The sequence below is a fragment of the Aeromonas rivipollensis genome (genome assembly GCF_037811135.1).
GTDB classification, from domain to species: Bacteria; Pseudomonadota; Gammaproteobacteria; order Enterobacterales; family Aeromonadaceae; genus Aeromonas; species Aeromonas rivipollensis.
Genome location: NZ_CP149130.1, coordinates 973628 through 1088970 on the forward strand (window position 1 = coordinate 973628; position 115343 = coordinate 1088970).

Sequence of the window (115343 nt, forward strand, 5' to 3'; positions counted from 1 at the left end):
TGGAGACCCGCAACATCAGCCGGGCGGCGGAGCTGCTGCACCTGAGCCAGCCCTCCATCAGCAAGCAGCTCGGCCAGCTTCGCAGCGAGTTTGGTGATGAGTTGCTGGTGCGGGAGGGGCAGCGCTGGCTGCTGACGCCGCGGGCCGAGAGCCTGGCGGCGGCGCTTGCCGATTCCCTCGGTGCCCTGGAGCGGCTCTATGCGGCGCCCGAGTTTGCCCCCGAGCGCTGCGAGCGGGTGTTCCGGCTCGCCTCCTCCGACTACGTGGCCCAGCACATACTGCCCGACATCTGTGCGGCCCTGGCCAGAGCCGCCCCCCTGGCGGCGCTGGAATACAGCCTGTGGGACAAGCGCCAGCTGCCGCAGCTGTGGCAGTCCGAGCTGGATCTGGTCTCCACCATCACGGAGCTGGTGCCGGATCAGATCCGGGGGCTGCACCAGGGGGAGGACAGGCTGGTGATGCTGATGGGGCGCCACCACCCGCTCTCGGGCACGGCGCCCAGCCTGGATGACTATCTCGCCTGGCCCCATCTGCAGGTGAGCGGTGGCGGCGACAAGGACAGCCCGGTGGAGCAGGTGCTGGCGCCCCTGGGGCTCTCCCGCCGCTGGTTTGCCCGGGTGCCCTTCTTCCAGGCGGCGGTTGAGGTGTTGCTGCGCACCGACTGCCTGATGACCACCCCGGCCCACATCGCCTGGCAGCTCTCCTGGGAGCACGCCCTGAGTTTTTGCGATCTGCCCTTCGCCACCCGGGTGCAGCAGTATCATCTGCTGTGGCACCAGCGCCACCACCTGGATCCGGCCCACCGCTGGTTTCGCGAGCTGGCCTACCCCTTCCTGCGGGATCACCTGCAGCGCACCCTGGGGGAGAGCCGCAAACAGCTGGATCTGAAGGCAGACCACCTCAGCCAGGGGTAGTCAGTTATGCCAGCCTATAGCCGTTGGCTATGGGTTCTATTCATAACTTTCACTTCTGGCATAGCTGGCCGCCTCCTACCCTGATCACAGCTAGACACATTCAACTTGAGAGAAGGAAAGGGTATGGAAATGACGAGTTGGCTGGCGCTCGCCGCCATTTGCGTGATGGGGGCCATCAGTCCGGGGCCCAGCCTGGCGCTGATCATCCGCAATACGGTGCAGGGGGGACAGGGCCACGGGGTGGCCACGGCGCTCGGCCACGGCCTGGGAGTGGGGATCTACGCCCTCATCACGGCGCTGGGTCTCTCTGTGCTGATCACCCAGACCCCGCTGCTGTTTGATCTGATCCGCTACGGCGGCGCCGCCTTTCTCGCCTGGCTCGGGATCAAGGCGCTCTTGGCCAAGCCCGCCGGTGGCGACGCTGCCGACGAGACGGTGCACGGTGCCCGTGGCCGTCAGGGGGCGTTTGAAGGCTTTATGGTGGCCTTCTTGAACCCCCAGCTCGCCATCTTCTTCATCGCCCTGTTCAGCCAGTTCGTGCACGCCGATACCGGCTGGCGCGAGGGGAGCATCATGATGCTGACCGCCGGCGGCATAGACGCGCTCTGGTATGTGCTGGTGGCCCTGGTGCTTTCCCGCGGGCCTGTGCTGGCCTGGCTCAAGGCCAAGTCCTTCGTGATCGACAAGATAAGCGGCCTGGTGTTGCTGGGATTGGCGCTCAAAGTGGTGATCTGAGCTCTCCCGCGGTCTGTCCATGGCTCTCCTGGCTCAAGGCCAAGTCCTTCGTGATCGACAAGATAAGCGACCTGGTACTGCTGGGGCTCGCGCTCAAGGTGGTGATCTGAGCTCTCCCGCGGTCTGTCCATGGCTGGCCTGGCTCAAGGCCAAGTCCTTCGTGATCGACAAGGTCAGCGGTCTGGTGCTGCTGGGATTGGCGCTCAAGGTGGTGATCTAGACCAGCGTCTGGTGCCAGCGTAGTCGGCACCATCTCTCTGCACCCTTTTCCCCTTGCGGGAGAAGGGTTGGGGATGAGGGGCGACCACATAGGCTTGTCTCGGCCCGGCGAGAGCCGCTTCTCCTGCTTAGGAATGTCGGCCTGATCCAATCCTGCATTCTGCGGTGATCTTAAGCGGGATCAAGGCGGGGGGCGCCTGGTCTAGCTAGAGTGACGGGCATTTCTCGTCCGCCTTCAGACCAGACCCATGCAGGATCACACCCAGACTAACCGCCTCGAGCTGCTGGCTCCGGCCAAGAACCTCGCCTACGGCATCGAAGCCATCAACCATGGCGCCGATGCCGTCTACATGGGCGGCCCCGCCTTCGGTGCCCGCAGCGCGGCGGGCAACTCCCTCGACGATATCGAAGCGCTGGCGCGCCACGCCCACCGCTTCGGCGCCCAGGTGTTCGTCGCCTTCAACACCTTGCTGCACGACCAGGAGCTGGAGCAGGCCCGGCGCCTGACCCACCAGATCTACGAAGCCGGGGCCGATGCGCTCATAGTGCAGGACATGGGCCTGCTGGCGCTCGACCTTCCTCCCATAGCGCTCCACGCCAGCACCCAGACCGACAACCGCACGCCGGAAAAGGTGAAGTTCCTGCAGGACGTGGGCTTCTCCCAGGTGGTGCTGGCCCGCGAACTCTCGCTCGAGCAGATCCGCGAGATAAGCGCGGCGACCCAGGTGCAGCTGGAGTTCTTTATCCACGGCGCCCTCTGCGTCTCCTACAGCGGCCAGTGCAATATCAGCCACGCCCGCACCGGCCGCAGCGCGAACCGCGGCGAGTGCGCCCAGCTCTGCCGGCTGCCCTGCTCCCTGCAAACCCCAGGGGGGGAGGTGCTGGTGGAGAACAGCCACCTGCTCTCCTTGAAAGACATGGATCAGAGCGCGAACCTGGAGGCGTTGATCGCCGCGGGCATCCGCTCCTTCAAGATTGAGGGGCGCCTCAAGGGGCTGGACTACGTCAAGAACGTCACCGCCTGGTATCGCCAGAAGCTGGACGCCATTCTCGAGCGCCGCCCCGACCTGGTGGCCTCCTCGGCCGGTCGCTGCTCCTACGGCTTTACACCGGATCCCAAAAAGAGCTTCAAACGGGGCAGTACCGACTACTTCCTCCATGGCCGCCAGCCGGGGATCGACTCCACCAGGAGCCCGAAATACGTGGGTGAACCCCTGGGCCGCGTCAGCAGGGTGACCCGCGACGGCATAGAGATAGACGGCAAAGCCGTGAGCCTCAACAACGGCGATGGCCTCGGCTTCTTCAAGCCGGGGGGCGAACTGGTGGGGATGCGCCTCAATAAGGTGGAAGGTAAGCAGTTACTGCTGTCGGAGCGCATGCCGGGTCTGAAGGTGGGCACCGAGATCTTCCGCAATCACGATCAGGCATTCAGCAAGTTGCTGGAGAAGCCGAGCGCGGATCGCCGGATCCGGGTCGATATGCGGCTCTTTGAGTGTGAGGAGGGGATACGGCTTGCACTTGTGGACGAGCAGGGCATCGGCGCCTCCGTCACGCTCCCCTGCGACAGGCAGCCGGCCGACAACCCGGCGCGGGCGCTGCAACAGGCGCGGGACCAGCTTGGCAAACTGGGTAACACCCTGTTTGTGGCACGCCAGATTGAGTTGGCATTCACTTCGCCCCTGTTCATTGCCGCATCGATGCTCAACGGCCTGCGCCGGGACGGCATAGCCGCCCTGGAGGCGGCCCGTCTGGCCGCCTACCGGCGACCCGAGCGGCGCATCCCTCTGCGCGACGCCACCTATCCCCAGCACCGGCTCTCCTACCTCGGCAACGTGCTGAACAGTGCGGCCGAGCAGTTCTTCCGCGAGCACGGGGTGGGGCGCATAGCCCCCGCTTTTGAGGCGAACAAGGAGCAGGGGGAGGTGGTGCTGATGATCACCAAGCACTGCATCCGCTACAGCCAGCACCTCTGCCCCAAGGAGGTGCCCGGACTCAAGGCCGAGCCGCTGGAATTGAAGATGGGTAAAGACAGTTTCCGCCTGCGCTTTGACTGCCACCGCTGCGAGATGCAGGTGATGGGCAGCCTCAAGGGGTGATGGCTGCCCGTGTGGGCATAGGGTGGGAGCGGATTTGATGGCAGTATGGGAGCGCTGCCTTGTCACGGATATCCCCTGATGAGCAGCCTTCCCAAGCCTTCCTCTGCTGACATAGGAGCTGTCATGAACATCAATGCATTGCCATTTTGCACGACCCGCTGGGCCGACATAGCGCCGACCGAGCACAAGGGGGAACGCGGCGTCGCCCGCTGGCACAGCCAGCAGTTTGGGGAGCTGCGGGTGCGGATGGTGGAGTACTCTCCCGGCTACCTGGCGGATCACTGGTGCAGCAAGGGCCACGTGCTGCTCTGCCTCGAGGGGGAGCTGCACACAGAGTTGCAGGATGGCCGTGTCTTCACCCTGACGGCGGGCATGAGCTATCAGGTGGCGGACAACGCCGAGCCCCATAGATCCTACACCGAACAGGGCGCCCGCCTCTTTATCGTCGACTGAGCCGCGCCCTTTCCCATTTTCCCTTACGCTCCAGGATCTTGCCCATGCTTGAACTCAGACCCAACTGTGAATGTTGTGACCAGGATCTGCCCGCCGACACGGCGATCGCCTATATCTGCTCCTTCGAGTGCACCTTCTGCGCCCAGTGCAACGATCAGTATCTGCACCTGACCTGCCCCAACTGCGGTGGCGAGCTGGTCAGGCGTCCGCGCCGCCTGGCGGCCAAGCTGGCGGCCAATCCCGCCTCCATCAAGCGGGTCTTCAACCCCGCCCTGAAAGCGGCCCTGCGAAACAAGGCAAGATAAGTCGCGCCTCGATCCCGGACCCCTTGCCCCGGCCCCTGGGCTGAACGGCACTCCGTCCAGATTGTGCTTTACCTTCTCCCGGCGGTAGCCCCTATCAAGGGACTCCAACCAGAGGAGAGAGCGAGATGACGGAGCGATTTGCAGGAGAGGGGGCGCAGGTCTATGACGAGCGCATTCCCTTGCTGGTGCCCGGTTATGAGTTGCTGCATCAATTGAGTGCCGCTCAGCTGATGACGCGGCTCGGCCCCGGCGCCCGGGTGCTGCTGGTGGGGGTGGGCACCGGCAGCGAGCTGGTGCTGCTCGGCAGGCTCTGCCCCGGCTGGCAGTTTGTCGCCCAGGACATCTCGGCCGACATGCTGGCGCTGGCGCGCCACAGGGCCGAGGAGGCGGGGATGGGAGCGCGGATCAGCTGGTTGCAGGGAGACCTGCCCACTGCCTCGTTGCAATGCGACGGCGCACTCTGTCTGCTGGTACTGCATTTCTTGGAGAAAGCCACCAAGGCGGCCTTGCTTGCCGATATCTCCCGCCAGCTCAAGGCGGGGGCCCCGCTGCTGCTGGCGGATCTGATGGTGCCACCGGATCCGGTCGAGTGGACCGTGATGGGGCAGCAGGCCCGACTGGCGGGTCTGCCTCAGTCCGCCAGTGCGCGCATGGTACAGCGGCTCGAACAGGACTTTATTCCGCTCGATGAGAGGCAACTTCAGCAACTGTTACAGGGCGCGGGCTTCGAGGCGGGGCAGCGCTACTTTCAGGCGCTCGGCTTTCACGGCTGGTTGGCGCTGCGGCGTTGAGCCAGCCTTGACGCCACATCGTTGCGGGGGGAGGAAGGAGGGGCGCCTCAGTCCGGGAACCCTGCCCGGCGGGGCCCGCAGGCGCCCGCCGCAGATCACACCACTTATTTCTCCATCACCACATTCCAGGGGCCATCCGCCTGAATAAAGAACACCGCCGGCTCCGCGCTCTCCACCTTGGCCACATGGGGCACCTTGTCGGTCAGGGCGAAGTAATCGCCAGGGCCGAGGGGGTACTCCTTGCCTGCGACCGTCAGGGTGACGGCACCCGACACCAGGGTCACATAGTGATCCGCGTCGTGATGATGATTCGGCGTCACCAGCCCCGCCGGGTATTTCAGGAAGAACCGGCTCTCCCCTTTGGCCATGTCACCGGAGACCGGTGCGGCGGCGATGCCGTTGCCCATGTCCTTCCACTTGAGATCGGCCTTGGTCATCACCAGGGTCGACTCGGCCCGGGCGGGGACGGCGACCAGCAGCAGAGCCGACAGCGAGAGGACGACGGCATACATGAATTTCATCTGCTCTCTCCTTTGCGAGTTGAACGACCCGTTCAAGGGGGCGAGGCCGTCAGGGTCTCGCCTCTCCAAGCATAGGGTCTGGGCAGCCTGCCCGCGGTGCCTGGCCGATGTGGCGCTTTAGGTGGTGATGCCCTCTAGGTGCAGCAATGCCTGCTTGATGGGCAGGCCCCCCGCATAGCCGGTCAGGCTGCCGCTTTGGCCTATCACCCTATGGCAGGGCACTATGATCGACAGCGGGTTGCGACCGTTAGCAGCTCCGACGGCGCGGCTCGCACTCGGCTTGCCGATGGCGCGCGCTATGTCGCCGTAGCTGCGGGTCTCGCCGTAGGGGATGTCGCACAGCGCCTGCCACACCGCTTGCTGAAACGCCGTGCCCCGCGCCGCGAGCGGCAGGGTGAAGCGCTGCAACCGCCCCGCGAAGTAGTCTCGAAACTCGGCGAGGAAGGGGGCGAGCGCCTCGCCGTCCTGCCGCCAGTCGCTCATGTCGGGCAGTGGCCGCAGCCCTGCCACGAAGTCCACGTGCACCAGACCGCGCTCATCGATGGCGACCAGCAGATCGCCGCAGCGGGTGGGCAACATATCGTAACGGATCATGGGGTTGTCTCCTTGGGTTCGTTGTCTGGGTGCTCCCGTGCCGGGTCTGTCAGCAGCGCGGGCTGCTCGCTCATGGCGTGCCATAGCCAGCTCGCGGCGTAGGCGCGCCACGGCTGCCAGGAAGCGCTTCGCGCCTCCACCTCCTTCACCGGCAGCTTGGTGCCGCCCCCGAGCGCCTTTTGCAGCACGAGATCCGAGGCGGGGAAGGCGTCCGTGTCCAGCCCGCAGCGCAGCCGCCAGTAAGCGACAGTCCAGGGGCCTATGCCCGGCAGCGCGAGCAGTTGCTCGTCACTCGCGCTGCCCAGGGTGAGGGCGCCGCTCGCGAGCGCCGAGGCCAGCCCCTGCAGCGTGCGGATGCGGCTGCCCGGCATGCCGATGCCGTCGAGATCCAGATTGCACAGCTGGGCCGGGGTCGGCAGCTGTGCTATGCCAAACTGCGCCAGGGTGCGCGCCACCAGGCGCCCCATGATGGTGATGGCACCCTTGACCGATACCTGCTGGCCGACGATGGCGCGCAGCATCACTTCATACTCGTCCCAGCCCCCTGGCAGCCGCACCCCTGGCCAGCGCCCCTGTATCCGCGCCAGCAGCGGATCCTGCCCCAGCTGCTCGCCAATGCGCCCCATGTCAGCGTCCAGATCCCACATGCGGCGCACGCGATACAGTATGTCCGGCAGTGCACTCGGCGGCAGATCCTGCACCGTCAGCCTGAGCCTGTCCCCCTCGAGGGGCTCGATGCGAACTAGCCCCTCCTGCTCGCCGACCCTGTGGCGCCGCTCGTAACCGCGCTCATCCACCCGCTCCAGCCCCGGAATGGCGCGCAGCCGGTAGAACGCGAGCATGGCCCGGGCATCGAATGGCGGGCGATATTGCAGGTGCAGTTGCAGGCTCGTTTGCGGCGTCTCGGCTGGCGCAGCGCCCTCCCGTTTGCGCAAGGCGCCGGGCGTCAGCCCGTAGGCCTGTTGCCAGGCATCGTTGAAGCGACGAATGCTCGCAAAGCCAGACGCGAACGCGACGTCCGTGATGGGCAGATGCGTCTCCGTCAGCAGCCGCTTCGCGAGCAGCAGGCGGCGCGTCTGCTCCACCTGCTTTGGCGAGGCGCCGAGGTGTTGCTCGAACTGGCGCCGCAGCGTGCGCTCCGTGATCCCGGCCTGCGCCGCGAGCGCGCCCAGGCTGCTTTCCCCGAGTTCACCGCGCTCTATGCGCGCCAGCACCTGGGCGACCAGGGGCGGCAGATCGCCGCTCTGGGACGGCGCCAGCTCGGGGCGACAGCGCAGGCAGGGACGCAGCCCGTGCTGCTCCGCCGCCGCCGCGAAGCGAAAATATTGCACGTTGTGCTCGTGCGGCGCCCTCGCAGGGCAGATGGGGCGGCAATAGATGCCGGTGGACAGCACGCCGGTGAAGAAGCGGCCGTCGAAACGTGCGTCTCGCGCGAGCCGGGCGGCGTGGCACTGCTCGCGGGTGAGGCCGGGGATGATCTCGTCCTGGGGCGATGAGACGGGGGACGCTGTGTTCATGGCATGACTCGGCTGAGGTTGTGCATGTCCCAGAGACTAAGCGGGTGCAAGGGGAGTGACTAGCCAAAAACGGACAGGAATAGCAAAAAAAGTCGGGCGCTCGGGGAGGGGATGAGAGGGCGCAGCGCTGGGCCGCGCCCCGGGGAAGGCGCCTATTTCAGGTAGCGTTGTTCCAGGTGCTTGCGCAGCCACTGCGGATTGAGCGCCTCGCCGGTCGCGCGGCGAATGAGCTCGTCCGTGCCGTGCAGGCTGCCCTGGGACCAGATGTGGCGGCCGAGCCAGCCAAAGATCTCCGGCAGGCGGCCGGACTCGATGAGCTGGCCCATGTCGCCGAGTTCACGCTCGAGCGCGAAGCGCAGCTGCGCCGCGTACATGGCGCCGAGCGTGTAACTCGGGAAGTAGCCGAATGAGCCGTCCGTCCAGTGAATGTCCTGCATGCAGCCATTCTGGTAGTCGCCCTGGGTGGAGAGTCCGAGCCACTGCTGCATCTTCCCGTCCCACAGCGCGGGGATGTCCGCGACCTCGATGCGCCCCTCGATGAGATCGCGCTCCAGCTCGTAGCGCAGTATGACGTGCGCCGGGTAGGTCACCTCGTCCGCATCGACGCGGATGAAACCGGGCTCGACCCTGTTGTACAGCTTCTCGAGGTTCGCCGGTGCGAGTGCGGCCTGCTCGCCGAAGTGCGCGCTGATGCGCGGCGCGAGCAGCGAAAGGAAAGCGGGGTGATGGCCGAGCTGCATCTCGCAGAACAGGCTCTGGCTCTCGTGAATGCCCATGGATCGCGCCTCGGCGACCGGCTGACCGAGCAGATGGCGCGGCAAGCCCTGCTCGTAGCGTGCGTGGCCCGTCTCGTGCACTATGCCCATCAGGCTGGAGACGAATTCGTCCTCGTTGTAGCGCGTGGTGATGCGCACGTCCGTCGGCACGCCGCCGCAGAACGGGTGGCTGCTCACGTCGAGCCGGCCGTGGGCGAAATCAAAGCCGAGCAGCCCCATCACCTCCTGACCGAGCGCCTGCTGTGTTGGGATCGGGAAGGGGCCTTGCGGGATCAGCATGGTGTCGCGCTTTTGCCGCTCGCTCACCTGCTGGATGAGGCCAGGCAGCCAGCTCGTCAGATCGCCGAAGATCTGATCCAGTCTCGCGCTCGTCATGCCGGGCTCGTACAGCGCCAGCATGGCGTCATAGGGGCGCACCCCGAGCGCCTCGGCGCGCAAGGTTGCCACCTCCCGCGACAGGCGCACCACCTCCTCGAGGTTAGGGGCAAAGCCCGCCCAGTCGTTCTCCTTGCGCTGGCGGCGCCAGGCGTGCTCGCACTTGCTGCCGGCCAAGGAGAGCGCCTCCACCAGCTCGCCTGGCAGCAGGCTCGCATCCTGCCAGTGGCGCTTGATCTCCGCGAGGTTGGCGCGCTGGGTCGCGTCCAGCGGTTCGCTCTCGGCCCTGGCAATCCAGTCGCCCAGCTCCGGGGCGGTACGTTTGCCGTGGATCAGCACGCCGAGCTCCGCCATCGCCTCGGCGCGGGCCTCGTTGCCCCCCTCCGGCATCATGGCGGCCTGATCCCAGCCGCAGATGGCGGAGAGGTGGGAGAGGCGGTGCAGTTGTTGCTGATGTTGTTCGAGTTTCTGATATGACATGGGATTGTCCTTGTTATCGTCCCTGATGGTATGCACCCCGTACCTGGCATGATCGGGGCAGCCCGATGCTAGCACTGTGCCGCGGGCGGGGGCCACCCTCAGGCGGTCAGCCGAGGCGCTTCTGGTGCCGTTCGCGGTTCTCGGCCTTCTTGCGCTCGCTCTTTCGCAGCAGCACATAGAGCGCGCCGCTGCCGCCGTGGCGCCGCTCGGCGCTGTGGATGGCCATCACCGCAGGCAGTTGCGGCAACCAGGCGCTGACATGGCTCTTGAGCAGGGCGCGCGGGGTGCTGCGCTCCCCCTTGCCGTGCAGGATCAGCAGGCAGCGGATGTCCCGCACTTCGCACTCCGCAATGAACTGCACCAGGGCGGTTCGCGCCTCGTTGATGGTCTTGTGGTGCAGGTCGAGGGAGCCTTGCAGCTCGTACTTGCCGAGCCGCAGCTTCTTGTAGACCCCCTCTTGCACACCGTCGCGCTTGAAGCCGACGATGTCGTGGGGGTCCAGCATGGGGACAGCCTCCATGCTGAGGTGATCCAGAGTGAGCCGTTCGGCGGTGGCGGCCTCCCGGCGCGCGAGTTGCGCCTCGGTCGGCAGGCTGTTGCCCGCGCTGAGGGCTATGTGGTCGCTGCGCAGCGGCCGCACATCGGCCACTTCCTGCAGGAACAGTGAGAGTTCGTCGTTATGAGACACGGCAGGCTCCCCGCATGAGAATGAGGGGGCATTATAGCGGGCCTGGTCTGTGCTTAGAATGGCGGGGGCGCGGCGGGCTCAGGGGCCCGCACCTGGTGTCGCGCCGGTTTATTGCTCCTCGCGCGGCGGCTCGGCGTGCATCACCTTGTAGATGAAATAGACCGCATAGGCGCTGATCAGCAGGAAGGTGCCGATAATCACCAGCATGGACATCAGCCCCACGCTGTTGCCGAACATCAGGTTCATCCAGAATTCCATCTCGTTCACTCCTGTCATTGCGCGATGACAGGCATGATAGATACCTCTTTGGGTGGAATGAGATGATCTCGATCAAGTCCCTTCGCGGTTATTTAATCGGCAACCCATTCTGTGAGCGGCCTCGCACCCGGCGCCCCGCTTGGCGGCAGGGCACCGCTCTGCGGACTTAGTCTGCCGCTGCGGGTTCGGTGAGCGACGTGATGCGCCAGCCCTGCTGCTCCAGCAGCGCGAGCAGGCCCTGTTCGCCGTAAAGGTGCAGGGCCCCTACCACGATAAAGCTCTCGTTTGGCAGGCCGGGCCACTTCTTGACCCAGTTGCGGTTGCGCTCCGCCAGCAGGGTCTGCTCCAGCCAGGCTTGCAGCTTGGGCGGCGCCATTTCCTCTTTGAGCAGGTTGATCAGGGTGGCCTGATCCCCGTTCTGCCAGGCCGCCATTACCTCGGTGAATCCCTTCTCGAGCTCAGGCAGCTCATCCAGGGTGCTCTCCAGCATCAGGGTCTGGTTGTCACCGACGCTCGCCAGATAGCCGAGCTGCTCCAGCAGGGTCTCCAGCCCGACTATGGGTTTGCCGCCGTCGTTTGCCCGCCTGGCGAAGTGCTGATCCACTCCGAACTCGCCGCGAAAGCCGGTGCGCTCCAGGGCCGCCTGGGTCAGGGTGATGGCCGCAAACCAGGGGCGCAGCGGGGCCAGCATGCTCTCGTTCAGGCCGTTCTGGCCGGCGGCGATCAGGGTACGCCGGTAGAGATCCATGGGCAGGTGATCCTTGAGGGTCTTGCCGTCAACGAGCCGGGTGATGGCCCCCATCTCCTGCCACTGCGCCTGGCTGATATGGGTCATGTCGACCTCCATCACCAGGGCGCGGCTCTGCTGCCAGGCGCGCTCGACGGGATCCGGCAGGGGATAGAGGGAGGGCTTGCCCGCGTGGATGGACCCCAGCAACCAGTGCTGCTCACTGCCCTTGCTGATGCGATAGAAGGCCGGATCGGCATAGGCGTTCAGCGGCAGCAGCAGCCAAAGCAGTAAGGAAAGCAGCGTGCGATGGAATCTCATGAGGCACCTTATGTGAGCGGGATGAGTGCACTATGATAAGTCCTCATTTGTCACAGCCAAGAGGTTTCCCATGCCCCACCTTCGTTTTCGGGCAGTTTCTGTCGACACCCTGCAGCAGATAAGCACGCCCTTGCTGGCGGATCTCTGTGCCCTGACTGGCGGCCAGCCGGAGTTCGTCACCCTGGAGTGTGTCGACAGCATCCAGGTGAGAAATGGCGAGCGAGAGGCCGGTTTCCCCTTCGTGGAGCTGGTCTGGTTCGAGCGCCCGCAGGAGGTGCAGGATGCCGCCGCCGCCCTCATCACCCGCCACCTCAAGGCGGTGCAGGGGGAGCAGACCTATGTAGTGGTGCAGGTGTTGCCCATCGTCAAGAGCGCCTACTACAGCAACGGCCAGCACTACTGATCAGATGCTGGCGCTCGGGCGGGGATCAGTCCCCGCCGGGGATCAGACCGACTTGCCGAGGATCCGGTCAAGCCAGCGGCTCGGCAACAGGCGGCGCAGTATGCTGAACAGCCTGGTGGGCAGGGTGACCGGGTAGCGGTGCCTGGGGCGCTTGCTCTGCAGCGCATGCAGCAGCGGCGGTATGCAGGCCTCGCTCGGCAGGGTGAAGCCGCTGGTGGACCCCTCTTTCTCCAGCCGGGTCAGGGTCTGGCGATAGGCGCCCTGATGGCGGCTCTGGGCCGGATCTATGTGGCGCACGAAGGCGTCGCGGGCATTGGCGCGAAACCGGGTGTCGATGGGGCCTGGCTCTATCAGGCTGATGTGCACGCCGCTGCCCTCGAGCTCGAGGCGCAGGGTGTCGGTGTAGCCCTCCAGCGCGAACTTGCTGGCGTTGTAGGCGCCGCGATACTTCATGGCCACCAGGCCAAGCACTGAGCTGTTCTGCACTATCCGTCCCTCGCCCACGGCCAGCATGGCCGGCAGCACCTGACGAATGAGATGGTGCCAGCCAAACAGGTTGGTGTTGAATTGCGCCTTGAGCGCTTCCGTCGGCAAGTCTTCCAGCGCACCAGGTTGGCCGTAGGCGCCGTTGTTGAAGAGCCCGTACAGACGTCCCCCGGCCAGGGCCAGCGCCTCTGCCGCCCCCCGCTCTATGCTGGCGGTGTCCGCCAGATCCAGCTGCACCGCCAAGAGACCCTGCTGTTGCAACTGGGCGACATCCTCGACCTTGCGGGCGGAGGCGATCACGGTGAAGCCGTGGGTGCCGAGCGCTTTGGCGGCGGCAAGGCCGATGCCGCTGGAGCAGCCGGTGATAAGCACGAAGGGGTGGGGCATGAAGATCATCCTGATTGGCGGCCAGCACAGGGCCGAAGTGGGCATGGTAGCCCGAGCGCGACCAAAAACAAAACCGGGCCACTTGGCCCGGTTTTCGGTCAGAACAGATGCCTGATTACATGATGGTGAACGGCATGATGATGTGGAACTTGACGTCATGCTCGGAGCTGAACATGTTCGGGTAGTACCAGCTGCCCTTGTCGTCCTGCTCGTTGTTGTAATCGGTGTAGTGCAGCTTGAACAGAGTGCCCTTCAGCTTGCCATCCTGCACCGTGTACATGACGTCGAAGTTGACGGCCCACTCTTTGCCCGGCTCCAGGGTGCCGTCGCCATTGTTGGCATCCCAACCGTAGGCACCGGAGACACCAGCGGCCCAACCCGGAGCACCGACCAGATCATCCAGGGTACGAGTGGTACCGAAGAAGACGGCCTTCTCTTCGTTGTGGTTCCAGTCTGAGCGGGAATCCCACCAGATCTCGTTCGCACCCTGGGAGTTGCCGTAGCCGCGGGTCAGACGGGGCAGGTAGTTGCCCAGATCCCCTTCGGCCTTGGTGTACAACCCTTCCAGGCGGAAGGAGTAGGGACCGGCTGCCCAGCTTGCGGTCAGGGCTTGTTGCCATGCCAGACCGTCATAGTCTTCGTTCTCGGTGTCGGAACCGTAGAACTGGTAGCTGGTGTTCAGGCCACCCAGCACGTCAAACTTGTGAGCCAGCTTGAAGTGGTAGCTGTCCATGTAGCCTTCGGACTGACCGAAGCCACCAGTGATGGCGGTGCCGTTCTCGAAGGTGTAACGGGCTGCCAGACCGTGGATGTAGTCGATCTTGTTCGCATCGGTGAAGGGATCGCTGGCATAGGGGCTGCTCTTGGAGAAGCCGGCGGTGTTCTTGAACCAGGGCGCCTTGTACTCATCGGCGATGGCGTAGGTCAGGTAGAGGCCACCGAAGTTGCCCTCGATCTGGCCACCACGGTAGGTACCGGGTTGATAGGACCAGTTGACGCCCATGATGCCGGGTACATAGAGCTGGGTGTAACCACCCTTGGCGGTGACAGCGTCACCGAACTTGAGCTTCAAGGCGGCGGTGGAGAGGCTGAAGCCATTCTCGGGAACACCGTCACCACCTGAACCCCACTGGTCGCCCCAGAAGGAGAATTCGTTCTCTTCGTTGACCCCGTTGCTCTCGTCAACGGCCAGGTCATAGGCGCCAAAGCCGCCGACATCCAGCCCGACCATGCCCCAGGCATAACCGGAGTTGTAGTTCAGGGCTGCCTGGGTGGTGGCATGGCTCAGGTTGGAGTGGTACTTGCCATCCTGACCCGGACCGGCCTGGACGCGATCACGCTCACGCTGGAAGTAGAACAGGCCGCCTGTCAGCTTGCCTTCGTCGATGAAGGCTTCATAGGACTTGCCGTATTCCGGGCTCATCATGTCTTGAGCCGCGGATGCCATGCCGGGGGCGAGCAGCGCCGCAACCACGGCGGCACTCAAAGAGGCGCGCTTGAAGATCACTTTTTCCATTTGTTATTGCTCCTGATTTTATGGACTTAGCTTTTTTTTCCGGCAGTCAGGCAGAGGCCCGCCGCTCGGCATTGGCATTGCAATCAACACCCCGCAGGGCAAAAAGAAACTGTTCTGTGTTGTGCCCGTCTGCCCGGACGCCTTGGCGCATCACTGAAGGGCAATCTGCATCTTTACAGTCATTATTTTTTAGGTCTCGATCCTTGGCGATCTGACACCACCAAGAGTACGTTCGCGGTGCGAAATATCAACGTAAAGTTCCCGCCAAGTTTCAAAAATATGACCGAGTGCAAATAATCATGATTCTTGGTGTGGGCACTCCCAGCCCGCTCATGTCGGTAATGGGAGCGTTTTCAGGTGGTTTTTTCCGTTTACCTGAGGGGATCTTGGCGCTGAAGCAGAACTTTCTTTGTTAACCTGGCGGCAACATATAATTTTGTGTCACAAAAAAAGATATCAGCCCTGCCGGGGGCAGACTTGTAATGAGGGCACATGAAGGGGTTGGCCCGGCGCAAACAGGGACGCCGGGCCTGATGAGGGCGGGTGACTCAGGCCTGGCTCAGGATCCGGGGGATCTGCTGGGCCTGGTGGTGGATGTGCTCCGACACCTGCACCGAGAGGCGGCTGCCCTGGCGGGCGTGCTGGCTGATGCGGCCGATGAGGGCGGCGAAGCTGGCCAGCCTGTGCTCCTGGCTCCTGGCGTTGTCGGCCCCCTGCAGGGCGATGACGGCTGTGCTGCGCGCCATCTCCCGCACCGTCTGGGTGGTCTGGCGCAACTGCTCGGCCTGCTGGCGCTGCCCGGCGGCTTCTGCGGTGATGCGGGTCAGCACTGTGGCGAGCTGATCCCCCGCCTGGGTGAGGCTGGCCAGGATCTCGGTGATCTGGCCGAGGGAGCGCTGGGTGTCGGCGGAGAGGTGGCGCACCTCGTCGGCCACGACCGCGAAGCCGCGTCCCTGCTCACCGGCGCGAGCCGCCTCGATGGCGGCGTTGAGCGCCAGCAGGTTGGTCTGCTGGGAGATGTGGCCGATGACGTCGACGATGGCGGTCACATCCTCCACCGAGCGGGTCAGCTGGGCCAGGGCGCCGCTGCTCTCGTCGATGGCGAGGCCGGTCTGGGCGGTGGCCGCCAGCATGCCCCCCACCAGCAGCTCGCTCTGGCTCATGGAGTGTTCGTTGTGCTGGGCGTGCTCCGCTATCTCGGCGGCGACCTGGTGCACCTCGCTGGCGAGCTGATTGAGCTCCTGCATCATGGTGTCGCTCTCATCCACCGCCTGTTCGGTGGTGCGGGTGCTGTGATGGATCTCCTGCACCTGCTCCACCATCTGCTGCAGGCTGGAGGAGACGCTGGAGAGCTGCCCCGCCTTCTGCTGCTGATCCTGCTGCAGGCGCTGGATCAGGCGGTTGTAGCTCGCGACTATGTCGGCCAGCTCGTTGCGCTCGCGCCCCGTTGCCAGCAGCTGTGCCTGACCAGTGGCATCGAGCTGCAGGAAGGCCGCCCGCAGTCGTAGCAGGGGCCTGACCAGCCAGCGACGCTGCACCAGGGCAAACAGCAGGGCGACCACCACCAGGCAGAGCGCCAGGGAGCCGAGTATGGTGGCGAGCTCCCGGTTCATGGTCTGACGGGCGGTGGCGAGCCGCTCCCCCAGCTGCTCACCGGCCTGCAGCAGTTGCGTGATGTCCTGCTGCACCATCTGGCGCGCCAGCTGCTGCTGTTGCAGCGCCTTGCGGCTGCTCTCCAGCTCCTGGGGATAGCGCTTGAGCAGGGAGACCAGCTCGGCTTTGGGCTGCTCCCCCAGCTCCTTGCGCACCGGCTCTCCCAGGATGAACTCATCGGCGGCGGCCTCCTCGAAGAGATTCAGGCTCGGCAGGGCCGCCAGCGCGTCCGCCTGTTTTTGCAGGGCGGCGAGCTCGAACTGCAATCCTTCGAGGCGCTTGGCGCTGGCCTGCTCCATGTAGTTCTGACGCTGGTGGGCGAGGGCGGGCAGGGTCGCCAGTATGTCGGCGGCCCCCTGGCGATAGGCCTCGGCGCTGGCCGGATCCTGATCTGCCCCCTGCAGGCCGTAACGCAGCAGGGCCCGGGCCTGGGTGGTCAGCTCGTTCTCGGCGTTTTGCAGCAGCCACTGGCTGTTGCCGGAGAGCTTGCCCGCCGCCAGGTAGTCCCCCTCGATGCGCGCCCCCATCTGCTCGAGCCGGGCGTGCAGCGGGCCGGCTTGCTGCCCGTCCAGCTGCGCCAGCAGCGCGATCGCCTGTTGACGTATCCCCTGGGCCTCGGCCAGGCGCAGGGGATCGCCGCTGCCAAGGTAGTCGCGAAGGGCCCCCTGCAGGGGGCCGCTCAGTTGTTGTTGCAGGCGCTCCTGCTGGCGCTGGGCCTGTTCGGCTCGATTGAACTGCTGCCAGCCGTGAAACAGGGCGGCGGCCTGAACGCCGGCCACCAGCAGCAGTACCAGGGAGGAGAGGGAGGCATAATGGGCAATTTTCACATCTGAGTCCTGCTTGAACCACGCAATGGGCGTGAGCTTAAGCAGGGGAGATGGCGTTTTTATGACAGCGGTTGCGCCGCTTTGCGGCTCCCGGGCGTCTTCACCAGCAGACCGAGCAGGGCCCCGCCCATGATGAGGGCCCCCGCCAGCAGATGGCGCGGGGTGAGCTGCTCACCGTTGAGCCAGACCAGCAGCAGGGTGCTCAGCAAGGGGGTGAGGTAGGCGAGCGCCCCGATGCGGCGGGGATCCCCGTCCCTCAGCGCCAGATACCAGGTGACGAAGGCGGCCCCCATGGGACCGAGCGCCAGCCCGGCGATGAGCAGCCAGTCTGCCTGCGGGATCCGGGCGAGGGGCAGCGGCCCCTCCAGCCCCCAGGCGAGCAGCAGGGCCAGGAGTCCCGCGGGCAGGCAGGCGGCCGCGGTGACCACGGCGGGGGCGGGGGGCAGGCGGCGGGAGAGCACTGAGTAGGCGCCCCAGACGATGGCGGCGCCGAGCGCCAGCAGATAGCCCGGCAGATGGGCCTGCTGCAGTTGCAGCTTGCCATCGACCATCACCAGCACAGAGCCGGCGAGGCCCAGGACCCCGGCCAGCAGATGATGCAGGCGCAAGGGGTGGCCCGGCAGCAGCAATGGGGTGAACAAGATGATGCACAGAGGCCAGAGGTAGTTGATGAGGTTTGCCTCCAGCACGGGGGCGTGGCGAAAGCTCATGAACAGCAGCAGGTGATAGAGCAAGAGGGCTGTGATGGTCACCAGCCAGGTGACGGGGCTGGCGCGCCACTGGCGCCAGAACGGCAGTGTGCCCGCGCCGCAGAAGAAGAGCACCAGCCCTACCAGCACCAGGGGCGAGACGCTGGTGATCCGGGAGGTGAGGGCCGCGAGCGAGGCCCACAGCAAGATGGTGAGCAGCGCAAAACCTGTGGACTTGTCCCACCAGGAAGAAGCAGACATCCAACACTCCTTTGCAAGATGAATAAAAAAAGAGGGCCAGTCTAGCAGACTGGCCCTGGTCACACAGCGTTGCCGTGCCGCCGTTATGACTCCCGGCTCGGCACTATGCCGGCCGCCGGGGTCAGGGATTGGCCCCTGACGTACCAGACGATGAGCGCCAGCACCAGCAGCGGCAGCACGGGGTCGAACCAGGTGCCGCCGGAGCCGAACACCAGGTTCAGCAGGGCGACGCCGGTGCCGCCGATGGCCCAGGCGATGGTGGTGGGGATGGACCAGACGATCATCTGCTGCTTGACGTCCGAGATCCCCATCATGCGGTTGACCACCCAGAACAGGCTGTCGTTGAAATAGCCGAAGAAGAGCGACCCCATGGTGGCAGCCTGGGCGGCCAGCAACATGTTGACCCCGGGGATCTGTGCCAGTATGGGGGCCGAGATGGAGGCCGCCGTCACCATGGCCACTGTGCCGGATCCCTGGATGAGGCGCACCAGGGTCGCCACTATGAAGGGGATCAGTATGGGGGAGATGGGCAATTGGGCGATCTGCTCGGCCAGTTGCTGGCCCGCGCCGCTGTCGCGCAGCACGGCACCCAGGGCGCCGCCAGCCCCTGTCACCAGCAGTATGATGCCGGCCGATTGCAGCCCCTCTTCGAGGCGAGCGGCTGTGGCGTGTCTGTCCATGTGCGGCACCAGGGTATAGACCGCCAGCAGCACGCTGATGGCGAGCGCTATGATGGGGGTGCCGATGAAGTTGACGCCCTGCACCAGGGGGTTCTCCATCAGGCCGCCCATCCCCTCCAGGGTAGCGAGGGTGGTGAAGATGGCCTTGACGAAGATGAGCACTATGGGCACCAGTATCGGCAGCAGCGACAGGGTCAGGCTCGGCAGACTCTTGCCCTCCTTCTCCTTGATGTACTGCTCGTAGGTGGACTGCAGCTCATCCGGGGTCTGGGCTGCCTTGGCGCCGAACTCGGGGTACTTCTTGTCGAGCCACTGGGCGTAGAAGACGATGCCGAGCACGCAGGGGATGGCCAGCGCCATGCCCATCAGCAGCATGGCGCCGATGTCCACGCCAAACAGACCGGCGACGCCGAGGGGCCCCGGGGTCGGCGGCACCGTATGGTGGGTCACCACCAGGCCCCCCGCCAGGGCGACCCCCAGGGTCAGGATGGAGCGCTTGCCGCTTTTTGCCAGCGCCTTGGCCACCGGATAGAGGATGACGAAGGCGGAATCCACGAAGATGGGGATGCTGACGATGTAGCCGGTAATGGCCAGGGCCCACTCTTCACGGCGCTTGCCGAGCCACTTGATGAAGCTGTAGGCGATCTGCTCTGCGGCCCCCGACACCTCCAGCAGGCGGCCCATCATGACCCCGAGGCCGATGACGATGCCGATGCTGCCGAGGGTGGAGCCAAAGCCCTGGGTGATGACGGTGAGGGTCTTGTCTATGGTCATGCCGCCGGTGATGCCGGCGATGCAGGCCGCCGCCAGCATGGCGATCAGGGCGTGCACCCGGGTGCGGACCACCAGGAATACCAGTACGAAGACGGCGATGACCAGGCCGATGATGGGGGTAGGGATGTCGCTCATGATGCCTCCTGCATGTCATGGGTGATGAAACTGTCGATGATGTCGGCAAAGGTCCTGTCTGCCACGAAGCCGAGGGCGCTGGCGCGCTGGTTGTCGATGCGCCCCGGCCAGCTCGCGACTATGCGCTCGACGGCCGGGTCGGCGGCAAACTGCACCCTATCCAGAGCCCCCTGACCACCGGCCCTGGCGAGGGTCTCCAGCATCTCGCCGACGGTGACGCTGATGCCGGGCAGGTTGACGCTGCGCCAGTCGCCGGTGGCGGGGAGCCTGGCCGCCAGCAGGAAGTTCGCGACCACTGTGGCGGGGCTCGAGAGCCAGAGGCGCAGTTCCGGGCTCACCGGGCAGATGGCGCTCTCACCCTGCAGCGGCTCGCGGATGATGCTGCTGACGAACGACGAGGCCGCCCGGTTCGGTTTGCCCGGCCGCACGCAGATGGTGGGCAGGCGCAGCACCAGGCCATCCACATAGCCCTTGCGGCTGTAGTCGTTGACCAAGAGCTCCCCCATGGCCTTCTGGGCGCCGTAGGAGGAGGTCGGGGTCAGCGCAGTGCCGTCGTCCACCAGGGCGGGCAGGGAGCCGCCGTAGACCGCCAGCGAGCTGGTGAAGATGAAACGGATGCCGGCTCTGGTGTGGCGGCAGGCCTCCAGCAGGGTGCGGGTGGTGTCCAGGTTGACCTTCCAGCCGAGATCGAAGTCCTGCTCCGCATGGCTGCTGACGATGGCCGCCAGGTGGTAGACCACGGCGGTCCGCTCGCTGATGAGGGACTCGGCGACACCGGCTTCGGTGAGGTCGGCCTGCAGGCAGCGCACTCTGGTATCGGCGATGGGGGCCTGGGGCAGCTGAATATCCACCAGCAGCAGCTCGGTGAAGGGTTGTGTGCTCTGCAGCAGGGCCCGGGCCAGTTTCTGGCCCAGGAAGCCACCGCCGCCGGTGATGATGATCTGCATCTCGTTATCCTCAGACTCGTTCATGTGTAGGGTGTCGTCGTTGTTATTGTTGTGTGAGCCAGCCCAACCCTTCCCGGGTGCCGGCTCTGGGGTTGTATTCGCAGCCTATCCAGTCGTGGTAGCCCGCCTGCGCCAGCACCTTGAACAGGTGTGGGTAGGCTATTTCCCCCTCGTCCGGCTCGTGGCGATCCGGTACCGAGGCGATCTGGACGTGGCCTATGGCCTGGCCCAGCTTGCCGATGAGGCGGGTGAGATCCCCGTCCATGATCTGGGCGTGGTAGAGGTCGAGCTGCACCCCCACGTTGGGTCTGTCTATCTCCTGCACCAGGGCCAGGGCGTCGAGCTGGTGGGCCAGGAAGTAGCCGGGCACATCTCTATCGTTGAGCGGCTCGAGCAGCACCCTGATACCGTCCGCAGCCAGGAAGTCGGCGGCGAAGCGGATGTTGTCGATCAGGGTCTGGCGGTGGGCCGAGAGGCTGTAAGCGGGGTCCACTATGCCGCTCATGGCGTGCACCTTGGTGCAGCCGAGCGCCAGGGCGTAGTCACGCACGGTTGGCAGGTGGGCGCGAAACTCCGCCTCCCGCCCCGGGATGGCGGCCATGCCGCGCTCCCCCGCGCCCCAGTTGCCCGGTGGCATGTTGAACAGGGCCTGGGAGAGCCCCTGCTCGCGCAAGCGGCGGCCCAGCTCGGCGGCCGGCCACTCGTAGGGGAAGAGGAACTCCACCGCCTCGAAGCCTGCCTCGCGGGCGGCGGCAAAGCGCTCCAGGAACGGCACCTCGGTAAACAGCATGGTGAGATTGGCGGCAAACTTGCTCATAGCGTGATGCTCCTCAATGCGTTGTGCTTGTATCGGGTTAGAAGGGCGGACCAGAGTTGGCTCATGGTTTCATCCTCCTCAATTCATCGATCTCGGGTTCACTCAGGTAGCGGATGGACTGGCCATGGAGCATCAGTGCCAGGCGCGCCGTCTCCTCCAGCTCCTCCATGTTGTTGACCGCATCCACCAGATCCTTGCCCGTCACCACGGGACCGTGGTTGGCCAGCAGGAAGGCGTTGCCCTCGGGGGCGCGGCGCCCCAGCTCCTCGGCGATGCGGGCATCCCCCGGCTTGTAGTAGGGGATGAGCGGCAACTGGCCGACCCGCATCACGTAGTAGGGGGTGAAGGGGCGGATGACGTTGGCCGGATCCAGCCCCTCCAGGCAGGAGAGGGCGGTCAGGTGGGTGCAGTGCAGGTGCACCACGGCCCGGCAGTTTGGATTGTTGTGGTAGATGGCGAGGTGGAAGGCCACCTCCTTGGAGGGGCGATCCCCCCCCAGGTGCTCCCCCTGCAGGTTGACATGAGAGAGCCTGTCGGCGCTCAGACGTCCCAGGCAGGAGCCGGTGGGGGTGGCGATCAGGGTGCCGTCAGGCAGCAGGGCGGAGAGGTTGCCGGCGCCTCCTGTGGCATAACCGCGCTGGAAGAGGGAGGCCCCCAGCATCACCATGGTGTCGCGCAGTGACTGTTCAGTCATGGAAGTACTCCTGAGCCTGGTCGAAGAAGTCGTCGCTCCCGAAATTGCCGGACTTGAGGGCCAGCGACAGGGGGGCGTCGAGGGCCCGCACCCAGGGCACACCGGGGGCGATTTGCGGGCCAATGTGGAACGCCTTGACGCCGAGGGCCTGGGTGACCCGGCTCGAGGTCTCGCCACCGGCGATGATGAAACGGTCGACACCGGCGCCTTGCAGCAGTTGGGCGAGGCGGGCAAAGCAGTGTTCCACCGCGTCGCTGGCCGCCTGCTGGCCGTGGGTTTCCTGAATGCGGGCCAGCTCAACCGGGCTGGTGGTGGCGTAGACCAGCGGCGCCGGGGTCCGGGGCTGGTCCAGTACCCAGCGCGCCAGCTCGGCCGGGTAGTCGGCCTCTTCGAGGCAGCGCACCACATCCAGCGCCAGGGCAGGGGCGTGCTGGCGATAGCGGGCCACCTGACGGTTGGTCATCTCGGAGCAGGAGCCCGACAGCACCGCGGCGTGGGTGCCTCTGGGCCAGCCCGCCTCGCGGGCACCCTGCAGATCGCCACTGCCAAGCTGACGGGCCAGGCCGATAGCGAGGCCGGATCCGCCGGTCACCAGGGGCATGTCGAGGGCTGCGATGGCGATGTCCAGCAGGTGCTGCTCGGTCAGTGTGTCGACCACGGCGTAGCGCACGCCGTCCTTTGCAAGTTGCTCGAAGGCCCCTGCAATGGCGGCTGCCCCCTTGTCTATGGTGGAGAAGGGCACCAGTCCGGCGCAGCCCTGGGCCTGTCCCTCCATCAGCCGCAGCAGGTTGCTGTCGGTCATCGGAGTGATGGGGTGGTGGCGCATGCCGGACTCGGCCAGCGGCTGGGCGCCGACGAAGAGGTTGCCCTGATAGACGGTGCGACCGTTCACCGGCAGGGCCGGGCAGATCAGGGTGAAGTTCTGGCCAAGCGCCGCCAGCAGGGCGTCGGTGACGGGGCCGATATTGCCCGCCGCCGTGCTGTCGAAGGTGGAGCAGTACTTCTGGTAGATGCGTGGGCAGCCGCGGGCCTTGAGCCAGTCGAGGGCCGCCAGGGAGTCGCGCACCGCTTCGCCCGCGGGGCAGGAGCGGCTCTTGAGACTGATCACCACGGCGTCGACCCCGGTCAGATCCGCCTCAGCCGGGATGCCGGCAAACTGGATGGTGGAGAGGCCGTTCTCCACCAGGAAACCGGCGATGTCGGTGGCGCCGGTGAAGTCGTCTGCGATGACACCGAGTTTCATAGCAGTTCCTCCTGACCCGGCAGCTGGATGCCGGAGAAGATCTTGATGACGGCGCTGTCATCTTCCTGGCCGTGCCCTGCGTTGCTGGCGCCGAGGAACATGTTGAGGGCAGTGCTCGCCAGCGGCAGCGGGAAGCGCAGCGCCTTGGCGGTGTCAGCCACCAGGGTGAGATCCTTGACGAAGATGTCCACCGCGGAGCGGGCCTGGTAGTCACCGGCGAGCACCCGGGGCATGCGGTTTTCAAACATCCAGGAGTTGCCGGCGGCATGGGTGACCACGTCATACATGAGATCCAGGGACACGCCGGCCCGGCTGGCCAGGGCCATGGCCTCGGCGGCCACCGCTATGTGCACCCCGGCCAGCAGCTGGTGGATGATCTTGACCGTGCTGCCCTGGCCCGGCTCGCTGCCGACCCGGTAGAGCTTGCCGGCCACCGCATCCAGCACAGGGGCCAGCTTGTCGAAGGCGGCGTCTGAGCCTGCGGCCATCACAGTCATCTCCCCCGCGTCGGCCTTGATGGCGCCACCGGAGACAGGGGCATCCAGCATCGGCAGCCCGAGCTGTACCAGCTCGGCGGCCAGGGAACTCGCCTCTTCGGCCGCTATGGTGGAAGAGACCATGATGGCGGTGCCCGGTTTGAGGTGGCGGGCCAACCCCTCTTCGCCGAGCAGGATGCGGCGCACCTGAACGGCGTTGACCACCAGCAGCAGCACGGCATCCAGGGTCTCTGCCAGAGGTCTGGCATCGGCCATGACGGCGGCGGCACCGGCCTGTTGCAGCTGGTTGCGGGCCTGCTCGCTGAGATCTATGCCGTAGGTGGTGAGCCCGGCCCGCAGGCAGGAGCGGGCGGCGCCCATGCCCATGGCGCCCAGGCCGATGACCGCAACATGATAGGAAGTGCTCATCTCGTGATTCCTCGATAACGACTGATGAGCCGATAGTAGAGGCTTGTGGCGGTGAAATATCAGGCAGGTGTCACAAAAAATAACTTAAGTTGTGTTAATTTTTGTTATTTATGAGAATTGAGATTCTTTTGAATCAAATATTGATGCTTTTTATGTGAATAAATGTGATTTGTGAGCCCCTTCGAGGTTATTTATCATTTTTTCCCAGGTCGCTGGGGTAGAATGGCGCCTTCCCTTCCCCGAGGTGAGAGGCAAGATGATTCCCGTAGAGCGACAGCAACGTATCCTGCAACTGCTGGCAGAGCGCGGCGTGGTCAGCATAGTGGAGCTGACCGACTGGTTGCAGGTCTCCCACATGACCATCAGGCGCGATATCCAGAAGCTGGAGGAGCAGGGGCGGGTGCTCTCCGTCTCGGGCGGCGTCAGCCTCTCCCAGCGGATCAAGAGCGAGCCCTCCCACGCCGCCAAGCGCAGCCTGATGCAGGGGGCCAAGCTGGCCATCGCCCGGCTCGCCGCCGCCCAGGTGGCCGAGGGCAGCACCGTCTATCTGGACGCCGGCACCACCTCCCTGGAGCTGGCCCGGGAGCTGGCGCTGCGGGAAGATCTGATGATAGTGACCAACGACTTCATGGTGTGCGCCTACCTCATCGAGCACGGCCGCTGCCGCCTCTATCACACCGGGGGTCAGGTCATTCGCGAGAACCAGTCCTGCGCCGGGGAAGCCACCGCCCACTTCCTGCGCAACCTCCATCTGGACGTTGCCTTCCTCTCCTCCTCCTCCTGGGATGGGCAGGGGATCTCCACCCCGAGCGAGCAGAAGGTGCCGGTGAAGCGGGCCGTGGTGGAGTCGGCGGCGAGCCGCATCCTCATCTGCGACTCGTCCAAATATGGCAAGGTGGGCACCTTCAACGTGGTGGGCTGGGATGCGATCGATCAGGTGATCACCGACGAGCAGCTGCCCCAGAGTGCGCGCGACGTACTGGCCCAGCACGGGGTCAGGGTGACCATGGCACCCCTTGCCAGCCTGGCGTCTGGCGGCGAGTGAGGGGAATGGCTCGGTCAGCCTGAGGGCCCGAGCCTTACTGACCCGACCTCGTCAGCGCGGGGGCTGCGGCTCGCTTGTCAGGTTGGCGGAGCCCTGGATCACCTCCCCGGCCTTCTCGATGTCCCGCCCCATCCCGTGAATGGTGTTACAGCCCAGCAACCAGAGGCTGGCAAAGAGCACCAGCAGCATGCGATTCGCGTTCATCCTTCCTCCTTGCATCCTATGGGGTCAGCTTGAGCAGGCGTCCCTGACCTGAGTCCGTCAGCAGATAGAGGGCGCCGTCGGGGCCCTCCTTGACGGTACGGATCCGCTCCCCCAGATCGGTCAGCAACCGCTCCTGTGACACTATGGTGTCCCCGTCGAGGCGAAGGCGCAACAGGGCCTGACCGCGCAGGGCGCCGACCAGCAGATCTCCCTGCCACCCCTTGAACAGGGCGCCCTGATAAAACGCCATGCCCGAGGGGGCGATGGAGGGCACCCAGATCCAGCGCGGCGGCGTCAGGCCGGGCGCGCTCTGGCCCACGCCAATCTTGCCGCCCCCGTACTCCTCGCCGAAGGTCACTCTGGGCCAGCCGAAGTTGTGCCCTGGCAGTATGAGGTTCACCTCGTCCCCGCCCTGGGGGCCGTGCTCGTGGGCCCAGAATTGCTGGTTAACCGGGCGCAGCGCGGCCCCCTGCATGTTGCGATGGCCCAGGCTCCAGATCTCCGGCAGAGCCCCCGGCGTCGTGACGAAGGGATTGTCGGCGGGGACCCGGCCATCCTTGTGCAGGCGCACTGTCTTGCCGAGGTGGTTGTCCAGCGTCTGGGCCCGCGCCCGCTCGCTGTAGCGATCGCCGAGGGTGATGAAGAGATAGCCATCCTCCGTCAGCACCAGGCGGGAGCCGAAGTGGGCACCACCGGCCACCTTGGGCTGTTGGCGAAACAGCAGTTGCCAGTCGACGAGGGCGTCTTTTTGCAGCCGGGCCCGGGCCACGGCGGTGCCGGCCCCGCCTTCCCCCGGCTCGCTGTAGCTCAGGTAGAGCCAACCCTCGTCATCCAGGGCGAGATCGAGCAGGCCCCCCTGACCCGCGGCGGCGAGGGGGGGCAGACCCGAGATGATATGGCGCTCGCCCCCGGCGTCGATGCGCAGCAGGCGGCCCGGGCGCTCGCTGACGAGGTAGCCGCCATCGGGGAGAAACGCTAGCCCCCAGGGATGGCGCAGCTCCCCTGCCACCGGAGTCAGGGTCAGCGCCCGTACCGGGAGCACCAGGCAGACAAGCAGCAGGGCAAGCAGTCGCAACATGGGGGATATCCTCTCTCGGGCCAGACCTGAACGTCGCTGAAGTATAGGGGAAGGGAGCGGTAAAACGTGAGGCACAACAAGCTATTGCGTCACTTCGCCGCCTACACTTCACTCTGTCATCACGGCGAATAGCGCGCCAGCCCGGGCCTGGGATAATGGAGGATTCAGATGTCATCACTTGCGTCGGCGCCAAGGCGCTCTCTGTCCGATCTGCTGGCCGGTGTCACAGCGGCGGCCGTGGTGCTGCCCAAGGCCATGGCCTATGCCAGCGTGGCCGGTCTGCCGGTGGCCGTCGGTCTCTACACCGCCTTCGTGCCCATGCTGCTCTACGCCCTGTTGGGCTCCTCCCGGGTGCTCAGCGTCAGCTCCACCAGCACACTGGCGATCCTGACCGCGACCCAGCTCGGGCTGGTGGTGCCGGATGGGGATCCCGGTCGGCTGCTCACCGTGACAGCCACCCTGACCCTGCTGGTGGGGGCCATGCTGATGCTGGCGGCGGTGCTGCGGCTCGGCTTCGTGGCCAACTTCATCTCCCTGCCGGTGCTGGTGGGGTTCAAGAGCGGCATAGGGCTGGTGATCATCCTCGATCAGCTGCCCAAGCTGTTCGGGGTGCACCTCCAGAAGGAGAACTTCTTCCTGGATCTCTACCATCTGGGGGAGGCCCTGCCCCAGAGCTCCTGGCTGACCCTGGGGGTCGCCCTCGTCACCCTGGTGGTGCTGGTGTTCATGGAGTGGCGCTTCCCCCATTCCCCCGCCCCCTTGCTGGGGGTGGGCATCGGCATCGCCCTGGTGTGGGGCTTTGGCCTGAACGAGGCGGGCGTCGCCATCGTCGGCAGTATCCCCACCGGCTTGCCCGCCCTGACGATGCCGGATCTGACCCTGGTGTTGCAGCTGCTGCCGGGGGCGGCGGGCATAGCGCTGATGAGCTTCACCGAGACCATAGCCGCAGGCCGGGCCTTCGTGGGCAAGGAAGAGCCCGAGATCAACCCGAACCGCGAGCTGGTGGCCACCGGTCTGGCCAACCTGGGGGGCGCCTTCTGCGGCAGCATGCCGGCGGGGGGCGGCACCTCCCAGACCGCCGTGGTGCGCTCGGTCGGGGGGCTGAGCCAGTGGGCCTCCGCCGTCACCGCCGCTATGGCGCTGGCCACCATGATTTTCCTCGCCCCGCTGCTCTCCTGGTTGCCGAGCGCCACCCTGGCGGTGGTGGTCATCGTCTATTCGGTGGGGCTCATCCAGCCTGGGGAGTTTCGCAAGATAGGGCAAATTCGCATGATGGAGTTTCGCTGGGCCGCCATCGCCTGCCTGGGGGTGCTGCTGTTTGGCACCCTGGAGGGGATAGTGGTTGCCATCCTGGCCTCCCTGCTGGGGCTCGCCAGCCAGACGGCGCAGCCGCCCGTCTATGTGATTGGCCGAAAACCCGGGGAGGATGTGCTGAGGCCGCTGGCCGCGCGCCATCCCGATGACGAGACGATCCCGGGCCTGCTTATCCTGCGGCCGGAGGGGCGCCTCTTCTTCATCAATGTGCAGCATGTGGCTGCCCGGATCCGCGAGCTTACCGAGACTCACCAGCCCGAGGTGGTGGTGCTGGACATGAGTCGGGTGCAGGACGTGGAGTACTCGGCCCTGATGATGCTGATGGAGGGGGAGCAGCAGGCGCGCGCCAGGGGCGTCACTCTCTGGCTGGCCGGGCTCAATCCCGGGGTGCTCGAGAACGTGCGCCGCAGCGGGCTGGCCGACCAGCTGGGGGAGAGCCGCATGCTGTTCAATGCCAGGGCGGCGATCCGCCAGTATCAGCAGAGCAAGGCGTGAGGGAGCAGAGCAAGGGGAGAGCCAGAGGTTCCCCAGTGCCCTGTTCAATGCCAGGGCGGCGATCCGCCAATATCAGCAGAGCAGGGCGTGAGAGAACAAGGGGCGAGCCAGAGGTTCCCCAATGCCCTGTTCAATGCCAGGGCGGCGATCCGCCAGTATCAGCAGAGCAAGGCGTGAGGGAGCAGAGCAAGGGCGAGCCAGAGGTTCCCCAATGCCCTGTTCAATGCCAGGGCGGCGATCCGCCAGTATCAGCAGAGCAGGGCGTGAGAGAACAAGGGGCGAGCCAGAGGTTCCCCAATGCCCTGTTCAATGCCAGGGTGACGATTCGCCAGTATCAGCAGGGCAGGGGGTGAGAGAGAAAGAGGAGAGCCATAGGCTCCCCCTTGACGGTGCTCAGAAGAGTTCCGGGATCACCCTGAACGGGTGCTCCGAGGCCTTGACCTTGCCAATCTTGCGCTTGGGCAGCTTGACTGGTTCTGCCGGCAGCTCCTCGTAGGGGATGTGGCTCAGCAGGTGGGAGATGATGTTGAGCCGCACCCGCTTCTTGTCCTCGGAGCGGGCCAGGAACCAGGGGGCCCAGGCGGTGTCGGTGGCGGTGAACATGGCATCCCGCGCCTTGGTATAGTCATCCCAGCGATCGAAGGACTTGATGTCCATGGGGGAGAGCTTCCAGATCTTGCGCCCATCGTCGATGCGATCCCGCAGCCGTCGCTCCTGCTCCTCTGGGGTCACCTCCAGCCAGTACTTCAGCAATATGATGCCAGAGTCGACCATGGCCTGTTCCACCATGGGGGCCCCTGCCAGGAATTTGTCGCTCGCCTCCTGGCTGCAAAAGCCCATGACGCGCTCCACCCCGGCCCTGTTGTACCAGCTGCGATCGAAGATGACGATCTCGCCCGCCGCCGGCAGGTGCGGAATGTAGCGCTGGAAATAGAGCTGGCTCTTCTCCCGCTCTGTGGGGGCCGGCAGCGCTATGACCCTGAATACCCGGGGGCTGACCCGCTCGGTGATTGCCTTGATGGTGCCCCCCTTGCCGGCGCCGTCGCGCCCCTCGAACACGATGCAGACCTTGAGCCCCTTGTGCACCACCCACTGCTGCAGCTTCACCAGCTCCACGTGCAGGCGACGCAGCTCCTTCTCGTACGCCTTGTTGCCAAGGGGTTTGGGCTCGGCGACCGGTACCGGCTGTTCTGCTTTGGATTTTTTCTTGCTAGCCATGATGTCCTTCTTTTTTCTCAAACGGATGAGGAGTGGCCGTCATCCCGGACGGCGCACTTCAAGCGTAGATGACGGCGCGCCGCCACCGGGCGCGGCAAGCACCGGGGATGTTCGGCATCAGGTCCAGGGGACTGATCCTGGTCGAAAGGCATGGCGAGAGGCAGTAAACCGCCGCCAGGAAGGCTCTGTTTTTATGTGATTTTTGGCATATGCCCCTGGTGAGATTGAGTCGTAGCGGGCTGGTCAGCACCATCTATCTTCGACTGCAACTTGTCTGCTAGTATCGACTCCGTCGCCTTTTGTCGCAGGCCGTCATTCCTAATAAATATGTCATTTAAATACAAGTGGATAGGGAGATCTACATGGCCTCAAAAATAGGCGTTAAACAGTCATTGCAACTTGTCGAGCGCCTTGCTGATGGCTCAATGCGGCAAATTCCTCTCAGCGAGGTTGCCGTCATCCCGGCTCAACCTGGCGCCAAGTACGCGCTAATCGATGTTTCGACGGGCAAGTCCCCTGAGGGGTTGTTCGTCAAGCGCAAGGGCAGCTCGTTGATTGTCGAGTCGGAGGACGATGGCGCTCTGGTCGAGATCACCGAATTTTATGATGAGCCAGAGACTGCGTTTATTCCCCAGGCCGAGCTGGATGGCTCGACCCTGGTTGGCGCATCGGTGACGAATGACAGCCCGGTGATAGAGACCACTGCCAATGGCGATCAAATCGTCTGGCGGGGGAGCTCTGACAGTGATCTCTTCACTCCCATGACTGCCGGGCTGGGGGCGCTTGGTCTTGGTGGTATTGCTCTGGCTGCAGGCAGTGGTGGTGGAGGTGATGGCGATGGCGGCTCTGAGATCAGCGTCGTCAACAAGGTTGCCGGGACCATAGTGGGCGGCCCGGTTGTCGCGGGTAATGATCTGCGTGTCGAGGTTTACCAGGCTGACGGTGTCACTCTGCTGGGGGAGGCGCAGGTTAATCCAGATGGCACCTTCTCAATCGCGGTTGGCAGTTACCTTGGGGTGGTCATCGCCCGAGTCGTTAACACTGGCTCCAGCGCAGATTATCTGGATGAAGCGACCCAGGCTGGCAAAGACCTTAACGCGGAACTGTTCGCGATGGAGGTGGTGACGCAGCCTAATTCCACAGTCACCGTCAATCTTAACGTTCTCAGTACCCTGGCTTATCACAAGGTTCAAGATGCGACAGAAGGTGGTGTGCCCGCTGCATCTACGGTGGACGACATCAACGATGCCGTTGCCGATCTATTCGGCCTGCCGAATTTGCATGGCACCACTGTAGTGCCAACCAACGGCGGCAGCTTTGACAGCAACAACGGCCTCAGTGCAGGCGAAATATACGGAGCCGTACTGGCGGCGCTCTCAGGCGCTGATACCCAGAATGGCGGAAATAGCCAGCAAACCATCGCTGATCTTCTGGCTGGGTTGCAGGTCAACAACGGCAAGGCAACCCTGACAGAAAGTGTGCAGGGCATTGTCGTGCAAGGCGGGGAGTATACATCAGCGCAAACGGGCCAGGATTTAACGGGCGCCATTGCCGTGGTGGTCGATACCTATGCGCCGAAATTCGTGTCTGGCGCGACAGCCGGTGCTATCAAGGAAAATAGCGGTGCTTTGCAGAGCGTTTACACAGCAGCGGCGAGTGACGCAGGGATTGTCACCTATAGCCTCAAGGTGGCGGGTGATCATGGCGCCTTCACCATTGACGCGGCCACGGGGGCGGTCACCCTGATCGGCAACCCGGATCACGAGAGCAAGGCTAGCTACAGTTTTACCGTGGTGGCCACGGATGCCGCTGGCAACGCCAGCGAGCAGGCAGTCACACTCAATATCAATGACTTGGACGAAGTGGCACCGACCATCACTTCAGGGGCCACCGCCACCGCCATCGGCGAAAACAACGGTGCCGGGCAGGTTGTGTATACCGTCACCAGCACCGACAGCGCCGATGCGTCGATCGGCAGCACCAGCTACAGCCTGAAGGCGGGGGCGGACGCGGCGCTGCTTAGAATCAACGCCAGCACCGGGGCGGTGACCCTGATTGGCAACCCGGATCATGAAACCAAGGCGAGCTACAGCTTTACCGTGGTGGCCACCGATGCCGCCGGCAATGCCAGCGAGCAGGCAGTCACACTCAACATCAATGACCTGGACGAAGTCGCGCCGACCATCACCTCGGCGGCCACCGCCAGCGCCATCGATGAAAACAGTAGTGCCGGGCAGGTGGTCTACACCGTCACCAGCACCGACAACGGCGATGTCTCGAGCGGCAGCACCAGCTACAGCCTGAAGGCGGGGGCGGATGCGGCACTGTTCAGCATCGATGCGGCCACCGGGACGGTGACTCTGATTGGCAACCCGGATCACGAGAGCAAGGCGAGCTACAGCTTTACCGTGGTGGCCACCGATGCCGACGGCAACGCCAGCGAGCAGGCGGTCACGCTCAATATCAATGACCTGGACGACTTGGCGCCGACCATCACCTCAGGGGCCACCGCCAGCGCCATCAATGAAAACAGCGGCGCCGGGCAGCTGGTCTACACCGTCACCAGCACCGACGGCGCCGATGTGTCGAGCGGCAGCACCAGCTACAGCCTGAAGGCGGGGGCGGACGCGGCACTGCTTAGCATCGATGCAGCCACCGGGGCGGTGACTCTCACCGGCAACCCGGATCACGAGAGCAAGTCCAGCTACAGCTTTACCGTGGTGGCCACCGATGCCGCCGGCAACGCCAGCGAGCAGGTTGTCACCCTGGACGTCAATGATCTGGACGAAGTGGCACCGACCATCACTTCAGGGGTCACCGCCAGCGCCATCGATGAAAACAGCGGCGCCGGGCAGGTGGTCTACACCGTCACCAGCACCGACAACGGCGATGTCTCGACCGGCAATACCAGCTACAGCCTGAAGGCGGGGGCGGATGCGGCGCTGTTCAGCATCGATGCGGCCACCGGGGCGGTCACCCTGATTGGCAACCCGGATCACGAGAGCAAGGCGAGCTACAGCTTTACCGTGGTGGCCACCGATGCCGCCGGCAATGCCAGCGAGCAGACTGTCACCTTCAACATCAATGACCTGGACGAAGTCGCGCCGACCATCACCTCGGCGGCCACCGCCAGCACCATCGGCGAAAACAGCGGTGCCGGGCAGGTGGTCTACACCGTCACCAGTAGCGACGGCGGCGACGTCTCGAGCGGCAGCACCAGCTACAGCCTGAAGGCGGGTGCGGATGCGGCACTGTTCAGCATCGATGCGGCCACCGGGGCGGTGACTCTGATTGGCAACCCGGATCACGAGAGCAAGGCGAGCTACAGCTTTACCGTGGTGGCCACCGATGCCGCCGGCAACGCCAGCGAGCAGGTGGTCACGCTCAATATCAATGACCTGGACGACCTGGCGCCGACCATCACCTCAGGGGCGACCGCCAGCGCCATCGACGAAAACAGCGGTGCCGGGCAGCTGGTCTATACCGTCACCAGCACCGACGGCGGCGATGTCTCGAGCGGCAGCACCAGCTACAGCCTGAAGGCGGGTGCGGACGCAGCACTGCTTAGCATCGATGCGGCCACCGGGGCGGTGACTCTCACTGGCAACCCGGATCACGAGAGCAAGTCCAGCTACAGCTTTACCGTGGTAGCCACAGATGCCGCTGGCAATGCCAGCGAGCAGGTTGTCACCCTGGACGTCAATGATCTGGACGAAGTGGCACCGACCATCACTTCAGGGGTCACCGCCAGCGCCATCGATGAAAACAGCGGCGCCGGGCAGGTTGTCTACACCGTCACCAGCACCGACAACGGCGATGTCTCGACCGGCAATACCAGCTACAGCCTGAAGGCGGGGGCTGATGCGGCGCTGTTTAGCCTCAATGCCAGCACCGGGGCGGTGACCCTGATTGGCAACCCGGATCACGAGAGCAAGGCGAGCTACAGCTTTACCGTGGTGGCCACCGATGCCGCCGGCAATGCCAGCGAGCAGACTGTCACCCTGAACATCAATGACTTGGACGAAGTCGTGCCGACCATCACCTCGGCGGCCACGGCCAGCACCATCGATGAAAACAGTGGTGCCGGGCAACTGGTCTACACCGTCACCAGCACCGACAACGGCGATGTCTCGACTGGCAGCACCAGCTACAGCCTGAAGGCGGGCGCGGATACGGCGCTGTTTAGCATCGATGCGGCCACGGGAGCTGTCACCCTGATTGGCAACCCGGATCATGAAACCAAGGCGAGCTACAGCTTTACCGTGGTGGCCACCGATGCCGCCGGCAATGCCAGCGAGCAGACCGTCACACTCAATATCAATGACCTGGACGAAGTCGCGCCGACCATCACCTCGGCGGCCACGGCCAGCGCCATCGACGAGAACAGCGGTGCCGGGCAACTGGTCTACACCGTCACCAGCACCGACAACGGCGATGTCTCGACCGGCAGCACCAGCTACAGCCTGAAGGCGGGGGCGGACGCGGCGCTGTTTAGCATCAACGCCAGCACCGGGGCGGTCACCCTGATTGGCAACCCGGATCACGAGAGCAAGGCGAGCTACAGCTTTACCGTGGTGGCCACCGATACCGCTGGCAATGCCAGCGAGCAGGTTGTCACCCTGGACGTCAATGATCTGGACGAAGTGGCACCGACCATCACTTCAGGCGCGACCGCCAGCGCCATCGATGAAAACAGCGGTGCCGGGCAACTGGTCTATACCGTCACCAGCACCGACGGTAGTGATGTGTCGAGCGGCAATACCAGCTACAGCCTGAAGGCGGGAGCGGATGCGGCGCTGTTCAGCATCAACGCCAGCACCGGGGCGGTGACTCTCACTGGCAACCCGGATCACGAGAGCAAGGCGAGCTACAGCTTTACCGTGGTGGCCACCGATGCCGCCGGCAACGCCAGCGAGCAGGTTGTCACACTCAATATCAATGATCTGGATGATCTGGCCCCGGTCATCACCTCTGGGGCGACCGCCAGCACCATCAACGAAAACAGCGGTGCCGGGCAATTGGTCTATACCGTTACCAGTACCGACGGCGGCGATGTCTCGAGCGGCAGCACCAGCTACAGCCTGAAGGCGGGGGCGGATGCGGCGCTGTTCAGCCTCAACGCCAGCACCGGGGCGGTGACCCTGATTGGCAACCCGGATCACGAGAGCAAGGCGAGCTACAGCTTTACCGTGGTGGCCACCGATACCGCCGGCAATGCCAGCGAGCAGGTTGTCACCCTGGACGTCAATGATCTGGACGAAGTGGCACCGACCATCACTTCAGGCGCGACCGCCAGCGCCATCGATGAAAACAGCGGTGCCGGGCAGGTGGTCTACACCGTCACCAGCACCGACGGCGGCGATGTCTCGAGCGGCAGCACCAGCTACAGCCTGAAGGCGGGGGCGGATGCGGCACTGTTCAGCATCGACGCGGCCACCGGGGCGGTGACTCTCACCGGCAACCCGGATCATGAAACCAAGGCGATCTACAGCTTTACCGTGGTGGCCACCGATGCCGCCGGCAATGCCTGCGAGCAAACTGTCACGCTCGATATCAATAACCTGGACGAAGTGGCCCCGACCATCACCTCGGCGGCGACGGCCAGCGCCATCGATGAAAACAGTGGTGCTGGGCAACTGGTCTATACCGTCGCCAGCACCGACGGCGGCGATGTGTCGAGCGGCAGCACCAGCTACAGCCTGAAGGCGGGAGCGGACGCAGCGTTGTTCAGCATCGATGCGGCCACCGGCGCGGTGACCCTTACCGCTAACCCGGATTACGAAACCAAGCCCAGCTACAGCTTTACCGTGGTGGCCACCGATGCCGCCGGCCATGCCAGCGAGCAGCTGGTTACCCTGGTGATCAATGACCTGATCGATGAAGCCGCTCCGACCGTCAGCAGTGTTGCCATCAGCGGTGCGAATGGTGTTCAGAACAACGCCCTCAATGCCGGTGACGTGGTCAACGTCACGGTGACCATGGGTGAAACTACCCTGGTCGACACCACGGGTGGTACCCCGCGTGTGGCGCTGAATATTGGTGGCAGCACGGTTTATGCGGATTATGTCTCGGGCTCAGGCACCGCATCGCTGGTATTCCAATACACGGTGCTGGCTGGCCAGACCGATGCCAATGGCATCAGCCTTGATGCCAATGCGCTGCAGGCGAACGGCGGAACGCTGCGCGATGCTGCGGGCAATGCGGCCGCTCTGGGTCATGGCGCAGTGGCCGATAACGTCAGCTACCTGGTGGATACCACGGCTCCCATTGTCAACAGTGTGGGCATCACCAGTGCCAGCGGTGTGCAGAACAACATCCTGAATGCCGGTGACGTGGTCAGCGTTACCGTGGCCATGAACGACGCGACGGTGGTCAATACCGCCGGCGGTACGCCGCGCCTGGCGCTGAATATCGGTGGCAGCACGGTTTACGCAAATTACGTTTCGGGCTCAGGCACTGCCGCGCTGGTATTCCAATACACTGTGTTGCCCGGTCAGACCGATGCCAATGGCATCAGCATCGCCGCCGGCGCACTTGCGGCCAACGGCGGTACGTTGCGCGATGCCGCGGGTAACGACGCGAACCTGAGCCACACCCTGGTGGCCGACAACGCCAGCTTCCTGGTCGATACCACGGTCCCTGTGGTGAGCGGGGTTAGCAGCTCAACGGCGGCGGGTACCTACGGTGTGGGGAGTGTGATCAGCATCCAGGTCAGTTTCAGCGAAGCGGTCACAGTCACCGGCATGCCGCAACTGACCCTGGAAACCGGCACCACGGATCGGACTATCAATTACGTCAGTGGTTCAGGCTCCAACACCCTGACCTTCAACTACACGGTTCAGGCGGGGGACACCAGCGCCGATCTGGATTACCTGAGCTCAGGGGCTCTCGGCCTCAATGGCGGCACCATCCGCGACGCCGCTGGCAATCTTGCCGCGCTGACGCTGCCTGCCTCAGGCACAGCGGGTTCGCTCGGGGCGAACGAAGCCATCGTGATCGATACCTCGGGACCCGTGGTCAATAACAGCATTGTGGTATTTGACATGGTACAGGGGGTCAGTTCCGACCATAGCAGCCGCACTTTCGATGCAAATACCAGCTACACCATCTATATCAAGGTCCACAGCAACACGAGTATGTTGAGTACAGCCGGTACGGGTCCAGGCACCTGGGGTACGTGGTCCGGCGCCAATACTCTGGGTCCTGACGACAAGATCGTCCTGGTCGGTACTGGCGCCCCTGTCGTGGGTGTATCTGGACGCGGCGTGAGTGCCCTTCTCCGTAGCGGTACCAACAACCTTGCTTGGTTTAGTTCGCTGACGGTTGTCCAGCTTCAGCGAGATGGCGACTTGATGCGGTATGGGTTTAATGCCGTTGATCTTTGGAACGGTAGTTGGGCCGCTGCAGCCTCCCAAAATCCAAACGTTGAACAATTGGGTTGGAGTCGATTGGGGGAGGTATACCTTCATCAGATGCCAGCGAACATAATGACGTCGCAAGGTCTGGTATAACCCGCAGAGAAATGAGTTCTCTTGTTCTGTTACTCCGCCTGGTCAGGTTGCGGCAATGCGAGTCGCTGCGCGAGTCTAACCTGGCCCTTCTCTTCTTCACCCTGATCGCCCCTCACGGAGGGGCGATCTAGCCTCAGGATCCCGCTGTTCCTATGAGCTCTCTGCCCTTACTGCGCCGCCTGGCCCTGCAACAACAATTTGTGCTGTTGCAGGAGGCCTGCGGTGTCCCACAAAGCCCCGCCGAACAGGTGCTGCTGGCACTGGCGTGCGCCCAGCTTGGCGAGTCGGATGCCGCCCGCCACGCGTTGGCAGGGCTGGATCTTACGGTTCTTGACGTCGATGGGCGTGTCGACCTGGCTGCCGTCCAACTGCTGCTGGGAGAACTCGAGGTGGCGCAGGCACTGCTCGAGGCAACCCGGCTTGAGGCACCCGAGCACGGGCTCTTGCTGGCGCGGCTGGCGACCTGTCTGCTCAGGCGCCAGCAGACGGCGGTGGCGCGGCCACTGTATGAACGCAGCCTTGCCCTTGCGCCCAATATCTTGATCTATCAGCAACTGCTGCGCCTGTATTTGCAGGAAGGGGCCATAGAAGAGGGTGAACGGCTGCTGACGCAGGCCGAGGCCTTCTGGGTAGGCGAACGGGAGCAATGGCCCGAGCCGCAGGCCACATGGCATGGTCAGCAACTGCGAGGTCTGCGTCTGGAACTGTGGCTGGCGGCGGAGCAATATGTCGCCGCCGATGCCTGGCTTGACGAGCAGCACATCTTGCTGGACGAAGAGGATTATTGCGGTCTGCTCAGGGGGTACGCCCAGCGGCTGGCCGAGCGAGGTCGTCATGCTCAGGCCGAGGATGCCCTGTGCCGGGGAGGAAGACATTATCCCGAGCATCTTGGCTTGCATCAGCATCGCGCCGAGCTGGCTGAGCTGCAAGGACGCACATCCCAGGCCATCGCCTTGCTGCGCCGTGCCATCCATCTGGCTGGCCAGAAGCAACAGCCCGCGCTGGCATTGCGCCTCAAGCTGGTGGCTGTCGCCACTCAGGGGCATACGGCACTGGCCGGAGAGGTGGCCACTCAGGTCCTCGAAGAGGTGCAGGCGCTGCCACCGTCGGGCAGTATCGAGGGGTGGCAGCAACCCCACTGGCTAGTTGAGGCACAGGTGGCGCTGGCCGGGGTTGAGGCGCAGGAGCAGCTATATGCCGAGGCCGAGGCGCGCTACCGGCAAGTGTTGCAAGCGCACCCACAATGGGTGCCGGCCTTGCAGGGACTGGGCTCGCTGTACCTGCAATTGGGGCGTATTGACGAGGCGGTGGCGCTGTTTGAACGGGTCAAGGTGCTCGACCCGGTGCGCGGTCATAGTGCGCTTATCAATGCGCGGCGGTTCCCAGAGGATGATGCGACCCTGCACCACCTGGAGATGCTGGCTCGCCGCCCTGGTCCCGAGGGGCTGGTGAAACCCGGTCTGCTGCTGCAATTGGCCGCCGCCTGGGAAAAGCGCAAGAACTACACCAGGGCCTTTGCCCTGGCGGACGAGGCGAATGGGGCCAGCCGCGCCTTGCTCGGCTATGACCCAGTGGCGCACCGGCAAGCTTGCGCGCGCATCCGTCATGCCTTCAGCCGCTCACTCTATGAGCATCGCCGTGGTATTGGCAATGATTCGACACTGCCGGTGTTCGTGCTGGGCATGCCGCGCTCCGGCACCACCCTGATAGAGCAGATGCTGGCCGGCCACAGCCAGATCCACGGCGCCGGCGAGCTGGGGCTCATCCCCGGCGTGATTGCCGGACTGGAGCGGTGGGAGCGTCACGTCGGTTCGGGTAGACATTATCCCGACTGTGTGGACGACCTGGATGCCAAGGTGATAGCCGGCATCACGGGCAATCTCCTCAAGGAGCTGCAGGAATACGCCCCTGGGGCGCTGCATGTGGTGGACAAGCTGCCCCACAACTTCGAGAACATCGGCCTCATCAAGCTGCTGTTCCCCCATGCACGGATCATCTCGGTGCGGCGCGACCCCCGTGATATCGCCATCTCCAACTATTTTACCGACTACGCGGCCAAGCACGGCGGCATGGGCTTTGCCTACGACCTGACCTGGATCGGCGAGCAGCTCGCCGACCATAACTTGTTGATGCACCACTGGAACCAGCTCTTTCCCGGCGAGATCCTGGAGGTGCGCTACGAGGATGTGCTGGCGGATCCCGAGCGCGAGGCGCGGCGCATGCTGGATTACGTCGGGGTGGCCTGGGAGCCCCAGATACTCAATTTCAGCGAGCTGCAACGGCCGGTGAAGACCGCCAGCGTCTGGCAGGTTCGCCAGCCGCTGTACAAGAGTTCCATGGCCAGATGGGCGCGTTACGAGGCCCATCTTGCCCCCCTGATCCGCGGCACCAATGCCCGCATCCAATGGCAGCCGATCACCGACATGGTGACGCTGCCCGTGCCCGGTCTGCTGGGGGAGGCTGTGGCGCTTTACCGCGAAGAGAAGCTGGATGACGCCGAATATCACGGCAAGCAGTTGCTGCACCATCTGCCGGAGCATGCTGCCGCCACCTTCATGGTGGGGCTTGTCTATGTGCGCAAGGGCCACCTGGACGAGGGTATTGCCCTGATGCGCAAGGCCCATGAGCTGTGCCCCTGGCAGGGTCAATGGCGCGATGATCTGGCGCGGGCATATGGGCTGTCCGGCGAGCCGGAGAAGGCGGCACTGCTGATGGGCAAGGCGGCGCATCTTGCACCCTCTGCCTTGCCCTACAACGAACAGGAAATCGACGGAGAGTTTTCATGGTAACAACCTTGCCGCGTCTGGGACGGCAGGGCCTGCTGGTCCTGAGTCTGGCCGCGCTGGCCCTGCCCCTGAGTGCGCAGCAGGCCGATGGCTTGCAGGCGGCGTTGCAGGCGGCCCTCAGCCTGCACCCTGCCGTGAGTGGCAAACAGGCGCAGATCGAGGCGCGGGAATATTCGGCCGATGCCGCGCGCAGCCAGCGTTATCCCAGCCTGACCGCCCAGGTTCAGCAGTATTCAGAATCCAGTCGGGATGCCACCACAGGGGAGGATCTCTCCACGCCGGTGACACTGCGCGCGCGCCAACCGCTGTGGGCATTCGGGCGCATCGATAACAGCATTGCGTTTGCCGATGCCGACACTGATGTCGAGCGTGTCGACTTGTTGCGAGTACGGCGCCAGTTGCTGGAGCAGACCGCCGTTGCCTACTCCAATGTCCTTGGCAGCCGTCAGCGTCTGCAGGTGGTCGAGACCAGTCTGGCGGCTCACCAGTCGCTGTTCGAGCAGATCAGCCGCCGAGAGCAGGGCCAACTGGCGTCGGCGGCGGATGTGCGCCTGGCGGCCACCCGCCTCGCGCAAGCCAGGGCTAGGGTGGAGCGATACGAAGGGGAGCTGGCCATTGCGAGAAGCGATCTGTTGGCCCTGACCCAGGCGCCCTTGCCGGCCCTGCAGCCGGTGGCATCCGATCTATTGCAGGTCAGCGAGGGCGAGGCATTGCGCCAGGCCGCCCTGAATGGCAGCGCCGAAGTGCGTTACAAGAAACAGGAGATCGAACGGGCCAGGGCGAGCGTGGATCAGGTCAGGACCGCCTCCATGCCCACGCTCTACCTGCAAGCGGAGCAGGACTATGACCAGCCGTCCTACCGCGATGAGACCCGGGTCAGCCTGGTGCTGGAAGGCACGCTGGAGGGCATGGGCTTTGCGACCCATGGCCGGACAGACGCTGCTGTGGCGCAGCAGAGTGCGGCCGAAGAGGACCTGGCCTACGCCGTCAGCGAGCTTGAGCGCAGTGTGCGTCGCCTGCAACGCAGCCGTGAGTTGCAGACCGGGCTTATCCGGGTGCAGAGCGAGTCACTGGCGGAGCTGGGGGCGGTGCTGGGGTCTTATCAGCGCCAATATGTGGCAGGTACCAAGAGCTGGCTCGATGTGCTGAATATCCAGCGCGAATTCAGCGAACAACAATTGCAGCTGGTGCAGGCAAAGAGCGACTGGGAGATCTTCTCCTTGCAATTGGCTGCGCTGACGGGGGGGCTTGATCCCCTGGTGACCTTGAACGGTGAGGAGTTCCAACCCCATGGATAGGCAAACCGCCGAGCAGGCGCCACAGAGCATGGCCCCTGCGTTGGTAAAACAGTTGTTGGTGTCCTTGCAGATCCCTTGCGACAGCCAAGCGTTGCAGCAGGCATGTGCTCAAACAGCGCATTCAGCCGCCGCCCTCGGGCCCGCACAGTGGCTGAGGCAGCTACTGATCCAGGCCGGATTGAAGAATCTCACGCCCGTGCAACTGCCCTGGCGTCGCCTCGACCAGCGCCGCTTGCCAGCGTTGGTCTGGACGGGGGGCGAGTGGTTGTTGGCCGAGCGTGATGCAGTCGGCCGCCTGACCTTGATCAACGCCGCCGGGGAGCACCGTGGCGTTGATGATGCCGAGCTGCAGGATGCCCTGGTGGTCTGGCTGCGGGCGCCGACCCGCAGAAGCACAGAGGCCGACAGCGTATTGTCTGGCAACTTGGCGACGCGCCTGGTCTGGCGTGAACTGTTTCGTGAGCGTGGCTGGCTGTGGAAAGTCATGGTGGCCACAGTGCTGGTGAATCTGCTGGCGGTCGGCACCTCCATTTTCGCCATGCAGGTCTACGACCGTGTGGTACCCACACTGGCCTATTCGACCCTGACCACCCTGGTGACCGGCATGATGTTGATCATCCTGCTGGACTGGTTGCTGAAGATCACCCGGGCCAGGATCCTGGACAGTCTCTCCTGCGCGGTCGACAAGCGTGTTTCACAACAGGTCTTTGAGCATGTGCTGCATCTGCGCCTGGATCAGCAGCCGCGCAGCCTGGGTACCCTGGCGGCCCAGGTGGGCGGGCTGGATGCGGTAAGGCAGTTCTTCAGTGCCGGCGTGGTGTTCGCGCTGGTGGATCTGCCCTTTGCTGCCCTGTTTCTGGCGTTCATCGCCATCATCGGCGGCGCGGTGGGCTGGGTGTATACCCTGTTGCTGCCAGTGGCCTTGCTGCTGGGCTATGTCAGCCAGTGGCGCCTTCGTGCCTTGCTGGCGCAGCAGATGCTGCGCAGCAACGAGCGCCAGGGGCTGCTGGTAGACACGATCCGGGGCGCAGAGACGATTCGCGCCAACAATGCCGGCTGGCATTTTGCACAGGAGTGGCAAAACGTGACGGCGAGCATCGATGGCTACAACATCCAGCAAAAGGCTGTCAGCAGTTTGTCCAGCGTGAGCACCAGCAGCCTGTCGACCCTGGCCTATGTGGCCGCCGTGGTTGTCGGGGTGTGGCAGATCGAGGCTGGCCTCCTGACGATGGGGGGGATGATCGCGTGCAGCATCCTGGGTGGACGGGTGATCGCCCCCATCGCCCAGAGTGTCCAGTATCTCGCCCAGTGGCAGCAAGTCAGGCAGGCATTGCAGATGGTGCATCAGGTCTTGTCCCTGTCGCGGGATCGGCGCCCGGAGCAGCAACTGTTGCTGCCGGACGAACTCCCCAAAGAGGTTGCCCTGGAGCGCGTGCGTTTCGCTTACCCCGAATCGCCCATCTGTCAGCTCGACATCGAGCGCCTGCAGTTCAAGTCCGGTGAGCGGGTATTGCTGGTGGGGCCGATTGGGTGTGGCAAGTCGACGCTGCTGAAAATGCTTGCTGGGCTCTATTGCCCCGGCGAGGGACGTATCCGCCTGGGAGACGCCGATCTGTGGGAAATCGATCCCCAGTTGGTGGCCAGCCAGGTGGGTTATCTGCCGCAGGCCGTGCAACTGTTCAAGGGGACGCTGCGCAGCAACCTGGCCTTGACCGGCGTGACCAGCGACTCTCGCCTGCTGCAGATCACCCGCGAGCTCGGCATCGACGGCATTGCGGCATCCAGCCCCCAGGGCATGGATCTCGCCATCAGCGAGGGGGGAGAGGGGTTGTCTGGCGGCCAGAGGCAGCTGGTCGCCCTAGCACGGGTGCTGATCAATCAGCCAAGGGTGTGGCTGCTGGACGAGCCTACGGCGGCCCTCGACAACGAATCCGAACAGCGCGTCTGGGCGGCCCTGCAAGAGGCGGTGCAACCCGAGGATATCTTGATCGTTGCGACCCACAGGCCCATGGCGGCCGCTCGACTGGCAACGCGGGTCATCGTCATGCAGCAGGGGCAGGTAGTAAAAGACGGCACGCCGGACCGGGTGCTGACACAGATGCTCGCCCGTCCGGTGGCATCCTCACAGATTGGCAAAGGAGGAAGGCTCGATGTGGTCTGATCGTTTCTCTCAAGACGATGACGCTCGTACCCAGGCGCGGATCAGCAAGTTGCAGAACTCTCATCGGGGCCGCCAGGGCTGGTTGTTGATGGCCGCACTCGTGACGGTGGCCACCTTTGCCGTATGGGCCTCATGGTTTCGCGTAGACGAAGTTGCACGCGCCACCGGGGAGGTCATTGCCAGCAGCCGGGTACAGATCATCCAGTCGGTGGATGGTGGCGTACTGGAACAATTGCTGGTCAAGGAGGGGGACAGGGTGGCCCCCGGTCAGTTGCTCGCCCGTCTGGAACAGACGAGGGTGGGGGCATCGGTCGGAGAAGTGGAGGCTCGCCTGTTTGCGCTTGAGGCCAGGGCAACCCGGTTGCGGGCGGAAGTCATCGGTGAACAGCGACTCACCTTCTCACCTGACCTGCTGGCGCGTTCTCCCGAGACGGCCCGTGTCGAGGAGGCGTTGTTCAAGCAGCGTCAGACCGGCCTCAGGGAAGAGTTAAGAACCATGCGGGTGGCGGTGTCACTGGCCCAGAAGGAGTTGCGTCTGGTGGAGCAGCTTTATGCTGACGGCGATGCCAGCGGCTCCGAGCTGCTGCGGGTGCAGCGTGGACTCAACGAGGCCGAGGCCCGGCTGGTGAACCGGCGCAACCAGTTTCTTGAGGAGGCCAGGCTGGAGCTGGCCAAGGCGGAGGATGACATAGCACAGGGCACGCAGACCCTGACCCTGCGCAAGCAAGAGCAGCAAGACAGCATGTTTACCGCCATGGTGCCTGGCATCGTCAAGAACATCCGGGTCACCACAGTGGGTGGTGTGCTCAGGGCCGGGGAGGAGCTGATGCAGATCATCCCGGTCGACGACGATCTGATGATCGAGGCCAAGGTGAGCACCGCGGACATTGCCCGTGTGGTGCCGGGTCTGGAAGCGACAATCCGTTTCGACACCTTTGACTACACCATCTTTGGCGGCGTGAAAGGGGAGGTGGCCTATGTCAGTGCTGACAGCCTCAAGGAAGAGACCAGTCGCGGCATGGATATCTATTATCGCGTGCGGATCAAGCCTGCCAGCTACCCCGTGACCTCCACGACGGGCAGGGTGATCGACGTGCTGCCGGGGATGACGGCCCAGGTGGATATCCGCACCGGTGATCGCACCCTGATGGACTATCTGCTCAAGCCCCTGCGCAAGACCCTGAGCGAGTCATTCGGGGAGCGCTAGATGGGCTTGATGGGGACGTGACCTCGTCCCCGAGCTTGCTCCCTTCGTGATCTTGCCGACATGAGCACGACCAGGGCCGTCCCGTGGCGACAGGTTGTTGTTCCCCCAGGACCCGCCATCTTGCACCTGTGATGAGAGGGGGGATGGCGCAGAAACGCACAAGGGGTTGGCATCTTGCGATACCAACCCCTTGTTTTATATGGCGTTCCCGACTGGAGTCGAACTAGTGGCCTGTCCCTTAGGAGACGAGTTTGGTAGCGTTTCATAAGGTTTTATCAGGTTCCTGTAAACAAATTAAGTTATTGTAATTAAAGTGTATTTTTTGATTTTTTCGTTTCTGGTAGTGTCATGAAGTCTCACCGGATATCATGTTTGCTGTGGTACCCCATGTGGTACCCCAATAGCAGGCTGGAGCGTGATATGGCGAGAAAACCGGTAACCCAGGATCGTGAGATCCCCTCACTGGCTCTTCAAGGGGAGGCTTCGATTACTCGCTATGCGGTGAAGTCCCCTCATGGGGGCGGGCTGGCTATTGAGGTCAGGGCTGGAAAGAGTAAGCGATTCGTCTATCGCTATCGGATTGCTGGGGCTCAAGCGGCAGTCATTCTGGGCAATTATCCAGCATTGTCGTTGGCCCGAGCGAGAAGTGAGCATGCAGAATTGGTCTCCCTGGTTAAGAAGGGGATCGATCCACGCAAGCATGTCGCCAGTGAAAAAACAAAAAATGAAACGGCTTTGACGATGGACGATCTGCTTGGTCGCTGGCTTGAAGCTCAACAGGTTGCCCAATCGGTAAAGCCTCTGACCCTACAGCGACATCAGGAACGCTGGGATCGTCATCTGAAGAAGACGCTAGGCAATATTCGTCTGATCGATCTCACTCGTGCGCATTTGGCCCAAGCATTGGAGATAACCAGGCGTGCGACAAAGGATGAGACCCGTAAGGGATTGGGAACGTTGAACCAGATGCTCGACTATGCTGTGGTGCATTGTCTGATTGAGGCCAACCCGGCTCGGTTATTGCGACCAAAAGACTTTGGGGCCAGTGCTGGGTCGCCAAGAGAGCGTTGGCTGACTGTGCCGGAATTACGTCGGTTGTGGAAAGCTATTGATGAGGATATGGGAAGCGGCGGTGGTTTAGCTACAGGAGGTCGTGGGGTCTCTCGTCACGCAACTATATCGCTGCCAGCGGCTAATGCCATTAAATTACTGATCCTGACTGGGTGTCGTCGAAGTGAAGTCGCTAATATGCGTCTTTCTCAAATTAAAGATGATGTTTGGACGATACCGGAAACCAAAAATGGTAAATCACACTCAGTGTTTTTATCAAAAAAAGCGATGTCTGTCATTGCCGAACAGTCGAGCTATGTGAGTGGTGATTTTATATTTGAATCCGACCGTCCTAAATCAGGAGAGATTGAACCTATTTTGGTCGATTCTATTACACGAGCACTGCGGCGGTTGATTGCTCGTTCGTTACCGGATATGGAAACCTTTACTGTTCACGATCTAAGACGAAGTGCCGCAACTAATTGGGCGGAAAGGCTGGATGCAGAAGAGCGAGTGATCGAGCTTTGCCTGAATCATCTCCCTCTCAACAAACTTGTCAGGACATATCATCGCTCTCGTCATGATGATAAGAAAAAAATACTCTGGAAAACGTGGGGGGACTTGGTGGAGCTGGAAATAGCTAACGATCCCCAAGAGCATAGAGAGATGGGGAATGTTGTTGAACTTATAAGACGAGTAAAATAAGCGGACTATCGTCCGCTATTTTTTTGCTTGTCGTACTCTTCTCTGATTAGTCGAGTTATGACCTCATTTTTTCTTCGATCTGTCTTTACACAAATACCATCCAACATCTTAATAATATCTTCCGGAAGCACAATGCTTACCGCCTTTTTTCCATTGTTTTTGTCTCGATATGCTTTTTGAGACCAAGCAGATTTCATGTTCTTTAGCAGTAATTGTCTGCTGTCTGGTATCTCATAGAGGAGATCGAATGTGGTGATGATACCATCTTGCAAGTCCGTCGATTGGCCATTATCAAAGTACCATACCGGATCATTATCATCGTAAATATAATGCCATGCCCATGATTGGTTGCTCTTGTCTACCCATTTAACTACGTCCTTCTTTTCACTACAGTGAATCCATTTCTTTTTCATTTCACTGATGATCTTTATTTTAATTTCAGGGGTAGCATCTAATAAATCAAAAAAAGAAATAATACAGTCCTTCTTTGTTTTATTATTTTTGGGTAGTAGTTCAATCATAAATGATTCGTATAGATAGTTGCTGAATGTGAAATTGTTAACATCAGCTTTTATGTTTGTTACGTCATCTTTGTTAATGTCGGTTAAACATGTAATCCCATCTGTTAGTAATGATGATTTAAATATTCTAATGTACGACCATATATAGTTACATAAACGGTTGTTATTGGTATCAATCCAATCAAAGTAGGATTTGTTTATACATTCAATTTTTGCAATGGCGATCAACGGATGTTCAGCGTCGAGCATGGAAATTATGTTGTGTTTGAATGATACTCTATTTGTTATCCTCGTAGGGTCTTTCTGATATTTATCAAGTAGTAAAAGGCCATATTTATTTTGGTTGATATTTACATTGTAAATATTGCAAATGAAATTCAACTCTCTTGCTTGTAGCTTGTTACTCAATGGAGATAACAAATCAATTATTTCTGGCATTTAATAAAACCCTTAAGTGAGGAAATTACTAAGTAAAAACTTGATATTTTTTGGATTGCATTGTGATTATCTACTATCACTTTATGAATGTTTTTCAATTTGTTTTTGTCATTTTTTTGACCTTGATCCTACTTGGCGTAGTGGCCATGCCTATAGCAGATAGGCGATGGTGGTGCGATGTGTACTGCATTCCCCATACCTTCATGCCCTTGGGGTATGTCTGTCTGAAGGGGGGGCATGATGGTTCCTAATAGGACGATATCTTGCTGGTGTATAGCTATTTGAACATGAAGTGATGATACCGAACTGAGGGGATCAGATAAGAGGAAAAGTAGATTGAGGGATAGTTGTCTCACTCTTGTCTCTCAACGCCATCTGGATGAGCGGTCACTTAGTAACTGGTGATGCGCCCTACCCGGCAGTTCTCTGAAAATTTACGTGGGAGCTCTCTTCTATGGATGTAAAGGAGCTCATCATGAAACTACTAAAGCTGAAAGATATCATCGTAATGACATCACTCTCTAAGGCGTCAGTTTATCGTCAGATGAATGCGGGGACGTTCCCCTTACCTATTAGAATCGGGCCGCGATCGGTTTCTTGGATTCTGAGTGAGATAGAAGAATGGATCGAGTCTAAGAAGGCTCTTCGTTAATTGATAAAGTACAAGTCAATAGCAGAGGTGCTGGAAATATTTTTATGAGCATCGAGCGTAACTATAGAGTTGTTTATTGATACGCGATCCACATGGCTAAAGGTCTCAAACGAGGCGCAGGTGTTGGATAGGTAATACTATCCTTATCAATACATGTTCCACTGTGTGCGCAAATGCCAGTCGTGATCATATAGCTCAGCCAAACTCCATTTCATCCAATAGCGTCATCGTGCTTGATATATCAAGCAGCGAAATGCGTTGGCTTACTGGCGCTCAGTATCACCTAGAACCATTTCAAATCACAAGCCTCATGTGTCTGCATGAGGAATCGCATACCTATCTGCCTAGTGGCCTATCTCTCTAATGAGTCAGGCCGTAATTACCGTGTCTCTGTAAATCTGAGGGTAAACCAATGAAATACTATCAATCCAATCATGGGAACCATATCGAAAACTACAGGGAGAGAACCCTGAATGTAATCCAATTAGCGACTAAGGATCATCCGAGAACGCTTGCAATTCGAGTAGATCTGCATGACCCGGCCATACTGGATAATGGTGATACTATTGATTGCTTGTATGACAACTCCCCAAATGTAATAGCAAGGTTCATCAACTCGCTCAAAGCGAAGATCGATGTGTATCAGCAACGTCAACGTGCGAATGGAGTAAGGGTATATCCCAATACCCTCCGATATGCTTGGGTACGTGAGTACAGCCAAACAGGAAAGCGCCATTATCATGTTCTTTTGCTCTTGAACAAGGATGCCTTCTTTCATTTGGGAGACCATGATCTAGACCGACCAACACTACGAAGCATGATCACCACCGCTTGGTGTAGTGCACTGAATCTTTATCCTAATGAGGGGCAGCATCTCGTTCACTATGCAGATAAAGGAGTGTTTGAGCTTACGAGGAAAGATGTTGAGTCAGGGTATTACCCTGGAGGGTTCTTGGATCGGATTGACTATATGGCAAAAGAGAGAAGCAAAGTTTTCGGAGACGGTAATCGTAATTTTGGTTGCAGCACCAAATAGAGTGTTTGAGAGCAGGCCGTTGTTATTAACAAGGGTACGTATTGATAGTCTGGGGTGCTAGCCCCCAAATCTGTTAAGCTAGCTCTTCATTTGTCATCGTATCATTCGGAGTCATCATGGCAGCTTATTCCCCTCCATTCGCCCTGACCCACGCCATGATGAGCCGGGTGGCGGAAATCGCCGAGTTGGTAGGGCAGTGGCGGGCAACCCAAAGTTCTCAAGTGCCGATGCTGCGTCGGGAGAACCGGATCCGCACGATCCAGGTATCCCTGGCCATTGGATTTGACCCCATCGAGCACAATACCCTGAGCCTGGAACAGGTCACTGCGGTGATTGAAGGGAAAGTGGTGCTGGCATTCCCTGTGAGATCTAGGAGGTCCACAATGCCTTTGCGGCCTATTAAGCCATGCCAGACTGGGAGCCCACTTCACTTGTAGGCTTGCTCAGTGCCCATGGGCGATTGATGTACTGGTTGTGTGGTGATGGGGAACTGGCGTAGTAACGGGGGCGAGATTTACCGTGGTGAACAGCTAGTGCATATGGCGCCACCAGCTAACCATTGATCCAGTCTGATGGGGTAACTGTTGTAGTCTTTCACCCCCTTCGCTGACGGTAATGGTCGGATGGGCCGTCCGGGGGGATTAGCAAGCTAACTTCTGTTTGAAAATGTGACATGTGTTTTTATACACCAGTTCAGACCACATAATTTTTATGTATGATGGCGAAACAAAAATAACAGCATGTTCATGCACTTGCTCACCTTCATTGAGCTGAATGAGGAGTGTGCAGGTAGTAAGCAAGGCTTATGCAACAGCTCTCAGCAATGCATTTTTTATTAAAATTCGTAAAGGAATACTGCCATGCCAATTCCAATTATCCTCGGTGCAGCTGCACTGGCTACTGCAGCCTACGGCGCCAAAAAGGGCTATGACGGCTACCAGAAACACTCTGAAGCAGACGATACCGTTAACTCTGCAAAAAGGCGTTACGAGGAAACAAGAACACCGTTTGACATACAGGAAAAGGCCACCAACGAAGTCCTTGATGTATTGGGGCAGGAAGAACTAAAGATCGGACAGCAGTTCAACGAGTTCAAAACACTGGCCGATGACCTTCTGCAAAAGCTCAACAGCGGTCGTCAGGATAAACTTGAGATCAGCATTCCCAAGCACAAACTACAGAAAATTGAGGGTTACAGCTATACAGCCATTGGTGTGTTGGGTGCAGCGGCTGGAGCTGGGGCTGCTGGAGCTGCGGCCGGGTTTGCCATTTATGGCGGAGTCATGGCTCTGGGTGCTGCCTCTACCGGTATAAGTATTTCTGCGTTATCCGGCGTCGCCGCTACCAACGCTACTCTGGCAGCCATTGGCGGTGGGTCTCTTGCCACTGGTGGTTTGGGCATGGCTGGAGGCAGCGCGATCCTCGGTGCAGCCGTGGCTGGTCCAGTGCTAGCTATTGCTGGCTGGGCATACAACAGCCACGGCGAGGAGGCGATTAAGAACGCGAATAAAATAAACAGCCAAGTTGGCAGCGCTATTGCGAAACTTAAAAAGGCTCAGGAACAGCTCAGTAACACCGAAGATTATGCTTTCGAAATTATCGAGGTGATGAAGACTGTTTTCGCCCAGTTTGACCACTACTTCGACATCCTCAAGGCTGTTGCTCGCCAAATTGAAGCAGCTAAGGTGCTCAAACAAGATCCACAAGTGGCGTTGGCTCAATTGAGCGATACCATTATGCGTGCAATTGGCAACGGCTATGCTCTGGCTGCTATTCTCGTTGACCTGATTACCACACCGTTATTCCGGGTTAAGCATGTCAACGGTGAGATCCAGAAAGACGAGAATGGCGTACCGGTGATGGATACGGACGAAGACGGCTCAATGATCCTCAATACAGAGCAGTTGGATGAACAACTCAGTGGCACAAAGACCAGTGCGGCTCGTATAGAGCCAGCATAACTTACTTGCGGGGCCGTTAGGCCCCTTCTTGATATTGTTTAGATAGTCATGGACGCCACTATGCACACCGCCGCGCAAGACTTCCCGTGGGCTGTAGAGCTCGAGAAAACCGTTATCAATAGCTTGGTTACCAGTTTTGGACTGGATTTTTTGTTGTTTAAAGATCAGAAGGGCGGTGATGTAAACACGATCCACAATGTTCGTAATGGCGTGTGGGCTACAACTGATGAACAGCTGCGTTATGAACAACGCGAAGATTACAATAGTGAGCTCTACCATAAGCACGCTAATTACATTGCCACCGGCGAGCGGGATAAAGCCAAGCAATCCGCCGGCACCTTGCATGACCCTTATCGCAATACAATGATGGGCGCGAACGAGCAGCGCAACCTCGACCACGTTATCAGTGCAAATGAAATCCATAACGATCCTGGTCGTGTTCTGGCCGGTCTAAATGGGGTGGAACTGGCTAATCAAAGTAGCAACCTGCAAACCACCCTCGAAACCGTCAATAAATCGAAAAAAGATTCGTCTATCAACCAGTATCTGCAACGGCTACCGGGTCTGATTAATGAGCACGAAACTCAGCTGGCTAAAGACCGAGCCCGCTTGGCTACCCTGCAGCGCGACACACCAGAGCAGCAGCACAAGGCCCGGGAACTGGAAGACACGATCCGTAAAACCGAAATCAAAGTCTCAAAACTCAAGTCGGTGGATCCTGATGCCATGCGTAAACGTGATGCTGAGGCTAGAGCGCCGTATGAGCAACAGATTAACCACACCTACTACACTAGCAGCAAGTTTCTCCACGAAACCGCCAGCGCCGCAGGTAAAGCCGGCTTGGCCATGGGCACCCGACAAATGCTCGGAATGGTCATGGCAGAGGTGTGGTTTGAACTACGCGAACAACTGCCAGCCCTGCTGACCAAGCTCAAAGTTAATTTCAGCTTCGAAACGTTTGTAGACAGCATCACTGCCTCGCTTAAAGGCATCTGGGAACGAGTCAAAGCACGTTTTAACGCCTTCTTGGTTGCATTCAAAGACGGCGTATTTTCAGGCATCCTCGGTAGCCTTACAACCACCGTATTCAACATCCTCGCCACCACCCATGTAATGGCGATTAAGATCATTCGTGAGATCTGGGGTGTATTGGTCAAAGCCATCAAGTTATTGGCCTTCAATCCCGACAAGCTCAACTTCGTTGAATTGTGCCAGGCGGTCACCTCATTGTTGTCAGTCGGAGCAGCTACCACCATAGGCTCCATGGCCTACGCCCAACTGTTGCCAATATGCAGTTTTCCGTTCGGTGCCGAGCTTGCAGCCTTTGCCAGTGCTCTGATAACAGGCACTGTTACCCTCGGACTCAACTATTTTTTGCTGCACAGCAGTGTGGCTCGTAAGCTGTGGGCCTTCGTCGAATCCATGGGGCCACATGCAGGCACGCTTAAACAGTTCCAGGCTATCAATGCAGAACTGGATCGTTATCTGGCCGAGTTGACCCAACTGGAATTCAATCTAGACGTAGAAGAATTGCAGACCTTTACCCTCGAACTGCAAAGCTGTAACGATGAACTGGAGCGTAGTGTGGTGTTGCAGCAACAGGTGCTGGCCCGCGGTATAGAACTGCCGTTCGAGATGGGGAATGCCGCCAGCACCCGTAACTGGCTGGCCTCAAAGCTATGACGTTACCAGCTTTTCCCTGTACTCAATGCGGGCAGTGCTGCCGCAATGTGCATCTGGCGGAGGAAACTCGGTACTTGGATCGGGGGGATGGCACTTGCATACACTACTGTGATGCAAGCAAACAATGTTGGATTTATGAAACCCGGCCAGATATTTGCCGGGTGGAACGGCAATACCGGATGAATTATTCAGGTCTGTATAGCTGGGAAGAGTTTGTAGAGGCGAATGTCAAAGTTTGTCAGTTGCTGCAGAGTGTAGTGATAAAATAAAAATGGACTCAGTATGAGTGCAGCAGATTACGTTTATCTCTTTGCTGGATTATCACCATCGGCGCTTTGCCAAATCCCCCAGCGTTTATGCCAGGGAAAAATTGGTTATATCGCTTACTCTACCTGCCGCACCTGTAAATCAGCACTCTTGAGTTTGAAGATACAGCCTTGCTGGATCAGCTCATCTCGATTAGCCAGCACCAGCGGGTGAAGTAGGGGATGGTTCTCATGTTCGCCGTTATAGCTCACCTGTATCCGTTCCAGCGCGTAGTGCATCAATGGAATTCTCTGTGCGATCAGCAATTTGCCATCGATCATAGCGTAGTCACTGGCGATGATGGCTTGCTGTCCCTGACTCAGGCCGGGATTGGGGGTGACGATGGCGGTTACCTGAGCATTCCATTCAAGGTCTTGGTCACGGCCATGGGCTGAGCCATCGAGCAGTTCCGGCTCCCCCCGAAAACGGCTCATCACGAAGTCCAGATATTCTCCCTTCTTCTCGCAGTAGGCGCGTACATGCCAGCGAATGCCGTCATAGACCAGGGTGTGCGGCACGATATTGCGGCCACTTCTCTCTTCTGAACTCAGCGACACATAGTCCACATCCACCCGCAGCTGGCTGCGGGCGGCCTGCACCAGACCGCGCACGATGACGGGCTCGATATGGCGATTGGGCACATCCAGGATCTCGATATGGCCGTAACGCAGATCCATCAGCGGGAGGGTCAATACCCCGGCCTCGTGTTGGCGCTGATGCTGTTTCTCCCGGTGCAGCAATATCAGGTACTCATCCACCGTGCCCTCGCTAAAGCGGGGCACGAACTTGGCGGTAGGCTTATACCCTTTCAAACTTTTGTCATACACCAGCCCCTCTGGCGAATAGCCGTTGAGGTAGAGGTTGATGTCCCTCGATGCCTGCTGGCGGCCGATGTTGAAGGCGGTGCAGAGGTGATTGGTGGTCAGCCGTCCCTCCCACTGCAGCACTATCTCCAGCAGGCGAAAGCGCAGGGTCTGCTCCCAGGTGAGATCCTTGAGTGTCATGTGTGCTCCAAAATGCGACATGTGTATGTACCCAGTATCGGCATGAGTATACAAGCTACATATACTGCTCGCATCTGAAGTCTGTGCCAAAGGAGCCTGCTTATGAGCTGCTATCAGGATACTGCCTTGCTCAAAGGACTTTGTTGTCTGGCCACTGCCGAACAGGTTCACGAGCTCATCACGGTGGTCGCAAGGGAAGAGTTAGCAATTGGCTTACCCAAGATAGTGCATGCCAGAGCTGAGTCTGAAGTGTGCAGGTTGGCACGGTTGGCTATGCATATCGAGCAAAACCGGCTGGATCGCACAGACCTGCCTGTCTACCAGGGGAGAGAGCAACTGATGTCCGGTGCTGCCGCTCTACTGGAGGAGGATGCCAGCCTCGAATGCCAAGATGCCATGCGATGGCTGGCGCTGTTGCTCGACAAACTACTGCGGGGAAACCATGGTAGCCAGCAGGCCAAGCTGGATGGACTCACTATGACGGCAATGGAGATCCGCGCCCTGGCGCCTGAGTCCCTCAATACGGGCGCCGTGATGCGAGGCAGTTGGCGGCGCAAGGCGCGCAATCAACTCGGTCACGCCAGTTGGCTCGATGTGGTAGAAGCAGCGCTCTGGTGTTTTTGGCACAGCGATGATCTGAAAGGTGGGGAGGCTCTGTTAGGCGTGTTGCTGGGGTCAGATAGCCGGGTGCGCTTGATCTACGGTATGCTGTGCGGGGCCTTCTATCATGTAGATACGGCAACCATCTCTGCGAATCCCTCATCTTCTATTTAATTCATCTGCCTCAAAACACGCCATGTGAAAAACCACAGTATCGAGATGGTCAGGCGGGATGGATATAGTTGACCACTACAGACAGGCATCTGCCTATATCGGGTTTATTTCCAGCCAACTGCAACAGGGTGGCAGGCTAGGCAGGTAGAAATAAACCGACACCCAGGGCAGTACACGGAGTCAAATGACGGCATGAACTTGGCTTTATTGGGCTCAATCATGGACGCGCTGCGGCTCATGAGGCCCATCTAGTCGGTTTAAGTGGAAATAAGTTTTGGGGAGATTACCCGGGGACCTCCTTGGTGGGGGTCGTTTGGAGTGGCTCGTTCAAGACATTCCTTCTAAAAAAAAGCATAATGTAGAATCACTTACTGAGAATGTTTCGTCTGACATGAGCACTATCACTCCGCACTACCGCAGTGTGCAGCAGTTACTGCAAAGCCAATCTTTTGCCATCGACGAGTACCAGCGTGAGTACAAGTGGGAAAAGGAGAATATCGAAGAGCTGTTGTCTGACTTGCAGGCTAAATTTTTTAGCCACTACAAGCTAGGCGACGAAACTACAGCAGTCAGCAGCTATGGCGAATATTTCCTCGGTTCCATCATTGTCAGTAAGCGCAACGGTAAAAACTATCTAATCGACGGCCAACAGCGGGTAACTTCTCTGACTCTGTTGCTCATATGCCTGTATCGTGCGGCCAAGATACAGAAACTATCGGTGGGAGGAACCGTTGCCCCGCTTATCTTTAGCGATAACTTGGGCAAACCCAAATTTAACCTCGACATACCCGAGCGACTGCCCGTCATCAAGGCGCTGTTTGAAGGCCAAGAATTTAATCCGGATGGTAAAGATGAGTCCATCCAGACCATGTACGCCCGCTACGGCGACATTGAATCGAACGATCTGATCGCAGATCTGGGTGATGCACTGCCACATTTCATCTACTGGTTGTTGACCCAGGTAGGCTTGATCGAGATCGCGACGGATAACGACAGCTATGCCTACGCTATCTTTGAAACGATGAATGACCGGGGCAAACCTCTGAGTCCGGTGGATATGTTGAAGGCCTATCTGCTTGCGCCAATTGAAGAACCGGAAGAGCGACAGCAAGCTAATCAGACATGGAAGAGAGAGGTACTGGAGCTAATCTCTTGGGATGGCAGCCACGAGCCTGAGCGAGATGCCAATTGTATTAAAGCCTGGTTGCGGGCGCAGTATGCCGAGAGTATTCGCGAACGTAAGGCTGGCTCAGTAGACAAAGACTGGGAGTTGATTGGTTCTGCATTCCACCGTTGGGTGCGTGACCATAGTGACCAGATGGGGCTTGGTAAGTCCCAGGGGAACCAGAAACTAATGGTTGAGAGCTTCCCGTTTTTCGCCAAGGCCTATCGGCACATCCTGCACGCCAGTAAGAATTACACACCAAGTATGAAGGCTGTTTACTACAACGCGCACAATGATTTCACTTGGCAGAGCACGGTATTGCTCGCTCCGCTAGTTGAAACCGATGATGACGATACAGTGAAACGCAAGTTGGCAGTGACAGCAACCTATCTGGACATTTGGTTGATGCGTCGAGTAGTGAATTACGTCCGGGTTGGGTACTCCAGCGTGTCTTACGCCATGTGGTTGTTGTGTCGAGAGATCCGGCGCAAAGCACTACCAGAATTAGTAACCATTCTCCAAAAGAAACTGGCGGATGATGAAGTGACATTCTCCGGCTATGAGACAAAAGGGCGAACGGGTATTGATGGATTGGGACTCAATCAGTTCAGTCGCCGTTATATTTACCATCTGTTGGCACGACTAACAGAGGCGACCGAGATCGGAGCGGGGCGTACCGAGACATTTGATAAATTGGTGGATCGCTCTCTTAAGAACCCATTCGATATCGAGCACATTTGGGCAGACGATTACGACGCGCTGAAGGAGCTGTTCAGCACCGAGCAAGAGTTTCAGGATTGGCGCAACCATGTTGCGTCGCTTTTGTTATTGCCTGCAGATGTTAATCGGAGCCTACAAGACAAGCCGTTCCCTCAGAAGCGGATGCACTACGCCAAACAGAATTTTTACGCCGCTAGCCTAGATGCCAGCGCGTATGAACATCAGCCACAGTTTCAGCAGTTTGCAACCCAAAACCAGTTGCCTTTCAAAGCCGCCGAAGTATTTGACAAAACTCAGCAACAGACGCGGCGTGAACTCGTTGTGGGGCTAGTGGAATTGATCTGGTCTCCGGATCGCTTAAGTGAAGCCGCTTATGCCTGACCGATCGCAGCAGCCAAGGTAAGAGACTGATGGAGCTTATTGACAACATTAACCGCCTGCTCGGTGACGACCTTAAGCAAACGCTCAAACCTGGGGCTCGACTGAAGATCGCGGCTTCTTGCTTTTCGATGTACGCCTTTGAGGCGCTGAAAGCTGAACTTGAGACAATCGACGAGCTAGAGTTCATCTTCACCTCTCCCACCTTTGTTGCCAACGAAGTTACCGACAAGATCCGCAAGGAGCGTAAGGAATTCCACATCCCCAAGCTCGACCGTGAGCGCAGTCTCTACGGTAGTGAGTTTGAAATCCAGTTGCGCAACAAACTCACCCAACGAGCGGTAGCCAAGGAGTGTGCCGACTGGATACGACGCAAGGCGGTGTTCAAGAGCAATCGCACCAAAGCACCTATGCAGCAGTTTGCCTGCGTGCAAGCCAACGACGCAGACATGGCCTATATGCCGTTGCATGGTTTTACCGCCGTCGATCTGGGTTACCAACCGGGCAATGCCATTTCCAATCTGGTGAACAAGATGGATGAGGCCCCCTTTGCCGCCACTTATCTCAGTCTGTTCAACCAGATTTGGCATGATTCTGAGAAGCTGGAGGACGTGACTGCTCAAATTTGTGAACACATAGCCTCGGTGTATCAGGAGAACTCGCCCGAGAGCATCTACTTCCTGATGCTCTACAACATCTTCAACGAGTTCCTTGACGACATCGATGAAGACGTCCTGCCCAATGATCGCACCGGCTATCAGGACACTCTGGTCTGGAACAAGCTTTTCAATTACCAGAAAGATGCCGCCACCGGGATCATCAACAAGCTTGAGACCTACAGTGGCTGCATCCTTGCCGACAGCGTTGGTTTGGGCAAGACCTTCACGGCACTGGCCGTCATCAAGTATTACGAACTGCGTAATCGCTCAGTGCTGGTACTCTGCCCGAAGAAGCTGGCCGACAACTGGCTCAACTACAACCGCAATCTCAAGACCAACCTCTTCGCCCGTGATCGCTTTAACTACGACGTCCTTTGCCACACGGATTTTTCCCGTACCAGTGGTGAGTCTTTCGGTACGCAGTTGAATCGGATCAACTGGGGCAACTACGATCTGGTTGTCATCGATGAGTCTCACAACTTCCGTAACAACAACGCCTACAAAGAAAAAGAGACCCGTTATCAGACGTTAATGCGCAAGGTGATTCAAGAGGGGGTGAAGAGCAAGGTGCTGATGCTGTCGGCCACACCAGTCAACAACCACTTTGCCGATCTCCGCAACCAGTTAGCATTGGCCTACGAGGGTGACTCTGAAAACCTGAGTAAGAAACTGCGCACGAGCAAATCGGTGGAAGAGATCTTCCGTAATGCCCAAAAAGCCTTCAATGCGTGGTCAACACTACCACCTGAAGAGCGCACCGCACGGGCAATTTTGGACTCGCTGGATTTCGATTTTTTCGAGTTGCTCGATAGTGTCACCATTGCTCGCTCACGCAAACATATCCAAACCTTCTACGACACCAAAGACATCGGTCAATTCCCTGAACGACTCAAGCCTTTGTCGTTCCGTTGCCAGTTGACTGATCGCCCAAATGTGTTGGGCTTTAACGAGATTTTCGAGCAACTTTCCCAGCTTAAGTTGGCCGTCTACACGCCAGCGGCTTACCTGTTGCCAAGCAGAGTCCAGAAATACATTGATCGCTATAACGATCAATCTGGCGGTAAGCATGGCAACCTAAGTCTGGTTGGGCGAGAACAAGGTCTACAGGCGTTGATGACAGTGAATCTGCTAAAGCGGCTGGAGAGCTCAGTAGAGTCTTTCCGGTTGACTCTCCAATCACTGCGGACCAACCACGATGCAATGCTCGCCCGAATTGCAGCATTCAACCAAGCTGGCGGGGTTGCAACGGTGGGTGACCTTACCGATATCCTGGATAGACTGGATGCTGAAGAAGACGAACTGCCGACGCTGAGCGATGAAGCCGGGGAGATTGGCGGCAAGGTCAAGATCAGTCTGGCGGATATGGACCTGCTCTCCTGGGAACATGAACTCAAGCGGGACGTGCAGATCATCGGTGTGTTATTGGAAGAAATGGGCAAAATCACGCCCAAAGACGATGCCAAGTTACAACACATGAAGGCCCACTTGCTGGAGAAGATTGCCAACCCCATTAACCCCGGCAATAAGAAAATTCTGATCTTCACCGCCTTTGCTGACACTGCCGACTATCTCTACGCCAACCTTGCGCCCGAGATGCTTGCCCGTTTCTCGATTCACACCGCCAAAGTGACTGGCACAGGAGCGCCTCAATCGACCGTTAAACATCGTGGGCAAAGGCGTAGCTATGACTTCCAAGAGCTGCTAACCCTATTTTCGCCACGGTCCAAGGAGAAAGCGGTAGTGATGCCAGATGAACCCGCCGAGGTGGATCTGCTGATAGGCACCGACTGCATCTCCGAAGGGCAAAACCTGCAAGATTGCGACTACCTGATCAACTACGACATTCACTGGAACCCGGTGCGCATCATTCAGCGTTTTGGCCGGGTCGATCGCATCGGCTCGCCTAATAGCTGCATCCAGCTAGTTAACTACTGGCCCGATATCTCGCTCGATGAATACATCAACCTCAAAGAGCGCGTCGAAAGCCGCATGATGATTGCCGATGTGACGGCAACGGGGGACGATAACGTCCTCTCAGCACAGGCCAACGATGTTTCATACCGCAAAGAACAATTGCGTCGGTTGCAAGAAGAAGTGATCGAACTGGAAGAGTTGAAGACCGGTGTATCCATCACCGATCTGGGTCTCAACGATTTTCGGATGGACTTGCTCAATTACGTCAAAGTCCACGGTGACTTGGGTAATGTACCGAGTGGGATGCACGCCGTCGTGCCCGCCAATCCCGACATGGGGCTCCGACCTGGGGTGATTTTCACGCTGCGCAATCGCAACACCGATATCGGCATTAACCAGCACAATCGGTTGCATCCCTACTACCTCGTGTACATCGATAGCGAAGGAGAGGTCGTCCACGATCATACCGAGATCAAGCGCCTGCTCGACCTGGTGAGAACCTGCTGTAAGGGGCAGGCTCAACCCATGACGGCGGTATGCGATCGTTTCAATCAAAACACTGCCGATGGGCGCAAGATGCAGGCTTATTCCGATCTTCTGGGCGCATCCATTCGCTCGATGATCGAGGTAAAGGAAGAGAAGGACCTCGACAGCCTCTTTGGGGGTGGCAAGACCACGGCACTGACCAATACCATCACCGGCCTAGATGATTTCGAGCTGATTAGCTTCCTCGTTATCCAGGAGGAGCAATGAGCCAAAACGCCACCTGTCAGCATCCCGCGCTGATTGCGTACCCTAAGCAGGCTGCTTTTGGCCGTGTGTTGCCAAAAAGTAAGATCTACGAACACAGCGGCGCGAACGCCCGGCTCAAAGAGTTGTTTGTCGAACAGGTGGAGCAAATCGTCTGGCAATATAAGCTGGCGCCGGAAACCATCAATCTGCCGTCCCGCGCAGCAGTCCCTGAAATCCAAGTCTTCAGTATTCAACTGAAAACCGCTGAATTGCACCAGGATGTATTGCGCTGTATCGATGGTGCGGTGCCTTTCCCCATCTTCTTCGAGCTGCACCAGGGGGAAGGAGAGCGAGCGCAGACCCAAGTAGTGGCCACGTACAAGCGCCCGGCCATATCGAGTCGGGGAACGGGTGGGAAGGTGGACACTAGCAGCTGGGTGCTATCGGATTACTTCGCAACCAATTGGTTGCCAGCGACGACAGCTCGTTCTTCTTTGCCACTGGGCATCGATATGGCGGTACTATACGAGGCCTTGCTACAGCGCTTGCTCCCACTAAAAGCCAGACCACAAGATACACTGGCCGAGCTGATTGCCCGAGTGGAACAGGTCGCCGCCAAACGCCGCACTATCGAGAAGGTCCAAGCGCGTATGGCCCGAGAAAAGCAATTTAACCGCCGGGTAGAGATTAACGCGCACTTGCGGCAGCTTAAAAACGAACTTGAAGAATTGACCGGGAGGGATAATGCATGACGCAGAGTTTGAATGAGGAACCGCGGAAGCATATCGAGCAGATCGCTGGCGAAGCGTTAACGCAACTCGAAAGCATTGCTGAAACTGCCAAGAGCAAGCTACGCGATGGGCGGGCACTAGGCTCGGATGTGTTTGCAAGTATCAACACAATGACGTCCAGCTCTGCCATTCAAAAGATGGATCAGATCAGTCAGGCGAACCGCGAAAGCTATCAGGTGCTGGCGGCAGAACCTGCCATCGCCCGTGTTGTGGTGGTCGATGAAGAGGGAGAAGAGAAAACCTACTACATCTGCCGCACAGCGCCGGTATCGGGCTTTCCCTATTTGGCCAGCTACCGCGCGCCAGTTGGACGCTTGGCCTCGTTGGCAATTGGCGCAGAGTTCACACTACCCAATGGGAGCGTCGTTGAGGTTCTTGAGCGGACCCAGCTGCGGCCAAATTTGCTTGCTGATGGGTGGGACTCTCGCGACACAGTTATTGAAGCCGAAAATTTTGGGCCGTTCACTATAGAGTCGCTGCGCGCTCTGCTGACCCAGGTTGTGGGGGAAGACGTTACCGAAGACATTCTTGGTCAATTGCTGGCCGAAGAGAACGTCAAGGCCAACATCATCGATGGCGTTCGCCGCAGCGTCATCACCAAGATGGGACTTCGGGATCAGCCCATCCTCGATCAATACCAGGATGAGATTTTCCGCCTCCCTCTCGACAAGCGCCTGTTGATCCTGGGCCCCCCCGGTACAGGCAAGACGACCACCCTGATCCGACGCCTCGGCCAAAAACTCGACACGGCCTTCCTGGAAGAAGGCGAACAACGCCTGGTTGAAACAGTCGCCTCAGTCCAAGGCATTGCGCACGCAAACAGCTGGCTCATGTTCACGCCCACGGAATTGCTCAAGCAATACCTAAAGGAGGCATTTGCGCGTGAAGGTGTTCCCGCCTCGGATCTGCGCATCAGAACGTGGCAAGACTATCGACGCGAGTTGGCTCGAAACGCATTCGGCGTCCTCAGAACGGCTTCTGGCGGCGGTACCTTTGTCCTGAAAGACGGATTGGCCAGCCTGAGCGAGACAGCACTGGAGCGTCCCATTCAATGGTTTGACGATTTCGACGCATGGCAGCGCAAGGCCTATGTGCAGGAGCTGCATGATGCTGCAACCCAGCTCCACGAAGCCAAATCTCCCGAAGTTCTGAATCTCGGTGCTCGCCTGCAAGACATTTTGTCGCGGGCGGCCGATGGCGTACTGGCGGCGATGTTTAGCTCGCTGGCGGTGGAGATTGCCAAAGTACAGGCACTCGTCAGCAGCCTGAAGGAAGGCTCCGACGGCAAGATCAAGGCCGCGCTCAACCTGCAGCTCAACCGCAACCGAGCCTTTCTGGATGAGTTGGCCCGCGTGATAGACAGCCTGCAACAGGCGCAAGCAACGGATACGGACGACCAGGACGACCCCGATGCTGATGAGGAGGAAGACGCCACCGCACCACGCACAGGCCGTGCCGCCGCGCTCAATGCCTATATGCAAGCCGTGCGTGCCCAAGCTCGCGCGGCCGCATCCAAGCGCACAGTCAGCAAGGCATCTCGCAACGGCAAGATCATCGAGTGGTTGGGGGATCGTGGTCTGACAGAAGCGGATCGCGCCGAGGTGGGTGCAAGCCTTCTGGTGCAGGCCAGTGCCCGCCGTTTCGTCAACCCGGTCAAGCGCTACCTCGACGGCATCCCCAAGCGCTACCGGGCATTCAGGCGCGAACGCCAACCGGCAAACACCTGGTATCGCCACGAAGGCTTTGAGGCACGCGACATCCACCCGCTGGAGTTGGACATCGTCTTGCTCGCGATCTTGCGCGCCGCAGGCGACCTGATCAGTCGGCCCAACGTCCAGCGCGGCATCGATAGTCCCGCGTGGTCATCACTCCAGACCATCCTTGGGCATTACCGCAACCAGATCTTGGTGGATGAAGCGACCGACTTCTCGCCCATCCAGCTTGCGAGCATGGCGGCGCTGGCGCATCCGCGTCTGCGCTCATTCTTTGCCTGTGGCGACTTCAATCAGCGCCTGACCACCTGGGGCGCACGCTCTGCTGACGACTTGAAGTGGGTCTTCGCCGATTTCGACATCAAGGAGATCACTGTCTCCTACCGGCAGAGCAAGCAGCTGAACGATCTGGCCCGCGCCATGATCCGCGCCGTCGGAGGAACCGAGCAAGACGCCAGCTTGCCTGCGCATATGGACAGTGTGGGCGTTGCGCCAGCCTTGCTGGAACACGCTACCAACGCAGAATCCATTGTCAGTTGGCTGGCGGATCGCATTCGCGAGATTGAGCGCTTTGTCGGTCAGTTGCCATCCACTGCCATTTTTGTGAACACCGAGGACGACGTTGCCCCGGTGGCCGACGCACTGAACGTCGCCCTGGCGGAGCACAACATCCAGGTCATCGCCTGTCGAGAGGGCCAGGCTGTGGGGCAGGAAAGCAACGTGCGCGTGTTCGACATCCAGCACATCAAAGGCCTGGAATTTGAGGCGGTGTTTTTTGTCGGCATTGACCAGCTCGCCACACTACACCCGGCGCTGTTCGACAAATACCTGTACGTCGGCACCACCCGCGCGGCCACCTACTTGGGCGTGACCTGCCAGGGCACCTTGCCATCCGCCATTGAGAGTCTGCGCACGCACTTTTGCCAGGACTGGCAACAAGGCGACTGAACAGACCAACTTGAACAATCGAAACGCCGAGCATGTTTCGGAAGAAGGCACGGCGACGAGAGAGAAACATGGAAAAAATGAAAATGCACTCCCCCAACCTGACTCAAGATAACATTGCCCGTTTGCGCGAGCTGTTTCCGGGCTGCGTGACCGAGGCTAAGGGCGGGGATGGCGCTGTCAAGCTGGCGGTAGATTTTGACCAGCTTCGCCAGGAGCTGGCTGAGTTGGTCGTCGAAGGGCCGCAGGAGCGTTATCACCTGAACTGGCCGGGCAAGCGCGAGGCGCTGCTGACCGCCAATGCCCCCATTGCCAAGACCTTGCGCCCCTGCCGCGAGGAGAGCGTCGATTTTGATACCACCCAGAACCTGTTTATTGAGGGTGATAATCTCGATGCGCTAAAGCTGCTTCAGGAAACCTATCTTGGTAAGATCAAGCTGATCTATATCGACCCGCCCTATAACACAGGCCGCGATTTTATCTACGACGATGATTACAGCGACGATGTGGGCAGCTACTTGGTGCAATCCAACCAGGTCAATGAACAGGGCGCACGACTGGTCGCGAACACGGAAGCCAACGGCCGGTTTCACTCTGACTGGCTGAGCATGATCTATGCCCGGCTTCGGCTGGCACGTAACCTACTCAAAGATGACGGCGTTATCTTCCTTTCCATCGACGATAACGAAGTCGATAACCTGCGCAAGGTATGCAGTGAAATCTTTGGTGAAGATAACTTCATTGCGCAAGTGATTTGGCAGAAGGTCTTCTCGCCCAAGAACAGTGCACGTTGGTTTTCGGAGGATCATGACTATGTTCTCGTATATGCCAAACGAGGAGACTCATGGACCCCACGCCTATTGCCACAAACCGATGAAATGATTGCGCGCTATAAAAACCCGGACAACGATCCTCGGGGACCTTGGACATCCAGTGACTTAGCCGCGCGAAATCGATATGACGCGGGGCTCTATCCCGTGACCTGTCCATCTGGGAGAGAAATTGATGGCCCCCCTAAGGGGCGCTATTGGGCTATAAGTCGTGAGACCTTCAATAGACTGAACGAGGAAAAACGCATTTGGTGGGGGGCTGACGGGAACAACACCCCCCGCTTGAAACGCTTCCTGTCGGATGTCCAGCAAGGCCGTGTTCCGCAAACCCTCTGGCCTTATAAAGAAGTCGGTCACACACAGGATGCCAAGAAGGAGCTGCTTAAATATGTTGAATTCGAGCACACCGAGAACGTGCTGAACTCGGTGAAACCCGTTGAATTACTACAGCGGGTGCTGCAACTGACCGGACAGCCGAATGATGGCGACATCGTGCTCGACTTTTTCAGCGGCAGTGCGTCTACCGCACACGCGGTGCTTAAGCAGAACGCCGAGGATGGCGGCAATCGCCGCTTCATCGGGGTGCAAATTGCTGAGCCCTTGCCGACGCCTGAAAAAAACATGTCGTCCATTTTCGAGATGGGGCTAAAACGTATTCGCAACGTGGCCGATGAACTTCGTGCACAAGCGGGTAGTGACAAGCGTGATTTGGGGTTCCGCGTTCTAAAGATCGATACGTCCAATATGGCCGATGTCTACTACACGCCCGATGCATTGGATAAAGCCAACCTCGATCTGTTTGTGGAGAACATCAAGCCGGATCGCACGCCAGAAGATCTGCTGTTCCAGGTGATGCTGGATTGGGGCGTCGATCTGGCGATGCCGATTGCTAAGGAAAGCATTCAGGGCAAAGAAGTATTCTTTGTCGATGGCAACGACAGCCAGATGGCGCTGGCGGCTTGCTTTGACGCCCACGGCGGTGTCGATGAGGCGTTTGTGAAAGCGCTGGCTCAGCGTCAACCGCTGCGGGTGGTGTTCCGTGATGCGGGCTTTAACAGCAGTGCGGTCAAGATCAACGTCGAGCAGATATTCAAGCTGCTGTCGCCCTCGACCGATGTGAAGTGTATTTAAGGAGGGCGACATGCCAAATAGTCCAACCGTGGGCACCGCATTGGAGCGGCTGACCATTCGGGGATTCAAATCGATTAAGGCGTTGGAGCAGCTTGAGCTCAAGCGCCTGAATGTGATTGTCGGGGCCAACGGTGCCGGCAAGAGCAACCTGATCGCCTTCTTTCGTATGTTGCGCGCCCTGATGGATGGCAACCTTAATCGCTTTGTCCGCGATAGCGGTGGGGCGGGCAATCTGCTGTTCAATGGTCGAAAAGTCACCTCGTCGATGTTTTTCGAGACCCACTTTGGTGCTCGCGGTTACCGTTTTACGCTGGTGCCAACCCCCGGTGATGGCTGTGCGCTTGAATCCGAGGCTCGTTACTACGCAGGGAGTTCTTCCGGCTGGTGGGTTTTGGGAGACAGCAACGACGGCAAGTCGAAGATGGTTGCCGAAGTGCTAGAAAATAGACCTGATGCCCGTTTCTCGCGCCCCGTGTATGAGGCTATCTCCTCCTGGCAGGTCTATCACTTCCACGACACCAGCCAGAGCGCGGGGATGCGCAATTACGAAATCGTGCAGGATAACAAGGTGTTGCGGATGGACGCCGCCAATATCGGCACCTTTTTGCTTAAATTGCGCGATCAACATGGAGATGACTATCGGGCGATCGTCGATGCGGTGCGCCTCGTTACCCCCTTCTTCGATGACTTTATCCTTGAGCCGCGCACCAGCGGCGCACGGGAAGAGGTCAATCTGAGCTGGCTGCAAAAGGGGTCTGACTATCCCATGCAGCCTTATCATCTCTCCGATGGTTCGATTCGCTTTATCTGTCTGGCGACAGCCCTGCTGCAACCCAATCCACCCTCCACCATCATCATCGACGAGCCTGAGCTTGGGCTTCATCCGGCAGCCATCGTCATTCTGGCGGAGTTGATCCAACAGGCTGCCCAGCGTACCCAAGTGATCGTGGCGACTCAATCGCCAGCGTTACTCGATCAATTTGCCATCGACGATATCGTGGTCGCCAATCGTAAAGGGGGCGCTTCGACCTTCGAGCGCCTGAGCGAGCAGGACTATGCCCATTGGCTAGAAAACTACTCGGTGGGTGAGCTTTGGACCAAGAATGTGATCGCCGGGGGCCCGCGCTATGAGTGATTACATCGAGGTCTATGCGGTGGTGGAGGGGCGTAGCGAGCAGATTTTCGTTGAGAAGCTGCTAGCGCCTTATCTGGCCGAGAAGCAGATTTATATTCAGGCGACCCAGGTAAGCAAACCGGGCCAGAAAGGGGGCGATGTGCGTTTTAGTCGCGCCATCAATGATATCGAGGGCTTTCTCAAGCAGCGGCCCGATACCTACGTCACCACGCTGGTCGATTACTACGGTATTAAGGAGTGGCCCGGTCTTGAGAACGTGCCCAAGCGGCAGGCGCCCGCCATTATCGCCGCGCATTTGAATCAAGCGGCCAAGGCCGAAGTGATGAGCCAGTTTGCCGAACAGCAAGCACAGCGGCGTTTTATTCCCTATATGGCGATGCACGAGTTTGAGGCGCTACTGTTTAGTGACAGTGCCATTCTGGCCGACGAGTTGGGTATTGCCGAAGAGCAGGTCCGGCACGTGTTGACCGAATGTGGCGAGCCCGAGGCAATCAATAACGGCCCGACCACCGCCCCCTCTAAGCGGTTGGATGGCTGGTCCCCCAACGGAAAGTTTGCCAAAACGACCAAAGGGATCGCCATTGCCGAGCGGATCGGTATTCCCCAGATGCGGGCACAGTGCCCGCTATTTGACGCCTGGCTCGGTGAATTCGAAGCATTGGTAGGATAAGCATGAAACTCAAATTCAAACACCAGCCCTATCAGGCTCATGCGGTGCAGGCGGTCGTCGATATCTTTAAGGGACAACTCCCGGCCTCCGCTGCCGCCATGAGTTACCGTATCGATCCTGGTAAAGCCAAGAAAGGAACAGAAGATCTCTTTGCGGTGGGCGGTGGCTTCAAAAACGCCGATCTCACGCTTAGCGATACCGCTCTGTTGGACAATATCCATCAGGTGCAGCGGGCACAGAACTTGCCGCTGTCAGATGCCTTGGTCAAGACCAAGGTGGCCAAGCTGAATCTCGACATCGAGATGGAAACAGGCACGGGCAAGACCTACTGCTACATCAAGACGATGTTTGAGCTCAACAAGCAGTATGGCTGGAGCAAGTTCATCATCGTGGTGCCCAGCATTGCCATTCGCGAAGGGGTCGCCAAGTCGCTGGAGATCACCGCCGATCACTTCCTGGAGACCTATCACAAGAAGGCGCGTTTCTTTATCTACAACTCTAAAGAGCCGCACCACTTGGAGAGCTTTTCATCGGATGCCGGTATCAACGTGATGGTGATCAACGTGCAGGCGTTCAATGCGACCGGCAAGGATAATCGCCGCATTTACGAGGTGCTGGATGATTTCCAATCGCGCCGACCGATCGATGTGATCAGCGCCAACCGCCCCATCTTGATCCTGGATGAGCCGCAGAAGATGGAAGGCGGCAAGACGCTGGATTCATTGGTGAATTTCAACCCCTTGATGGTGCTGCGTTACTCCGCTACCCACAAGACCACGCACAACAAGATCCATCGGCTCGATGCGCTCGATGCCTACAACCAGAAGCTGGTGAAGAAGATAGCGGTGCGAGGGATCTCGGTTAAGGGGCTGGCGGGCACCCATGCTTACCTCTATTTGCAGGCCATTGAAATCTCAAACAAAAAGCCGCCGGTGGCGGTGGTGGAGTTCGAGCAAAAGCTGGCTGGTGGCAATATTAAGCGGGTCACCCGCAAGCTCGGCAAGGGAGACAACCTGTTCGATCTTTCCAATGAGCTTGAGCAGTACCGCGATGGGTTCGTGGTGTCTGATATCAATGCTAACAGTGATACCCTGCACTTCACCAATGGTGTTGAGCTGGTGGTGGGTGATGCCATGGGGGATGTGGATGAGGCTGCACTGCGCCGGATCCAGATCCGCGAGGCCATCAAGGCCCACTTCGATAAGGAGGTGGTGCTGTTTAGCCAAGGTGTGAAAGTCTTGACGCTCTTTTTCATCGACGAGGTGGCCAAGTATCGCGATTACAGTGCTAGCGATGAGAAAGGCGAGTATGCCCGGATCTTTGAAGAGGAGTACGCGCTCTATCTGAAGGACCTGCTGCGCTATGAAACTGCCTACACCCAGTATCTGAAAGGCATTCCGGCTGAGAAGACCCATAACGGCTATTTCTCTATCGACAAGAAGACCAAACGTGACGTTGATTCCAAGGTGGCGGCTCGCGGCGAGAATGCGGGTCAGTCCGATGATGTGGACGCCTACGATCTGATCCTCAAAGACAAGGAACGGCTGTTGTCACTGGCTGAGCCGGTGCGGTTTATCTTCTCGCACTCGGCCCTGCGTGAGGGCTGGGACAACCCCAATGTATTTGTGATCTGCGCTCTCAAGCACAGCGACAATACCGTTTCGCGCCGCCAGGAAGTGGGCCGTGGTTTGCGCCTGTCGGTCAATCAGAATGGGGATCGGATGGATCATCCTGCCATCGTTCACGACATCAACGTGCTGACGGTGGTGGCCAGCGAGAGTTACAAAGACTTCGTGGCAGCGCTGCAACGAGATATCAGTGAATCACTGTCGGCACGACCACGGGTTGCGGATAAGGCATTCTTCACTGGAAAAATGGTCACTACACCAACGGGCTCCATTGCCGTGACGGAAGACCAGGCGAGCGATATCGAGTTCTATTTGATCCAAAACGGCTATGTGGACAAGAAGCGCAACGTGACCGAGAAGTACCACCAAGCCAAAAAAAATCACGCCTTGGCCGATTTGCCAGAGGAGCTGGCCCCGCTCGGTGAACAGGTATTCAAGCTGGTGGACAGTGTCTTTAGCGAGAGTCAGTTGCCTGATATTGGGGATGATCGCCGCCCTAAACAGAACCCGCTCAACGCCAACTTCGAGAAGAAGGAATTCAAGGCTCTCTGGGATCGCATCAACCGCAAGGCTGCCTACAGCGTCGAGTTTAATTCGGACGAGCTGGTGCAGAAGACGATTGCGGTGCTTAACAGCAAGGGCTCAGACGGATTGAAGGTCACGCCGTTGCAATACACCATCCAACAGGGTGAGCAGATTGGTTCGGTTACCTACGATGGTCTTCAGGAAGGCAATGCCTTTAAGTTGAAGAGTACAGAAACCCTGGCTAACCACACCTCTATCCATTCTGTGGTGAAATACGACCTGATCGGCAAGCTGGCAGAGGGGACGCAGCTCACCCGTCGCACTGTCGCACAGATGCTCAAGGGACTCGATGCTGATGTATTTGCTCAGTTCAGGACCAACCCGGAGAGCTTCATCGCTGAGGCCATTCGCCTCATCAACGAGCAGAAAGCCACGGTGATCATCGAGCACTTGGCCTATGACCCGACGGAAGACAAGTTCGAGCTGGATATCTTCACGACCGGCCAGAGCAAGCAGGATTTCAGCAAGGCCGGAGAGAAGCTCAAGCGGCATATCTACGACTATGTGGTGACGGATTCCAACATCGAACGGGAGTTCGTCAAAGAACTGGATGCGAGTAATGAAGTGGTGGTCTACGCCAAGCTGCCCCGTGGCTTCTTGATCCCGACGCCAGTCGGCGACTATAACCCCGACTGGGCTATCTCGTTCAAGGAAGGGTCGGTCAAGCACATCTACTTCGTGGCCGAAACCAAGGGATCTATATCGTCAATGGATCTACGGGAGATCGAGAAAACCAAGATCAAATGCGCCCGCAAGTTCTTCGACGAGATGAACCGCCGCTTCGCTCCGGAAAATGTGAAGTACGACGTGGTCGATAGTTTCGGCAAGTTGATGGCGGTGGTGAAGTAATTGGGCTAGATCCCCCCATTTACTGAGCCGCGCATCGCGCAGGTGAAAAAAAGAAGAGCCAGACCGAGTTCAATCGGTCTGGCTCTTCTCATGTAGTTGCTACCGCTAAATGGTTGAATTTCAGCTAGTCAGTTTCAGGGCAAGGGCACCCTCTGTGTCGGCTTTACGCCTCTGTGGCTCGAGCACTGTCGTCTGCTTGCCGGTAGACATCCAGATAGAGGTAACCATAGCTGGCCCTTGGATTGGCCAGGCAGACCCATTCCCCTTGCCTCAATGTCACCAATTTGTCCTGGTCGCTCAGCAATTCCCCTTGCCGAAAGAGGCTGCCAAGGCGCTCAATAAACCCCGGTAAAACGGTGTCGATGTCGGTGAGCCACTGCTCGTCAGCCTCGCCATAGACGCCACTGCGATCCCAGAGTAGGGAGACTCCGCTTCGTTCGACAATGGCCCGTGCGCCAAAACGGGGCTGAACCTGGGTATGTAATCCCCAACTGCCTATTGTGCTCATGTTCTTTACTCCAAATGAGGGTGGGTCCTTGCACAGGTCATCGCAGACCATGCTCATTACTCCTGAAAAGGACGGCCTGACCGGCGCAACCGTTACAAATGCCCGCGCTCTGCCAGCGACACCACGCCTTCCGCCCCCACCACCAGATGATCCAGCGTACGGATATCGACCAGCGCTAGGGCGCTTTGCAGTCGCTGGGTGATCTCGATATCTGCCCGGCTGGGCTCCGGGTAACCCGAGGGGTGGTTGTGGACCAGCATCAGCGCGGCGGCATTGTGGTGCAGCGCCCGCTTTACCACGTCGCGGGGGTAGACAGTCGCGGCGGAGAGGGTGCCGAGAAACAACTCCTCGTAGGCCAAGATCCGGTGCTGGTTATCGAGGAACAGTGCGGCGAACACTTCGCGATCCCGCGTTTGCAGCAGCCCTTGTAGCGCTTGGTGGGCCAGGTGTTTGTCGGTGAGGGCTACGCCTTTGGCGAGCTTCTGGCGGGCCAACGCCTGGGCGATGGTGAGCAAGTCGTCGTCGGTGACTAAGTCGTTCACCCGATAGGTGCCGGGTTGCTCCCCGGCGGTGAGTTTCTGATGCAACATGATTGATCCTCCAAAGCGCTCGCCCCACTGGCCGATGGGCCGGTGGGGTGTGCTTTTTTGCGATAAAGGGGGGATTGCGGTGAGTGGGTCAGCGGATTACCGATACTTCCTAGTTCTCGCTGACGGTGACGCTGAAGCACTCCAGCCCGCAGTAGGTGATGAAGTTTCGCTGCCACAGCGCGAATAGCTCTCGCGCCTCTGCCAGCTGTAGCGGCCCCCAGCCCTGCATAAAGTGCTCGCCGTCGAGAAGGTTGAAATCGAGCTCCCTGCAGAGCTCGGCATCCTGCCCGAGCCCCTGATAACTGAAGTCGGTGACGTAATCGAACAGCCTGTCGTCGAGACCACGTACCAAGCGGATCTCGACCGGATGAATGCCGCCTTGCTCAGCGCTGTAACCGGGGTTGCGGAAGTTGAAGGTGAGCTGGGTGCAGCGGTTTAGGTAGAGCTCGGTGCGCTCTGCTTCCTGGCTGAGCAGGATCAGCAGCGCCTGACTCACGGGCAGGCTGATGCCGTCCCGGTTGAAGATGATGGCCATGGGATTGTTCCTTGCGTGGTGATGAAGTGGTTGAGCGACGAATGAAGGGGTTAGTCATCGGTGAGCCATTGGAATAACCGGTGTGTGCCATAGGCGACCGCAACGCCCACGGCCAGCGGTGCCCATGCCGGGGCGCTGATGGCGGTGACAGACAAGATGGTGCCGCTGGTCGCCGGAACGCTGGCCAAGCTGGCGGAGGCCCCCATCAAGGCGCTGGTGACGGCCTGACTGCCTTGGCTGGATTTAAGCAACTGGCTGCCGGTGGCCGCGAGGGCGGTGGTGGCCTGGTTCACCTGGGGTGAGCTGTACCGGTCCTCGATGCACCACAGGACGAAGTGTTCGCAGTTGTTGAAGAGCAGGTGATAGTCCTGCTCGCCCAAGCGGGAGAACGCCCGTGCCACGCATTCTTCCGGGCTGAACGGACGGCTTGGGTGAGAGAGCACCTGTAGCGGCTGCTCGCCGTGAAAATCATCGAGCGAGCACAGCACAATTTGGCCCGTTTGACCATCGTTGGCAAACGGTCCCTGGTAGTGGATCACCTGCCTGTCGCCGACATAGAGACCGTGGTGGCTGTAGCCGAGGCGCTGGACGGCGAGGTGGTCGCCGAGGGTGAGAGGGGGCATGGTCATAGCGGTTCCTTATGAACTGAAAATGAAAAAGGGCGTCACCACATGGTGACGCCCTTTAGTGTTATTTTTTGATGAGCAGGCTAATTGCTGCCCACGGTGATTTTCAGGGGTTGATGAAACTCGGGGGTAAAGGTTGATATTGGTAGTCTGGTGACTTGATTGTTTTCAAGTACCTCCGTCGCTTGGATAATGACGATGGACTTGGCCTGCTCTACCTGCCCGCAATCTACCTCGGTAAATCCCTCACTATATTGCGTGGCAGTACTCCCGCCGAACGGCTCTACTTCCAGTGTCGATTCGGCCAGGGCCTTGCCATTTTGGTCGTTAAACTGCAGCGTGACATACAAGCGGCCAAATTCATCGGCGCCACCACTGTCCAAGGAAAAGTGGAAGGCACAGATGCCCTGATTGGCGTAGACGGTGTCGGTATGTTGGATAGCGATGTGGCGCTGTGCATCGGCAATACAGACTGTACTCCAAAGCAATCCGCTGACTAACAGCGTGACGAGTGTGTTGCTTGGTCCTATGTTAATTGATCTCATCGTTTCCTCTTTGGAGATACTCCTCCATTTTGGTTCATGGGTATGTGGTCAAAGCTAGCACTTAACAATTTCCAGTTTGCCGACAAAGTTCTTTCAATGTCTGTTCTCCAACCCACTGCTGCAGGGCTCTATCCTTCTCTTTTTGCTTGGCCTTTATCGTATTGAGTTGTTGCTTGTTTATACAGTTTTCAGGCAGTGTCATTAATATCTCAGGTTTTATCGGTCCAGATTCTTTATCATCTGACTTGCCGTATGACTTAATGCCAAGATACTGTTGACGCTCGAATTCAAGCCAATATCCAGAATCCACTATTGATATATAACATCCCTTCCCCTTATCTTCTCCTTGATAAATAATTCGCAAATCTGATCGAGCGCCACTTCGTGTTTTTAATTTCATTAATGACAAGGTCTTTTTTTTCTTGTCAGCAAGAAACATCGGCATGTCAGGATCGTGACGTAGTAGTGCATATTTTGTCCATGGATATTGGTTTATTACATCCCCATTCCATAGAAGTGCATTATGCATCCTGTTATCATTGAAGCCGTCCGAGGACTGCCAACCATCCGCTTTCATAGCTGCCCAGGTATCATACCTTCCGGTTATGTTAGAATCGTCTGCACTGGTTGCAGTTAACCAAAGTCCACTTGATAAAATAATTATTTTTAGTATCGCTTTCATTATTTTTCTTCCTTGGTGTTGAATACAAAGCAATGAGCCAGTAGGCTTCCCGGCGTTATTTTTCTGTTGTCCTGAGGATGCGTTGCACACTGGAAACGCTGATCCCCGTCCGTCTTGCAACTTCGGCTCTGGGTAGCCCTCGCTCGACCAAGGCCAGCACCTCTTCCCCTTTCGCCATGGCTGTGGGTTTGCGGCCCTTATAGACCCCGCGTTGCTTGGCGAGCTCAATTCCCTCGGCTTGGCGTTCCAGCATCAGCTCCCGCTCGAAGGTGGCGATGGCGCCGATCATGGTCAGCATCAACTTGCCGGTCGGGGTTGAGGTGTCGACGCCTAGGTTCAAGATGCGCAGGGCCACTTGTCGCTGTTGCAGGTACTCCGAAATTTCCAACAGGTGGCGAGTGTTGCGTGCCAGGCGATCCAGCTTGGTCACCATCACCACATCCCCCTCATTCACACAATCCAACAGCAGGGCGAGTTGGGGCCGGTCATCGCTGGCGCCGCTCACCTTCTCTTGGAAAATCTTGCTGCACTCGGCCAGCGCTTGAAGCTGGGTATCCAGGCTCTGGCCTACCGTGCTCACGCGTGCATAACCTACCAGTGCCATGGTCTCCTCCCGGTCAATAGGGCAAGGTACACTGACACCCCAGGTCAAAAGCCTCAAAGAGACCTTATTGACCTGAAAAGGGTGGGAAATAGCTGAAAAAGGTGCCTATTTCGTGAGGGTCAATAGGGCTTGATCTATTGACCCCAAACCAGTGATGGGAATACGCGGCGGGCCGTTTTGTGACAGACGTCCCGTCGTGAGGTCGCAACCTAACGCATCGCTACGAATTGATTTGAAAGGATTTAACGTTCGGTAATGCCGGGCTCAGGCATGGGATGACGAAGGGTCAGCACCGTTGCCTAGCTTGTTGGTCAAGGGGGAGGGGCGAGGGCGGGAGCGTGCTGGCGTCGTTACTGCTGCTGTTGCCACCGGCGGTGAGGCTGATGATGCTTCGCCCGTTTCTGGCTCGGGATAGAACTCCTCCAGCAACAGCGGCACCTCTTCATCTACCTCCTCAAATTGGCCGTTACGCAGCAGCGCCCGCGCGACAGCTTCCATTTCGCTAATCGTCACTCCCGCCTCTTCATCCAGCATCGCTGCCTGCCTTGCCTGCTCGACAGCGTCGGTCAGGGTCAGCTCATCGCGCAGGGTCAGGTCCACGTAGTAGACCGGGGTGCGGTAGGACTGGGTGGTGCTCTTGGCCCGCAGCCGCAGGGTGAGCGGTAGATAGCGGGTCAGGCCGCCACTCACCGCCTCCAGGTACTTGAGCCGCGCCGCCAAGGTGCGTACCGAGTTGTAGCCAGTGGTGCGAAAGATAAAGCTGCCCAGCTCATCCCCCTGTCCCTCCACAAACAGGTTCAGTCGCCCATACAGCTTGCAGCCCTGCTGCCCACCATAGGCGCAGCGTTCCGGGCCGGGGCAGCCGACCTCTTCCACCCCCTGTGCGCCGACGCGTCTCGCTACTTCCCCGTTGCCGACGCAGAGCGGCCTGCCAGTTTGGCGGTCGAAAGCGCTGTATTCCGCTCGCAGGTTCAGGTCGCTGTCGTTGAACAGCACCCGTACCGGGATTGCACGGATCTTGGCGTGCTCATGTCCCTGAGCAAACTGTTGGTGTAAGGGATGGAGCAGCCATCCTCCTTTCTGTTGAACCTGAGTGGTGAGGGTGAAGCTGTCGTCCTTCTCCGGCACCCATTTATCGTTTTTCTGCACCAGCTTGCCGATGCAGATCCGCCCGATCACGGGTGGGGTAATAGCCAGTCCTTTGATCATGATGTTTGCCTCTGGGATTGAATGGTGAAGCGGCGAATGCCGGGCACCGGTTTGACGTAATGGCTGAGCAGATCGGGGTGATCCTGCCCAAGCCGCTCCAGATCCGGTGCCAACCTATCTTTGCTGCGTTTCCAGGTGATCTTGCCGTTCGCGAACAGCCCGGCGGTGGCTTCACCCAGGGTGGCTTGCAGTCGCTGCTTGATCAGGGACTCCTGTTGCTCGACCACTTCCTTTTGTTCCCGCAGTTGCAGCAGTTGCCCGAACAACTGGTTGAACTCGGGGGAGTCGGAGAGATCGACTGTTTGGCCGTCGTCGCGGGGGAACAGCCAGCCCAGTGCGGCGGCGGCATCGCTGGAACCGTCGGGCTCGGGTTGCCAGTCTTGCCGCACCAGCTGCCAGAACTGCGCTTCCCGCCGGATAAGATCGCCGATCTTCTCCTCGTCGCGCTCGATGCGGTAGATCCGAAAATCCTGACCGCCGATGAGCACCGCCACCTCGGCCCAGGCATGGCCGGTGACGGCGAGTTGATGCAGTACCTGACACTGATAGGCGACCGGTACGCCTTCCTCCCACTGGGGGGCACTGTGATAGCTGGCGGTCTTGATCTCCAGAATGCCGGGACCATCGGGGTGGCCGACCACCTCCCGATCGAGGTTGGCGAGCATAAAGGTATGCTCGGGATGCTGGAGTACCGCATTGACCCGGCGCACCTTGTAGCCGGTGCGCTTGGCGTAGACCTTTGCCAATACCGGCTCCAGCTCGGCACCCCACAACACCGCCTCTTTCTGAGAGATATCGTCCGGTGCCTTGCGCGCCGTTTTCTCAAGCCACAACGTCAATGGGCATTTGTAAGGGGAGAGGCCGACCGCCACGGCGGCATCGGAAGAGCCGATCCCCAGCTGGCGGATATCCAGCCATTGCTCGCGGGTCAGTTCAGTGGTAGAGGCCAGTCGCCGGGCTTGGCCATAGGTTTTTGCTTTCATAGAGGCTCCTTGTTGACGGCATAAGTCCCCCCGCCCGGCCGAATGGCCGGGTTGGGGTGTGTCGGGATATAAAGAGGGAGGTGAGCTATTGCAGCAGGGTGAGCGCTTGATTGAGGGCTCTGGACTTGAGTTGGGATCCTTGGCCGAACCAGGCCGAATCGAGGCGATAATCCTGACTACGGGCGCGGCGATGGTGATCCACATATTCCGTCACCGCATTGACCAGACCCCAGGCGGTATTTTGGGAACTGGCGAGATCCGAGCCCATGCCCGCGCCTTGATAGAGTTCGTGGAGCTGTTGGACCGGACGGGTGAGGATGATTTGGTTATCGGCATCCAGCGGTTGGGCCAGCAGATCGCTAAAGAAGCGCAATGCTTCTTCTGGCGCGACAGGACGCTGCGCCAAGGCCTTGGTCTGTGACTTGAACTCATCCCAGTGAGAAAGCCCTAGCCCCAGCGCCTCTTTCACTGCAGCAGCATCGAACTGAGTGGAATGGGGGACCTTGATAGCGCCAGTGCTATCCCGTAGCGCCATTTGGAGTGTGTTGTTGCAGACCACCCGTAGCGAAGTGAACTGGGCAGTAGTACAGAGGGTGCCATCACAACTGGTGGCGAGCAGCAGATAGGATTTCACTACGTCCCTACCCTTAAGCTTCATATCCTGGCCGGTCTTGGCCAGTGCCCACAGCTTGCGACCGCCCTTGAGCGAGCCCGCCGTCTCTAATTCAAATCCACCAACTTCCACCAAGTCTTGGTAGAAGTGCAGCACCTCGTGGGGTTGCACCACGTTGTAGCGCCGGGAGACTACAGAGAGGGGCTCCAGATTATCTGAGCGGTAGAGCACCTTACTGTCGGCATAGGGGCGGATATGCAGGGCATCGGAGGCGACATTAAACATCACGTCGCTCTGCTCAATGGTCCAATTCATCCCGGCAGCTTGTAGCCAGATATCAAGAGATTGTTGTGAGGGCAAGATATTGCCGAGGCCATGCCACGGAGTCAGGCCGGTGTAGGCCATGGTGTCGATCAGGTGTGCCATAGGGATATCTCCAATGAAAAAGGGACTGCACAGAGCAGTCCCTTGGATAGGTTCATGGAGGTAACATATATCTGAAAATGATTGTAATGAGTCTTATTTCTTATTTGTGCTGGGTGCCTATACCTTGTTGGCTGTGGTACCCCGTGTGGTACCCCGAGCCCAAAACGACCAAGGGGTTAGCATCATGACGATGCTAACCCCTTGTTTTGTATGGCGTTCCCGACTGGAGTCGAACCAGTGGCCTGTCCCTTAGGAGGGGACCGCTCTATCCTGCTGAGCTACGGGAACCTTGTGGCGGGCATTATACAAGAAGCATTGTGCTTTTAAACCCTTGATTCCTATTCCAATACGGCCAGATCACCGATTTGGACATTAAATGGCGAATATTTGTTCTGACTGCTGATGATGGCGCCATCCTCGAACACCTGCACCACCTCGAACAGGCCGTCGGCGGGGTTGCGCATCACCCTGGACTTGCCATAGGGGTCGATGAAGTCGGCGCTGTGCTGGACTCGGAACTGATCCCCGAGCTTGACCCCGTTGCGACGCCCCAGACTGATGTGGGGGCCCCGTTCGTGCTGGGCGACGATGCGGGCGGTGACGGGGGCGCAGGCGAGCTCGGCGATGATGTCCTGGGCCGCTTCCTTCAGTTGGTAGCTCACCTCCTGGCCGTAGCTGGACTGCCAGAACTGGCCGCTGTTGCTGCCTACCTGCTCCCGTCTGGAGAAGGTCCAGTTGGCCCGACCCTGATACTCCTTGCGCCCGAGCAGGCTGCCGTTGATGCCGTCGAACAGGTAGAGCTGCATGCGGAAGTTGCGGATCGGGTCTTCATACCAGCTGGTCAGCTGGTTGCCCTGGGGCTCGAGGGAGAGATCGTCGATGCTGCCGAGCACCAGATACTGGCTGTCGGTGCGCAGGCTCAGGGCCTTGATCTCCTCGAGGGCGCTGCGATCCCCCTGCTGCAGGTGGAGCGGGTCGATGCGCAGGTTCTCGTCCAGCCACTGGCGGGCGACCACCCCCTGGGGCGCCGCCGCCAGGGTCTCGAACAGGCGGCGGGAGAGATCCGCCGGCATGTCGTCGAGGGCGCCGGTGCTCGCCTGATCCGGGTAGCGCATGCGCAGGCGTACCAGCGTCAAATCCTTGGCGTAGTGCTGGGTCTGGCAGATCTGGCGCTCGGCCTGGATGTCGGCCACCAGGGTGATGTACATGCGGCCGTTGCGCACCTCCTCGCGCTTGAGGCGGTACTGGCGGATGTCGCCGCCGGAGCGGATCTGGATCTGCTCCGAGCGCAGGCTGCCGTTTTCCAGGCGCTGGATGCTGGAGACGGACGCGCCGCTGGCCAGCAGGGCCTGGCGCAGCGCATCCCGGGTCGCCTGCTCGCGGGCATAGACCTCGTCGCCTCCCAGAATGGCGGCACTGCCCTGCGCCTCTATGAGCTCGGCGCGGGCCGACAGACTGGCCAGCAGCAGGGTTGACAGCAGCACAACTTTCATAACGTACACCTTGAATAGATGAACCCCTCTTGCGCCCCAGGGGGCGGGTGAGCGGCTTCATGGACACTGGCCTGGTTTGCACCGGGTGCGCAAATAAAAGCAAGATCCATGCCTTGTTCCGGTGAAAGAGTGCGCGGCTCGCCGCATTTCCCGATCCCAGCCTCTTTATTGGCGCCGTCCAGGGCCCTCTGGCGGATCATCGGGCGATCCTTGGCGCATTCCCGTCTCAAGTGTTGGCCGCTGCGACCGATAACAAGTCAGGTGTAGATACAGGAACAGGTATCCATGAACAGAATTATCACGGCGCTGGCAGTTGCGCTGGCGCTGGCCGGCTGCGGCTCGGCCGACCCCATCAACCGGGAGCAAGGGGATCCCCGGCAGGCGGCCAAGGGGATGGAGCTCAACTGGCTGGTGGCCCGCATGACGGATCAGCTGATGGAGCGCAAGTCTCTCACCACCCTGAGCGAGCCCATCGCCGTCGCCTCCTTCGTCGATCTCGACACCCTGAAGGACACCAACTGGATGGGTTTGCAGATCGAGGAGAGCTTCATCTACGAGCTGAACCGGCGTGGGGAAGTAGTGGTGGACTTCAAGACCACGGGCAGCATTCAAGTGACCCCCAGTGGCGACTTCGTGATGAGCCGTAACTACCGGGATCTCTCCGCCCGTCTGCCCATCTCCCGGATCCTGACCGGCACCTTCAGCCGCAATCAGCAGGGGATCCTGGTCAATGCCCGGATCATCGATCTGCGTACCAAGATGGTGGAGACCACGGCCCAGAGCCTGATCCCGCAACAATATCTGTCCGGCGCCAGCAACTCCTTTGGCCGGGCATCGGTCAACCGGGGTTACCTGATGCGGGGCGGCCAGAGCACGTCCGGCCATCTGGTCAACCTGACCCCTTGAGGAGTAGAGAGCGATGAAAATCTTGTTGGGTTGCCTGATGGCAATGTTGCTGACGGCGTGCAGCGGGAACCGGGTGGTGAATTACGACGTGGGGGAGAAGCCAGATGACTTCCCGGTGCTCAAGGCGGTGGGCTACGCGGTGATCGACATCCAGCCCGGCCCCTCCCAGTCGGAGAAGATGCTGCAGGCGATCCGGGCGTCCAAGATGGATGCCTACCGGGAGCTGGCGGAGCAGCTCAACGGCCAGCAGGTGCGCGGCCAGAGCAGCTACAAGGACTTGACCCAGACCTCCAACTCCCTGGATGTGTCTGTGGCCGGCATGGTGCGCGGTGCCCGTGTGGTGGCGACCTATCCCCGTGGCAACACCTATGCCACCGAGCTGGAGCTCGATACCCGCAACCTCTATCACCTGAACCAGCTGATGGCCGGTCAGTTCTAGCGCCAGAAGCAGGACTCCATCCTCTGTCACCTGAACCAGTTGATGGCCGGTCAGTTCTAGCGCCGGAAGCAGGATTCCATCCTCTGTCACCCTGGCTGGCAAGTTATGAGCCAGCCGACAGGGACAACAACAAGGCGAGCCATGGGCTCGCCTTGTTGTTGTCCGGGGGCAGGACGGGGATTGGCGCCCCGTCAGCGTGAGTCTGGGGCCCGGTTGGCGGCCCAAGTCGTATACCTGGAGTGAACGCTGTTAGCTTGTCGTTCAGTTTTTCCGAACGCCCAGTCGGGTGGACTGGGGTGGCCGATGGCGGTCAATGTGGCTGTGGCGCCTCCTGCAGAAGCTGGGAGGCAGAAAAGAGAGAGGCGAGCTTGATGCTCGCCTCTTGCCGTTCGGGGCGACTTAGCTGCCCATCAGTACCGGCGGCACTGCGGTCGGCTTGACGTCTTCGCTCGGGTAGCAGCCCAGCACCTTGACGTAGCGGGTGATCTTGGTCAGCTCCAGCAGGGCGGCCTGCATCTCAGGGGTCTGCAGGTTGGCGGAAACATCCAGATAGAACATCTCTTCCCAGGGGTTGCCCTGCACCGGACGGGATTCCAGCTTGGTCATGTTGATCTCGTGGCTGCGCAGCACCAGCAGCGCCTCCACCAGGGAGCCCGGCTTCTGGGAGGTGGACATGATGAGGGTGGTCTTGGCCGGGATCTGGGGCGCCACGTCGATGGGCTTGCGCGCCACCACGATGAAGCGGCTGTAGTTCTCCTTCTGGTTGGCGAGCTGCTCGGCCAGCACGTCCAGTCCGTAGAGTTCGCCGCCGGCGGCGCTGCCGATGGCGGCCGCATCCGGGCTCCCCAGCTCCTTCACCTTCATCATGGCGCTGGAGGAGGAGTCGCAGATCTCGTGGCGCGCCCCTTCCAGCTTGCTCAGATAGTGGGAGCACTGCTGGAACACCTGGGGGTGGGCGTAGAAGGTCTTGATGCGGGACAGCTCGGTGGGCACGGCGGTGAGGATGCAGTGCTCTATGGGGTAGGTCAGCTCACCGACGATGGAGAGGGTGGTGTGCTGCATCACGTCGTACACCTCGTTGATGGAGCCCGAGCTGGTGTTCTCGATGGGCAGCACCCCGAAGGCGGCGCGCCCCGACTCCACTGTGTCCAGCACCTCGCGGAAGTTCTGGCAGTTCACCTCTATCACCTGATCCTTGTAGCGGGCCAGGTACTTGCGGGCGGCGAGGCTCGAATAAGAGCCGCGCGGTCCCAGGTAGGCGACGCTGGTCATGGGCTCCTGCTGCTGGGGGTTGAGCAGGCTCTGCAGGTAGGCCTGCTGGGAGAGCACGGAGTCTTCGATGATGGTGTGGTAGATGCGGGTGATGTACTGGGCATCCAGTCCGAGTGCACGCCCCTTCTGGATCAGGGCAACCAGCAGGTCCTGCTCCCGTTGGGTGTCGCGGATGGGACGGGGATTGGCCTGCTTGGCTCGGGCAACCTCGATGCTGAGGGTCTTGCGCCTGGCCAGCAGGGCGAGCAGCTCCTGATCCAACTGGGTGATGTCTTGTCTGATCTCGTCGAGCGTTGCCATGGTGGTTCCCTATCCAAATCTTCTGTGGTGGTTGCTGCAAAAAAAAGCCTCCGCTGGGGGAGGCTCGATTCGTCTTTGCTTTCTGTTGATGCGACGACAGGGCCTTCCCTTATGAGGGCCGGATAAACGAGAAAGCAAAGAAGAATGGTGTGTGCATGATCTTGTCCTGAAGGTAACGTCATAACCATTAAGGGATTTGGCACGCCGATGCAAGTAAAACTTGCCCGGGGGCGTTGAACGGGGCAGGGTAGATGGTCGGGATCCATGGCCGAATAAGTGCCACACCGGTCCCGTTTTTTTCTGGTCAATGAAGAGGGGAGACGAGAGGATGGCGATTATCTTCGATCTGGGACGGGTGGTGGTGAGCTGGGATCCGGTCGGCATAGTGCGCTCGGTGAGAGGGCCGGATGGCGCCGAGGCCCTGGCGGAGCTGCTGTTCAACCACCCGGACTGGCTGGAGGTGGACAGGGGCACCCTCTCCCTGCACGCCATGGCCCGCCAGGCAGAGGAGCGCACCGGCTTGCCTATGGCACAGAACCTCGCCATCTTGCAGGCGGTGCCCGCCTCCTTGCTGCCGGATCCCGCCATGGTGGCGCTTATCGAGGCGCTGTACAGTGCCGGTCACCGGCTCTACGCCCTCTCCAACATGGGCCATGCCAGCATCGACTGGCTGGAGCAGCAGGAGTTCTGGCGCTTCTTCAGCGGCAAGGTGGTGTCGGCCCGGGTACGGATGCTCAAGCCCGAGCACGACATCTACCGCTATCTGCTGGTGTCGTTCGACCTCAAGGCCGGGGAGTGCCTCTTCATCGACGACAGCCCGGCCAATGTGGCGGCGGCCCGGGCGCTCGGCCTGCAGGGCATGGTGTTCACCGACGCCCCCGGGTGCCGCCGGCAGCTGGTCGAGCAGGGATGGTTGCCCGCCTGAGGGGGAAGGGGCCCTTCGCCGGGCCCGGATAAAAGGGATCTGATTTGCATCTTGAGCGAATAAAGAACAACTTTGTCCCCATTCTTTAAGTGTCTATTCAGCTTTGTCATCGCAAAATAACATCCTATTCATCATCCGGAGCCGTTGTTATGGATGCCAATGTAGTCGCGCTGAATCGGGGATACGATCAGCTTTTTCAGGCCAGGGAACAGAGGCTCATCAATACCCTGGCCGGTTACGGCGAACTGCTTGTCTCCTTCTCCGGCCGTCTGGAGTCCTGCTACAGCATGGATCTGTGCCGGGCCAGCGGGGTCCGCTTTCGGGCCATCACCCTGGACAACCCGACCCTCAGCCGCCAGTCGGTGGCCAGGGCTCAGCGCTACTGCCGACATTACGGCATTCCCCACCAAGTGCTCAAGACCGACGAGATGATCTTCAGCGCCCACCTCGGCCACCTCGCCGAGGTGACGGATCCGGTGCGCTACCTCTGCCAGCAGCTCGAGCATGGCGACGGCCCCCCGCTGCTGATGTCGGCCTCGACCGAGGAGAGGCGGGAGTATCTGCGCCGCTTTCACAGCCTGCCGGCCAATACCCTCTGGATCTTTGCCGAGCAGGGCATGACCAACCGGGACTTTCGCTATGGCTTCCACAAGCGGCAACTGGCGCTGTGGGGAGAGGTGGGAGAGGCTTGCCTGAGCCGGCGGTTTACCGATGTTGCGTCCCTGGATCGGCGCCACCTGCGCATGGTCGACATGGCCGAGCAGATGCTGTTCGACATGGGGTTGGGCGGGGCCCAGGTCTTCTTCCATACCCTGGGAGACAGAGCCACCACCCTGGCGAGAATTCGGGTGCCTGAACGGCTGAGGGCCCTGGTGTTCGACATGCAGCCGAGCATCCAGAAGGCGCTGCAGAGCGCCCAGTTCGATCTGGTGACCCTGGACATGGTATCGGGGGAAGATCCCCAGCTACTGGTCATCTGATCCCGGCCTGGCCCGTAACGTGAGTCGGGTCATAGGCAAGGGCAGCCCGACTCTTTATACTGCTCCCTCTGCATCCCTATCGAGTCATGAGCCCATGAAACCCTTGTCCAGACTGCTGCTTGCCCTCTGCCTCTCCCCCATGCTGGCCCAGGCCGCGCCCCTGACCCAGGTCACCCTGGCCGATGGCCGTCAGGTGCAGCTCAACGATGACTTCACCTGGGAATACCTGCTGGTCAAGCCCGCCGAGGCGAGCCCCGGCAAGACGGTGACTGGGAGCGTGGCGGCGCCGGTGCTGACCGAGCAGGCTCTGGCCAATCCCGACCTGCTCGCCCAGGCGACCCGGGACGGCATCACTGTGACCCTGAACCAGGTGGAGGGCGAGGATCCGCTGCGCCTGCAATTCATGGTGAACAACACCGGCAGCCGCAACGTGGTGCGGGTCAACGGCAGCCTGACCCTGTTCAGCGCCGAGGGCGTGCAGCTCTCGACCCAGCCGGTGCGCTTCTGGGTCGGGGAGAACCGTCTGCCGGAATCCTATCTGCGCAAGGGCGAGCAGCGTCCGTCGCGAGCCATCGAGCTGGACCGTCCGGCCAATCTGACCGGCAAGCCGCTGGTGCGGGTGCAGATCGACGAGGTGGAATTCCGCTAGGATGGCTGCGGGGACGGGCAGGCCCGTCCCCATGGAGTGTTGCTCCGGTAACCGCCAGCAATATCTGCTTACATCTGACATGGTTTGGCAACAGCTTGCCGCTCGGCACCTCCCCCTTTGCCCGTCACAATGGCTCCATTCCAGTTAGGTTCCGCCTAACTCAACAATCGGAGTCAACAAAATGCAAAAGCTCGCACTGTCTGTTCTGGTTCTGGCCGGCCTCTCTTCCACCTCTGTGCTGGCGCAAGATGCGTTCAGCTACGCCAAGGGATCTGCCACCTGGGCACACACCAAGTCCGACTACGTCGGTGGCAAGGACAGCAACAACCGCGATTTCGGTGGTCTGAGCCTGGATCTCTCCAAGAGCTTCGGCTCCAACTTCTACGGCCGTTTCGGTTCCGAATACAGCTCCCGCAACAGCGGCAATGACAGCATGGCCATCTCCAGTCTGGGGATGGGGGTCTTCACTCCCCTCAGCACAGGCCTGAACCTGTACGGTGAAGCGGGTCTGATGGGCTACAGCATGGAGCGCGAGCTCGCCTCCAACGTGAACGACAGCGGCTGGGACAACATCACCCGCAAGGAGAGCGGCAGCCTCTACGGTGAAGTGGGCCTGCGCTATGACATCGGTGCCGTCGAGCTCTCCACCGGCTACCGTTACGCCAACATGACCGACGACATGCATGACTTCAAGGCGGGTGCCGCCTACAAGGTGAGCCAGAACCTGGCCCTCACCGCCGATTACACCTATCGCAACTGGGATCTGCAGAAAGGATCCATCACCAGCCTGGGTGTGAAATACAGCTTCTGATTTCCCTGTCTGTCGTGACCTCCATCTTGCCCATGACCCCGGTCATGGGCTTTTTCATTTTCCGGTGATCCTGTTTTCCCCCTTGTGTCGTATCGGTCCGCAATAGTTATACAACTTCCATTTCTTTGTATAACTGCTATAACTGAGTCAATGCTTATACAAGGGGCGTAATCATGTACAAGATCAAGGTCGGTATCAGTGCCTGTCTGCTGGGGCAGGAAGTGCGGTTCGACGGGGGCCACAAGCGCTCCAGTTTCTGCGAACGGGATCTTGGCGCTCACTTCGAGTATCACCCCGTCTGCCCCGAGATGGCCATCGGCCTCGGCGCCCCCCGCGCCGCCATCCGCCTGGTCAAGCGCCATGGGGAGGTGCGGGCCGAGGCGAGCAACGGCAGCTTCGACGTCACCGACAAGCTGATCGCCTTCAGCGAGCAGAAGGCTAGCCAGCTCGATTTCCTCTCCGGCTACATCCTCTGCGCCAAGTCTCCCAGCTGCGGCATGGAGCGGGTACGCATCTATGGCGCCAACAACGAGGGGAGCGCCAAGGAGGGAATTGGCCTCTTTGCCAAGGCGCTGATGGAGGCCAACCCCCTGCTGCCGGTGGAGGAGGACGGTCGCCTCTGCGACCCCATACTGCGGGAAAACTTCGTGCTGCGGGTCTTCGCCTATCACGACTGGCAGCGGCTCTGCGCCAGCGGGATCACCGCCGCCGCCCTCATCCGCTTCCATTCGCGTTACAAGTATCTGGTGCTCTCCCACGCCACCACCCACTACCGCACCCTCGGCAAGCTGCTCGGCAACCTTGGCAAGGCCAACCTGCAGGAGGTGGCCGACAGCTACATCAAGGGCCTGATGGCGGCGCTTACCCTGAGGGCAAACCGCCGCAGCCACACCAATGTGCTGATGCACCTGCAGGGCTATTTCAAGCGGGTGCTGACCCCGGCCCAGAAGCAGGAGCTCTGCGACACCATAGACAAGTACCGCACCGGCATCTTCCCGCTGCTGGTGCCGCTCACCCTGATCCGCCACTACCTGCGGGAATACCCCAATGCCTATTTGTCCGAGCAGGTCTACCTCAATCCTCATCCCGATACGCTCAAGCTGCGTTACGGGCTTTGAATATTGGGCTGATTACGTGGGTTCAGGTCTATCCAGAGACCCGCATCCCGATACGCTCAAGCTGCGTTATGGACGTTGAATTCGCTTGTTGCCCGGCGCAGGCCCTGCGTCGGGGAGCTTCACACCTCTGCTTGATGGACGTTGTCATGTCTGATTTACCGCAAGAAATTGCTCCTCTGCCTGATGAGGGGATCTACCCCATCCGCGAGGTCTCCCGCCTCACCGGGGTCAATGCTGTCACCCTGCGTGCCTGGCAGCGCCGCTACGGCCTGGTGCAGCCCGCCCGCACCGACAAGGGGCACCGCCTCTACAGCGAGCAGGATATCCGCCAGATAGGCGAGATCCTGAGCTGGCTGGAGCGGGGGGTGAGCATAGGCCAGGTCAAGGGGCTGCTGAGCGAACCCCACGCCCAGCCGGTGAGCGATCACTGGCAGCAGACCCTGGAGCAGTTCAGCCAGGCGTTGCTCGCCTTCAACCAGCGCAAGGCGGAGGCTGAGCTTAACGACCTGCTGGCGAGCTACCCCTTCGAGCTGGTGCGCAGCCGGGTGCTGCAGCCGCTGGTGGAGCGGCTGCTGGGGCTGTGGCGCGAGCGCCCTGACGGCGAGCTGCTGCAACAGGTGTGGCTGGGCTGGCTCCACACCCGCTTCGCCCGCCACCTCATCGAGCAGGAGAAGGGGTTGCCGGTCACCCTGGCGAGCTGGGGCCAGGTGGGCCCGCTCGATCTGGTCTGGGCGGCCTACGAGCTGATAGGTCAGGGCTATGAGGTGCAACTGCTGGGGGCGGTGGAGCCGCGCCACGTCGCCCTGCTGGAGGGGCGGGCCGCCACCCCCTGGCGGGTGCTGCTGGGGGCCGGGCTGGGCAAGCCGGCGCTGGCTGCCGACTGGCCTGCCGGTACCCGGCTCTTTGGCGAGCTGGGGCGACTCTATGACGCTGATTGGCTGGCCGCCCACGGCTGGCGGGCGACCCTGGCCGAGGTGATGGCAGACAAGCCTGCCGCCCACGGCTTGAGCGGGCGCGGGAGCAAGAAATCATGAGGCTGGTCTGGTTTCGCAATGACTTGCGCCTGGCCGACAACCCGGCCTTGCGTCATGCCTGCGCCGATGAGGAGCAGGTGGCGGCCCTCTTTGTCATCTCGCCGACCCAGTGGCGGCAGCACAAGATGGCCCCCATCCGTCAGCGCTTCATCCTGGCCCAGGTGGATGCGCTGGGCCTCGAACTGGCGGCACTCGGCATAGAGCTTCATCTGCTGCGGGTCGAGACCTTTGCCGAGACACCGGCTGCGCTGGCCGCGCTGGCCCGCGAGCTTGGCGTCACCCGGCTCTATGCCAATCAGGCCATCGAACTTGACGAACAGCGCCGGGATGGTGCCGTCACCGCAGCGCTGGCAGAGCAGGAGGTAAGTTGCCACTGGTTCAACGGCTGCTGCGTGCTGCCCCCTGGGCGGGTGCTGACCGGTTCTAGGGAGATGTTCAAGGTCTTCACCCCCTTCAGCCGCGCCTGGCTCAAGGCGCTTGACGAGGATGGCTTCGTCATTCACAGAGCCCCGGCGCCGCGGGGCGACGCCCTGCCCTGGCAGCCGCTGGCCGAGAGGGCCTTTGTCGATGAGGCGATCGGGGAGACGACACCGGATCCCCGCTGGCCCGTGGGGGAGGCCGAGGCACTGCGGCGGCTGCACGCCTTCCTGGAGCAGGGGGTGCTGGACTACGGCGAGACCCGGGATTTTCCGGCTCTGGCGGGGACTTCCATCCTCTCCCCCTATCTGGCGGCGGGCATCGTCAGCCCCCGTCAGTGCGTGGCGGCCTTGCAGCAGCGGCTCGGCGGCCGGCCCCAGTCCAAGGCGCAGCCCGGTTTCGTCTGGCTGAACGAGCTCATCTGGCGGGAGTTCTATCGCCACCTGCTGGTGCTGGTGCCAGGCCTCTCCATGAACAAGCCCTTCAAGCCCGAGACCGGGGCCCTGCCCTGGAGCTGGGATCCGGATGCCTTCGCCGCCTGGTGCGAGGGGCGTACCGGTTACCCCATCGTCGACGCCGCCATGCGCTGCCTCAACGCCACCGGCTGGATGCACAACCGGCTGCGGATGATAGTGGCTAGCTTCCTGACCAAGGATCTGCACATTCACTGGCGGCTTGGTGAGGATTACTTCATGAGCAAGCTCATCGACGGGGATCTGGCGGCCAACAATGGCGGCTGGCAGTGGGCGGCGGGCACCGGCGCCGATGCGGCCCCCTACTTCAGGGTATTCAACCCCACCACTCAGGGGCAACGATTTGATCCACAAGGGGACTTTATCCGTACCTGGGTATCTGAGCTTGCCGATCTGCCTGCCACCTATGTGCACCAGCCCCACGACTGGTTGCGGCTCAAGGGGCGGCAGGACTACCCGGCGCCCATGGTGGATCATGCCGTTGCACGGGTGAGGGCCATCGAGATGTTCCGTGACCTGGAGAAGAAATAACATGAACGACGCGCTGGCCCATTTCATCGTCCTCTACCTGCAACTGGACAAACATCAGTTGCACCGTCTGCCGGAGATCTATGCCGATCAGGTGGTGTTCATCGATCCGGCCCACCGCATAGAAGGGCTGGCCGCGCTAACCCGCTATTTCTCCTCTCTCTACGGGCGGCTCAAGGAATGCCGCTTCGAGATCACCAGCCAGCAGTTGCAGGGCAATGAAGCCTGGCTCAGCTGGGTCATGATCTTCGCCCATCCCAGGATCGCCGGCGGGCGACCCGTGCGGGTGGAGGGCGCAACCCGGCTGCAGTTCGATGCCTGGGGCAAGGTCTGCCTGCACCGGGACTACTTCGATCTCGGCGCCATGATCTACGAGCAGTTGCCGCTGCTCGGGTCAGTGGTGCGCGCCATCAAGGGGAGGCTGGGAGCATGAGCGGGCGTGTGCTGATCACCGGGGCCACCTCCGGAATAGGTCGCCAGCTGGCGCTCGACTACCGAGGCGCTGGCTGGCAGGTGTGGGGCTGTGGCCGCGACGGCGAGCGGCTGCAGGCATTGGCGCATGAGGGGATCACCCCCCTGCAGTTCGATGCGCGGGACAGCGCCGCCATGGCAGAGGTTGCCGCCGGCCTGCCCAGGCTGGATCTGTTGATCCTCAACGCCGGCAACTGCGAATACATGGATTTGGCAGAGGGGTTCGACGGCGCCCTCTTTGCCCGGGTGATAGAGACCAACCTCGTCGCCACCGGCCACGCCCTGGCCGCCTTCCTGCCGCTGCTGGCATCCGGGTCACGGCTCGCCATCGTCAGCTCCTCTGTCAGCTGGCTGCCCCTGCCAAGGGCCGAGGCCTATGGCGCCTCCAAGGCCGCCCTCGACTATCTGGCCGCCACCCTGCGTCTCGATCTCGCTGCCCGGGGCATAGGGGTGACCCTGATCCGCCCGGGCTTCGTGCAAACGCCACTCACCGCGAAGAATGATTTTCCCATGCCCTGTCTGGTGACGGTGGAGGAGGCTTCCCGCGCCATCATGGGCGGGCTGGCTGCCGGTCGCCATCAGATCCACTTCCCCCGTCGCTTCATCTGGCTGCTGCGCCTGCTTGGCGCACTGCCGACGGGGCTCTGGCTACGGCTGGGGCGCACTCTCATCTCGAAAGGATCCCCTTCATGAAGAAAAGGATCGCCATCATAGGTTCCGGGATCTCGGGTCTCAGCGCCGGTTTTATGCTCCACAAGCTGCACGACATCACCCTGTTCGAGGCGGCCCCCCTGCTCGGCGGTCATACCGCCACCGTGGATGTCAGCCTGGCCGGTCGCAGCTATGCCATCGACACCGGTTTCATCGTCTTCAACGATCGCACCTACCCGAATTTCCTGAAATTGCTGGAGCGGATCGGGGTGGCACGTCAGCCCACCGAGATGAGCTTCTCGGTCAAGAGCCCCCAGGGACTGGAGTACAACGGTCACAACCTGGATACCCTGTTTGCCCAGCGCAGCAACCTGTTGAACCCGCGCTTCTACCGCTTCGTCGCCGAGATACTGCGCTTCAACCGGGAGGCCCGCGCCTGGCTGGCGGAGCTTGGGCGCCACGGCGGTGGCAGCGAACCTACCCTGGGGGATTTCCTGCAACTGGGGGAGTTCAGCGACTACTTCGCCCGTCACTACATACTGCCCATGGGGGCGGCCATCTGGTCCTCCACCCTGGCGGACATGCGCGCCTTTCCGCTGGGCTTCTTCCTGCGTTTCTTTGCCAACCACGGCCTGCTCGATGTGGCCAACCGCCCCCAGTGGTACGTCATTCCGGGCGGCTCGCGGGAATACATAGGCCCGCTCACCGCAGGCTGGCTGCCGCGGATCCGGCTGGCCTGCCCGGTGCAGGGGATAAGGCGCACGGCCGAGGGAGTGTTGGTCCTAAGCGGCTACGGGGAGGAGCAGTTTGACGAGGTGATCCTCGCCTGTCACAGCGATCAGGCGCTGGCCCTGCTGACGGATGCGAGCGAAGGGGAGCAGGCCATTCTCGGCGCAATGGCCTATCAGGCCAACGACGTCTGGCTTCACACCGATGTGAGCTGCCTGCCTGCGCGGCCAAAAGCCTGGGCCAGCTGGAACTATCTGCTCGGGGACGACGACGAGGCGCGCCCCCTGGTGAGCTACAACATGAACATCTTGCAGGGGATAAGCTCGCCGCAACCCTTCTGCGTCAGCCTCAATCCCCAGGGCCGGGTGGACGAGAGCAAGGTGCTGCGCCGCTTCGTCTATCACCATCCGGTCTTCAATCAGGCCTCCATCGCCGCCCAGCAGCGGCGGGCCGAGATCTGCGGCCGGCAGCACACCCATTTCTGCGGTGCCTACTGGTACAACGGCTTTCACGAGGACGGGGTGCGCAGCGCCCTGGACGTGGCCAGTCGCTTCGGAGCCAGTCTATGAAGGGTGCCGGCGACACCATGGACACCATCAGCGCCATCTGGCAGGGCTCGGTGCGCCACCGTCGCTTCGCGCCGCGCAGCCACGCCTTCTCTTACGGCCTCTTCATGCTGGGGCTGGATCTGGACGAACTGCCAAGACTCGATCAGGGGCGCTGGTTTGGCGTGGAGCGGGCGGGGCTGCTCTCCTTTCGCCGCCGCGACTATCTGAGTGGCAGCGAAGGGCCCCTCAAGCAGGCGGTGTGGGACAAGGTGACCGCCCTTGGCGGCAGTGCCGAGCCGGACGGTCGGGTGCTGCTGCTTGGCAACGTGCGCTGCCTAGGCTTCTACTTCAGCCCGGTCAACTTCTACTTCTGCTACCGGGAGGGGGAGGCGCGCTATCTGCTGGCGGAGGTGTCGAACACCCCCTGGAACGAGCGCCACTACTATCTGCTGGATCTGGCGGCCCTGGCGCCCCATGACAAGGATTTTCACGTATCCCCCTTCATGGGGCTGGCAATGCGTTATCACTGGCGCATCAGGCCGCCCGCGCAGGAGACGCTGATCCATATCGAGAGTCATCCCCGATCAGGCGAGGCCAAGCTGTTCGACGCCACCCTGGCGCTGCGCCGCGAGCCGCTGTCGCGCCAGGGGCTCGCGGCCCTGCTCGCCCGCTGGCCCTGGATGACCCTCAAGGTGCTGCTCGGTATCTACTGGCAGGCCCTGCGTCTTTTTATCAAACGAACACCTATATTCACCCATCCGGAGAGCCGCTAATGGAACTTGCTCAATCAACCCTCTCTGCCTCCTTCATCGACAAGGGGGCCAGGCAACTGCTGCTCAGTCTGCTGGGACGCCTCGAACAGGGGCAACTGCTGCTGCGTGACGGCAACGAGCGCCACAGCTTCGGGGTGGCGGGCACAGATCTCCATGCCGAGGTGATAGTGCAGGATCCGGCCTTCTATCGCCGCCTGTTGCTGGGGGGCAGCATAGCCGCCGGTGAGACCTGGGTGGAGGGACTCTGGACCAGCCCGGATCCGGTGGCCCTGGTGCGGCTGCTGGCCCGCAACCTGACGCTGCTCGACACTCTGGAGCGGCGGCTAGGCTGGCTCAGCTTCCCCTTCAACAAGGTACGCCACTGGCTTAACCGCAATACCCTGACCGGGTCGAGATCCAACATCGCCGCTCACTATGATCTCGGCAATACCCTCTATCAGGGCTTCCTCGACAGCCACATGCAGTATTCGAGTGCCATCTACCCGAGCGCCGAGGCCACCCTGGAGCAGGGGCAGCAGGCCAAGCTGCGCACCATCTGCGAGCGGCTCGAGCTCGGGCCGGACGATCACCTGCTGGAGATAGGCACCGGCTGGGGCGGTCTGGCTGTCTATGCCGCCCGCCACTACGGTTGCCGGGTGACCACCACCACCATCTCCCAGGCCCAGCATGACTACGCAAAAGAGTGGATTGCCCGGGAGGGGCTGGAGGATCGCATCACCCTGCTGCTGGAGGATTACCGCAAGCTGGAGGGGAGCTTCGACAAGCTGGTCTCCATCGAGATGATAGAGGCGGTGGGGCACGCCTTCCTGCCGGACTACTTCCGCCAGCTGTCGCGCCTGCTCAGACCCGGCGGCCGCCTGCTCATTCAGGCCATCACCATAGCCGATCAGCGCCACGCCCAGTATGTGCGCGGTGTCGACTTCATTCAGCGCTACATCTTCCCCGGCGGCTGTCTGCCGAGCGTCTCCCAGATGGCGGGGCTGCTCGCCCGGGAGACCGACATGCAGCTGGTGCGGCTGCACGATCACGGCCACCACTACGCCCGCACCCTGGCCCATTGGTGCGAACGCTTCCTGGCGCTGGCCCCGGAGTTGCCAAGGCTCGGCTACAGCCAGGACTTCATCCGGCTGTGGCACTTCTATTTCGCCTACTGCGAGGGGGGCTTCTGGGAGCGGGCCATCAGCTTGGTGCAGCTGGAGGCGGCCAAGCCTGGCCCGCTCGGCTGGTCCGGTGATCTGCCAGTGAGCAGTCACTGACCATGTGGCAGTGGGCCCATCTGCTGGGGTTCAACCTCTACTGGTTGCTGGCGGTGAAATGGCAGCAACCGGGTCCCCTGCTGCTGATGTTGTTGCTTCATTTTCTCTTCTCTCCTCGTCGCCGGCATGACTGGCGGCTCATTCCCGTCGCCCTGGCAGGCTGTCTGCTCGACATCCTGCTCTGGGGGCTCGGCCTGTTCCAGTTTCCGTCCGGTTTCCCGCTCTGGCTGCTGCTGCTCTGGTGCGGTTTTGCCCTGACGCTCTCCCATGGCCTGGGCTGGCTGCAGCGGTTGCCCCGCTGGCAGCAGGCGCTCTTTGGCATGGTGGGGGGCGCCAGCTCCTATGTGGCGGGGGCTGCCATGGGGGCCGTACACTTACCCTGGGGCATCTGGATCAGCACGGCGCTGCTGGCGGTGATCTGGATGTGGTGGTTACCCGTACTGCTGTGGGTAACGGTGACGCTGGAGGGTGAGCCGAGATGAACACCTTTTCGACCGACGCCTTGTTGTTTTCCAAATGGACCAAGGAGAGCCAGTACGAGCTGACCGACCGCTTCTACCTGGTGGTGGCGTGCCAGCGGGATGCGCGAGGTCAACTGGCGAGCGTGGTGATGCAGGATATCAATACCCTGCAGGAACAGGAGATGGACTGGCATGAACTGGAAGATCCTGCCCATTGGCACATGGGGTGGAACTAGCACCTTGCTTGCGGCGCTGACGCTGCTTGTGGCCACTGCCGTGCAGGGCTCCGCCGCCCCCTGGCAACAGCTGCGCCCGGTCGGGCAGGGGGAGATGAGCTGGCTCTGGTTCAAGCTCTATGACGCCACCCTCTACAGCGAGAGCGGCCGCTACGAGCCCGGTCGCTATCCCCAGGCCCTCACCCTGACCTATGCCAGGGCCATAGAACGGGAAGATCTGCTGAGCGCCACCGCCGCCGAATGGCAACGGCTCGGGCTTGGCAGCGAGACGGATCGCCAGCGCTGGCTCGGCCGGCTCGCCGCCCTCTGGCCCGACGTCGGGGTGGGGGACAGACTCACCTTCTATGTGGACAGCGCGGGTGCCGGTCACTTCTGGTGGCAGGACAAGCCCCTGGGTTCCCTTGCCGATCCGCAGTTTTCTGCCGCCTTTCTGGCCATCTGGCTCGCCGACAACAGTCGCGACCCCGCCCTTACCCGCCGCCTGCGCGGCCAACCCTGACACTGGAGTCCCTCATGCCTCTCTACCACATATGGCGCCTTCTGCTGCTGTGGCCACTTCTGCTGCTGGCTGGTTGTGGCACCAGCCTCGATGACTATAGAGGGCAGGGTCCGAACTGGGATCTCGCCCGTTTTTTCAATGGCAAGCTGGTGGCCCATGGCCTGGTGACAGACCGTAGCGGCGAAGTGACCAGTCGCTTTCGGGTCGAGATGCAGGGACGCTGGCGAGAGGGCAAGGGGGAGCTGTTCGAACAGTTCTATTTCGATGACGGCCGCCAGCAGACCCGCACCTGGTTTTTGAGCAAGGGGGCGGATGGACACTGGCGTGGCACCGCCTCGGACGTGGTGGGGGAAGCGGTGGGCAAGACGGCTGGTTTTGCCCTGAACTGGCGCTATCAACTCGATCTGGCCCTGCCGGACGGGGAGGTGGTGCGGGTGAGCTTCGATGACTGGATGTATCTGCTGGATGAAGATCGCCTGATCAATCGCGCCGAGATCAGCAAGTTCGGCATTCATCTGGGGGAAGTGATCCTCTATATCGAGCGGCTTGAGCGATGAAAGCGGGTGCTTTTCCCGCTGACGATAGCCAGTCGCTATCAATGAGCAAGGTACAAGCAATTGTCCTTTGAGTCTGTGCGGGGATATGCTGACTCCGTTCCCAATAATGTTTACCACCTGGAGGTGAATGATGAAGAGCCCCATTGGTCTTGATACCGTTCAATCACAAGCCCTGGCCGCCGAGCTGAACAAGTTGCTGGCCAGCTACCAGATCCTCTACATGAACGTTCGCGGCTTCCACTGGAACATCCGTGGCAACCAGTTCTTCGAGCTGCACCTCAAATTCGAAGAGATCTACAACGATCTGCTGCTGAAGGTTGATGCCCTGGCCGAGCGCATCCTCACCCTGGATGGGGTGCCCCTGCACAGCTTCAGCGACTACATCAAGGTCTCCGCCATACCAGAACAGAAGGGGTTGCACGACGGCCGCGCCTGTGTCGAATCCCTGCTGGAGAGTTTCCGCGAATTGCTGGTGGCCCAGCGCCGCATCCTGGCGCAGGCTGCCGAAGCCGGTGACGAGGGTACCGCCTCCATCCTCTCCGACTATGTGCAGCAGCAGGAGAAACTGGTCTGGATGCTGCGGGCCTACCTGGACTGATGACATGCAGGGCCGGATGTCACTAGTGACGCCGGCCTGGCCGTTCCCTTATCCCCTGTTGCTGCAATCCTGAATTGTCTTTGATGTTATCCACCCGCTTGCCGCCCTGTCTGGGCGGCTTTTTTGTTTTTGATCTGCATCAATGAAAACTTAATTGGTAAATTGAATGCCTATTAAGTTTTTCGAGAGAGGAATAGAATCGCCACAAAACAAGTAACTGAAATGTCCAATTGGGAGAGGCATGATGTTTTGTGTGCAATGTGAACAGACAATTCGTACCCCCGCAGGCAATGGCTGCGCCTATGCACAGGGTATGTGCGGCAAGACGGCCGAGACCTCGGATCTGCAGGATGTGTTGATCTATGCGCTGCAGGGGCTCAGCGCCTGGGCGCTGGCAGCTCGCGAGCACGGCATCGTCGATGACGAGATCGACGCCTTCGTGCCCAAGGCCTTCTTCGCCACCCTCACCAACGTCAACTTCGACTCGGCGCGCATCGTCGGCTATGTGAATCAGGCGATGGCTTATCGCCAGCAATTGGCCGACCGTCTGACCGCCCTGGCGGTGCAGGTCAGCGATCTACCCGCCGCCGCTCGCTTCGAACCGGGCGCCGAACTGCTGGAACAGCTGGCCCATGCGCCCCAGACCGCGGTCAATCGCGGCAAGAGCGAGGTCAACGAAGACATCATGGGGCTGCGTCTGCTCTGCCTCTACGGCCTCAAGGGCGCCGCCGCCTATATGGAGCATGCCCGGGTGCTGAGTCAGCAAGACAGTGCCGTGGCCGCCGAGTTCCACCGCATCATGAGCTGGTTGGGCACGGATCCGAGCGATCTGGATCCCCTGTTCAAGTGCGCCATGGACATAGGCCTGTTGAACTTCAAGATCATGGAGATGCTGGATCTCGGCGAAACCAGCGCCTTCGGCCACCCCGAGCCGACTCAAGCAAGAGTCACCCCGGTGCCGGGCAAGTGCATCCTGGTCTCAGGTCACGACATGGTGGATCTCAAGCTCATCCTGGAACAGACCATGGGCACCGGCATCAACGTCTACACCCACGGCGAGATGCTGCCGGCCCTGGCCTACCCCTTCTTCAAGCAGTACCCGCATCTGGTGGGCAACTACGGCTCCGCCTGGCAGAACCAGCAAAAAGAGTTTGCCAACTTCCCGGGCGCCGTGGTGATGACCTCCAACTGCATCATAGATCCCAACGTGGGCAACTACTCGGATCGCATCTTTACCCGCTCCATCGTCGGCTGGCCAGGGGTCACTCACCTGGAAGGGGAAGACTTCTCCGCAGTGATCGCCAAGGCCCAAGCGCTGGAAGGGTTCAAGCACACCGAGCTCGAGCACTTCATCACCATCGGCTTCGCCCGCAATGCCCTGATGCAGGCGGCACCAGCGGTGATCGACAAGGTGAAGGCCGGGGAGATCAGCCACTTCTTCCTGGTGGGGGGTTGTGACGGCGACCGTGCCGAGCGTGCCTACTACACCGAGTTTGCCAAGGGGATCCCCCAGGACAGCCTGCTGCTCACCCTGGGCTGCGGCAAGTACAAGTTCAACAAGCTCGACTTCGGTGACATCGGCGGCATTCCGCGCCTGCTGGATGTGGGTCAGTGCAACGATGCCTACTCCGCCATCCAGCTCGCCCTGGCGCTCTCCGAGGCGTTCGAGTGCGGCGTCAACGATCTGCCGCTGACCCTGGTGCTCTCCTGGTTCGAGCAGAAGGCCATCGTCATCCTGCTCACCCTGCTGGCGCTCGGGGTGAAAGACATTCGCACCGGTCCGACCGCACCGGCCTTCCTCACCCCGGCCCTGCTCAAGGTGCTGGAGGAGCAGTTTGGCCTGAAAGGGACCACCACGGCCGAGGCTGACTTGGCCGAGATCCTGGCGGCCTGATCACGGTGCTGGAGACATAGTCCGGCCTCAAGGGACCCACGACCGCAGAGGCGGATATTGCCGAGATCCTGGCGGCCTGAGCGGCGCCATCTCCGCCTTACACGCTCAGCATGTTGTAAGCCTTTGGCGAGCCTGATGGCTCGCCTTTTTTTCAAGACGATCGCTTCAAGACAAGAGGAGCCTTGCGATGACCTCCACCTCTCTTTCCCTGCGCTGCATTGGCCGTCGTGCGGATACCCACGACGTGACCAGCTGGCAGTTTGTCGCCACCGAGGGTTCTCTGCCCCCCGTGCTGGCCGGCCAGTGCGTGACGCTGCACACCGAGGTTGGCGGCGAGCCTCAGTGCCGTGCCTATACCCTCTCCTCCAGCCCGCAGGATGCCTGCTGGCAGGTGACCATCAAGGATGTGGGCCTGATCTCCCACCACCTGCACCAGAGTCTGCAGGTAGGGGACGAGATCCGGGCCGACGGCCCCTTCGGTGACTTCAACCTGACCGCCTTGCCTTGCGAGCGACCGTTGCTGCTGAGCGCGGGCTCCGGCATCACCCCCATGTGGGCCATGCTGCGGGACGAGCTCGCCAAGCGACCCTATGCGGACATCCGCTTCATTCACAGCGCCCGCTCGCCCCAGGACGTGATCTTCGCGGATGAATTGGCCGCGCTGGCCGAGGCGCACCCCGGTGTGCGTCATGCTCTGGTGCTGGAGCAGGCGCCGGCCGCTCACCCCTGGGTCGGTCGGCTCAGCCCCGACATGCTCAAGGAGCTGGCGCCGGACTTGCTCGGCCGCCACGTCTATCTGTGCGGGCCCGCGCCCTACATGGCGGCGGTGAGCACCATGCTGGCAGAGCTGGGGCTGCCGGCGGCGCAGCTGCATCAGGAGTCGTTCGGCTTGCCTGCTGTTACATCGGGTGTAGCGCCAGTTGCCGCCGGGGGTGACCATTTCTGGCTGACCCTCAAAAAGAGCGGCAAGAAGGTGAAGATACTGCCGGGCCAGACCCTGCTGGCCGCGCTGGAGGGGGCGGGGGAGACCATGATGGCCGCCTGCCGCGCCGGGGTGTGCGGGGCCTGTCGCTGTACCACGACCGGCGAGATCGAGCGCCAGAGTGTGATGACTCTCAGCCCGCAGGATCTGGAGAGCGGGGTCGCACTGGCCTGCTCCTGCACTGCCAGGGGAGATGTCGGCCTCGACTACTGAGGGCGTCATAGGTATCCCGAGCTTTTCCCGCGCGGGCAGGGCGGGTAGACTCAGCTTCAGTTTCAGCAAAGCACGGGATAAAAAATGACAATTCTGGTCACGGGCGGTGCCGGTTATATCGGCTCCCACACCCTGGTTGAGCTGCTGGGCGCCGGCCAGCAGGTGGTGGTACTGGACAATCTCTCCAACTCCTCCCCCGAATCCCTCAGGCGGGTCGAGCAGATCACCGGCAAGGCCGTCACCTTCGTCGAGGGCGACATTCTGGACAGGGACTGCCTGCAACGGCTGTTCGCCGCCCACAAGATCGAGTCTGTGATCCACTTCGCCGGCCTCAAGGCGGTGGGGGAGTCCAGCCAGATCCCGCTCACCTACTACCAGAACAACGTGACCGGCACCCTGGTGCTGTGCGAAGAGATGGCCAAGGCCGGCGTGTTCCGCCTGGTGTTCAGCTCCTCGGCCACCGTCTATGGCGATCCCGCCTCTGTGCCCCTGCGGGAAGATTTCCCCACCAGCGCCACCAACCCTTACGGCCGCTCCAAGCTGATGGTGGAGGAGATACTGCGGGATCTCTCCCAATCCGATCCCCGCTGGGCCATAGTGCTGCTGCGCTACTTCAACCCGGTCGGTGCCCACGAGAGCGGCCTCATCGGCGAAGATCCCAACGGCATTCCCAACAACCTGCTGCCCTATATCAGCCAGGTCGGTGTCGGCAAGCTCAAGGAGCTGGGGGTCTTTGGCAACGACTACCCGACGCCGGACGGCACCGGGGTGCGCGACTACATCCACGTTGTGGATCTCGCCATCGGTCACCTCAAGGCGCTGGCCCGCATCGGGAGCGACACCGGGGTCTTCACCTACAACCTGGGCACAGGCCAGGGTTACTCCGTGCTGGAGATGGTCAAGGCGTTCGAAACCGCAAGCGGTCGCCCCATTCCCTACCAGATCAAGCCCCGTCGCCCCGGCGACATCGCCGAATGCTGGGCCGAGCCTACCCTGGCCCGGGACGCGCTGGGCTGGCAGGCCGAGCGGGGGCTCGAGCAGATGATGGTGGACACCTGGCGCTGGCAAAGCCAGAACCCGAACGGCTATCAGTCCTGAGGGACTGGAGCCTGAATGGCAAAACGCCCCGGCATCGCGATGCCGGGGCGTTTTTTTACGAGCGAAGAGCGGGTTACTGAATGCTCTTGCCGGCTCGCACATCCTTGATGATGGCCTTGAGGCTCGCCAGGTCGCGGGGGGCACCGCGCAGGATCTGATCACCGATGATAAAGGCCGGGGTGCCGGAGATGCTCATGGCTTCGGCCAGGGCACGGTTGGTACCCAGGTTCTGATCTATGCTGCCGTCCTTGAACTTGGCCTCGACCTTGCTCCAGTTGACCCCAGCGGCCTCTGCCACCTGCTTCACCTGGGCTTCGTCTGACAGCGGGCCCTGGTGGGCATAGAGCTTGTCGTGGAAGGCCTGGTATTTGTCGGGCTGGCCGAGCTGCACCGCCAGCGCGGCGCGGGCGGCGTAGTAGGAGGTCTCGCTCAGTATGGGGAACTGCTTGTAGATGTAGCGGATGTCCTTGTCTTCACCGAGCAGTTGCTGGATGAGCGGGTGGGCCCGCTTGCAGTAGCCGCAGTTGTAGTCGAAGAACTCGACCACAGTCAGGCTGCCCTTGGGGTTGCCGCTCTCGGGATCCTGGTTGGCGAAGAGCTGCTTGGCATGGGCCTCGATCAGCGTCTTGTCGCTCTCGGCCTGCTGGCTCTCCTGCTTGGCGCGCAGGGCATTGGACATCTCGACCAGTATTTCCGGATTCTTGACCAGATAGTCGCGCACGATCTGCTCGACATCGCTCTTGGTCAGCTCGCTCGCCTGCACCGGCGCCGCAAGCAGGGTCGCGCCGGTCAGGGCGGCGAACAGGGCATGTTTGATTCTCATAAGTCCATCTTGCTGGGAATATCGTGGAGGCCACTATAGTGGGTGAGTCTGTTTTCAAGTCAAGCCATCCGGTTGAAAAAGCACGGGTTGGGGCGACTCTGCGGGTTTTGTTGGCCATTTAGCCCAATAAATCGGCAAACGAACAGAGCGGGGATTTACAAGGGGGATCGTCATGGGTAATATGCGTCGCACTGCTGCGGAGGGGTGGCAGAGCGGCTGAATGCACCGGTCTTGAAAACCGGCGATGGGCGACCATCCGTGGGTTCAAATCCCACCTCCTCCGCCATTTATTTATAGAGCCCATCTCAATCGTTGATTGAGATGGGCTTTTTCGTATTCGCGTGCCACAGGCCAGCGCCATGGCGTGATCATCATCCTCTTCGAAGGTGCGCCGAATGGTGCCGAGCACGCAGGGCATGATCATCGCACCTCCCGGGGCCAGCAACCCCCGCGCATCGGTCAGCATGACCGGCGTCGGCGCATAGGCGGCCAGCAGGGAGGCAACCCCGAAGATGGTCAGCCCGCTGAGCAGCAGGCGGCGGTTGCCGATACAGTCCGCCTGGGTGCCCATGGGCATCCGCAGCCCCGCCATCAGCAGCGGATAGATGTCGATGATCCAGAGCACCTGGGTGGTAGAAGCGCCGAGGGCCTGGGCCAGGGAGGGCACAGAGGTGGATCGCCGGCATCATGACGCCCCTCGCCGCGTTGTACGCCAGGCCTGAAGGCGCTCCTGCGCCCCTATGATGAAGACAAAAAAGACCGGCACGAAGAAGATGGCCAGCAGGGTGCCGCTGATCATGCCACCGAACACGCCGGTGCCGATGGCATGCTGGGTCTCAGCGCTGGCACCGCTGGCGAGCATCAAGGGCACCACGCCCAGGGTGAAGGCCAGCGAGGTCATCAGAATGGGGCGCAGGCGCAGGCGGGCAGCAGTGACAGCCGCATCAAGCAGCGAGCGCCCTTCACTGTGCAACTGGCGCGCAAACTCCACGATGAGGATGGCATTCTTGGCCGACAGACCGATGATGGTGATCATGCCTACTTTAAAGAAGACGTCGTTGGGCATGCCGCGCAGCATCACGGCCGCGACGGCACCGAGCAGGCCCAGCGGCACCACCAACATCACGGAGAGCGGGATCGACCAGCTTTCATAGAGTGCCGCCAGCACCAGGAAGACCACCAGCGCCGACAACAGCATCAGCAGGGGGGCCTGCTCGGCTGACTGGCGCTCTTGCAACGACTGTCCCGTCCAGGCCAATGCGAAGCCTGGCGGCAATTGCGCCACCAGACGCTCCATCTCCGCCATCGCCGCTCCGCTGGAGATGCCGGGCGCTGCCCCTCCGGCAATACGCACGGCAGGGAAGCCATCGAAGCGCATCATTTGTTGCGGCGATTCGCGCCATTCCGGTGTCACCACCTCCCGCAAGGAGACCATGCCGCCGCTGGCATTGCGCACCCGCAGGCCGAGCACGTCATCGAGCTGCATGCGCGCCGACGCGTCGGCCTGCAGAATGACCTGCTGCATGTGCCCGCCGTTGGGGAAGTCGTTGACGTATAGCGACCCCATTGCGGCCGACAGGGTACTGCTTACTCTGGCGAACGAGAGTCCCATGGCTTCGGCCTTCTGTCGGTTGATCTCGAGGTGAATGCTCTCGCCGGGAGGCAGATTGTCGGGATACACATCACTGACTACCTGGCTTTTGGCGGCCAGTTCCAGCAGTTGTGCCTGAGCGGCCAGCAGCGCGGCATCTCCCCGGTTGGCTCTGTCTTGCAGGAACAGGGTGAAGCCGGAGGCGGTGCCCAGCTCGTCGATGGCGGGCGGCAGCAAGCTCATTACCGTGCCTTCAGGAATATTTGCCATAGCCGCTTGTGCCAGATCTGCCTCTTCGGCGGCCGTGGCGCCATGACGCTGATCCCAATCTTTGAGCATGGTGAAGGCCATGGCCGCATTGGGGCCTGCGCCGGAGAAGCTGAAGCCCTGCACCACCAGGTTGGTGTCCAGCGCCTCGCGAGAGGCGACGTGAGTCTCGAAGGCCTTGACCACCTCAAGGGTACGCTCGCTGGTGGCGCCGGTCGGCAGCTGGATGGAGGTCATGAAGTAGCCCTGATCCTCGTCTGGCAGGAAAGAGGAGGGCAGCTGAGCGGCGGCGATGGCTAGCACGGCGCAGAGGGCGGCAAAGGTTGCCATCATCCGTCCGCTGCGTCCGACCAGCCGGGTTACCCGCGCACCGTAGCCTGCCGTGAACCGCTCGAACCCCCGGTTGAAGGCACCGAAAAAGCCGCGCTTCTCATGATGATCTGGACTGACCGGACGCAGCAGGGTGGCGCAGAGCGCAGGCGTCAGGGTCAGGGCGAGGAAGGCCGAAATGAGGATCGAGACAGCCATCGACAGGGTGAACTGCTGGTAGATGACCCCCACCGAACCGCTGCCAAACGCCATGGGGAGAAACACCGCCGTGAGCACCAGGGTAATGCCGATCACCGCCCCGGTGATCTCCTTCATGGCTTGCGACGTCGCCTCCCTGGGCGACAGCCCCCGGGTGGCCATCAGGCGCTCGACGTTCTCCACCACCACGATGGCGTCGTCGACTATGATGCCGATGGCCAGCACCATGCCGAACATGGTGAGGGAGTTGATGGAAAAGCCGGCCAGCAGCATCACCGCGAAGGTGCCGAGCAGCGCTATGGGGGCGACGATGGCCGGGATCAGGGTGTAGCGCAGGTTCTGCAGGAAGAGGAACATCACCAGGAACACCAGCACCATGGCTTCCAGCAGGGTGTGGATCACCTTGTCGATGGAGACCTTGACGAAGGGGGCCGAGTCAAACGGGATCGAATAGGCCATGCCCGCCGGCAGGGTGGGGGCGAGCTGGGCGAGACGGGTGCGCACCCCATCGGCGGTACGCACGGCGTTGGCTCCGGGGGAGAGCTGAATGGCGGCGCTGGTGGCGGCCACGCCGTTCTCGCGGTTGGAGAAGGCGTAGGATTGCGCCCCTAGCTCGACCCGGGCGACATCACCCAGCACCAGCTTGGCGCCATCGCCACCGGCTCGCAGCACGATGGCGGCGAATGCCTCGGGGGTCGTCAGCTGCCCTTGAACCGTGAGGGGAACCGTCAGGCGTTGCCCCGGCAGGGCGGGTTCATCACCGAGGCGCCCCGGTGCAATCTGGATGTTCTGCTGCTCGATGGCCTGCGCCACCTCGCTGATGGTCAGCCCGTAGGCGGCGAGTTTGGCCGGATCTACCCAGATGCGCATGGCCTGCTCGGCGCCAAACAGCTGCACTCGTCCCACCCCGTCGATGCGGCGCAGCTCCTGCACAATATTGCGTGCCATGTAGTCGTTGAGGGCAACCTCATCGAAGCGGCCATCCGGTGAGGTCATGCCGACCATCATCAGAAAGCCGGATGAGGCGGACTCCACCTGCAGGCCGGTTTGCCGCACCGCTTGCGGTAAACGGGGTTCGACCGCCTTGATGCGGTTTTGCACGTCCATCTGGGCCAGCTCCGGATCGGTGCCCGGCTTGAAGGTGGCAGTGATCTGCGCGCTGCCCGAGGCGTCCACCGACGACTCGAAGTAGAGCAGGTTCTTCACTCCCGACAGCTCGCGTTCGATCAGGCTCACCACCGCATCGTTCAGGGTCTGCGGCGTGGCGCCCGGATAGGTGGCATAGAGGGTCACCGACACCGGCGCCACCGAGGGATAGCGGGAGATGGGGAGCTTGGGGATGGCGATGACCCCAGCCAGCACGATGAAGAGGGCGATCACCCAGGAAAACACCGGGCGATGGATAAAAAACTGCGGCATGGATAACTCTCCGATTCAGCGAATGCCACCGTCAGCCGGTTGGCTGACAGCGGGTGGTTGCCAAGGGGAAGCTGTGACCTGAACCCCCGGGGTCAGACGGTCGATCCCTTCGATCACCACCTGTTGCCCGGCACTGAGCCCGGACGCGATGCGGTACTGGTTATTCACCAGTTCAGCGGTATTGACCGGAACCAGCTGTGCCTGCCCCTGGCCATCCACCACCCACACGCTGGTCTGACCCGAGGTGCGAACTACCGCCTGCTGGGGCACGGTCAGGGCGTTGGCATAGCGGGCACGGGGGATGCGCGCCTGCACATAGAGGCCGGGCAACAGGCGCCGTTCAGGGTTATCCACCAGCACCCGCAGCAGCACGTCGCCGGTTCCGGCATCGACCTCGATACCGGAGAAGAGGATGTGCCCCTGCATGCCCAGCGGTGTGCCATTGCTGCCGAGGATCTCCACCGCCAGTTCCGGTGCCGTTGAGCCAGCTTGCTGGCGCAGGGATTCCAGCACCGAGGCCGGTTGGCGCACATCGACGTAGACCTGATCGATCTGCTGGATCCTGGCCATGGGGGTGGTATCGGTGGGCGACACCAGAGCCCCTTCACTCACCAGCGCCTGATCGATACGTCCGGCGATGGGGGCCTCCACGCTGGCAAATTGCAGGTTCAGTTGGTGCCGGGCCAGAGTCGCCCTGGCCTGGGCTACATCGGCGGCCGCCTGATCCCGCTGGGAGATCGCATCGTCATAGGTCTGGCGGCTGATGGCGTCGGTGCGCAGCAGCGGCTGCAGGCGCTCAATCTGGATGCGGGCGCGAGCCAGCACGGCCTCGGCCCGTTGCAATGCGGCGGCGGCGCTGTCGACATCGGCCTTGAAGGGGGCCGGGTTTATCTGGAACAGCACTGTGCCTGCGCTGATCTCGGCGCCCTGCTCGAACAGGCGGCGCTGCACGATACCGCTGATCTGGGCGCGAATGTCGGCGCTGCGCAGTGCCGCCACCCGGGCGGGCAGATCCTCGCTGATGACCAGCTCCCGACCAGTCAATGTCAGCACCGACACCTGAGGAGGGGCGGGTGCCTCCTGCTCTTGCGGCGCGACATCGCACCCCGCCAACCCGAATGCGGCAATGACGGCGAGCAGGGCGCCCGCATACCGCTGTTTTACAAACATCATCCACTCACCTCGTTAAACCGTCTCTCCGGTGTGATGTGGCCGGAGAGTGCATCGAGCGGCCATTATGGCGAGGGGCTATTGCGAATGATTCGAGGCTTTGTGGAGAATCCATGGAGGCGATGATAAAGTTCAACGCCACCTTTTTTCGAGTCCGACTATGTCCCATCTCAATGCTTCCGCCAGCCCGGTGGGCCAGTCACTGGTTCTGATTGCAGAGGATGAAGCCGAGATCGCCGACATCCTCGCCGCTTACCTGCAACGTCATGGGTTGCGCTCCCTGCACGCCGCCGATGGCCGTGAAGCGCTGGCCATGCATCAGGCATTCAAACCCGACCTCCTGCTGCTGGATGTGCAGATGCCGCAACTGGATGGCTGGCAGGTGCTCAGCGAGATCCGGGCGCGCGGCGACACGCCGGTGATCATGCTGACCGCCCTCGATCAGGATCTCGACAAGCTAATGGGGCTGCGCATGGGGGCGGATGACTATGTGGTCAAACCCTTCAATCCGGCCGAAGTGGTAGCGCGAGTGCAGGCCGTGCTCAGGCGCACCCGAGCCGTAAAGCCTGCCACGGCGAACGTGTTGCGGGTCGGCCTGTTTCAGATCGATCTGGAGAGCCACGAGGCCAGCCTTTGCCGCGATGAGGGGCAGCAGGTGCTGGAGCTGACCTTGACCGAGTTCAAGTTGCTCGCCTCTTTGATGCGGGCGCCAAAACGGGTGTTCAGCCGCGCCGAACTGCTGACTCACTGCTTGCCGGAGGGGGATACCCAGGAGCGTACAGTGGATAGCCACATCAGCAAGTTGCGCAAAAAACTGGAGACACACGGCATTCAGGGGGTCCCCGCCAGTGTCTGGGGCGTTGGCTATCGCTTCGGGGGCGATGCATGAAATCGGCGCCCGGCCTTCGCAGGCAGATCATCCGCTCTCTGGGCCTGATGACGCTTGGTATCATCTCCCTCGCGGTGATCGGCACCTATGTGTTTTATGGCATCGCCGTGGCGTTTGTGCCGGGCAGCATCTCCGAGACCTGGGTGCCCTCCAGAGTCGAGATGATCTGGATCGGCTCCACCATTCTCATTGCATTGGGGATGGCGCTTTACGTGGCGGTTCGCCTCTCTCGCCGCATCCTGACTCCCCTCAACTCGGTGGCAACCAGCCTGCGCGAGGTGGCCGAGGGCAAACTCGATGCCCGTGTGCCGGAGGATGAGCAGGCGATCGGGGAGACGGCGCAACTGGTGCGCGACTTCAACGCCATGGCCGAGCGGCTGCAGAGCATGACCCGCGAGCGGGAGTTCTGGAATGCCGCCATCGCCCACGAATTGCGCACTCCGGTGACCATTTTGCGCGGCCGCTTGCAGGGGCTGGCCGAAGGGGTATTTCCTCCCAGTAGCGAACTCTTCGAGGGGTTGCTGCGTCAGGTGGAGGGGCTCAATCACCTGATCGAGGATTTGCGGGTATTGAGCCTCAACGACAGCGGTCATCTGGAGTTGCAGCGGACCGAGGTCAGGCTGGCCGACGAGCTTGCCGTGGTGCTTGAGGCATTTGCCAGCCCTCTGGCGGCGAGCGGATTTGTGTTGCAACGGGAGCTCGATAGCGAACTTCATGTTTGCTGCGATCTGTTTCGTATCCGTCAGGCCCTGATGGCGCTGCTGGAAAATGCCCAGAAGCACGCGGTGCCGGGCATGCTGACAGTGCGCCTGCAACGCTCGGGTGCCTTGTGCGCCCTGAGCCTGGAAGATGAGGGGCCTGGCATCGGCGAGGAGGTTGCTGCCTATGTTTTCGATGCGTTTCGCCGGGGGGAGCCGTCGCGTTCGCGCAAGAGCGGCGGCAGCGGGCTCGGACTCGCCGTGGTCAAGGCCATTGCCGAGGCCCACGGCGGCAGCGCCCTCTGCCAGCCCAACGGGTGGGGCGGCACCACATTCCTGCTTTCCTGGCCCATCCTGGCCGCTGACGACAGGCCATGACTCCTGCCAGCTGCCTCCTTTATCTGTTGCGGGGGGGGGGGCGAGAAACCTGATCCGCGGCGATGGATGGCCGAGGTTATGCCCTTCTCCACACATCCAAGTTCTTCCGATTGATTGAGATGGCTTTTTCTGGTCTGTGAGTGTTCTGCTCCCGTCCCTTCGCCGACGCCATGCTCTTGTTCCATCTCACAACGTCGGCGCGGCCGATCTCAGGCCAGGGCCCCAGACAGCCCTTGTGCCAGGTAACCCATCAGGATGGCCATTCCCAGGATCACGGTGAGGAATGCCACTATCATGGGGGTTCTGAACATCGACTTGAGCAGGATCACCTCGGTCAGGCTGGCCCCCGCACTGCCGATGATGAGTGCCATCACTGCCCCCATGCCCATCCCTTTGCCCAGCAGCACAGATGCCAGAGGGATCACGGCTTCTGCCCGGATATAGAGCGGAATACCCACCACTGCGCTGAATGGAATGGCCAGCGGGTTGTCAGCCCCGGCGTGGGCGGCTATCCACTCTGCCGGAATAAAGCCGTAGATAAATGACCCGACGAGCACTCCCAGCAGCAGATAGGGCAGCACCTCCCTGAATTGCTGCCAGGCATCCGCCCGCGCCTTGGCGAAGGCCGTGGATCTCACTGGCGCATGAGTCAGGGCCGCAGAGCCGTCTGCGCAGCAAGAGAGGGCTGGCGAGGCCTCGGGTTGTGCGGGACGGCAAGATGCCTGAGCCTTTAACGGTGTGACTGACTTGATAGCCTTGTTTGAGCAGCAAGCTGCTGCGCTCACACTGGCAGCTTCACTCGTCGTGGTGCCACAGCCTGTGCCACAGCTGCTTGGCTTGGCCTCTTTGGGGTCAATCACATGACGCTCGAATCCCAGCATGTCCAGCAGCATGCTCGCCAGTACAGAGACGCCGGCGGCGATAACGGCATACAGGACCGTCAGTTTCCAGCCGAAGGTGACCCACATCAGGCCGACGATGATCGGATTGAGCAGCGGCGAGACGAACAGAAAGGTCAGGGTGGGTCCGAAACCGGCTTTGGCGGACAGGAGTCCGCGCAGCATGGGAATGGTCGAGCAACTGCAAAAGGGGGTCAGGGCGCCCAGTACAGCCGAAATCAAATAGCCTCTGCCTTTTCGAGCCCCCAGCATGGCCTGGATCTTGGCATCGGGGATCTTCTGGCGGATCAGGCTGACGGCGGCACTGATCACCAGGAACAGCACCGAGAGTTCGACGGCCAGCAACACAAACATCCGAGATGCATCCGTCAGCATGGTTAACCAGTCATTCATCTTCACATCCTCTTGGGTTTGACTATATTTCTAAAATAATCGAAGTGTGTGGGTGGTCAAGATATTTCTGGTAATATCGAAATATCATCGATGAAGAGGGTTGGAGCATGGAGCTGGAAGCGGTCGCCAAGGCATTGAAAGAGTTGGGTCATCCGACTCGCTTGTTCATTTTCAAGCACCTGGTCAAGGCCGGGGAGCAAGGCCTGCCCGTGGGAGACTTGCAAAAGCAGCTCGCCATTCCCGCCTCGACCCTGAGCCATCATATTGCCGCTCTGGTTTCGGTCGGGCTGGTCAAGCAGAACCGGGAGAGCCGCACCCTGCTGTGCGTCTCTCAATACGAGGTGCTGGAAGAGATCATCGCGTTTTTCCGCGAGGAGTGCTGTGTGAACGACAAGAGGGAGTGAGGAGATCGACGATAGGCTCTGGTCGTGTTGATCATTTCAATGATTCTTGTATAGTTGAAGTCATGAAGTGAATGAAGGGGAAGTTCCATGAACAAAGAGATCGCCACCAAGGTATTTGAGTCCCTCGCATCCGGCATTCGCCTCGATGTGTGGCGTCTGCTGGTCAAGGCCGGGTTGGAAGGTCAGGTCGCCGGCCAGCTGGCCAGCGAGCTCGACATAGCCCCCAACACCCTCTCGTTTCACCTGAAAGCCATGCTGCACGCTGGCCTGCTCTCGGTGGAGCAGGAGGGGCGCTTTTTGCGCTATCGCGCCAACATTCCCCTGATGCTGAGTCTTATCGGCTACCTCACCGAGGAGTGCTGCGCCGGTCATCCGGAAGCCTGCGGGGTGATGAGAGCCGAATCCGGTTGCTCGCCCCATGTGTTGCCTGCGCAGCCTTGCTGCAATGAGGAGTAGATCATGAGACTGATACAAGTATTCGACCCGGCCCTGTGCTGTTCCAGCGGGGTATGTGGCGCAGAGGTTGACCAAAATCTGGTGACCTTTGCCGGCGATGCCGAATGGATCAAGCAGCAGGGTGGCTCTCTATATCGATTCAACCTGGCGCAACAGCCCCTGGTCTTCGCCGAGACCCCGGCAGTGGCTTCCTTTCTGGAGCTGACTGGGGAAGAAGGACTGCCTGTGACCCTGGTTGATGGTCAGCTGGTACTCACCGGTCGTTATCCCAGCCGCGCCGAACTGATGCGTTATGCAGGACTGGAGTTGCCGAAAGCCCCGGGAAGCGATGGTACAGAAGTCGATCCGTCAGATGTCGAGCCAAGCAAAGCGGGCGCTATCAAGGGGATCGTCAAGAGTGGATGCTGCTCCGGCTGCAGTGGTTGCTGCTAAGCGACATCGCCTGGCTGGCAAGCTCGCTGCTCGGTCAATTGCCTCGTTGTTTCTGATAGGAGTCTCTCATGTCCCCGTTTCTGAACTACTCGTTTCTCCATGATGCGCCGCCGTTTCTCTTTTTCACAGGCAAGGGCGGGGTGGGCAAGACCTCGCTGGCCTGTGCCAGTGCGGTTGCCTTGTGTGACAGTGGCAAAAGGGTACTGCTGGTCAGCACGGATCCGGCCTCAAACATAGGCCAGGTATTCGATACCCAGATAGGCAACAAGATGACCGCCATAGCGGCAGTCAGTGGGTTGTCAGCACTGGAGATAGACCCGCAAGCCGCTGCACAAGCCTATCGGGAGCGGATCGTCGGGCCGGTGCGCGGCAAGTTGCCCGAGAGCGTGGTACGCAGCATTGAGGAGCAACTCTCCGGTGCCTGCACCACAGAGATCGCCGCCTTCGACGAATTCACGGCCCTGCTTACCGACAAGGCGTTGCTGGCAGAATATGACCATATCGTCTTCGATACGGCCCCCACCGGGCACACCATACGTCTGTTGCAGTTGCCGGGTGCGTGGAGCGAGTTTCTTGAGCAAGGCAAGGGGGATGCCTCCTGTTTAGGGCCCTTGGCAGGGCTGGAAAAACAGCGCAGCCAATACGCCGAGGCCGTTGCTGCCTTGTCCGATGCAGAGAAAACCCGGCTGATTCTGGTCGCCCGAGCGCAAGCCTCGACCTTGCGGGAAGTGGCGCGTACCCACGATGAGCTGGCGACCATCGGCCTTGCCAATCAGCAACTGGTCATCAATGGCATCTTCCCCCAAAGCGAATTGGTTGATGACCCCTTGGCGACCGCCCTGTGGCAACGAGAGCAGCTGGCGATGGCCCAAATGCCAGCGCTGCTGGCCAGTCTGCCACAAGACAGAGTGCCGCTGTTGGCGACCAATCTGGTTGGGGTCGATAGCCTGCGCCAGTTACTCGGCGCAGCGCCTGTCAACGGGAACCTCGAGGTCGAACGCCCGGCCGCCGAGTCACAGGACCAGCAACATCCCGGCTTGACGCAACTGGTCGATGAGCTGGCCAGCGATGGCCACGGGCTCATCATGCTGATGGGCAAGGGCGGTGTGGGTAAAACTACCCTGGCGGCGGCAGTGGCGGTAGAGCTTGCCAGTCGAGGCCTGCCGGTTCACCTGACCACCTCAGATCCCGCAGCCCATCTGGGAGAGACACTGGCAGGGGCACTGCCGAACCTGGCTGTGAGCCGCATCGATCCTCACGCCGAGACCGAGCGTTACCGTGCCCAGGTGCTGGCCACAAAGGGGGCGAGTCTGGATGCACAGGGCCGCGCCCTGCTGGAGGAAGATTTGCGTTCCCCCTGTACCGAAGAGATCGCCGTGTTTCAGGCCTTCTCGCGGATCATTCGCGAGGCGGGCAAGCGCTTCGTGGTGATGGATACGGCGCCGACCGGCCATACCCTGTTGCTGCTCGATGCGACTGGTGCCTATCACAGAGAGATAGCCCGCCAGATGGGGGGGAAAGGGATGCACTTCACCACCCCCATGATGCAACTGCAAGACCCGAAACAGACCAAGGTGATGATAGTCACCCTGCCGGAGCCCACCCCGGTACAGGAGGCCGCCAATCTGCAAGCCGACCTGCGCCGCGCCGGCATCGAGCCCTGGGCCTGGGTAGTGAATCACAGGCTGGTCCCTGCTGGCATCACTTCCCCCCTGCTTGCCCAGCGAGCCTGTCGCCAGCAGCCCCATATCGAGGCGGTCAGGGGTGAGCATGGGAAGCGTTATGCCGTGGTGCCCCTGCTGGCGATCGAGCCGGTCGGCGTCAAGGCCCTGCAAGACTTATGTCACCCTGCCCACAAGGAGGGGTGAGACGATGCTTGCGTGGTCGCGGCTTGCGGCCACCAGCACTGGGTACCAACAACCTGTTTTCACCAACCAATCTGATGTTCTCAATGAGACATGGAGCCGCTGCTTATCATGCACCCCTTTGACATCCTGAACCTGGATAATGGCGCCCGCCTTATCTTCACCCCCTGTCCCGGTACCAAGGAGGCTTCCCTGCAAGCCTCCCTCAAGACCCTGCAAGCCGCCGGGGCTGATGCGGTAGTCACCATGATGCCCGATGCCGAGCTTCGCGAGTTCAAGGCCGATGCCTTGCCCGTCGAGTGCAATGCACTGGGGTTGGCCTGGTTCCAGCTGCCGGTAGAGGACGATTGTGCCCCCGAAGCGCCCTTTGCCGCCGCCTTTGCCAACCACAAGGCGGCGCTGCTGGCTCGCCTGGCGGCGGGCCAGACCCTGGCCATTCATTGCCGTGGCGGCTCGGGTCGTACCGGTCTGATGGCAGCCATCTTGCTGCTGGAGGCGGGCTACGCCCCCACACAGGTCAAGTCGCTTGTGCAAGGGCTGCGTCCCAAGGCGCTGACCCTGGCGCCCCACGTTCACTACCTCAATACCCACTACGCATTCGCCGGTTAAGGAAGACAGCATGGCTATCAAAGTTGGTATCAACGGTTTTGGCCGCATGGGCCGTCTCTCATTTCGCGCCGCCTTCGACTGGGCGGATGTGGAGTTTGTGCGCATCAATGACCCGGCTGGCGATGCCGCCTCCCTGGCACACCTCATCACCTTCGATTCGGTCCATGGCCGCTGGCATCATGAAGCCAGCGCCGAGGGGGACCAGATGGTGATAGGCAACCATCGCATCCTCTGCACTCGCAACAAAGAGATAGGCCAGACCGACTGGTCCCGCTGTGATGTGGTGATCGAGGCTTCCGGCAAGATGAAAACCAAGGCCCTGCTCAATGCCTATCTGGCGCAAGGGGTTAAGCGGGTCGTGGTGACTGCGCCGGTCAAGGAGGAGGGGGTGCTCAACGTAGTCATGGGGGTCAACCACCACCTCTACGACAAGGCGCAGCACCCCATAGTGACGGCGGCCTCCTGCACCACCAACTGCCTGGCGCCAGTGGTGAAGGTGATCCACGAGCAGCTCGGTATCAGGCACGGCTCCATGACCACCATTCACGACATCACCAACACCCAGACCATCCTGGATGCCCCCCACGCCGACCTGCGCCGTGCCCGCGCCTGCGGCCTGAGTCTCATCCCCACCACCACGGGGTCTGCCACCGCCATCACCCACATCTTCCCCGAGCTCAAGGGCAAGCTGAACGGCCACGCGGTGCGGGTGCCGCTCGCCAACGCCTCCCTCACCGACTGCGTGTTCGAGGTGAGCCGCCCCACCACTGAGGCCGAGGTCAACGGCCTGCTCAAGGCGGCCGCCATGAACGAGCTCGAGGGGATCATGGGCTATGAGGAGCGCCCCCTGGTGTCAGTGGATTACAAGACGGATCCGCGCTCCTGCACCATAGATGCACTCTCCACCATGGTGATCAATGGCACCCAGGTGAAGATCTACGCCTGGTATGACAACGAGTGGGGCTATGCCAACCGTACCGCCGAGCTGATGCGCATGGTTGGCCGGATGGACAAGGCGCAAGGATAACCCGGCCATGGCACTGACCCGACTCTCCCCCGAGATCCGCCAGTATCTGCTGGTGACCGGCAACTACTGGGCCTTCACCCTGACCGATGGCGCTCTGCGCATGCTGGTGGTGCTCTACTTCCATGGGCTCGGTTACAGCCCGCTGGCCATCGCCTCCCTGTTTCTCTTCTACGAGATCTTCGGGGTGGTGACCAATCTGGTGGGGGGCTGGCTCGGGGCTCGCCTCGGGCTCAACCGCACCATGAACATAGGCCTCGCCCTCCAGGTGCTGGCGCTCGGCATGTTGCTGGTGCCGCCGCTCTGGCTGACGGTGCCCTGGGTGATGGGGGCGCAGGCGCTCTCGGGGATCGCCAAGGATCTCAACAAGATGAGTGCCAAAAGCGCCATCAAGTTGCTGGTGCCAGGGGAGGCCCAGGGTCAGCTCTACCAGTGGGTGGCACTCCTGACCGGCTCGAAGAATGCCCTGAAAGGGATGGGCTTCTTCCTCGGTGGCGCCCTGCTGACCCTGCTCGGGTTTCAGGGGGCCGTGCTGGTCATGGCCCTGGCGTTGGCGCTGGTGTGGTGCGTCAGCCTGCTGACCCTGAAACGGGATCTCGGCAAGGCCAGGAACAAGCCCAAGTTCAGCGAAATTTTCTCCAAGAGCCGGGCCATCAATTACCTGTCGGCGGCCCGTCTCTTCCTGTTCGGGGCCCGGGATGTCTGGTTTGTGGTGGCGCTGCCTGTCTACCTCGCATCCAGCTTTGGCTGGGATCACTGGTATGTGGGTGGCTTCCTAGCGCTCTGGATTATTGCTTATGGCGTGGTGCAGACCCAGGCCCCCCGTTTTACCGGCAAACGTCAGGGGCGTGTGCCCGATGGCAAGGCTGCAATGCGTTGGGCGCTGGTGCTGGCCCTGACTCCGGCCCTGATTGCCCTGGCGCTTCATTACGATCTGCACCCTGCCATCAGTCTGGTGGGAGGGCTTATGGTGTTTGGCGCCCTGTTTGCCATCAACTCCTCCCTGCACAGCTACCTGATCGTCAGCTATGCCGGCTCTGACGGGGTATCGCTGGATGTGGGCTTCTACTACATGGCCAATGCCCTGGGGCGCCTGCTCGGCACCCTGCTCTCCGGGCTGGTGTTCCAGCTCTATGGTCTCGAGGCCTGCCTCTGGATCTCCACCCTCTTTGTCCTGTTGGCGGCGTTGATTTCAATCGGTTTGCCCCGCCATCAACCGCCCCTTTCATCTTCTCAGGGAGTCTCTTGATGAGTACCAATGCCTGCTGCGATCTGCCCGTCAGCAAAAAAATGAGTTTTCTCGACCGCAATCTCACCCTCTGGATCTTCGTCGCCATGGGCATAGGGGTGGGGATTGGTTATCTGTTCCCCCAGGTGGCCCAGTGGAA

98 protein-coding genes, 2 tRNA genes, 2 pseudogenes and 1 other annotated feature (2 of these 103 running past the window's edge) are annotated in these 115343 nt (G+C 60.7%); of the genes and pseudogenes, 62 read left to right on the forward strand and 40 right to left on the reverse strand.

All coding sequences use genetic code 11. The annotated features are described in order from the left end of the window. The 7 genes and pseudogenes from WIR04_RS04580 to WIR04_RS04615 all read left to right on the forward strand — a co-directional run. Positions 1-914, forward strand: the 3' portion of a protein-coding gene (locus WIR04_RS04580) for a LysR family transcriptional regulator (RefSeq protein WP_338890806.1). 46 nt of this gene lie to the left of the window's left edge; only the last 914 of its 960 coding nucleotides appear in the window; the start codon falls outside the window, past its left edge; its stop codon occupies positions 912-914. A 123-nt stretch (positions 915-1037) separates the two neighbouring features. Further along, positions 1038-1649: a LysE family translocator gene (locus WIR04_RS04585; protein ID WP_338890808.1), complete on the forward strand. Its 612-nt coding sequence runs from the start codon at positions 1038-1040 to the stop codon at positions 1647-1649. Between the two features lie 127 nt (positions 1650-1776). After that, positions 1777-1869, forward strand: a pseudogene (locus WIR04_RS04595) (LysE family translocator); the annotation flags it as partial. Between the two features lie 247 nt (positions 1870-2116). Next, a complete protein-coding gene (locus tag WIR04_RS04600; RefSeq protein ID WP_338890810.1) occupies positions 2117-3964 on the forward strand; it encodes a U32 family peptidase in 1848 nt (615 codons plus the stop codon). Positions 3965-4087: 123 nt separating this feature from the next. Next, a complete protein-coding gene (locus WIR04_RS04605; RefSeq protein WP_025328040.1) occupies positions 4088-4417 on the forward strand; it encodes a DHCW motif cupin fold protein in 330 nt (109 codons plus the stop codon). Positions 4418-4461: 44 nt separating this feature from the next. Beyond that, positions 4462-4722 (forward strand): DUF1272 domain-containing protein, encoded by a 261-nt coding sequence (locus WIR04_RS04610; RefSeq protein WP_338890813.1) that lies wholly within the window; start codon positions 4462-4464, stop codon positions 4720-4722. Positions 4723-4847: 125 nt separating this feature from the next. Continuing rightward, positions 4848-5513, forward strand: a complete 666-nt coding sequence (locus tag WIR04_RS04615) for a class I SAM-dependent methyltransferase (RefSeq protein WP_338890815.1) — start codon at positions 4848-4850, stop codon at positions 5511-5513. Positions 5514-5617: 104 nt separating this feature from the next. On the opposite strand, the gene WIR04_RS04620 is transcribed toward WIR04_RS04615, so the two are convergent. From WIR04_RS04620 to WIR04_RS04650, 7 genes are all read right to left on the reverse strand, one after another. Further along, on the reverse strand, positions 5618-6034 hold the full coding sequence (locus WIR04_RS04620) for a cupin domain-containing protein (protein ID WP_338890817.1): 417 nt from the start codon (positions 6032-6034) through the stop codon (positions 5618-5620). Positions 6035-6151: 117 nt separating this feature from the next. Continuing rightward, positions 6152-6628, reverse strand: coding sequence for a methylated-DNA--[protein]-cysteine S-methyltransferase (locus WIR04_RS04625; RefSeq protein ID WP_025328037.1), 477 nt, complete (start codon positions 6626-6628; stop codon positions 6152-6154). Then, entirely contained in the window at positions 6625-8145 is a 1521-nt protein-coding gene (locus tag WIR04_RS04630; RefSeq protein WP_338890820.1) for an AlkA N-terminal domain-containing protein, read from the reverse strand. The genes WIR04_RS04625 and WIR04_RS04630 overlap by 4 nt, the downstream gene beginning before the upstream one ends. A 152-nt stretch (positions 8146-8297) precedes the next feature. Beyond that, positions 8298-9776 (reverse strand): carboxypeptidase M32, encoded by a 1479-nt coding sequence (locus WIR04_RS04635; protein ID WP_338890822.1) that lies wholly within the window; start codon positions 9774-9776, stop codon positions 8298-8300. A 106-nt stretch (positions 9777-9882) separates the two neighbouring features. Beyond that, positions 9883-10464 (reverse strand): DNA endonuclease SmrA, encoded by a 582-nt coding sequence (gene smrA, locus WIR04_RS04640; protein WP_338890824.1) that lies wholly within the window; start codon positions 10462-10464, stop codon positions 9883-9885. 108 nt (positions 10465-10572) lie between these two features. Next, positions 10573-10722, reverse strand: a complete 150-nt coding sequence (locus WIR04_RS04645; RefSeq protein WP_080675213.1) for a DUF3149 domain-containing protein — start codon at positions 10720-10722, stop codon at positions 10573-10575. Positions 10723-10888: 166 nt separating this feature from the next. Further along, positions 10889-11770: a TraB/GumN family protein gene (locus WIR04_RS04650; RefSeq protein ID WP_025328033.1), complete on the reverse strand. Its 882-nt coding sequence runs from the start codon at positions 11768-11770 to the stop codon at positions 10889-10891. 70 nt (positions 11771-11840) lie between these two features. Between WIR04_RS04650 and WIR04_RS04655 the strand changes: the two genes are divergently transcribed. Next, positions 11841-12173: a DUF1904 family protein gene (locus WIR04_RS04655; protein WP_338890828.1), complete on the forward strand. Its 333-nt coding sequence runs from the start codon at positions 11841-11843 to the stop codon at positions 12171-12173. Between the two features lie 42 nt (positions 12174-12215). Here the strand turns inward: WIR04_RS04655 and WIR04_RS04660 are convergent, their stop codons facing one another. The 10 genes from WIR04_RS04660 to ltnD form a co-directional block, all read right to left on the reverse strand. After that, positions 12216-13046, reverse strand: a complete 831-nt coding sequence (locus WIR04_RS04660; RefSeq protein WP_338890830.1) for an SDR family oxidoreductase — start codon at positions 13044-13046, stop codon at positions 12216-12218. Between the two features lie 115 nt (positions 13047-13161). Continuing rightward, on the reverse strand, positions 13162-14562 hold the full coding sequence (locus tag WIR04_RS04665; RefSeq protein WP_338890832.1) for an OprD family outer membrane porin: 1401 nt from the start codon (positions 14560-14562) through the stop codon (positions 13162-13164). Positions 14563-15110: 548 nt separating this feature from the next. After that, positions 15111-17042, reverse strand: a complete 1932-nt coding sequence (locus tag WIR04_RS04670; RefSeq protein ID WP_338890834.1) for a methyl-accepting chemotaxis protein — start codon at positions 17040-17042, stop codon at positions 15111-15113. A gap of 59 nt (positions 17043-17101) precedes the next feature. Next, entirely contained in the window at positions 17102-17992 is an 891-nt protein-coding gene (locus tag WIR04_RS04675; protein WP_338890836.1) for a DMT family transporter, read from the reverse strand. 83 nt (positions 17993-18075) lie between these two features. Then, a complete protein-coding gene (locus WIR04_RS04680) occupies positions 18076-19581 on the reverse strand; it encodes a GntP family permease (RefSeq protein ID WP_025328027.1) in 1506 nt (501 codons plus the stop codon). Beyond that, positions 19578-20528 (reverse strand): D-erythronate dehydrogenase, encoded by a 951-nt coding sequence (denD, locus tag WIR04_RS04685; protein WP_338890839.1) that lies wholly within the window; start codon positions 20526-20528, stop codon positions 19578-19580. The genes WIR04_RS04680 and denD overlap by 4 nt, the downstream gene beginning before the upstream one ends. A gap of 43 nt (positions 20529-20571) precedes the next feature. Beyond that, complete coding sequence (gene otnI, locus WIR04_RS04690; RefSeq protein WP_338890841.1) at positions 20572-21345, reverse strand: 2-oxo-tetronate isomerase; 774 nt, start codon at positions 21343-21345, stop codon at positions 20572-20574. 61 nt (positions 21346-21406) lie between these two features. After that, positions 21407-22039 carry an aldolase gene (locus tag WIR04_RS04695; RefSeq protein WP_338890843.1) on the reverse strand — a complete coding sequence of 211 codons (633 nt, stop codon included), beginning with the start codon at positions 22037-22039 and terminating at the stop codon, positions 21407-21409. Beyond that, complete coding sequence (gene otnK, locus WIR04_RS04700; RefSeq protein WP_338890845.1) at positions 22032-23282, reverse strand: 3-oxo-tetronate kinase; 1251 nt, start codon at positions 23280-23282, stop codon at positions 22032-22034. The genes WIR04_RS04695 and otnK overlap by 8 nt, the downstream gene beginning before the upstream one ends. After that, a complete protein-coding gene (gene ltnD, locus WIR04_RS04705) occupies positions 23279-24187 on the reverse strand; it encodes an L-threonate dehydrogenase (protein ID WP_338890847.1) in 909 nt (302 codons plus the stop codon). The genes otnK and ltnD overlap by 4 nt, the downstream gene beginning before the upstream one ends. Positions 24188-24443: 256 nt before the next feature. Here ltnD and WIR04_RS04710 point away from each other — a divergent pair, with 256 nt between their 5' ends. Continuing rightward, positions 24444-25232 (forward strand): DeoR/GlpR family DNA-binding transcription regulator, encoded by a 789-nt coding sequence (locus tag WIR04_RS04710; protein ID WP_338890849.1) that lies wholly within the window; start codon positions 24444-24446, stop codon positions 25230-25232. Positions 25233-25283: 51 nt separating this feature from the next. On the opposite strand, the gene WIR04_RS04715 is transcribed toward WIR04_RS04710, so the two are convergent. Next, on the reverse strand, positions 25284-25436 hold the full coding sequence (locus WIR04_RS04715; protein WP_338890851.1) for an entericidin A/B family lipoprotein: 153 nt from the start codon (positions 25434-25436) through the stop codon (positions 25284-25286). 16 nt (positions 25437-25452) lie between these two features. Beyond that, on the reverse strand, positions 25453-26514 hold the full coding sequence (locus WIR04_RS04720; RefSeq protein WP_338890853.1) for a PQQ-dependent sugar dehydrogenase: 1062 nt from the start codon (positions 26512-26514) through the stop codon (positions 25453-25455). 168 nt (positions 26515-26682) lie between these two features. Here WIR04_RS04720 and WIR04_RS04725 point away from each other — a divergent pair, with 168 nt between their 5' ends. Then, positions 26683-28323, forward strand: coding sequence for a SulP family inorganic anion transporter (locus tag WIR04_RS04725; RefSeq protein WP_338890855.1), 1641 nt, complete (start codon positions 26683-26685; stop codon positions 28321-28323). 393 nt (positions 28324-28716) lie between these two features. Here WIR04_RS04725 and ppk2 read toward each other — a convergent pair whose 3' ends face one another. Continuing rightward, positions 28717-29541 carry a polyphosphate kinase 2 gene (gene ppk2, locus WIR04_RS04730; RefSeq protein WP_307764062.1) on the reverse strand — a complete coding sequence of 275 codons (825 nt, stop codon included), beginning with the start codon at positions 29539-29541 and terminating at the stop codon, positions 28717-28719. Positions 29542-29966: 425 nt separating this feature from the next. Here ppk2 and WIR04_RS04735 point away from each other — a divergent pair, with 425 nt between their 5' ends. The 6 genes from WIR04_RS04735 (at position 29967) to WIR04_RS04760 (ending at position 46259) form a co-directional block, all read left to right on the forward strand. Next, positions 29967-37052 carry a cadherin repeat domain-containing protein gene (locus WIR04_RS04735; protein ID WP_338890859.1) on the forward strand — a complete coding sequence of 2362 codons (7086 nt, stop codon included), beginning with the start codon at positions 29967-29969 and terminating at the stop codon, positions 37050-37052. Positions 37053-37204: 152 nt separating this feature from the next. After that, positions 37205-39841, forward strand: coding sequence for a sulfotransferase (locus tag WIR04_RS04740; protein WP_338890861.1), 2637 nt, complete (start codon positions 37205-37207; stop codon positions 39839-39841). Next, positions 39835-41136 (forward strand): TolC family protein, encoded by a 1302-nt coding sequence (locus WIR04_RS04745; protein ID WP_338890863.1) that lies wholly within the window; start codon positions 39835-39837, stop codon positions 41134-41136. Before WIR04_RS04740 ends, WIR04_RS04745 begins: the two co-directional genes overlap by 7 nt. 178 nt (positions 41137-41314) lie before the next feature. Next, positions 41315-43297, forward strand: a complete 1983-nt coding sequence (locus WIR04_RS04750) for an ATP-binding cassette domain-containing protein (protein ID WP_338890865.1) — start codon at positions 41315-41317, stop codon at positions 43295-43297. Further along, positions 43287-44504: an HlyD family efflux transporter periplasmic adaptor subunit gene (locus WIR04_RS04755; protein WP_025328013.1), complete on the forward strand. Its 1218-nt coding sequence runs from the start codon at positions 43287-43289 to the stop codon at positions 44502-44504. The genes WIR04_RS04750 and WIR04_RS04755 overlap by 11 nt, the downstream gene beginning before the upstream one ends. 420 nt (positions 44505-44924) lie before the next feature. Continuing rightward, positions 44925-46259, forward strand: a complete 1335-nt coding sequence (locus WIR04_RS04760) for a tyrosine-type recombinase/integrase (protein ID WP_338890868.1) — start codon at positions 44925-44927, stop codon at positions 46257-46259. Between the two features lie 5 nt (positions 46260-46264). On the opposite strand, the gene WIR04_RS04765 is transcribed toward WIR04_RS04760, so the two are convergent. After that, a complete protein-coding gene (locus WIR04_RS04765; RefSeq protein ID WP_338890870.1) occupies positions 46265-47218 on the reverse strand; it encodes a hypothetical protein in 954 nt (317 codons plus the stop codon). Between the two features lie 508 nt (positions 47219-47726). Here WIR04_RS04765 and WIR04_RS04770 point away from each other — a divergent pair. The 4 genes from WIR04_RS04770 to WIR04_RS04785 all read left to right on the forward strand — a co-directional run bounded on the left by WIR04_RS04770 (position 47727) and on the right by WIR04_RS04785 (position 52550). Then, on the forward strand, positions 47727-47870 hold the full coding sequence (locus WIR04_RS04770) for a helix-turn-helix transcriptional regulator (RefSeq protein WP_235698756.1): 144 nt from the start codon (positions 47727-47729) through the stop codon (positions 47868-47870). A 412-nt stretch (positions 47871-48282) separates the two neighbouring features. Beyond that, positions 48283-48906, forward strand: coding sequence for an inovirus Gp2 family protein (locus WIR04_RS04775; RefSeq protein ID WP_338890872.1), 624 nt, complete (start codon positions 48283-48285; stop codon positions 48904-48906). A gap of 860 nt (positions 48907-49766) precedes the next feature. Then, the gene (locus WIR04_RS04780; protein ID WP_338890874.1) at positions 49767-50867 is read left to right on the forward strand and encodes a hypothetical protein; all 1101 of its coding nucleotides are present in this window, start codon (positions 49767-49769) and stop codon (positions 50865-50867) included. 60 nt (positions 50868-50927) lie between these two features. Next, positions 50928-52550 carry a hypothetical protein gene (locus WIR04_RS04785; protein ID WP_338890876.1) on the forward strand — a complete coding sequence of 541 codons (1623 nt, stop codon included), beginning with the start codon at positions 50928-50930 and terminating at the stop codon, positions 52548-52550. 383 nt (positions 52551-52933) lie between these two features. On the opposite strand, the gene WIR04_RS04790 is transcribed toward WIR04_RS04785, so the two are convergent. Continuing rightward, on the reverse strand, positions 52934-53860 hold the full coding sequence (locus tag WIR04_RS04790; RefSeq protein ID WP_338890878.1) for a WYL domain-containing protein: 927 nt from the start codon (positions 53858-53860) through the stop codon (positions 52934-52936). Positions 53861-53962: 102 nt separating this feature from the next. Here WIR04_RS04790 and WIR04_RS04795 point away from each other — a divergent pair, with 102 nt between their 5' ends. From WIR04_RS04795 to WIR04_RS04835, 9 genes are all read left to right on the forward strand, one after another. Continuing rightward, positions 53963-54634 (forward strand): ADP-ribosylglycohydrolase, encoded by a 672-nt coding sequence (locus WIR04_RS04795; RefSeq protein WP_338890880.1) that lies wholly within the window; start codon positions 53963-53965, stop codon positions 54632-54634. Positions 54635-55025: 391 nt separating this feature from the next. Continuing rightward, the gene (locus tag WIR04_RS04800) at positions 55026-56900 is read left to right on the forward strand and encodes a DUF262 domain-containing protein (protein WP_338890882.1); all 1875 of its coding nucleotides are present in this window, start codon (positions 55026-55028) and stop codon (positions 56898-56900) included. A 29-nt stretch (positions 56901-56929) separates the two neighbouring features. After that, complete coding sequence (locus WIR04_RS04805; protein WP_338890884.1) at positions 56930-60223, forward strand: SNF2-related protein; 3294 nt, start codon at positions 56930-56932, stop codon at positions 60221-60223. Beyond that, positions 60220-60954 carry a DUF4391 domain-containing protein gene (locus WIR04_RS04810; RefSeq protein ID WP_338890886.1) on the forward strand — a complete coding sequence of 245 codons (735 nt, stop codon included), beginning with the start codon at positions 60220-60222 and terminating at the stop codon, positions 60952-60954. The genes WIR04_RS04805 and WIR04_RS04810 overlap by 4 nt, the downstream gene beginning before the upstream one ends. Continuing rightward, a complete protein-coding gene (locus WIR04_RS04815) occupies positions 60951-63653 on the forward strand; it encodes an ATP-binding domain-containing protein (protein WP_338890888.1) in 2703 nt (900 codons plus the stop codon). Before WIR04_RS04810 ends, WIR04_RS04815 begins: the two co-directional genes overlap by 4 nt. Before the next feature lie 68 nt (positions 63654-63721). After that, positions 63722-65611 (forward strand): site-specific DNA-methyltransferase, encoded by a 1890-nt coding sequence (locus WIR04_RS04820; RefSeq protein WP_338890890.1) that lies wholly within the window; start codon positions 63722-63724, stop codon positions 65609-65611. A 10-nt stretch (positions 65612-65621) separates the two neighbouring features. After that, positions 65622-66746, forward strand: coding sequence for an AAA family ATPase (locus WIR04_RS04825; protein WP_338890892.1), 1125 nt, complete (start codon positions 65622-65624; stop codon positions 66744-66746). After that, the gene (locus tag WIR04_RS04830; protein ID WP_338890895.1) at positions 66739-67416 is read left to right on the forward strand and encodes a DUF4276 family protein; all 678 of its coding nucleotides are present in this window, start codon (positions 66739-66741) and stop codon (positions 67414-67416) included. Before WIR04_RS04825 ends, WIR04_RS04830 begins: the two co-directional genes overlap by 8 nt. A 2-nt stretch (positions 67417-67418) precedes the next feature. Beyond that, positions 67419-70478, forward strand: coding sequence for a type III restriction-modification system endonuclease (locus WIR04_RS04835; RefSeq protein ID WP_338890897.1), 3060 nt, complete (start codon positions 67419-67421; stop codon positions 70476-70478). Between the two features lie 163 nt (positions 70479-70641). Here WIR04_RS04835 and WIR04_RS04840 read toward each other — a convergent pair whose 3' ends face one another. The 12 genes from WIR04_RS04840 to WIR04_RS04895 form a co-directional block, all read right to left on the reverse strand. Further along, positions 70642-70986 carry a type IV toxin-antitoxin system YeeU family antitoxin gene (locus WIR04_RS04840; protein WP_201035550.1) on the reverse strand — a complete coding sequence of 115 codons (345 nt, stop codon included), beginning with the start codon at positions 70984-70986 and terminating at the stop codon, positions 70642-70644. Between the two features lie 92 nt (positions 70987-71078). After that, a complete protein-coding gene (gene radC, locus WIR04_RS04845) occupies positions 71079-71576 on the reverse strand; it encodes a RadC family protein (protein WP_338890902.1) in 498 nt (165 codons plus the stop codon). 109 nt (positions 71577-71685) lie between these two features. Beyond that, positions 71686-72111 (reverse strand): DUF2787 family protein, encoded by a 426-nt coding sequence (locus WIR04_RS04850; protein ID WP_338890904.1) that lies wholly within the window; start codon positions 72109-72111, stop codon positions 71686-71688. A gap of 50 nt (positions 72112-72161) precedes the next feature. Continuing rightward, the gene (locus tag WIR04_RS04855; RefSeq protein WP_338890906.1) at positions 72162-72740 is read right to left on the reverse strand and encodes a lecithin retinol acyltransferase family protein; all 579 of its coding nucleotides are present in this window, start codon (positions 72738-72740) and stop codon (positions 72162-72164) included. 80 nt (positions 72741-72820) lie between these two features. Then, positions 72821-73282, reverse strand: coding sequence for an IrmA family protein (locus tag WIR04_RS04860; protein WP_338890908.1), 462 nt, complete (start codon positions 73280-73282; stop codon positions 72821-72823). A gap of 61 nt (positions 73283-73343) precedes the next feature. After that, complete coding sequence (locus WIR04_RS04865) at positions 73344-73964, reverse strand: hypothetical protein (RefSeq protein ID WP_338890910.1); 621 nt, start codon at positions 73962-73964, stop codon at positions 73344-73346. A gap of 55 nt (positions 73965-74019) precedes the next feature. Continuing rightward, a complete protein-coding gene (locus tag WIR04_RS04870; RefSeq protein WP_163148286.1) occupies positions 74020-74568 on the reverse strand; it encodes a recombinase family protein in 549 nt (182 codons plus the stop codon). A 264-nt stretch (positions 74569-74832) separates the two neighbouring features. Further along, positions 74833-75777, reverse strand: coding sequence for a hypothetical protein (locus WIR04_RS04875; RefSeq protein WP_338890912.1), 945 nt, complete (start codon positions 75775-75777; stop codon positions 74833-74835). Beyond that, positions 75774-76760, reverse strand: a complete 987-nt coding sequence (locus tag WIR04_RS04880) for a lambda-exonuclease family protein (RefSeq protein ID WP_338890914.1) — start codon at positions 76758-76760, stop codon at positions 75774-75776. The genes WIR04_RS04875 and WIR04_RS04880 overlap by 4 nt, the downstream gene beginning before the upstream one ends. A gap of 85 nt (positions 76761-76845) precedes the next feature. Then, the gene (locus WIR04_RS04885) at positions 76846-77799 is read right to left on the reverse strand and encodes a DUF932 domain-containing protein (protein ID WP_338890915.1); all 954 of its coding nucleotides are present in this window, start codon (positions 77797-77799) and stop codon (positions 76846-76848) included. 211 nt (positions 77800-78010) lie between these two features. Further along, a tRNA-Arg gene (locus WIR04_RS04890) sits at positions 78011-78087 on the reverse strand. Between the two features lie 50 nt (positions 78088-78137). Beyond that, positions 78138-79292: a flagellar assembly protein FlgT gene (locus WIR04_RS04895; RefSeq protein WP_338890917.1), complete on the reverse strand. Its 1155-nt coding sequence runs from the start codon at positions 79290-79292 to the stop codon at positions 78138-78140. 285 nt (positions 79293-79577) lie between these two features. Between WIR04_RS04895 and WIR04_RS04900 the strand changes: the two genes are divergently transcribed. Next, positions 79578-80198, forward strand: coding sequence for a FlgO family outer membrane protein (locus WIR04_RS04900; RefSeq protein ID WP_338890919.1), 621 nt, complete (start codon positions 79578-79580; stop codon positions 80196-80198). Positions 80199-80211: 13 nt separating this feature from the next. Next, positions 80212-80637 carry an LPP20 family lipoprotein gene (locus WIR04_RS04905; protein ID WP_010673311.1) on the forward strand — a complete coding sequence of 142 codons (426 nt, stop codon included), beginning with the start codon at positions 80212-80214 and terminating at the stop codon, positions 80635-80637. Positions 80638-81036: 399 nt separating this feature from the next. Here WIR04_RS04905 and pheA read toward each other — a convergent pair whose 3' ends face one another. After that, positions 81037-82209, reverse strand: a complete 1173-nt coding sequence (gene pheA, locus WIR04_RS04910; protein ID WP_338890921.1) for a prephenate dehydratase — start codon at positions 82207-82209, stop codon at positions 81037-81039. 38 nt (positions 82210-82247) lie between these two features. Beyond that, positions 82248-82370: a sequence feature (Phe leader region), on the reverse strand. A 167-nt stretch (positions 82371-82537) separates the two neighbouring features. Between pheA and WIR04_RS04915 the strand changes: the two genes are divergently transcribed. From WIR04_RS04915 to galE, 20 genes are all read left to right on the forward strand, one after another. Continuing rightward, a complete protein-coding gene (locus tag WIR04_RS04915; protein WP_338890923.1) occupies positions 82538-83134 on the forward strand; it encodes an HAD family phosphatase in 597 nt (198 codons plus the stop codon). A 149-nt stretch (positions 83135-83283) separates the two neighbouring features. After that, positions 83284-84114 carry a hypothetical protein gene (locus WIR04_RS04920; RefSeq protein ID WP_025328007.1) on the forward strand — a complete coding sequence of 277 codons (831 nt, stop codon included), beginning with the start codon at positions 83284-83286 and terminating at the stop codon, positions 84112-84114. Between the two features lie 94 nt (positions 84115-84208). Next, positions 84209-84763, forward strand: a complete 555-nt coding sequence (locus WIR04_RS04925) for a DUF3157 family protein (RefSeq protein WP_338890926.1) — start codon at positions 84209-84211, stop codon at positions 84761-84763. 181 nt (positions 84764-84944) lie between these two features. Next, the gene (locus WIR04_RS04930) at positions 84945-85574 is read left to right on the forward strand and encodes an autotransporter (RefSeq protein ID WP_307764069.1); all 630 of its coding nucleotides are present in this window, start codon (positions 84945-84947) and stop codon (positions 85572-85574) included. Between the two features lie 173 nt (positions 85575-85747). Continuing rightward, positions 85748-86692, forward strand: coding sequence for a YbgA family protein (locus WIR04_RS04935; protein WP_025328004.1), 945 nt, complete (start codon positions 85748-85750; stop codon positions 86690-86692). A 146-nt stretch (positions 86693-86838) separates the two neighbouring features. Continuing rightward, complete coding sequence (locus tag WIR04_RS04940; RefSeq protein WP_307764070.1) at positions 86839-87726, forward strand: MerR family transcriptional regulator; 888 nt, start codon at positions 86839-86841, stop codon at positions 87724-87726. Then, positions 87723-89147 carry a deoxyribodipyrimidine photo-lyase gene (gene phrB, locus WIR04_RS04945; protein WP_338890929.1) on the forward strand — a complete coding sequence of 475 codons (1425 nt, stop codon included), beginning with the start codon at positions 87723-87725 and terminating at the stop codon, positions 89145-89147. Before WIR04_RS04940 ends, phrB begins: the two co-directional genes overlap by 4 nt. A gap of 1 nt (position 89148) precedes the next feature. Then, positions 89149-89577, forward strand: a complete 429-nt coding sequence (locus tag WIR04_RS04950) for a nuclear transport factor 2 family protein (protein WP_338890931.1) — start codon at positions 89149-89151, stop codon at positions 89575-89577. Continuing rightward, on the forward strand, positions 89574-90308 hold the full coding sequence (locus WIR04_RS04955) for an SDR family NAD(P)-dependent oxidoreductase (protein WP_307764073.1): 735 nt from the start codon (positions 89574-89576) through the stop codon (positions 90306-90308). Before WIR04_RS04950 ends, WIR04_RS04955 begins: the two co-directional genes overlap by 4 nt. Next, a complete protein-coding gene (locus WIR04_RS04960) occupies positions 90305-91564 on the forward strand; it encodes an NAD(P)/FAD-dependent oxidoreductase (RefSeq protein ID WP_338890934.1) in 1260 nt (419 codons plus the stop codon). The genes WIR04_RS04955 and WIR04_RS04960 overlap by 4 nt, the downstream gene beginning before the upstream one ends. Then, positions 91561-92316 (forward strand): DUF1365 domain-containing protein, encoded by a 756-nt coding sequence (locus WIR04_RS04965; protein WP_338890936.1) that lies wholly within the window; start codon positions 91561-91563, stop codon positions 92314-92316. The genes WIR04_RS04960 and WIR04_RS04965 overlap by 4 nt, the downstream gene beginning before the upstream one ends. Further along, on the forward strand, positions 92316-93572 hold the full coding sequence (locus WIR04_RS04970) for a cyclopropane-fatty-acyl-phospholipid synthase family protein (RefSeq protein WP_338890938.1): 1257 nt from the start codon (positions 92316-92318) through the stop codon (positions 93570-93572). The genes WIR04_RS04965 and WIR04_RS04970 overlap by 1 nt, the downstream gene beginning before the upstream one ends. A 2-nt stretch (positions 93573-93574) precedes the next feature. After that, positions 93575-94054, forward strand: a complete 480-nt coding sequence (locus WIR04_RS04975) for a DUF2878 domain-containing protein (protein WP_025327996.1) — start codon at positions 93575-93577, stop codon at positions 94052-94054. Then, positions 94051-94269, forward strand: a complete 219-nt coding sequence (locus WIR04_RS04980; protein ID WP_289977988.1) for a TIGR02450 family Trp-rich protein — start codon at positions 94051-94053, stop codon at positions 94267-94269. The genes WIR04_RS04975 and WIR04_RS04980 overlap by 4 nt, the downstream gene beginning before the upstream one ends. Beyond that, a complete protein-coding gene (locus tag WIR04_RS04985) occupies positions 94226-94768 on the forward strand; it encodes a chalcone isomerase family protein (RefSeq protein WP_338890943.1) in 543 nt (180 codons plus the stop codon). The genes WIR04_RS04980 and WIR04_RS04985 overlap by 44 nt, the downstream gene beginning before the upstream one ends. 14 nt (positions 94769-94782) lie before the next feature. Continuing rightward, the gene (locus WIR04_RS04990) at positions 94783-95325 is read left to right on the forward strand and encodes a DUF3833 domain-containing protein (protein WP_025327993.1); all 543 of its coding nucleotides are present in this window, start codon (positions 94783-94785) and stop codon (positions 95323-95325) included. A gap of 130 nt (positions 95326-95455) precedes the next feature. Then, complete coding sequence (locus WIR04_RS04995) at positions 95456-95923, forward strand: Dps family protein (protein WP_025327992.1); 468 nt, start codon at positions 95456-95458, stop codon at positions 95921-95923. Between the two features lie 244 nt (positions 95924-96167). Then, a complete protein-coding gene (hcp, locus tag WIR04_RS05000) occupies positions 96168-97817 on the forward strand; it encodes a hydroxylamine reductase (RefSeq protein ID WP_338890946.1) in 1650 nt (549 codons plus the stop codon). Positions 97818-98004: 187 nt separating this feature from the next. Continuing rightward, positions 98005-99012, forward strand: coding sequence for a hybrid-cluster NAD(P)-dependent oxidoreductase (locus tag WIR04_RS05005; protein ID WP_338890948.1), 1008 nt, complete (start codon positions 98005-98007; stop codon positions 99010-99012). 84 nt (positions 99013-99096) lie between these two features. Further along, a complete protein-coding gene (gene galE / locus WIR04_RS05010) occupies positions 99097-100110 on the forward strand; it encodes a UDP-glucose 4-epimerase GalE (protein ID WP_338890950.1) in 1014 nt (337 codons plus the stop codon). Positions 100111-100183: 73 nt separating this feature from the next. Here galE and WIR04_RS05015 read toward each other — a convergent pair whose 3' ends face one another. Then, a complete protein-coding gene (locus WIR04_RS05015) occupies positions 100184-100933 on the reverse strand; it encodes a DsbA family protein (RefSeq protein ID WP_338890952.1) in 750 nt (249 codons plus the stop codon). 198 nt (positions 100934-101131) lie between these two features. Here WIR04_RS05015 and WIR04_RS05020 point away from each other — a divergent pair. Further along, positions 101132-101219: transfer RNA gene (locus WIR04_RS05020), tRNA-Ser, on the forward strand. A 123-nt stretch (positions 101220-101342) separates the two neighbouring features. Here the strand turns inward: WIR04_RS05020 and WIR04_RS20930 are convergent. The 3 genes and pseudogenes from WIR04_RS20930 to WIR04_RS05030 form a co-directional block, all read right to left on the reverse strand. Further along, a pseudogene (locus WIR04_RS20930) lies at positions 101343-101600 on the reverse strand (MFS transporter); the annotation flags it as partial. Positions 101601-101618: 18 nt separating this feature from the next. Further along, complete coding sequence (locus WIR04_RS05025) at positions 101619-104738, reverse strand: multidrug efflux RND transporter permease subunit (protein WP_338890954.1); 3120 nt, start codon at positions 104736-104738, stop codon at positions 101619-101621. 15 nt (positions 104739-104753) lie between these two features. After that, the gene (locus WIR04_RS05030; RefSeq protein WP_338890956.1) at positions 104754-105911 is read right to left on the reverse strand and encodes an efflux RND transporter periplasmic adaptor subunit; all 1158 of its coding nucleotides are present in this window, start codon (positions 105909-105911) and stop codon (positions 104754-104756) included. A 157-nt stretch (positions 105912-106068) separates the two neighbouring features. Here WIR04_RS05030 and WIR04_RS05035 point away from each other — a divergent pair, with 157 nt between their 5' ends. Then, positions 106069-106797 carry a response regulator gene (locus WIR04_RS05035; RefSeq protein WP_338890958.1) on the forward strand — a complete coding sequence of 243 codons (729 nt, stop codon included), beginning with the start codon at positions 106069-106071 and terminating at the stop codon, positions 106795-106797. Beyond that, complete coding sequence (locus tag WIR04_RS05040; protein WP_338890960.1) at positions 106794-107873, forward strand: ATP-binding protein; 1080 nt, start codon at positions 106794-106796, stop codon at positions 107871-107873. Before WIR04_RS05035 ends, WIR04_RS05040 begins: the two co-directional genes overlap by 4 nt. Positions 107874-108082: 209 nt before the next feature. On the opposite strand, the gene WIR04_RS05045 is transcribed toward WIR04_RS05040, so the two are convergent. Then, positions 108083-109165: a permease gene (locus WIR04_RS05045; protein WP_338890962.1), complete on the reverse strand. Its 1083-nt coding sequence runs from the start codon at positions 109163-109165 to the stop codon at positions 108083-108085. A 107-nt stretch (positions 109166-109272) separates the two neighbouring features. On the opposite strand from WIR04_RS05045, the gene WIR04_RS05050 reads away from it, so the two are divergent. From WIR04_RS05050 to arsB, 8 genes are all read left to right on the forward strand, one after another. Next, the gene (locus WIR04_RS05050; RefSeq protein WP_025327982.1) at positions 109273-109569 is read left to right on the forward strand and encodes an ArsR/SmtB family transcription factor; all 297 of its coding nucleotides are present in this window, start codon (positions 109273-109275) and stop codon (positions 109567-109569) included. Between the two features lie 87 nt (positions 109570-109656). Next, a complete protein-coding gene (locus WIR04_RS05055; protein WP_025327981.1) occupies positions 109657-110025 on the forward strand; it encodes an ArsR/SmtB family transcription factor in 369 nt (122 codons plus the stop codon). Between the two features lie 3 nt (positions 110026-110028). Beyond that, positions 110029-110457, forward strand: coding sequence for an arsenite efflux transporter metallochaperone ArsD (gene arsD, locus WIR04_RS05060; protein ID WP_338890967.1), 429 nt, complete (start codon positions 110029-110031; stop codon positions 110455-110457). A 68-nt stretch (positions 110458-110525) separates the two neighbouring features. After that, entirely contained in the window at positions 110526-112325 is a 1800-nt protein-coding gene (arsA, locus tag WIR04_RS05065) for an arsenical pump-driving ATPase (RefSeq protein WP_338890969.1), read from the forward strand. 108 nt (positions 112326-112433) lie between these two features. After that, positions 112434-112931, forward strand: a complete 498-nt coding sequence (locus WIR04_RS05070) for a tyrosine-protein phosphatase (RefSeq protein ID WP_338890971.1) — start codon at positions 112434-112436, stop codon at positions 112929-112931. A 10-nt stretch (positions 112932-112941) separates the two neighbouring features. Next, positions 112942-113958, forward strand: a complete 1017-nt coding sequence (locus WIR04_RS05075; RefSeq protein WP_338890973.1) for an ArsJ-associated glyceraldehyde-3-phosphate dehydrogenase — start codon at positions 112942-112944, stop codon at positions 113956-113958. A 7-nt stretch (positions 113959-113965) separates the two neighbouring features. Further along, a complete protein-coding gene (gene arsJ, locus WIR04_RS05080; RefSeq protein WP_338890975.1) occupies positions 113966-115204 on the forward strand; it encodes an organoarsenical effux MFS transporter ArsJ in 1239 nt (412 codons plus the stop codon). Next, positions 115204-115343, forward strand: the 5' end (the start) of a protein-coding gene (gene arsB / locus WIR04_RS05085) for an ACR3 family arsenite efflux transporter (protein ID WP_338890977.1). It continues 937 nt past the right edge of the window; only the first 140 of its 1077 coding nucleotides appear in the window; its start codon is at positions 115204-115206; its stop codon lies off the right edge, out of view. The genes arsJ and arsB overlap by 1 nt, the downstream gene beginning before the upstream one ends.

Bases quoted from the DNA above. Each gene is read 5' to 3' on its own strand.
- WIR04_RS05055 (WP_025327981.1), top strand. From the start codon at position 109,657: ATGAACAAAGAGATCGCCACCAAGGTATTTGAGTCCCTCGCATCCGGC.
- WIR04_RS04940 (WP_307764070.1), top strand. From the start codon at position 86,839: ATGTCTGATTTACCGCAAGAAATTGCTCCTCTGCCTGATGAGGGGATC.
- arsA (WP_338890969.1), top strand. From the start codon at position 110,526: ATGTCCCCGTTTCTGAACTACTCGTTTCTCCATGATGCGCCGCCGTTT.
- WIR04_RS04835 (WP_338890897.1), top strand. From the start codon at position 67,419: ATGAAACTCAAATTCAAACACCAGCCCTATCAGGCTCATGCGGTGCAG.
- WIR04_RS04850 (WP_338890904.1), bottom strand. From the start codon at position 72,111: ATGGCCATCATCTTCAACCGGGACGGCATCAGCCTGCCCGTGAGTCAG.
- WIR04_RS04840 (WP_201035550.1), bottom strand. From the start codon at position 70,986: ATGAGCACAATAGGCAGTTGGGGATTACATACCCAGGTTCAGCCCCGT.
- hcp (WP_338890946.1), top strand. From the start codon at position 96,168: ATGTTTTGTGTGCAATGTGAACAGACAATTCGTACCCCCGCAGGCAAT.
- WIR04_RS04775 (WP_338890872.1), top strand. From the start codon at position 48,283: ATGAAATACTATCAATCCAATCATGGGAACCATATCGAAAACTACAGG.
- galE (WP_338890950.1), top strand. From the start codon at position 99,097: ATGACAATTCTGGTCACGGGCGGTGCCGGTTATATCGGCTCCCACACC.
- WIR04_RS05025 (WP_338890954.1), bottom strand. From the start codon at position 104,738: ATGCCGCAGTTTTTTATCCATCGCCCGGTGTTTTCCTGGGTGATCGCC.
- ppk2 (WP_307764062.1), bottom strand. From the start codon at position 29,541: ATGGCTAGCAAGAAAAAATCCAAAGCAGAACAGCCGGTACCGGTCGCC.
- WIR04_RS04650 (WP_025328033.1), bottom strand. From the start codon at position 11,770: ATGAGATTCCATCGCACGCTGCTTTCCTTACTGCTTTGGCTGCTGCTG.
- WIR04_RS04605 (WP_025328040.1), top strand. From the start codon at position 4,088: ATGAACATCAATGCATTGCCATTTTGCACGACCCGCTGGGCCGACATA.
- WIR04_RS04735 (WP_338890859.1), top strand. From the start codon at position 29,967: ATGCGGCAAATTCCTCTCAGCGAGGTTGCCGTCATCCCGGCTCAACCT.
- denD (WP_338890839.1), bottom strand. From the start codon at position 20,528: ATGCAGATCATCATCACCGGCGGCGGTGGCTTCCTGGGCCAGAAACTG.
- arsJ (WP_338890975.1), top strand. From the start codon at position 113,966: ATGGCACTGACCCGACTCTCCCCCGAGATCCGCCAGTATCTGCTGGTG.
- WIR04_RS04995 (WP_025327992.1), top strand. From the start codon at position 95,456: ATGAAGAGCCCCATTGGTCTTGATACCGTTCAATCACAAGCCCTGGCC.
- WIR04_RS04795 (WP_338890880.1), top strand. From the start codon at position 53,963: ATGAGCTGCTATCAGGATACTGCCTTGCTCAAAGGACTTTGTTGTCTG.
- WIR04_RS04870 (WP_163148286.1), bottom strand. From the start codon at position 74,568: ATGGCACTGGTAGGTTATGCACGCGTGAGCACGGTAGGCCAGAGCCTG.
- WIR04_RS04620 (WP_338890817.1), bottom strand. From the start codon at position 6,034: ATGAAATTCATGTATGCCGTCGTCCTCTCGCTGTCGGCTCTGCTGCTG.
- WIR04_RS04765 (WP_338890870.1), bottom strand. From the start codon at position 47,218: ATGCCAGAAATAATTGATTTGTTATCTCCATTGAGTAACAAGCTACAA.
- ltnD (WP_338890847.1), bottom strand. From the start codon at position 24,187: ATGAGCACTTCCTATCATGTTGCGGTCATCGGCCTGGGCGCCATGGGC.
- WIR04_RS04725 (WP_338890855.1), top strand. From the start codon at position 26,683: ATGTCATCACTTGCGTCGGCGCCAAGGCGCTCTCTGTCCGATCTGCTG.
- WIR04_RS04930 (WP_307764069.1), top strand. From the start codon at position 84,945: ATGCAAAAGCTCGCACTGTCTGTTCTGGTTCTGGCCGGCCTCTCTTCC.
- WIR04_RS04830 (WP_338890895.1), top strand. From the start codon at position 66,739: ATGAGTGATTACATCGAGGTCTATGCGGTGGTGGAGGGGCGTAGCGAG.
- WIR04_RS04675 (WP_338890836.1), bottom strand. From the start codon at position 17,992: ATGTCTGCTTCTTCCTGGTGGGACAAGTCCACAGGTTTTGCGCTGCTC.
- WIR04_RS04885 (WP_338890915.1), bottom strand. From the start codon at position 77,799: ATGGCACACCTGATCGACACCATGGCCTACACCGGCCTGACTCCGTGG.
- WIR04_RS04820 (WP_338890890.1), top strand. From the start codon at position 63,722: ATGGAAAAAATGAAAATGCACTCCCCCAACCTGACTCAAGATAACATT.
- WIR04_RS05040 (WP_338890960.1), top strand. From the start codon at position 106,794: ATGAAATCGGCGCCCGGCCTTCGCAGGCAGATCATCCGCTCTCTGGGC.
- WIR04_RS04780 (WP_338890874.1), top strand. From the start codon at position 49,767: ATGCCAATTCCAATTATCCTCGGTGCAGCTGCACTGGCTACTGCAGCC.
- WIR04_RS04825 (WP_338890892.1), top strand. From the start codon at position 65,622: ATGCCAAATAGTCCAACCGTGGGCACCGCATTGGAGCGGCTGACCATT.
- WIR04_RS04710 (WP_338890849.1), top strand. From the start codon at position 24,444: ATGATTCCCGTAGAGCGACAGCAACGTATCCTGCAACTGCTGGCAGAG.
- WIR04_RS04660 (WP_338890830.1), bottom strand. From the start codon at position 13,046: ATGCCCCACCCCTTCGTGCTTATCACCGGCTGCTCCAGCGGCATCGGC.
- otnK (WP_338890845.1), bottom strand. From the start codon at position 23,282: ATGAAACTCGGTGTCATCGCAGACGACTTCACCGGCGCCACCGACATC.
- WIR04_RS04770 (WP_235698756.1), top strand. From the start codon at position 47,727: ATGACATCACTCTCTAAGGCGTCAGTTTATCGTCAGATGAATGCGGGG.
- WIR04_RS04915 (WP_338890923.1), top strand. From the start codon at position 82,538: ATGGCGATTATCTTCGATCTGGGACGGGTGGTGGTGAGCTGGGATCCG.
- WIR04_RS04680 (WP_025328027.1), bottom strand. From the start codon at position 19,581: ATGAGCGACATCCCTACCCCCATCATCGGCCTGGTCATCGCCGTCTTC.
- WIR04_RS04975 (WP_025327996.1), top strand. From the start codon at position 93,575: ATGTGGCAGTGGGCCCATCTGCTGGGGTTCAACCTCTACTGGTTGCTG.
- WIR04_RS04665 (WP_338890832.1), bottom strand. From the start codon at position 14,562: ATGGAAAAAGTGATCTTCAAGCGCGCCTCTTTGAGTGCCGCCGTGGTT.
- WIR04_RS04880 (WP_338890914.1), bottom strand. From the start codon at position 76,760: ATGAAAGCAAAAACCTATGGCCAAGCCCGGCGACTGGCCTCTACCACT.
- WIR04_RS04815 (WP_338890888.1), top strand. From the start codon at position 60,951: ATGACGCAGAGTTTGAATGAGGAACCGCGGAAGCATATCGAGCAGATC.
- WIR04_RS05075 (WP_338890973.1), top strand. From the start codon at position 112,942: ATGGCTATCAAAGTTGGTATCAACGGTTTTGGCCGCATGGGCCGTCTC.
- arsD (WP_338890967.1), top strand. From the start codon at position 110,029: ATGAGACTGATACAAGTATTCGACCCGGCCCTGTGCTGTTCCAGCGGG.
- WIR04_RS04965 (WP_338890936.1), top strand. From the start codon at position 91,561: ATGAAGGGTGCCGGCGACACCATGGACACCATCAGCGCCATCTGGCAG.
- WIR04_RS04645 (WP_080675213.1), bottom strand. From the start codon at position 10,722: ATGGAATTCTGGATGAACCTGATGTTCGGCAACAGCGTGGGGCTGATG.
- WIR04_RS04900 (WP_338890919.1), top strand. From the start codon at position 79,578: ATGAACAGAATTATCACGGCGCTGGCAGTTGCGCTGGCGCTGGCCGGC.
- WIR04_RS04760 (WP_338890868.1), top strand. From the start codon at position 44,925: ATGGCGAGAAAACCGGTAACCCAGGATCGTGAGATCCCCTCACTGGCT.
- WIR04_RS04970 (WP_338890938.1), top strand. From the start codon at position 92,316: ATGGAACTTGCTCAATCAACCCTCTCTGCCTCCTTCATCGACAAGGGG.
- WIR04_RS04950 (WP_338890931.1), top strand. From the start codon at position 89,149: ATGAACGACGCGCTGGCCCATTTCATCGTCCTCTACCTGCAACTGGAC.
- WIR04_RS04790 (WP_338890878.1), bottom strand. From the start codon at position 53,860: ATGACACTCAAGGATCTCACCTGGGAGCAGACCCTGCGCTTTCGCCTG.
- WIR04_RS04740 (WP_338890861.1), top strand. From the start codon at position 37,205: ATGAGCTCTCTGCCCTTACTGCGCCGCCTGGCCCTGCAACAACAATTT.
- WIR04_RS04855 (WP_338890906.1), bottom strand. From the start codon at position 72,740: ATGACCATGCCCCCTCTCACCCTCGGCGACCACCTCGCCGTCCAGCGC.
- phrB (WP_338890929.1), top strand. From the start codon at position 87,723: ATGAGGCTGGTCTGGTTTCGCAATGACTTGCGCCTGGCCGACAACCCG.
- WIR04_RS04615 (WP_338890815.1), top strand. From the start codon at position 4,848: ATGACGGAGCGATTTGCAGGAGAGGGGGCGCAGGTCTATGACGAGCGC.
- WIR04_RS04990 (WP_025327993.1), top strand. From the start codon at position 94,783: ATGCCTCTCTACCACATATGGCGCCTTCTGCTGCTGTGGCCACTTCTG.
- WIR04_RS04935 (WP_025328004.1), top strand. From the start codon at position 85,748: ATGTACAAGATCAAGGTCGGTATCAGTGCCTGTCTGCTGGGGCAGGAA.
- WIR04_RS04715 (WP_338890851.1), bottom strand. From the start codon at position 25,436: ATGAACGCGAATCGCATGCTGCTGGTGCTCTTTGCCAGCCTCTGGTTG.
- WIR04_RS04745 (WP_338890863.1), top strand. From the start codon at position 39,835: ATGGTAACAACCTTGCCGCGTCTGGGACGGCAGGGCCTGCTGGTCCTG.
- radC (WP_338890902.1), bottom strand. From the start codon at position 71,576: ATGTTGCATCAGAAACTCACCGCCGGGGAGCAACCCGGCACCTATCGG.
- WIR04_RS04810 (WP_338890886.1), top strand. From the start codon at position 60,220: ATGAGCCAAAACGCCACCTGTCAGCATCCCGCGCTGATTGCGTACCCT.
- WIR04_RS05050 (WP_025327982.1), top strand. From the start codon at position 109,273: ATGGAGCTGGAAGCGGTCGCCAAGGCATTGAAAGAGTTGGGTCATCCG.
- WIR04_RS04800 (WP_338890882.1), top strand. From the start codon at position 55,026: ATGAGCACTATCACTCCGCACTACCGCAGTGTGCAGCAGTTACTGCAA.
- WIR04_RS04920 (WP_025328007.1), top strand. From the start codon at position 83,284: ATGGATGCCAATGTAGTCGCGCTGAATCGGGGATACGATCAGCTTTTT.
- WIR04_RS05070 (WP_338890971.1), top strand. From the start codon at position 112,434: ATGCACCCCTTTGACATCCTGAACCTGGATAATGGCGCCCGCCTTATC.
- WIR04_RS05035 (WP_338890958.1), top strand. From the start codon at position 106,069: ATGTCCCATCTCAATGCTTCCGCCAGCCCGGTGGGCCAGTCACTGGTT.
- WIR04_RS04635 (WP_338890822.1), bottom strand. From the start codon at position 9,776: ATGTCATATCAGAAACTCGAACAACATCAGCAACAACTGCACCGCCTC.
- WIR04_RS04875 (WP_338890912.1), bottom strand. From the start codon at position 75,777: ATGATCAAAGGACTGGCTATTACCCCACCCGTGATCGGGCGGATCTGC.
- WIR04_RS04630 (WP_338890820.1), bottom strand. From the start codon at position 8,145: ATGAACACAGCGTCCCCCGTCTCATCGCCCCAGGACGAGATCATCCCC.
- WIR04_RS04905 (WP_010673311.1), top strand. From the start codon at position 80,212: ATGAAAATCTTGTTGGGTTGCCTGATGGCAATGTTGCTGACGGCGTGC.
- WIR04_RS04955 (WP_307764073.1), top strand. From the start codon at position 89,574: ATGAGCGGGCGTGTGCTGATCACCGGGGCCACCTCCGGAATAGGTCGC.
- WIR04_RS04805 (WP_338890884.1), top strand. From the start codon at position 56,930: ATGGAGCTTATTGACAACATTAACCGCCTGCTCGGTGACGACCTTAAG.
- WIR04_RS04865 (WP_338890910.1), bottom strand. From the start codon at position 73,964: ATGAAAGCGATACTAAAAATAATTATTTTATCAAGTGGACTTTGGTTA.
- WIR04_RS05045 (WP_338890962.1), bottom strand. From the start codon at position 109,165: ATGAATGACTGGTTAACCATGCTGACGGATGCATCTCGGATGTTTGTG.
- WIR04_RS04695 (WP_338890843.1), bottom strand. From the start codon at position 22,039: ATGACTGAACAGTCACTGCGCGACACCATGGTGATGCTGGGGGCCTCC.
- WIR04_RS04755 (WP_025328013.1), top strand. From the start codon at position 43,287: ATGTGGTCTGATCGTTTCTCTCAAGACGATGACGCTCGTACCCAGGCG.
- WIR04_RS04720 (WP_338890853.1), bottom strand. From the start codon at position 26,514: ATGTTGCGACTGCTTGCCCTGCTGCTTGTCTGCCTGGTGCTCCCGGTA.
- WIR04_RS05030 (WP_338890956.1), bottom strand. From the start codon at position 105,911: ATGATGTTTGTAAAACAGCGGTATGCGGGCGCCCTGCTCGCCGTCATT.
- WIR04_RS04625 (WP_025328037.1), bottom strand. From the start codon at position 6,628: ATGATCCGTTACGATATGTTGCCCACCCGCTGCGGCGATCTGCTGGTC.
- WIR04_RS04985 (WP_338890943.1), top strand. From the start codon at position 94,226: ATGAACTGGAAGATCCTGCCCATTGGCACATGGGGTGGAACTAGCACC.
- WIR04_RS05005 (WP_338890948.1), top strand. From the start codon at position 98,005: ATGACCTCCACCTCTCTTTCCCTGCGCTGCATTGGCCGTCGTGCGGAT.
- WIR04_RS05015 (WP_338890952.1), bottom strand. From the start codon at position 100,933: ATGAGAATCAAACATGCCCTGTTCGCCGCCCTGACCGGCGCGACCCTG.
- WIR04_RS04860 (WP_338890908.1), bottom strand. From the start codon at position 73,282: ATGAGATCAATTAACATAGGACCAAGCAACACACTCGTCACGCTGTTA.
- WIR04_RS04960 (WP_338890934.1), top strand. From the start codon at position 90,305: ATGAAGAAAAGGATCGCCATCATAGGTTCCGGGATCTCGGGTCTCAGC.
- pheA (WP_338890921.1), bottom strand. From the start codon at position 82,209: ATGGCAACGCTCGACGAGATCAGACAAGACATCACCCAGTTGGATCAG.
- otnI (WP_338890841.1), bottom strand. From the start codon at position 21,345: ATGAGCAAGTTTGCCGCCAATCTCACCATGCTGTTTACCGAGGTGCCG.
- WIR04_RS04585 (WP_338890808.1), top strand. From the start codon at position 1,038: ATGGAAATGACGAGTTGGCTGGCGCTCGCCGCCATTTGCGTGATGGGG.
- WIR04_RS04980 (WP_289977988.1), top strand. From the start codon at position 94,051: ATGAACACCTTTTCGACCGACGCCTTGTTGTTTTCCAAATGGACCAAG.
- WIR04_RS04600 (WP_338890810.1), top strand. From the start codon at position 2,117: ATGCAGGATCACACCCAGACTAACCGCCTCGAGCTGCTGGCTCCGGCC.
- WIR04_RS04925 (WP_338890926.1), top strand. From the start codon at position 84,209: ATGAAACCCTTGTCCAGACTGCTGCTTGCCCTCTGCCTCTCCCCCATG.
- WIR04_RS04895 (WP_338890917.1), bottom strand. From the start codon at position 79,292: ATGAAAGTTGTGCTGCTGTCAACCCTGCTGCTGGCCAGTCTGTCGGCC.
- WIR04_RS04655 (WP_338890828.1), top strand. From the start codon at position 11,841: ATGCCCCACCTTCGTTTTCGGGCAGTTTCTGTCGACACCCTGCAGCAG.
- WIR04_RS04785 (WP_338890876.1), top strand. From the start codon at position 50,928: ATGCACACCGCCGCGCAAGACTTCCCGTGGGCTGTAGAGCTCGAGAAA.
- WIR04_RS04610 (WP_338890813.1), top strand. From the start codon at position 4,462: ATGCTTGAACTCAGACCCAACTGTGAATGTTGTGACCAGGATCTGCCC.